The sequence below is a fragment of the Marinobacter sp. S6332 genome, assembly GCF_023016045.1.
GTDB lineage: Bacteria > Pseudomonadota > Gammaproteobacteria > Pseudomonadales > Oleiphilaceae > Marinobacter.
In genome coordinates, this window is record NZ_JALKAP010000014.1 from 1 (window position 1) to 114,611 (window position 114,611).

Annotated in this window: 109 protein-coding genes, 3 tRNA genes, 2 rRNA genes and 1 other RNA gene (1 of these 115 running past the window's edge); 80 read left to right on the forward strand and 35 right to left on the reverse strand. The window is 53.4% G+C overall.

All coding sequences use genetic code 11. The annotated features are described in order from the left end of the window. Positions 1-273 precede the first annotated feature (273 nt). From MWU62_RS16695 to MWU62_RS16760, 14 genes are all read left to right on the forward strand, one after another. A 23S ribosomal RNA gene (locus tag MWU62_RS16695) occupies positions 274-3,169 on the forward strand. A gap of 100 nt (positions 3,170-3,269) precedes the next feature. Then, positions 3,270-3,385 (forward strand): 5S ribosomal RNA (rrf, locus tag MWU62_RS16700). 336 nt (positions 3,386-3,721) lie between these two features. Next, complete coding sequence (locus tag MWU62_RS16705; protein WP_247115946.1) at positions 3,722-5,272, forward strand: 2-isopropylmalate synthase; 1,551 nt, start codon at positions 3,722-3,724, stop codon at positions 5,270-5,272. After that, on the forward strand, positions 5,273-6,079 hold the full coding sequence (locus MWU62_RS16710) for a 2-isopropylmalate synthase (RefSeq protein WP_247115947.1): 807 nt from the start codon (positions 5,273-5,275) through the stop codon (positions 6,077-6,079). It begins immediately after the preceding gene. After that, the gene (gene rimI, locus MWU62_RS16715) at positions 6,076-6,567 is read left to right on the forward strand and encodes a ribosomal protein S18-alanine N-acetyltransferase (protein WP_247115948.1); all 492 of its coding nucleotides are present in this window, start codon (positions 6,076-6,078) and stop codon (positions 6,565-6,567) included. The genes MWU62_RS16710 and rimI overlap by 4 nt, the downstream gene beginning before the upstream one ends. An 87-nt stretch (positions 6,568-6,654) precedes the next feature. Next, positions 6,655-8,235, forward strand: coding sequence for a peptide chain release factor 3 (gene prfC / locus MWU62_RS16720; RefSeq protein WP_247115949.1), 1,581 nt, complete (start codon positions 6,655-6,657; stop codon positions 8,233-8,235). 23 nt (positions 8,236-8,258) lie between these two features. Then, the gene (locus tag MWU62_RS16725) at positions 8,259-9,032 is read left to right on the forward strand and encodes a TatD family hydrolase (protein WP_247115950.1); all 774 of its coding nucleotides are present in this window, start codon (positions 8,259-8,261) and stop codon (positions 9,030-9,032) included. 212 nt (positions 9,033-9,244) lie between these two features. After that, complete coding sequence (gene rplM / locus MWU62_RS16730) at positions 9,245-9,673, forward strand: 50S ribosomal protein L13 (RefSeq protein WP_144780435.1); 429 nt, start codon at positions 9,245-9,247, stop codon at positions 9,671-9,673. A 12-nt stretch (positions 9,674-9,685) separates the two neighbouring features. After that, positions 9,686-10,078, forward strand: coding sequence for a 30S ribosomal protein S9 (rpsI, locus tag MWU62_RS16735; protein ID WP_070970125.1), 393 nt, complete (start codon positions 9,686-9,688; stop codon positions 10,076-10,078). A 243-nt stretch (positions 10,079-10,321) separates the two neighbouring features. Continuing rightward, a complete protein-coding gene (gene petA / locus MWU62_RS16740) occupies positions 10,322-10,915 on the forward strand; it encodes a ubiquinol-cytochrome c reductase iron-sulfur subunit (RefSeq protein WP_247115951.1) in 594 nt (197 codons plus the stop codon). Then, positions 10,915-12,147, forward strand: a complete 1,233-nt coding sequence (locus tag MWU62_RS16745) for a cytochrome bc complex cytochrome b subunit (RefSeq protein WP_200367745.1) — start codon at positions 10,915-10,917, stop codon at positions 12,145-12,147. Before petA ends, MWU62_RS16745 begins: the two co-directional genes overlap by 1 nt. Next, the gene (locus tag MWU62_RS16750) at positions 12,147-12,902 is read left to right on the forward strand and encodes a cytochrome c1 (protein ID WP_247115952.1); all 756 of its coding nucleotides are present in this window, start codon (positions 12,147-12,149) and stop codon (positions 12,900-12,902) included. Before MWU62_RS16745 ends, MWU62_RS16750 begins: the two co-directional genes overlap by 1 nt. Positions 12,903-13,011: 109 nt before the next feature. Continuing rightward, on the forward strand, positions 13,012-13,641 hold the full coding sequence (locus MWU62_RS16755; protein WP_200367743.1) for a glutathione S-transferase N-terminal domain-containing protein: 630 nt from the start codon (positions 13,012-13,014) through the stop codon (positions 13,639-13,641). A 59-nt stretch (positions 13,642-13,700) separates the two neighbouring features. After that, positions 13,701-14,111 carry a ClpXP protease specificity-enhancing factor gene (locus MWU62_RS16760; RefSeq protein WP_247116042.1) on the forward strand — a complete coding sequence of 137 codons (411 nt, stop codon included), beginning with the start codon at positions 13,701-13,703 and terminating at the stop codon, positions 14,109-14,111. Between the two features lie 48 nt (positions 14,112-14,159). Here MWU62_RS16760 and MWU62_RS16765 read toward each other — a convergent pair whose 3' ends face one another. From MWU62_RS16765 to MWU62_RS16775, 3 genes are read right to left on the reverse strand one after another with little or no spacing between them, the layout of a single operon-like run. After that, on the reverse strand, positions 14,160-14,750 hold the full coding sequence (locus tag MWU62_RS16765) for an SIS domain-containing protein (protein WP_247116043.1): 591 nt from the start codon (positions 14,748-14,750) through the stop codon (positions 14,160-14,162). Between the two features lie 6 nt (positions 14,751-14,756). Beyond that, a complete protein-coding gene (locus tag MWU62_RS16770) occupies positions 14,757-15,125 on the reverse strand; it encodes a YraN family protein (protein WP_247115953.1) in 369 nt (122 codons plus the stop codon). A gap of 28 nt (positions 15,126-15,153) precedes the next feature. After that, complete coding sequence (locus tag MWU62_RS16775) at positions 15,154-17,019, reverse strand: penicillin-binding protein activator (protein ID WP_247115954.1); 1,866 nt, start codon at positions 17,017-17,019, stop codon at positions 15,154-15,156. Positions 17,020-17,211: 192 nt separating this feature from the next. Here MWU62_RS16775 and rsmI point away from each other — a divergent pair, with 192 nt between their 5' ends. From rsmI to lpxC, 18 genes are all read left to right on the forward strand, one after another. After that, complete coding sequence (rsmI, locus tag MWU62_RS16780) at positions 17,212-18,054, forward strand: 16S rRNA (cytidine(1402)-2'-O)-methyltransferase (protein WP_247115955.1); 843 nt, start codon at positions 17,212-17,214, stop codon at positions 18,052-18,054. A gap of 56 nt (positions 18,055-18,110) precedes the next feature. Continuing rightward, an RNA gene (gene rnpB, locus MWU62_RS16785) (RNase P RNA component class A) lies at positions 18,111-18,473 on the forward strand. A 304-nt stretch (positions 18,474-18,777) separates the two neighbouring features. Continuing rightward, positions 18,778-19,230: a division/cell wall cluster transcriptional repressor MraZ gene (gene mraZ / locus MWU62_RS16790; protein WP_200367730.1), complete on the forward strand. Its 453-nt coding sequence runs from the start codon at positions 18,778-18,780 to the stop codon at positions 19,228-19,230. Beyond that, on the forward strand, positions 19,227-20,213 hold the full coding sequence (gene rsmH / locus MWU62_RS16795) for a 16S rRNA (cytosine(1402)-N(4))-methyltransferase RsmH (protein ID WP_247115956.1): 987 nt from the start codon (positions 19,227-19,229) through the stop codon (positions 20,211-20,213). Before mraZ ends, rsmH begins: the two co-directional genes overlap by 4 nt. 2 nt (positions 20,214-20,215) lie before the next feature. Further along, positions 20,216-20,620 carry a cell division protein FtsL gene (ftsL, locus tag MWU62_RS16800; protein WP_247115957.1) on the forward strand — a complete coding sequence of 135 codons (405 nt, stop codon included), beginning with the start codon at positions 20,216-20,218 and terminating at the stop codon, positions 20,618-20,620. A 29-nt stretch (positions 20,621-20,649) separates the two neighbouring features. Next, on the forward strand, positions 20,650-22,389 hold the full coding sequence (locus MWU62_RS16805; protein WP_247115958.1) for a penicillin-binding protein 2: 1,740 nt from the start codon (positions 20,650-20,652) through the stop codon (positions 22,387-22,389). A 4-nt stretch (positions 22,390-22,393) separates the two neighbouring features. Next, positions 22,394-23,878, forward strand: a complete 1,485-nt coding sequence (locus tag MWU62_RS16810; protein WP_247115959.1) for a UDP-N-acetylmuramoyl-L-alanyl-D-glutamate--2,6-diaminopimelate ligase — start codon at positions 22,394-22,396, stop codon at positions 23,876-23,878. Beyond that, positions 23,875-25,278: a UDP-N-acetylmuramoyl-tripeptide--D-alanyl-D-alanine ligase gene (gene murF / locus MWU62_RS16815; RefSeq protein ID WP_247115960.1), complete on the forward strand. Its 1,404-nt coding sequence runs from the start codon at positions 23,875-23,877 to the stop codon at positions 25,276-25,278. Before MWU62_RS16810 ends, murF begins: the two co-directional genes overlap by 4 nt. Continuing rightward, on the forward strand, positions 25,263-26,348 hold the full coding sequence (gene mraY, locus MWU62_RS16820) for a phospho-N-acetylmuramoyl-pentapeptide-transferase (protein WP_200367702.1): 1,086 nt from the start codon (positions 25,263-25,265) through the stop codon (positions 26,346-26,348). Before murF ends, mraY begins: the two co-directional genes overlap by 16 nt. A gap of 15 nt (positions 26,349-26,363) precedes the next feature. Next, positions 26,364-27,719, forward strand: coding sequence for a UDP-N-acetylmuramoyl-L-alanine--D-glutamate ligase (gene murD, locus MWU62_RS16825; RefSeq protein ID WP_247115961.1), 1,356 nt, complete (start codon positions 26,364-26,366; stop codon positions 27,717-27,719). After that, positions 27,719-28,921: a putative lipid II flippase FtsW gene (gene ftsW / locus MWU62_RS16830; protein ID WP_247115962.1), complete on the forward strand. Its 1,203-nt coding sequence runs from the start codon at positions 27,719-27,721 to the stop codon at positions 28,919-28,921. The genes murD and ftsW overlap by 1 nt, the downstream gene beginning before the upstream one ends. Then, on the forward strand, positions 28,914-30,020 hold the full coding sequence (gene murG / locus MWU62_RS16835) for an undecaprenyldiphospho-muramoylpentapeptide beta-N-acetylglucosaminyltransferase (RefSeq protein ID WP_247115963.1): 1,107 nt from the start codon (positions 28,914-28,916) through the stop codon (positions 30,018-30,020). Before ftsW ends, murG begins: the two co-directional genes overlap by 8 nt. Beyond that, positions 30,013-31,458, forward strand: coding sequence for a UDP-N-acetylmuramate--L-alanine ligase (gene murC, locus MWU62_RS16840; protein ID WP_247115964.1), 1,446 nt, complete (start codon positions 30,013-30,015; stop codon positions 31,456-31,458). The genes murG and murC overlap by 8 nt, the downstream gene beginning before the upstream one ends. Further along, on the forward strand, positions 31,451-32,425 hold the full coding sequence (locus tag MWU62_RS16845; protein ID WP_348645659.1) for a D-alanine--D-alanine ligase: 975 nt from the start codon (positions 31,451-31,453) through the stop codon (positions 32,423-32,425). Before murC ends, MWU62_RS16845 begins: the two co-directional genes overlap by 8 nt. Beyond that, positions 32,418-33,257: a cell division protein FtsQ/DivIB gene (locus MWU62_RS16850; RefSeq protein WP_247115965.1), complete on the forward strand. Its 840-nt coding sequence runs from the start codon at positions 32,418-32,420 to the stop codon at positions 33,255-33,257. Before MWU62_RS16845 ends, MWU62_RS16850 begins: the two co-directional genes overlap by 8 nt. Before the next feature lie 36 nt (positions 33,258-33,293). Continuing rightward, on the forward strand, positions 33,294-34,529 hold the full coding sequence (gene ftsA, locus MWU62_RS16855) for a cell division protein FtsA (protein ID WP_200367668.1): 1,236 nt from the start codon (positions 33,294-33,296) through the stop codon (positions 34,527-34,529). Positions 34,530-34,624: 95 nt separating this feature from the next. After that, positions 34,625-35,782, forward strand: a complete 1,158-nt coding sequence (gene ftsZ, locus MWU62_RS16860; protein WP_200367667.1) for a cell division protein FtsZ — start codon at positions 34,625-34,627, stop codon at positions 35,780-35,782. 149 nt (positions 35,783-35,931) lie between these two features. Then, entirely contained in the window at positions 35,932-36,849 is a 918-nt protein-coding gene (gene lpxC / locus MWU62_RS16865) for a UDP-3-O-acyl-N-acetylglucosamine deacetylase (protein WP_200367666.1), read from the forward strand. Positions 36,850-36,860: 11 nt separating this feature from the next. Here lpxC and MWU62_RS16870 read toward each other — a convergent pair whose 3' ends face one another. Next, the gene (locus tag MWU62_RS16870) at positions 36,861-37,307 is read right to left on the reverse strand and encodes a DciA family protein (protein ID WP_247115966.1); all 447 of its coding nucleotides are present in this window, start codon (positions 37,305-37,307) and stop codon (positions 36,861-36,863) included. 212 nt (positions 37,308-37,519) lie between these two features. On the opposite strand from MWU62_RS16870, the gene MWU62_RS16875 reads away from it, so the two are divergent. The 6 genes from MWU62_RS16875 (at position 37,520) to ribA (ending at position 44,987) form a co-directional block, all read left to right on the forward strand. After that, positions 37,520-38,476: a M23 family metallopeptidase gene (locus MWU62_RS16875; protein ID WP_247115967.1), complete on the forward strand. Its 957-nt coding sequence runs from the start codon at positions 37,520-37,522 to the stop codon at positions 38,474-38,476. Between the two features lie 168 nt (positions 38,477-38,644). Continuing rightward, the gene (secA, locus tag MWU62_RS16880; protein WP_247115968.1) at positions 38,645-41,377 is read left to right on the forward strand and encodes a preprotein translocase subunit SecA; all 2,733 of its coding nucleotides are present in this window, start codon (positions 38,645-38,647) and stop codon (positions 41,375-41,377) included. A gap of 137 nt (positions 41,378-41,514) precedes the next feature. After that, positions 41,515-42,732 carry a bifunctional glutamate N-acetyltransferase/amino-acid acetyltransferase ArgJ gene (gene argJ / locus MWU62_RS16885; protein WP_247115969.1) on the forward strand — a complete coding sequence of 406 codons (1,218 nt, stop codon included), beginning with the start codon at positions 41,515-41,517 and terminating at the stop codon, positions 42,730-42,732. A 2-nt stretch (positions 42,733-42,734) separates the two neighbouring features. Next, positions 42,735-43,718 (forward strand): Nudix family hydrolase, encoded by a 984-nt coding sequence (locus MWU62_RS16890; protein WP_247115970.1) that lies wholly within the window; start codon positions 42,735-42,737, stop codon positions 43,716-43,718. A gap of 108 nt (positions 43,719-43,826) precedes the next feature. Then, a complete protein-coding gene (gene moaC / locus MWU62_RS16895) occupies positions 43,827-44,309 on the forward strand; it encodes a cyclic pyranopterin monophosphate synthase MoaC (protein ID WP_247115971.1) in 483 nt (160 codons plus the stop codon). A 63-nt stretch (positions 44,310-44,372) separates the two neighbouring features. Then, complete coding sequence (ribA, locus tag MWU62_RS16900) at positions 44,373-44,987, forward strand: GTP cyclohydrolase II (protein ID WP_247115972.1); 615 nt, start codon at positions 44,373-44,375, stop codon at positions 44,985-44,987. An 85-nt stretch (positions 44,988-45,072) separates the two neighbouring features. On the opposite strand, the gene dxs is transcribed toward ribA, so the two are convergent. The 4 genes from dxs to MWU62_RS16920 form a co-directional block, all read right to left on the reverse strand. After that, positions 45,073-47,022, reverse strand: a complete 1,950-nt coding sequence (gene dxs / locus MWU62_RS16905) for a 1-deoxy-D-xylulose-5-phosphate synthase (RefSeq protein ID WP_247115973.1) — start codon at positions 47,020-47,022, stop codon at positions 45,073-45,075. Between the two features lie 115 nt (positions 47,023-47,137). Continuing rightward, positions 47,138-48,034: a (2E,6E)-farnesyl diphosphate synthase gene (gene ispA, locus MWU62_RS16910; protein ID WP_247115974.1), complete on the reverse strand. Its 897-nt coding sequence runs from the start codon at positions 48,032-48,034 to the stop codon at positions 47,138-47,140. Next, entirely contained in the window at positions 48,034-48,288 is a 255-nt protein-coding gene (locus tag MWU62_RS16915; RefSeq protein ID WP_247115975.1) for an exodeoxyribonuclease VII small subunit, read from the reverse strand. Before MWU62_RS16915 ends, ispA begins: the two co-directional genes overlap by 1 nt. A gap of 55 nt (positions 48,289-48,343) precedes the next feature. Beyond that, entirely contained in the window at positions 48,344-49,129 is a 786-nt protein-coding gene (locus tag MWU62_RS16920; RefSeq protein ID WP_247116045.1) for an NRDE family protein, read from the reverse strand. A gap of 98 nt (positions 49,130-49,227) precedes the next feature. Here MWU62_RS16920 and MWU62_RS16925 point away from each other — a divergent pair, with 98 nt between their 5' ends. The 4 genes from MWU62_RS16925 (at position 49,228) to MWU62_RS16940 (ending at position 52,422) form a co-directional block, all read left to right on the forward strand. Then, complete coding sequence (locus tag MWU62_RS16925) at positions 49,228-50,025, forward strand: sulfite exporter TauE/SafE family protein (RefSeq protein WP_247115976.1); 798 nt, start codon at positions 49,228-49,230, stop codon at positions 50,023-50,025. 10 nt (positions 50,026-50,035) lie between these two features. Next, positions 50,036-50,824, forward strand: coding sequence for a prolipoprotein diacylglyceryl transferase (gene lgt, locus MWU62_RS16930; RefSeq protein WP_247115977.1), 789 nt, complete (start codon positions 50,036-50,038; stop codon positions 50,822-50,824). Continuing rightward, positions 50,821-51,660, forward strand: coding sequence for a thymidylate synthase (locus tag MWU62_RS16935; RefSeq protein ID WP_247115978.1), 840 nt, complete (start codon positions 50,821-50,823; stop codon positions 51,658-51,660). Before lgt ends, MWU62_RS16935 begins: the two co-directional genes overlap by 4 nt. 246 nt (positions 51,661-51,906) lie before the next feature. Then, positions 51,907-52,422: a dihydrofolate reductase gene (locus MWU62_RS16940; RefSeq protein WP_200367634.1), complete on the forward strand. Its 516-nt coding sequence runs from the start codon at positions 51,907-51,909 to the stop codon at positions 52,420-52,422. On the opposite strand, the gene MWU62_RS16945 is transcribed toward MWU62_RS16940, so the two are convergent. Further along, positions 52,401-53,930: a DEAD/DEAH box helicase gene (locus MWU62_RS16945; protein WP_247115979.1), complete on the reverse strand. Its 1,530-nt coding sequence runs from the start codon at positions 53,928-53,930 to the stop codon at positions 52,401-52,403. The genes MWU62_RS16940 and MWU62_RS16945 overlap by 22 nt on opposite strands. Positions 53,931-54,128: 198 nt before the next feature. Between MWU62_RS16945 and MWU62_RS16950 the strand changes: the two genes are divergently transcribed. After that, positions 54,129-54,917 (forward strand): thioesterase family protein, encoded by a 789-nt coding sequence (locus tag MWU62_RS16950; protein WP_247115980.1) that lies wholly within the window; start codon positions 54,129-54,131, stop codon positions 54,915-54,917. Positions 54,918-54,949: 32 nt separating this feature from the next. Here the strand turns inward: MWU62_RS16950 and MWU62_RS16955 are convergent, their stop codons facing one another. Both MWU62_RS16955 and MWU62_RS16960 read right to left on the reverse strand, forming a co-directional pair. Beyond that, positions 54,950-55,849: a haloalkane dehalogenase gene (locus tag MWU62_RS16955; protein ID WP_247115981.1), complete on the reverse strand. Its 900-nt coding sequence runs from the start codon at positions 55,847-55,849 to the stop codon at positions 54,950-54,952. A gap of 144 nt (positions 55,850-55,993) precedes the next feature. Continuing rightward, entirely contained in the window at positions 55,994-56,341 is a 348-nt protein-coding gene (locus tag MWU62_RS16960) for a hypothetical protein (RefSeq protein ID WP_247115982.1), read from the reverse strand. 121 nt (positions 56,342-56,462) lie between these two features. Here MWU62_RS16960 and MWU62_RS16965 point away from each other — a divergent pair, with 121 nt between their 5' ends. Further along, entirely contained in the window at positions 56,463-57,542 is a 1,080-nt protein-coding gene (locus MWU62_RS16965) for an AI-2E family transporter (RefSeq protein ID WP_247115983.1), read from the forward strand. Positions 57,543-57,666: 124 nt separating this feature from the next. Then, a complete protein-coding gene (locus tag MWU62_RS16970; protein WP_247115984.1) occupies positions 57,667-58,062 on the forward strand; it encodes a peptidoglycan-binding domain-containing protein in 396 nt (131 codons plus the stop codon). Between the two features lie 72 nt (positions 58,063-58,134). Here MWU62_RS16970 and ilvD read toward each other — a convergent pair whose 3' ends face one another. Then, complete coding sequence (ilvD, locus tag MWU62_RS16975) at positions 58,135-59,970, reverse strand: dihydroxy-acid dehydratase (protein ID WP_247115985.1); 1,836 nt, start codon at positions 59,968-59,970, stop codon at positions 58,135-58,137. Positions 59,971-60,159: 189 nt separating this feature from the next. On the opposite strand from ilvD, the gene MWU62_RS16980 reads away from it, so the two are divergent. Beyond that, positions 60,160-61,416, forward strand: a complete 1,257-nt coding sequence (locus MWU62_RS16980; protein ID WP_247115986.1) for an HDOD domain-containing protein — start codon at positions 60,160-60,162, stop codon at positions 61,414-61,416. Continuing rightward, the gene (locus tag MWU62_RS16985; RefSeq protein WP_281494956.1) at positions 61,413-61,991 is read left to right on the forward strand and encodes an LON peptidase substrate-binding domain-containing protein; all 579 of its coding nucleotides are present in this window, start codon (positions 61,413-61,415) and stop codon (positions 61,989-61,991) included. The genes MWU62_RS16980 and MWU62_RS16985 overlap by 4 nt, the downstream gene beginning before the upstream one ends. A 5-nt stretch (positions 61,992-61,996) precedes the next feature. Here the strand turns inward: MWU62_RS16985 and MWU62_RS16990 are convergent, their stop codons facing one another. Genes MWU62_RS16990 through MWU62_RS17000 form a run of 3 tightly spaced genes read right to left on the reverse strand, consistent with a single transcriptional unit; the run spans position 61,997 to position 65,453 of the window. Beyond that, positions 61,997-63,448: a bifunctional DedA family/phosphatase PAP2 family protein gene (locus tag MWU62_RS16990; RefSeq protein WP_247115988.1), complete on the reverse strand. Its 1,452-nt coding sequence runs from the start codon at positions 63,446-63,448 to the stop codon at positions 61,997-61,999. Then, on the reverse strand, positions 63,445-64,443 hold the full coding sequence (locus tag MWU62_RS16995; protein ID WP_247115989.1) for a GGDEF domain-containing protein: 999 nt from the start codon (positions 64,441-64,443) through the stop codon (positions 63,445-63,447). The genes MWU62_RS16990 and MWU62_RS16995 overlap by 4 nt, the downstream gene beginning before the upstream one ends. Next, positions 64,440-65,453, reverse strand: coding sequence for a GGDEF domain-containing protein (locus MWU62_RS17000; RefSeq protein ID WP_247115990.1), 1,014 nt, complete (start codon positions 65,451-65,453; stop codon positions 64,440-64,442). Before MWU62_RS17000 ends, MWU62_RS16995 begins: the two co-directional genes overlap by 4 nt. A 134-nt stretch (positions 65,454-65,587) precedes the next feature. Between MWU62_RS17000 and MWU62_RS17005 the strand changes: the two genes are divergently transcribed. The 10 genes from MWU62_RS17005 to lipB all read left to right on the forward strand — a co-directional run bounded on the left by MWU62_RS17005 (position 65,588) and on the right by lipB (position 74,623). Next, positions 65,588-66,844 carry a glutamate-5-semialdehyde dehydrogenase gene (locus tag MWU62_RS17005; RefSeq protein WP_247115991.1) on the forward strand — a complete coding sequence of 419 codons (1,257 nt, stop codon included), beginning with the start codon at positions 65,588-65,590 and terminating at the stop codon, positions 66,842-66,844. Between the two features lie 5 nt (positions 66,845-66,849). Continuing rightward, complete coding sequence (nadD, locus tag MWU62_RS17010) at positions 66,850-67,500, forward strand: nicotinate-nucleotide adenylyltransferase (RefSeq protein ID WP_247115992.1); 651 nt, start codon at positions 66,850-66,852, stop codon at positions 67,498-67,500. Between the two features lie 70 nt (positions 67,501-67,570). Next, complete coding sequence (gene rsfS, locus MWU62_RS17015) at positions 67,571-67,921, forward strand: ribosome silencing factor (RefSeq protein ID WP_200367603.1); 351 nt, start codon at positions 67,571-67,573, stop codon at positions 67,919-67,921. 2 nt (positions 67,922-67,923) lie between these two features. Then, on the forward strand, positions 67,924-68,394 hold the full coding sequence (gene rlmH / locus MWU62_RS17020; protein WP_247115993.1) for a 23S rRNA (pseudouridine(1915)-N(3))-methyltransferase RlmH: 471 nt from the start codon (positions 67,924-67,926) through the stop codon (positions 68,392-68,394). Between the two features lie 9 nt (positions 68,395-68,403). Then, positions 68,404-70,302 carry a penicillin-binding protein 2 gene (gene mrdA / locus MWU62_RS17025; RefSeq protein ID WP_247115994.1) on the forward strand — a complete coding sequence of 633 codons (1,899 nt, stop codon included), beginning with the start codon at positions 68,404-68,406 and terminating at the stop codon, positions 70,300-70,302. Beyond that, entirely contained in the window at positions 70,302-71,444 is a 1,143-nt protein-coding gene (rodA, locus tag MWU62_RS17030) for a rod shape-determining protein RodA (RefSeq protein ID WP_247115995.1), read from the forward strand. The genes mrdA and rodA overlap by 1 nt, the downstream gene beginning before the upstream one ends. 108 nt (positions 71,445-71,552) lie before the next feature. Then, a complete protein-coding gene (locus MWU62_RS17035; protein ID WP_247116046.1) occupies positions 71,553-72,446 on the forward strand; it encodes a septal ring lytic transglycosylase RlpA family protein in 894 nt (297 codons plus the stop codon). 48 nt (positions 72,447-72,494) lie between these two features. After that, on the forward strand, positions 72,495-73,676 hold the full coding sequence (locus tag MWU62_RS17040) for a D-alanyl-D-alanine carboxypeptidase family protein (RefSeq protein WP_247115996.1): 1,182 nt from the start codon (positions 72,495-72,497) through the stop codon (positions 73,674-73,676). Between the two features lie 27 nt (positions 73,677-73,703). Beyond that, entirely contained in the window at positions 73,704-73,973 is a 270-nt protein-coding gene (locus tag MWU62_RS17045; protein WP_247115997.1) for a DUF493 domain-containing protein, read from the forward strand. A gap of 5 nt (positions 73,974-73,978) precedes the next feature. After that, positions 73,979-74,623 carry a lipoyl(octanoyl) transferase LipB gene (lipB, locus tag MWU62_RS17050; protein ID WP_247115998.1) on the forward strand — a complete coding sequence of 215 codons (645 nt, stop codon included), beginning with the start codon at positions 73,979-73,981 and terminating at the stop codon, positions 74,621-74,623. On the opposite strand, the gene MWU62_RS17055 is transcribed toward lipB, so the two are convergent. Continuing rightward, complete coding sequence (locus MWU62_RS17055; protein WP_247115999.1) at positions 74,620-75,714, reverse strand: GGDEF domain-containing protein; 1,095 nt, start codon at positions 75,712-75,714, stop codon at positions 74,620-74,622. The genes lipB and MWU62_RS17055 overlap by 4 nt on opposite strands. 350 nt (positions 75,715-76,064) lie before the next feature. Between MWU62_RS17055 and MWU62_RS17060 the strand changes: the two genes are divergently transcribed. Then, entirely contained in the window at positions 76,065-77,510 is a 1,446-nt protein-coding gene (locus tag MWU62_RS17060; protein ID WP_247116000.1) for an AarF/ABC1/UbiB kinase family protein, read from the forward strand. Here the strand turns inward: MWU62_RS17060 and MWU62_RS17065 are convergent. After that, on the reverse strand, positions 77,450-77,893 hold the full coding sequence (locus MWU62_RS17065; protein ID WP_200367569.1) for a YqaA family protein: 444 nt from the start codon (positions 77,891-77,893) through the stop codon (positions 77,450-77,452). The two genes, MWU62_RS17060 and MWU62_RS17065, sit on opposite strands and share 61 nt — an antisense overlap. 194 nt (positions 77,894-78,087) lie before the next feature. On the opposite strand from MWU62_RS17065, the gene MWU62_RS17070 reads away from it, so the two are divergent. Next, entirely contained in the window at positions 78,088-78,333 is a 246-nt protein-coding gene (locus MWU62_RS17070; protein WP_247116001.1) for a GrxA family glutaredoxin, read from the forward strand. Positions 78,334-78,411: 78 nt separating this feature from the next. Here the strand turns inward: MWU62_RS17070 and MWU62_RS17075 are convergent, their stop codons facing one another. Beyond that, positions 78,412-79,674 carry a 6-phosphofructokinase gene (locus tag MWU62_RS17075; RefSeq protein ID WP_247116002.1) on the reverse strand — a complete coding sequence of 421 codons (1,263 nt, stop codon included), beginning with the start codon at positions 79,672-79,674 and terminating at the stop codon, positions 78,412-78,414. Between the two features lie 155 nt (positions 79,675-79,829). Here MWU62_RS17075 and mpl point away from each other — a divergent pair, with 155 nt between their 5' ends. From mpl to MWU62_RS17095, 4 genes are all read left to right on the forward strand, one after another. Beyond that, positions 79,830-81,224 (forward strand): UDP-N-acetylmuramate:L-alanyl-gamma-D-glutamyl-meso-diaminopimelate ligase, encoded by a 1,395-nt coding sequence (mpl, locus tag MWU62_RS17080; RefSeq protein ID WP_247116003.1) that lies wholly within the window; start codon positions 79,830-79,832, stop codon positions 81,222-81,224. A gap of 36 nt (positions 81,225-81,260) precedes the next feature. Next, positions 81,261-81,932, forward strand: a complete 672-nt coding sequence (locus MWU62_RS17085) for a flavin prenyltransferase UbiX (RefSeq protein ID WP_247116004.1) — start codon at positions 81,261-81,263, stop codon at positions 81,930-81,932. 85 nt (positions 81,933-82,017) lie between these two features. Next, complete coding sequence (locus MWU62_RS17090) at positions 82,018-83,157, forward strand: acyl-CoA dehydrogenase family protein (RefSeq protein ID WP_247116005.1); 1,140 nt, start codon at positions 82,018-82,020, stop codon at positions 83,155-83,157. Between the two features lie 143 nt (positions 83,158-83,300). Continuing rightward, positions 83,301-85,181 carry a hypothetical protein gene (locus MWU62_RS17095; protein WP_247116047.1) on the forward strand — a complete coding sequence of 627 codons (1,881 nt, stop codon included), beginning with the start codon at positions 83,301-83,303 and terminating at the stop codon, positions 85,179-85,181. Positions 85,182-85,316: 135 nt separating this feature from the next. Here MWU62_RS17095 and MWU62_RS17100 read toward each other — a convergent pair. After that, positions 85,317-85,403, reverse strand: a tRNA-Leu gene (locus tag MWU62_RS17100). Between the two features lie 254 nt (positions 85,404-85,657). Here MWU62_RS17100 and rnr point away from each other — a divergent pair. The 8 genes from rnr (at position 85,658) to alr (ending at position 93,894) form a co-directional block, all read left to right on the forward strand. Further along, the gene (gene rnr / locus MWU62_RS17105; protein WP_247116006.1) at positions 85,658-88,138 is read left to right on the forward strand and encodes a ribonuclease R; all 2,481 of its coding nucleotides are present in this window, start codon (positions 85,658-85,660) and stop codon (positions 88,136-88,138) included. Positions 88,139-88,153: 15 nt separating this feature from the next. Further along, a complete protein-coding gene (gene rlmB / locus MWU62_RS17110; protein ID WP_247116007.1) occupies positions 88,154-88,891 on the forward strand; it encodes a 23S rRNA (guanosine(2251)-2'-O)-methyltransferase RlmB in 738 nt (245 codons plus the stop codon). A 231-nt stretch (positions 88,892-89,122) separates the two neighbouring features. After that, positions 89,123-89,566: a 30S ribosomal protein S6 gene (gene rpsF / locus MWU62_RS17115; protein WP_247116008.1), complete on the forward strand. Its 444-nt coding sequence runs from the start codon at positions 89,123-89,125 to the stop codon at positions 89,564-89,566. 25 nt (positions 89,567-89,591) lie between these two features. Next, complete coding sequence (rpsR, locus tag MWU62_RS17120) at positions 89,592-89,822, forward strand: 30S ribosomal protein S18 (protein ID WP_114613426.1); 231 nt, start codon at positions 89,592-89,594, stop codon at positions 89,820-89,822. Between the two features lie 26 nt (positions 89,823-89,848). Continuing rightward, a complete protein-coding gene (locus MWU62_RS17125) occupies positions 89,849-90,715 on the forward strand; it encodes a hypothetical protein (RefSeq protein WP_247116009.1) in 867 nt (288 codons plus the stop codon). A gap of 20 nt (positions 90,716-90,735) precedes the next feature. After that, positions 90,736-91,182: a 50S ribosomal protein L9 gene (gene rplI / locus MWU62_RS17130; RefSeq protein ID WP_200367542.1), complete on the forward strand. Its 447-nt coding sequence runs from the start codon at positions 90,736-90,738 to the stop codon at positions 91,180-91,182. A gap of 229 nt (positions 91,183-91,411) precedes the next feature. Next, positions 91,412-92,818 (forward strand): replicative DNA helicase, encoded by a 1,407-nt coding sequence (dnaB, locus tag MWU62_RS17135; protein WP_247116010.1) that lies wholly within the window; start codon positions 91,412-91,414, stop codon positions 92,816-92,818. Then, positions 92,818-93,894, forward strand: coding sequence for an alanine racemase (alr, locus tag MWU62_RS17140; protein ID WP_247116011.1), 1,077 nt, complete (start codon positions 92,818-92,820; stop codon positions 93,892-93,894). Before dnaB ends, alr begins: the two co-directional genes overlap by 1 nt. A gap of 9 nt (positions 93,895-93,903) precedes the next feature. On the opposite strand, the gene MWU62_RS17145 is transcribed toward alr, so the two are convergent. After that, the gene (locus MWU62_RS17145; RefSeq protein WP_247116012.1) at positions 93,904-94,260 is read right to left on the reverse strand and encodes a hypothetical protein; all 357 of its coding nucleotides are present in this window, start codon (positions 94,258-94,260) and stop codon (positions 93,904-93,906) included. Between the two features lie 173 nt (positions 94,261-94,433). Here MWU62_RS17145 and MWU62_RS17150 point away from each other — a divergent pair, with 173 nt between their 5' ends. Beyond that, positions 94,434-95,312, forward strand: a complete 879-nt coding sequence (locus MWU62_RS17150) for a sugar nucleotide-binding protein (protein WP_247116013.1) — start codon at positions 94,434-94,436, stop codon at positions 95,310-95,312. A 31-nt stretch (positions 95,313-95,343) separates the two neighbouring features. Here the strand turns inward: MWU62_RS17150 and fnr are convergent, their stop codons facing one another. Together fnr and ylqF are read right to left on the reverse strand one after the other, a co-directional pair. Continuing rightward, positions 95,344-96,099, reverse strand: coding sequence for a fumarate/nitrate reduction transcriptional regulator Fnr (fnr, locus tag MWU62_RS17155; RefSeq protein ID WP_247116014.1), 756 nt, complete (start codon positions 96,097-96,099; stop codon positions 95,344-95,346). 97 nt (positions 96,100-96,196) lie between these two features. Continuing rightward, on the reverse strand, positions 96,197-97,132 hold the full coding sequence (ylqF, locus tag MWU62_RS17160; protein WP_247116015.1) for a ribosome biogenesis GTPase YlqF: 936 nt from the start codon (positions 97,130-97,132) through the stop codon (positions 96,197-96,199). 212 nt (positions 97,133-97,344) lie between these two features. Between ylqF and MWU62_RS17165 the strand changes: the two genes are divergently transcribed. Together MWU62_RS17165 and MWU62_RS17170 are read left to right on the forward strand one after the other, a co-directional pair. Then, positions 97,345-97,788: a Spy/CpxP family protein refolding chaperone gene (locus MWU62_RS17165; protein WP_247116016.1), complete on the forward strand. Its 444-nt coding sequence runs from the start codon at positions 97,345-97,347 to the stop codon at positions 97,786-97,788. A gap of 162 nt (positions 97,789-97,950) precedes the next feature. Further along, complete coding sequence (locus MWU62_RS17170; protein WP_247116017.1) at positions 97,951-98,538, forward strand: porin family protein; 588 nt, start codon at positions 97,951-97,953, stop codon at positions 98,536-98,538. Positions 98,539-98,616: 78 nt separating this feature from the next. Here MWU62_RS17170 and lipA read toward each other — a convergent pair whose 3' ends face one another. From lipA to MWU62_RS17190, 4 genes are all read right to left on the reverse strand, one after another. Further along, positions 98,617-99,660, reverse strand: a complete 1,044-nt coding sequence (lipA, locus tag MWU62_RS17175; protein WP_247116018.1) for a lipoyl synthase — start codon at positions 99,658-99,660, stop codon at positions 98,617-98,619. A 139-nt stretch (positions 99,661-99,799) separates the two neighbouring features. Continuing rightward, the gene (locus MWU62_RS17180; RefSeq protein WP_247116019.1) at positions 99,800-101,077 is read right to left on the reverse strand and encodes an aminotransferase class I/II-fold pyridoxal phosphate-dependent enzyme; all 1,278 of its coding nucleotides are present in this window, start codon (positions 101,075-101,077) and stop codon (positions 99,800-99,802) included. Between the two features lie 131 nt (positions 101,078-101,208). Next, positions 101,209-101,643, reverse strand: a complete 435-nt coding sequence (locus MWU62_RS17185) for a PACE efflux transporter (RefSeq protein WP_247116020.1) — start codon at positions 101,641-101,643, stop codon at positions 101,209-101,211. 91 nt (positions 101,644-101,734) lie between these two features. After that, a tRNA-Met gene (locus tag MWU62_RS17190) sits at positions 101,735-101,811 on the reverse strand. Positions 101,812-102,078: 267 nt separating this feature from the next. Between MWU62_RS17190 and MWU62_RS17195 the strand changes: the two genes are divergently transcribed. Continuing rightward, positions 102,079-102,459 (forward strand): nuclear transport factor 2 family protein, encoded by a 381-nt coding sequence (locus MWU62_RS17195; RefSeq protein WP_247116021.1) that lies wholly within the window; start codon positions 102,079-102,081, stop codon positions 102,457-102,459. Between the two features lie 14 nt (positions 102,460-102,473). After that, positions 102,474-103,235, forward strand: coding sequence for a pseudouridine synthase (locus tag MWU62_RS17200; RefSeq protein ID WP_247116022.1), 762 nt, complete (start codon positions 102,474-102,476; stop codon positions 103,233-103,235). Positions 103,236-103,249: 14 nt separating this feature from the next. On the opposite strand, the gene ychF is transcribed toward MWU62_RS17200, so the two are convergent. The 8 genes from ychF to MWU62_RS17240 all read right to left on the reverse strand — a co-directional run bounded on the left by ychF (position 103,250) and on the right by MWU62_RS17240 (position 110,249). Then, on the reverse strand, positions 103,250-104,341 hold the full coding sequence (ychF, locus tag MWU62_RS17205) for a redox-regulated ATPase YchF (protein ID WP_247116023.1): 1,092 nt from the start codon (positions 104,339-104,341) through the stop codon (positions 103,250-103,252). A 113-nt stretch (positions 104,342-104,454) separates the two neighbouring features. Next, entirely contained in the window at positions 104,455-105,048 is a 594-nt protein-coding gene (pth, locus tag MWU62_RS17210) for an aminoacyl-tRNA hydrolase (RefSeq protein ID WP_247116024.1), read from the reverse strand. A gap of 21 nt (positions 105,049-105,069) precedes the next feature. Then, positions 105,070-105,723, reverse strand: coding sequence for a 50S ribosomal protein L25/general stress protein Ctc (locus MWU62_RS17215; protein ID WP_247116025.1), 654 nt, complete (start codon positions 105,721-105,723; stop codon positions 105,070-105,072). Positions 105,724-105,908: 185 nt separating this feature from the next. Continuing rightward, complete coding sequence (locus MWU62_RS17220) at positions 105,909-106,859, reverse strand: ribose-phosphate pyrophosphokinase (protein WP_247116026.1); 951 nt, start codon at positions 106,857-106,859, stop codon at positions 105,909-105,911. Positions 106,860-106,911: 52 nt separating this feature from the next. Continuing rightward, positions 106,912-106,986: transfer RNA gene (locus tag MWU62_RS17225), tRNA-Gln, on the reverse strand. Between the two features lie 19 nt (positions 106,987-107,005). Beyond that, positions 107,006-107,869 (reverse strand): 4-(cytidine 5'-diphospho)-2-C-methyl-D-erythritol kinase, encoded by an 864-nt coding sequence (ispE, locus tag MWU62_RS17230; RefSeq protein ID WP_247116027.1) that lies wholly within the window; start codon positions 107,867-107,869, stop codon positions 107,006-107,008. Then, on the reverse strand, positions 107,866-108,501 hold the full coding sequence (gene lolB / locus MWU62_RS17235; RefSeq protein WP_247116028.1) for a lipoprotein insertase outer membrane protein LolB: 636 nt from the start codon (positions 108,499-108,501) through the stop codon (positions 107,866-107,868). Before lolB ends, ispE begins: the two co-directional genes overlap by 4 nt. After that, complete coding sequence (locus MWU62_RS17240; protein ID WP_247116029.1) at positions 108,501-110,249, reverse strand: tetratricopeptide repeat protein; 1,749 nt, start codon at positions 110,247-110,249, stop codon at positions 108,501-108,503. The genes lolB and MWU62_RS17240 overlap by 1 nt, the downstream gene beginning before the upstream one ends. 248 nt (positions 110,250-110,497) lie before the next feature. Between MWU62_RS17240 and hemA the strand changes: the two genes are divergently transcribed. The 4 genes from hemA to MWU62_RS17260 are packed head-to-tail and all read left to right on the forward strand — an operon-like array spanning position 110,498 to position 114,467. Then, the gene (gene hemA / locus MWU62_RS17245) at positions 110,498-111,787 is read left to right on the forward strand and encodes a glutamyl-tRNA reductase (RefSeq protein ID WP_247116030.1); all 1,290 of its coding nucleotides are present in this window, start codon (positions 110,498-110,500) and stop codon (positions 111,785-111,787) included. Beyond that, positions 111,784-112,872, forward strand: a complete 1,089-nt coding sequence (gene prfA, locus MWU62_RS17250) for a peptide chain release factor 1 (RefSeq protein ID WP_200367494.1) — start codon at positions 111,784-111,786, stop codon at positions 112,870-112,872. The genes hemA and prfA overlap by 4 nt, the downstream gene beginning before the upstream one ends. Continuing rightward, a complete protein-coding gene (gene prmC / locus MWU62_RS17255; protein ID WP_247116031.1) occupies positions 112,862-113,728 on the forward strand; it encodes a peptide chain release factor N(5)-glutamine methyltransferase in 867 nt (288 codons plus the stop codon). Before prfA ends, prmC begins: the two co-directional genes overlap by 11 nt. Further along, complete coding sequence (locus MWU62_RS17260; protein ID WP_247116032.1) at positions 113,718-114,467, forward strand: molybdopterin-synthase adenylyltransferase MoeB; 750 nt, start codon at positions 113,718-113,720, stop codon at positions 114,465-114,467. Before prmC ends, MWU62_RS17260 begins: the two co-directional genes overlap by 11 nt. Positions 114,468-114,610: 143 nt before the next feature. Here MWU62_RS17260 and phrB read toward each other — a convergent pair whose 3' ends face one another. Continuing rightward, position 114,611, reverse strand: a 1-nt sliver of a protein-coding gene (gene phrB / locus MWU62_RS17265; protein ID WP_247116033.1) for a deoxyribodipyrimidine photo-lyase. Its footprint extends 1,418 nt past the window's final position; just 1 of its 1,419 coding nucleotides falls inside the window; the start codon falls outside the window, past its right edge; its stop codon straddles the right edge of the window (only 1 of its three bases is visible, at position 114,611).

A 114,611-nucleotide genomic window follows, 5' to 3' on the forward strand; every position in this document is an offset into this window, starting at 1 on the left:
TCGAAGTTCTTCTTTCTGATCACTGGGTCAGATTTGCTCTTTAACAAATTGGACGAGATAGAACACGAAGACATTTTCTCATTATCTCCGAGAAAATGTGTTCAATGTGATAGCGATTTTTTCAAGCGTTATCCGGTGTTGTCGTTGAAGTGGTTGTTTATAGCTTCAAGTGGCTTATCTCTGAGTACAAAAACAGGGTCTTTTGGTGTTTCCTTCGGGAAACGTTGAAAGCAAATGTGGGTGTGCCAGCGATCAGTTGTCTTGGGGTTATATAGTCAAGCAACTAAGCGCATACGGTGGATGCCTTGGCAGTCAGAGGCGATGAAAGACGTGGAAGCCTGCGATAAGGTTCGGGGAGCTGGCAAACAAGCTGTGATCCGGACATTTCTGAATGGGGAAACCCACCCGATTTCGGTCGGGTATCTTGCACTGAATACATAGGTGTAAGAGGCGAACCGGGGGAACTGAAACATCTAAGTACCCCGAGGAAAAGAAATCAACCGAGATTCCCTAAGTAGCGGCGAGCGAACGGGGACTAGCCCTTAAGCTAGACAACTGGTAGGAGAAGGCTCTGGAAAGTGCCGCCATAGTGGGTGATAGCCCCGTATCCGAAACCTGAGTCTAGTGAAATCGAGTAGGACGGGACACGTGGTATCCTGTCTGAATATGGGGGGACCATCCTCCAAGGCTAAATACTCCTGACTGACCGATAGTGAACCAGTACCGTGAGGGAAAGGCGAAAAGAACCCCTGTGAGGGGAGTGAAATAGATCCTGAAACCGTATGCGTACAAGCAGTCGGAGCAGACTTGTTCTGTGACGGCGTACCTTTTGTATAATGGGTCAGCGACTTATGTTCAGTGGCGAGGTTAACCGTTTAGGGGAGCCGTAGGGAAACCGAGTCTGAATAGGGCGATTTAGTCGCTGGGCATAGACCCGAAACCGGGCGATCTATCCATGAGCAGGTTGAAGGTTGAGTAACATCAACTGGAGGACCGAACCCACTGTCGTTGAAAAGCCAGGGGATGACTTGTGGATCGGAGTGAAAGGCTAATCAAGCCCGGAGATAGCTGGTTCTCCCCGAAAGCTATTTAGGTAGCGCCTCGGACGAATACCACAGGGGGTAGAGCACTGTTTCGGCTAGGGGGTCATCCCGACTTACCAACCCGATGCAAACTCCGAATACCTGTGAGTACTATCCGGGAGACACACGGTGGGTGCTAACGTCCATCGTGAAGAGGGAAACAACCCAGACCGCCAGCTAAGGTCCCAAAGTACCAGTTAAGTGGGAAACGATGTGGGAAGGCTCAGACAGCTAGGAGGTTGGCTTAGAAGCAGCCATCCTTTAAAGAAAGCGTAATAGCTCACTAGTCGAGTCGGCCTGCGCGGAAGATGTAACGGGGCTCAAACTGGTCACCGAAGCTGCGGCTGCATACTTTGTATGCGGGGTAGGGGAGCGTTCTGTAAGCCTGCGAAGGTGTGTTGAGAAGCATGCTGGAGGTATCAGAAGTGCGAATGCTGACATGAGTAACGACAATGCGGGTGAAAAACCCGCACGCCGGAAGACCAAGGGTTCCTGCGCAACGCTAATCGGCGCAGGGTGAGTCGGCCCCTAAGGCGAGACCGAAAGGTGTAGTCGATGGGAAACGGATTAATATTTCCGTACCTTGGATAGCTGCGATGGAGAGACGGAGAAGGCTAGGTGAGCCGGGCGACGGTTGTCCCGGTTTAAGCGTGTAGGGAGTGGGTTTAGGCAAATCCGGATCCACAATCCTGAGACGTGACGACGAGCACCCTTTTACGGGAGCGAAGTCATTGATGCCCTGCTTCCAGGAAAATCTTCTAAGCTTCAGGCTATTCGAGACCGTACCCCAAACCGACACAGGTGGTCAGGTAGAGAATACCAAGGCGCTTGAGAGAACTCGGGTAAAGGAACTAGGCAAAATGGTGCCGTAACTTCGGGAGAAGGCACGCTGGTGGTATGTGACGCCCTTCGCGGGTTGAGCAGAAGCCAGTCGAAGATACCAGGCCCCTGCGACTGTTTATTAAAAACACAGCACTGTGCAAACACGAAAGTGGACGTATACGGTGTGACGCCTGCCCGGTGCCGGAAGGTTAATTGATGGGGTTAGCATTCGTGCGAAGCTCTTGATCGAAGCCCCGGTAAACGGCGGCCGTAACTATAACGGTCCTAAGGTAGCGAAATTCCTTGTCGGGTAAGTTCCGACCTGCACGAATGGCGTAACGATGGGGGCGCTGTCTCTACCCGAGACTCAGTGAAATTGAAATCGCCGTGAAGATGCGGTGTATCCGCGGCTAGACGGAAAGACCCCGTGAACCTTTACTATAGCTTCACAGTGAACTTTGAACATGTTTGTGTAGGATAGCTGGGAGGCTTTGAAGCGTGAACGCCAGTTTGCGTGGAGCCAACCTTGAAATACCAGCCTGGCATGTTTGAGGTTCTAACTCTGGTCCCTTATCGGGATCGAGGACACTGTGTGGTGGGTAGTTTGACTGGGGCGGTCTCCTCCTAAAGCGTAACGGAGGAGCACAAAGGTGGGCTAAGTACGGTCGGACATCGTACGGTTAGTGTAATGGCACAAGCCCGCTTAACTGCGAGACTGACACGTCGAGCAGGTACGAAAGTAGGTCATAGTGATCCGGTGGTTCTGTATGGAAGGGCCATCGCTCAACGGATAAAAGGTACTCCGGGGATAACAGGCTGATACCGCCCAAGAGTTCACATCGACGGCGGTGTTTGGCACCTCGATGTCGGCTCATCACATCCTGGGGCTGAAGCCGGTCCCAAGGGTATGGCTGTTCGCCATTTAAAGTGGTACGCGAGCTGGGTTTAGAACGTCGTGAGACAGTTCGGTCCCTATCTGCCGTGGACGTTGGAGATTTGAGGAAAGCTGCTCCTAGTACGAGAGGACCGGAGTGGACGAACCGCTGGTGTTCCAGTTGTCTCGCCAGAGGCACTGCTGGGTAGCTATGTTCGGACAGGATAACCGCTGAAAGCATCTAAGCGGGAAGCCCCTTCCAAGATGAGATCTCCCCGGGCCCTCGAGGCCCCTAAAGAGCCGTTCAAGACCAGGACGTTGATAGGTCGGGTGTGTAAGCGCTGCGAGGCGTTGAGCTAACCGATACTAATTGCTCGTGCGGCTTGACTATATAACACCCAAGACAATTGCTTGGATAACGCTAGAACAAACGAAAAAATCAAAACACATTGAACAACCTCTATCTCGTCCCCCAGTGATCAACCGTTTTGTCTGACGACCATAGCGGCTTGGAACCACCTGATCCCATCTCGAACTCAGAAGTGAAACAAGCCTGCGCCGATGGTAGTGTGGCACTTGCCCATGTGAGAGTAGGTCATCGTCAGACTCTTAAATAAAACAGCCCCGACAGCTCTGCTGCCGGGGCTTTTTTATTTTAGATACGAGGGCATTCTGCCACTACAAAGCCCCCATGTGACCAGCGCGCCGCAGGCGTGCGCAGGACGCGGGAGCGCAGCGACGGCGGGCCGGAAGGGCCGAAGGCCGACAGGCCTGAGCAATGTAGGTCATCGTCAGACTCTTAATACCAAAAACCCCCTCCGATAACTCGGTGGGGGTTTTTTTATGCCTAGAATTTGGCGCAGCACGCAACCAATACACTGCCCCTTAAAGACCCCGGTGATATACTGTGTTTACAAAATCAAATGCGATGCGGGGTAACTCAATGTCTGGCAACGATCATCTGGTCATATTCGATACAACTCTCCGGGATGGCGAGCAAAGCCCCGGCGCGACCATGAACAAAACAGAAAAGCTCCGTATCGCGAAGGCGCTTGAGAAGCTTCGTGTGGATGTCATTGAGGCAGGGTTTGCAATCGCAAGCCAGGGTGATTTTGAGGCTGTTAAGTCTATTGCCGAGACCATAAAAGACTCAACGGTTTGCAGTCTTGCAAGAGCCTTGGACAAAGACATTGATCGAGCAGCAGAGGCGATTCGCCCAGCGGAAAGGGGGCGTATACATACATTTATCGCTACATCCCCTATTCATATGCAACACAAACTGCAAATGCAGCCTAGCGAGGTTGTTGAGCAGGCTGTTCGCGCTGTAAAGCGCGCGCGCAGCCATGTTGATGATGTTGAGTTTTCCTGTGAGGATGCCGGGCGCTCGGAGTTAGATTTTCTATGCCGAATTATCGAGGCGGCCATAGATGCAGGTGCTAACACAATCAATATTCCTGATACGGTTGGCTACGCAATTCCTGAGCAATTTGCCGAAACTATCCACCAGTTGCTTAACCGAATCCCCAACGCTGATAAGGCAATTTTCTCTGTGCACTGCCACAACGACCTTGGGCTTGCGGTTGCCAACTCGCTCGCCGCAGTAACACGAGGGGCCCGTCAGGTGGAGTGCACAATTAACGGTTTGGGTGAGAGAGCTGGCAATGCATCACTAGAAGAAATTGTGATGGCCGTTCGCACTCGTCAAGATTTGTTTAATATAGACACCCAAGTAGACGCTCGTCATATTGTTCCTGCTTCGCGCCTAGTCTCTACAATCACTGGTTTCCCAGTTCAGCCCAATAAGGCGATCGTAGGCGCAAATGCCTTTGCACATGAGTCTGGCATTCATCAGGATGGCGTGCTCAAGCACCGCGAAACTTATGAAATCATGCGTGCAGAAGATGTAGGTTGGCACACAAATAGTCTTGTACTGGGTAAGCACTCAGGCCGTAATGCTTTCCGTACCCGGCTGCTGGAGTTGGGTATACAGTTTGAGACCGAGACAGAACTCAACGAAGCGTTTACCCGTTTCAAAGCCTTGGCCGATCTGAAACATGAGATTTTCGACGAAGATCTTCAGGCGATTGCCAGTGATACTCGGCAGAAAGACGAAGAGGGGCGCTATGGCTTGGTGTGCCTACGAGTTTGCTCTGAAACAGGCGTCGTACCGAGTGCTACGCTCACGTTAACAATGGATGGAAAGGAGCACAAAGTTGAGGCCGAAGGCAGTGGTCCGGTAGATGCTACCTTTAAAGCTATAGAGTCATTGGTTGATTCTGGCTGTAACCTGCAACTTTACTCCGTAAACAACATCACCAGTGGTACTGACTCTCAGGGTGAGGTTACTGTCCGTTTAGAGCGTGGTGGGCGAATCGTAAACGGCATAGGTGCCGATACAGACATTATTATCGCTTCGGCGAAGGCCTACATTGAGGCACTTAATCTAATCAGTCGTGGCGGGATTCGGCAGCACCCGCAGGTTGCGGATGTTTAAATGATTCAGACCGAGGTCCAGCGGCAGTTTTACCTTAGTGCCGCAGGTATTCGCCTGTGGTATGCCCGCGAGCCGTTGCCGGGTGCCGCACCTAGCCCGGAGTTTCGATTCCCTGAGCTGGACGAGTCGGTGGACTCGTCAACACCAGCTCTTTTAAAGCATCATTTGCCCAAAAGGCAAACGCCCTCGCCTAGAGAAGATAAGAAGGGTGCGCAGCGGATAGCAAGCCTTCAAGCGTTAGTGGGGGGTAGTGCAACGTCCAAGCACGCAAGTTTAAAAGAACAGGCTTCTCCAGCAGTCTCAGGTGCCCCGGTCAATGTGCCGGATGACACTGGCCAAACAGGGTCAGCGGTCGAGGTGCAAGCAGCTCAGGTGCTGAACCTGAGCCTAGGAGTATTTTCTGGGGCCAATTATGTTCTTGTTGCGTATGTGTCCAAAGAAGCGAGTCTAAGGTTACAGGAAACCCTTGCGATCAACATATTGAAGAGTCTCGGGGAGGTGCAGCCAAGGCCCTTAGACTGGGTTCGCTGGCCCGTATTTAATAATCCCCTTGTGCCGGGTAATTCAGCAGCGGGTTTTGTTGCTGTACTGCGTCATGTGCTGCGTGACGCAGGCGACCGAAAGATAGTTGTTCTTGGCGGTCAGAGTCCGTTTGTTGGTGAGGCTGGTGCGGAAAATGGTTGGGTAAATAAAGCGCTCGAACGGTCACCTGATTTAACGTTCGACCACTCACTAACCGAGCTCGCTAGTAACCACGGTTTGAAGCGCTCGTTGTGGCATCAGCTTAAGCTCTTGGTTGCAAAGTGACGCACAGCGACCAAGCTTCAAGCGGGCCTCATGATGAGGGTGAGATTGTTCTCCGGCCTTTAAGGCCGGAAGAATTGCCAGGTGTGCTTGAGATAGAACGCCAAAGTTACTCCTACCCATGGTCCGAAGGCATTTTTTTAGACTGTTTCAAGTCGAGTTACCGCCTATGGGGGGCGGCTCTCGAAGGGTCGCTAGTTGGGTACGCGATTGTCTCCTATATACTTGATGAAGCACATCTCCTGAATCTTTGCGTGCACCCTCGCTCTCGCGGTCTTGGCGTAGGCAAACTACTTTTGCGGCACCTTACGACAGAGGCAAATCGTGAAGGTATGAACCAGATTCTCCTTGAGGTTCGTTTAAGTAACAAGGCTGCCAGCAAGCTTTACCGTAACCAGGGGTTCGAAGAGATAGGTCGCCGCCCGCGTTATTACCCTACGCCCTCAGGGCAAGAAGATGCGCGGGTTATGTCGTTGCTCCTGTCTCCATGAAGGTTATCGCTTGTGTTCGCGTAATCACCCCTTAGCCCTTATAATGCCAGCCTTTCCCGAACATCTGACGCAGGTTGCTCTTCGACTATGTCTCACCTTTCCCAGGAAGTGGCCAAGCGCCGCACCTTTGCCATTATTTCTCACCCGGACGCCGGTAAAACCACCATTACCGAGAAGGTCCTGTTATTCGGACATGCTCTTCAGAGAGCAGGTACGGTCAAGGGTAAGAAGTCCGGCCAGCATGCGAAGTCTGACTGGATGGAGATGGAAAAAGAGCGGGGTATATCCGTAACCACGTCTGTTATGCAGTTCCCTTATGGCGGGAAGTTGGTGAACCTGCTCGATACGCCAGGCCACGAGGATTTCTCGGAGGATACCTATCGAACCCTCACCGCTGTGGACTCTTGTTTGATGGTGATCGACAGCGCAAAGGGGGTTGAGGAGCGCACGATCAAACTGATGGAGGTTACCAGGCTCCGGGATACACCTATTATCACCTTCATGAACAAGTTGGATCGAGATACCCGTGATCCTGTTGAACTGATGGATGAAGTTGAGGACGTGCTGAAAATCGCCTGTGCGCCAATTACCTGGCCTATTGGCATGGGTAAGAGCTTTAAAGGGGTCTATCACCTTCTCCGCGACGAGGTCATTCTCTACCAGAGCGGGCATGGCCACGAGATTCAGGAGGTTCGAGTGATAAGTGGTCTGGACAACCCGGAGCTCGATACGGCAATTGGTGGATACGCCAAAGATCTGCGTGATGAAGTTGAACTGGTAAAAGGCGCTTCCCATGAATTCGATCAGGAAGCGTTTCTGGCGGGCGAACTAACGCCGGTATTTTTTGGTACAGCTTTGGGCAACTTTGGTGTGGATCACATGTTGGATGGCTTGGTGAGCTGGGCTCCAGAGCCTCAACCGCGCGAGACGGACCATCGGTTAGTGCGTCCTGACGATCAGGGTTTCTCCGGTTTCGTTTTTAAAATTCAGGCAAACATGGACCCTCAGCATCGGGACAGAGTTGCGTTTATGCGCATAGTCTCGGGTAAATATAGTCAGGGTATGAAGGCTCGCCATGTGCGGATTGCAAAGGATGTACGCTTTTCCGATGCGCTGACCTTTATGGCGGGTGATAGGGAGCAAGCTGAAGAGGCTTATGCTGGTGATATCATTGGGCTGCACAATCATGGAACTATCCAGCTGGGGGATACTTTTACCGCTGGCGAGGATATGAAGTTCAAAGGCATTCCAAACTTTGCACCGGAACTGTTCCGCCGCATTCGTCTAAAAGATCCACTCAAGGCGAAGCAGCTGCAGAAAGGGTTAATCCAGCTTTCGGAAGAGGGGGCGGTGCAGGTTTTCCGGCCGTTGCGCAATAACGATCTAATTGTCGGTGCGGTGGGTGTTCTCCAGTTTGACGTTGTGGTTAGCCGGCTTAAAACAGAATACAAAGTAGAAGCGGTTTATGAGCCTATCAACGTTGCAACCGCCCGCTGGGTCACCTGCGCGGATGATCGTAAACTGGATGAGTTTCAGCGCAAGAATAACGACAATTTGGCACTCGATGGTGGTGATCGTTTGGCTTACATCGCGCCCACAATGGTTAACTTAAATCTGGCGCAGGAGCGCTATCCAGATATCGAGTTCCATAAAACCCGGGAGCATTAATCTCTTATTGGTCGGAGGTCAGTTTGAAATTGGTGGATGCTCACTGTCACTTTGACTTTCCACGGTTCGATCGCTGTCGTGCCAGTGAGCTTGAGGCCGCCAAGCAAGTTGGCCTTGTTGGGCTGGTGATTCCCGGTGTCAAGCGCCCGGACTGGGGGCGGGTACGAGATACCGCTTTGGCGCACTCTGGTCTTTATTACTGCCTTGGAATACACCCGTGGTTCGTTAGTGAGCATTCCGCTGAAGATCTCGAATGTCTGAGCCAGACTTTACGGGCCATGCCAGAGCGTTGTGTGGGGGTGGGGGAGTGCGGGCTGGACCGCCTTCGCGGCAACATGAATGATCAATATCCTTGGTTTGAGGCCCAGATTTCGCTGGCGTCTGAGTTGGGCTTAGCTTTGGTCATTCACTCGGTAAGGGCCCACGACGAGGTTCATGCGACATTAAGGCGTCTGAACTGGAGCGGTCGAGCCTTGCTGCACGGGTTTTCTGGTAGTTTTCAACAGGCCAAGAAGTTGATTGATCAGGGGTGCTTTATCGGCGTAGGTGGTGTCATCACCCACTCCCGCGCCAGCAAGACCCGTGATGCGATTGCACGCTTGCCTCTAGAGTCCCTTGTGCTAGAAACAGATGCGCCGGACATGGCGCCGGAGGGTATTGATGCTGGCTCCAATTCGCCGCTTTATCTTCGCAGGATTCTTGATAGCCTCTGTGAGATAAGGGACGAGCCGCCTGACCAATTGGCGGGCGTATTGTTTGAAAACACGGAGCGGCTTTACGGCCAATCTCTATGGTAACGACTTAACAATAAAACAATTCGGTGCAGGGTTGGTTTTCAATATTCGTTCGAGTATACTTCGCGCCCTGGCTTTTCAAGGCGATGTCACTATCTCAGCCCCGAATAGTGTCACTGCCAACTAAATTACAGGTATAGAACCTCCTCCGGGTGTACTACACTTTCCGGTGGCGGTTTTTAACGTTTCTTTTTATAGCGTTCAAGGCGGAATCAATGAAGACTCTGAGTGCGAAACCAGAAACCGTAAAACGTGACTGGTACGTTGTAGACGCAGCCGGCAAGACGCTGGGTCGTCTGTCAACCGAAATCGCCCGTCGTCTGCGGGGCAAGCATAAGCCTGAGTACACCCCTCATGTAGACACTGGCGATTACATTGTTGTTATCAATGCGGGCCAGGTGCGGGTTACCGGCAACAAGGCATCTGACAAGATGTACTACAGTCATACCGGCTTTCCGGGTGGGATTAAGTCTATCAGCTTCGAAAAGTTGGTCGACAAAGCGCCTGAGCAAGTAATTCAGAAGTCTGTCAAAGGCATGCTTCCGAAAGGCCCGCTTGGTCGCGCCATGTTCAAGAAGCTGAAAATCTATGCCGGCGCTGAGCACCCTCATACAGCCCAGCAGCCCAAAGAACTCGACATTTAACGGAAGGCGGATATGTCTGTAGCACAAAATTACGGTACTGGTCGCCGCAAAACGTCCACGGCTCGGGTGTTTATCAAGCCGGGAAGCGGTAATATTTCTATTAACGGTCGCACTATCGAAGACTTCTTCGGTCGTGAGACTTTGCGCATGATCGTGCGTCAGCCTCTGGTTGTTGCCGAGTCTTCAGATCGCTTTGATATCAACATCACTGTTAAAGGTGGTGGTATCAGTGGTCAGGCAGGTGCAATTCGCCATGGCCTGACCCGCGCTCTGATGGATTACGACGAAACCCTGCGTCCAGCGTTGCGTAAAGCGGGTTATGTAACTCGCGATGCTCGTGAAGTTGAGCGTAAGAAAGTTGGTCTGCGTAAGGCGCGTAAGCGTCCTCAGTACTCCAAGCGTTAAGTTCCGCTGGAGCAGATCTCAGGAAAACCCGGCTATTTGGTCGGGTTTTTTTGTTTCAGGGTCAATGGTGGTCAAATTGATCTGGAGCAGAGAACTGGCTCTGGTGGCGGCTTTCCGACTTGTAAGGACATGGTAATTTCATTACCATTTGAGCGCTTATATTTTTGGATTGTGAAGTCCTTTTCGATGCACACTGTCGGCCTTCCGGCGGGCTGTGACATCGCCTGATGGGAGAAAACCATAATGAATAATGGCGACGTGAGCCAAGGTCGACGCCGGTTTCTGATCGGTGCTACGGCTGCGGTCGGTGGAGTCGGCGTCGTCGGTGCGGCAGTTCCTTTCGTGGCATCCTGGAATCCCAGTGCCAAAGCGGAAGCAGCTGGTGCGCCGGTAACCGTCAATATCAGTAAAATTGAACCGGGCCAGCAGGTCACCGTTGAATGGCGGGGCAAGCCAGTCTGGATTATCCGTCGTACAGACGAAATGGTCGACAATATAGAGAAGCTGAACGACAAGGTGAAAGACCCTCAGTCGGAAGCTCCGCAGCAGCCAACGTACATTAACGGTATCCTGCGGTCGCTTAAGCCCGAATTTGCTGTTCTGGTAGGCTTGTGTACTCATCTCGGCTGTGTCCCGTCCTATCGTCCGGAAGTGGCGCCGGCAGATCTGGGTGACGAGTGGTTGGGTGGTTTGTTCTGCCCCTGTCACGGTACCCGTTACGACATGGCTGGTAGGGTCTACAAGGCGCAACCTGCTCCTCTGAACCTGGAAGTGCCGCCTTATCGCTACGACGATGATGCGACTCTCACGATTGGTCTTGATCCGGAGGCAGAGTAATGCAGAAGCTACTTAATTGGGTAGACGAGCGTCTGCCAGTTGTTGATGCCTGGAACAAGCACCTGGCAAAGTATTACGCGCCGAAGAACTTCAACGTCTGGTATTTTTTCGGTTCTCTGGCGATGTTAGTGCTGGTAAACCAGTTGGTAACCGGTATCTGGCTGACTATGAGCTACAATCCTACGGGAGAGGGCGCGTTCGCCTCCGTTGAATACATCATGCGTGATGTTCAATGGGGCTGGCTCTTGCGCTACCTGCACTCTACAGGTGCCTCCGCGTTCTTTATTGTGGTTTACCTCCACATGTTCCGTGGCTTGATGTATGGGTCCTACCAGAAACCCCGTGAGCTGATCTGGCTGTTCGGCATGCTGATCTATCTGGTGCTGATGGCAGAAGCCTTCATGGGCTATCTGCTACCTTGGGGTCAGATGTCATACTGGGGTGCTCAGGTTATCGTGAACCTGTTTGGTGCTATCCCTGTTATCGGTGAAGATCTGTCGTTGTGGATCCGAGGTGATTACCTGATTTCCGGTATTACCCTGAATCGCTTCTTTGCGCTGCACGTAGTTGCCCTTCCAATTGTTTTGTTGGGTTTGGTTGTCCTTCACATTCTTGCTTTGCATGAAGTTGGTTCCAACAACCCGGACGGCATCGAGATCAAGAAAAACAAGGATGAAAACGGCATTCCAAAAGACGGTATTCCGTTCCACCCCTACTACTCAGTGCACGACCTTGTGGGCGTCGCTGTGTTCTTCTTTATCTTCTTTATTGTGGTGTTCTTCTTCCCGGAAATGGGCGGGCTCTTTATCGAGAAGCCAAACTTTGAGCCGGCGAATGCGTTGAAAACGCCTGCGCATATTGCGCCTGTCTGGTACTTCACGCCCTTTTACGCCATGTTGCGTGCGGTTACGGTTGATCTCTTCGGTTTGCCTGCCAAGTTCTGGGGTGTTGTGGTCATGGGTGGCGCAATTGCGATCCTGTTTGTTCTGCCTTGGTTGGACAGAAGCCCTGTTCGCTCCATCCGCTACAAAGGCTGGCTGAGCCGGATTGCACTGACGCTGTTTGCAATCAGCTTCGTTGTTCTCGGATACCTCGGCCTTGTGCCAGCCACAGAAGGACGTACTACCGTCGCGCAAGTCCTGACAGTGGTCTACTTCCTGTACTTTATTCTCATGCCGTTCTACACGCGCATGGAAAAAACCAAACCAGTACCAGAGAGGGTGACAGGATAATGAGAAAGCTGATTTTTGGTCTTTTCATCGCATTCCTGCCAGCCCTCGGTTTGGCGGCGGGTGTGGGCGTTCCGCTTGACCATATCAAGACGGATCACACAGACAAAGCCTCGCTCCAACGTGGTGCGGCTATGTTCACGAACTATTGCATGGGGTGTCACTCCATGGAATATGCTCGCTACAAGCGTGTCGCTGACGATCTTGAGATACCCGTTGATCTCTTTGAAGAAAATCTCATCTTCACCGGTGCCCAGATTGGTGAGCTGATGAAGAACTCCATGAATAAAGACATGGCGGCGGATTGGTTCGGCGCTCCGCCACCGGATCTTACGCTGGAAAGCCGTCTTCGTGGCGAGTCTTGGGTGTACTCATATCTGCGTGGCTTCTATAAAGATGACTCACGCCCTCTGGGTGTAAACAATGTGGTGTTCGACAAGGTAGGTATGCCCCATGTGTTGGTTGATCTTCAGGGTCTGTGCGCGGTCGAGCCTAATATAGGCAAGAAGGCCAGTGTTGAGCCCCTGAGCGGCAACATTAATAACAGCAGTGCGTGCCCCGAGTATGCTACTGAAGGCAGCATGACGGGCGCTGAGTTTGACCGCGCCATGTATGACTTGACTAACTTCATGTCATACATGGCAGATCCAATCAAGGTTGAGCGTGAGAGCCTCGGGATCTTTGTATTGATTTTTGTCGCTATTTTCTTTGTATTTGCCTATCTGCTCAATCGTGAGTACTGGAAGGACGTGCACTGATAAATAGGGTATAATCCCGCTCCCGGAGTTCCAGTGGGCATTAAACGGCCCGCTGGAATTTTTGCGTTTCTCGGGGCCAATTTGGTTTGTTTACTCGTGAGGTAGTTTTATGGGCGTTGTGACCAAGCGGTCATCGATGACATTTTTTTCGGATCCGACCAGCCACTATAGCCACAGAGTGCGCATTGTGTTGGCGGAGAAGGGTGTTACCGTTGATGTCGTAAATGTTGATCCGGATAATCCGCCAGCAGAGTTGGCTGACTTGAATCCGTATAACGCCCTGCCCACTTTGGTAGATCGTGATCTGGTTCTCTACGAGCCGAATATCATGATGGAATACCTTGATGAGCGCTTCCCTCACCCGCCGTTGCTGCCGGTTTATCCAGTTGCGCGCGCAAATAGCCGTCTGATGATCCATCGGATTCAGAAAGACTGGTGTGGTCTGGTTGATCAAATTCTGAGCCAGCCAAACGCCAAGGCTTCGGAAGTTGCCCGTAAAGAGTTACGCGAGAGCTTGCTAGCGACAGCGCCGCTTTTCGGTGAGATGCCATTTTTCCTTTCTGAGGAATTCACGATTGTGGATTGCTCGATTGCGCCCATTCTCTGGCGTTTGCCTTCGCTTGGTATTGAGCTGAATGACAAGCAGGCCAAGCCTCTTCAGAAGTATATGGAGAGTATTTTTGAGCGTGAGGGTTTCAAGGCGAGCCTTTCCGATCTGGAAGAAGATATCCGTAGCTAATTTGACGGATTTCCGCGTTAGGGGATAGGAGGCGAGCCGTGCCTGATAACAAGATCACTATGACATCCAGCCGCCCATATCTGGTTCGTGCATTCAATGAGTGGATATTGGATAACGACTGTACGCCATACATAGTGGTGGATGCGGGTATTCAGGGTGTTCAGGTGCCGACGGCCCATGTGGCGAATGGGCAAATCGTGCTAAATATTAGCCCTGGTGCCGTGCGTGGACTCGTTGTTGGCAATAGCGCACTGGAGTTTAGTGCTCGTTTCGGTGGCGTGCCTATGCAGGTGTTTATTCCGTTGCAGGCCGTCATGGCGATTTATGCTAAAGAAAATGGAGAGGGCATGGTTTTTGGTAGCGAGCCGGGCTCACCGGATCCTGATGGGACCAATGATCGTGAAGGCTCCGGGCATGGTGCCCAAGAGGAACGGCCTTCTGGTAGGCCTACCTTGAAAGTTGTGAAGTGACGTTTTGTGAGTAACCGTTGAAAAAAGCTGGCATCCGCCAGCTTTTTTTTATCCCCCAAATAGTTTGCTGTCCACTAGTGAGCACAGAGCATTGACCACAACCATAAGCAAAGGCGTGGCCGCTGTTGGTGATAGGTCGTTTAATGCGATTTCGTGGTCCTCTGCATGCATCAGTGATGTGATGTCAGATTTCTCCCGTGCGCTAAGCACAACCACATTCATTTCGCGGTCATGGGCGGCCTGAATGGCCTGAATAAGGTTGGCTTTGTGACCATCATCCACGATAACAAACAGTAGGTCGCCGGGTTTGCCTATGGCTTTGACCTGTCGCGAAAAGGTGTCGTTAAAGCGGTTGTCACGACAGATGGCCGAGTAGGTAGTGGCGTCAGCTCCCAAATTGATAGCGGGGAGAGCTGGCCGGTCCTGCTCAAAACGATTGAGGAATGCTGTGCAAAAATATTGGGCTATAACGTTGGCGTTACCATTAGCGCAGGTTACGATTTTTCCGTCATTGAGAAGAGCGTTCACAAAGGCGTCTGCCGCCTGCTCAATGGCCGGGCCAACGGTACTGGCTGCCTGAGCAGTGTGCTCCATATGGCTCGCAAATAGTTGGTTTATCAGGTTGCCCATGTCGTTCATCAAAATCTATGTATCCGCCTGAATTGCATTTTTAATCCACTGTACCCGGTATTTCTTAACGGTGCCTGGGCTGATCGCTACAACGTCTATCCGGCTGATGGCATTCCAAAGCTGATGTCGATGTAAATAAAAAGACGCCGCTTTTAGCAATCTCTGGCGCTTTGGGTAGGAAATGGAGCTGGCCGGATCTACAAGACTACCGTTGCCGCGATAGCGCACCTCAAAGAAAACGAGGATGTCGTGATGTAGCCCTATCAAATCGATTTCACCACCGCGATTGTAAACGTTGCGCTCTCGGATTTGTACGCCCTGAGCTTCGAGGTATCTAGCGGCAACACCTTCAAAGTGCGTACCTATGGCTTTGCGACCTTCCATGTCTCTGCATTCCTCCCTGAAGTGATGATTAGTTTGTTAGTGCCTCAGGGTTTCTTTCGTCGGGTTCGACGCCCTGAACGGCGGGCTCTGCCAATAGGTTGGGTGTTCCATTCCGGAACTGCGCCCAGAGCTGGTGTCGGTGGATGCTACCCGTTGGAGTCATGGTTAGTACTCCGGTTTGTCCATCGACCGAGGCGGTCTGGACTTGTTTGAGTAGAGGGAGGCGTTTGCTCAATTTCCATGCATCAGCCCCCATGGCAAACAGTCTGCCGAGTTGGCCACGGGTGCCCGGCAAAACGCTGCTAGCCTCGTTGCGTAATGGGTTCTTGTCGTTAAGTACCCAAGGGATATCGGTGAATATCACCTGATTGAGGTCGCGATCTCGGCCTGCATCTGGTGTGCCTTCGTAAATAATCGAAGGCGAGTACACGGGCAGGTCGCCCCCAAAATAATAGGCAAACAGAGGCTTGAATTGGCGCGCAATGGCTGGCTCGGCCACCATGATGATAGCTTCGGCGTCTTGGCGGCGACGCGGTTCGAACTCTACGTTTAGGCCAATGGTGCGCTCTACTTGAATGGCCCGATCCCGCGATACGGTAATGCCTAGCAAGTCCGCGGTGACTGCGCGCAAGTTATCTTCACGGAAGAAGCGCTCAATATCCAGAGCGACGGCTCCGTTTTCCTGCATGCGCTGTGCGAGTGCAGCCTCCACGCGGTCGCCCCATTCGCCTTGGGGAATCAATGCCAAGACCTGATTAATATCTTGCTCTGAAAGCCGGTCTGCAATTTGTCGAGCCTCGTCTTCCGCCGAAAGGCCGAACTGGTATAGGCCGTCAGGCGCGCGTTCGTTCTCCGGGAGGTAGTTGAGGCCCAGGGCGGGAACCGGTAACGTTTTCATCTTGGTGAGGCTTGCCAGAGCATCTTTTTCAAGCGGCCCTATGATCAAGTCGACATCTTCTGCGGTGAGCTCTTTGTATAGCTCGTCAAATGGTTGGCCAGATGTATCTATGATGCGAATATCGGTTTTGCTGCGATCTGCGGAATCATCTTGGTAATAGGCCGCCAGAAACCCGTCCCGAATAGCCTTGCCTGCGCTGGCCAAAGGGCCTTTTAGCGGAAGGGCGAGAGCGATTTTGTCAGGTCGGTTTTCGGCAAGGCTGGCAATGAGTTGGAGCTCTGATGGCGGTATTTGTGCGGCTGGGTGTCCGGGCCAGTTATTTTGCCACCGCCGTATTATGCGTCCTTGTTCGTCAATGCCGAGCCCAAGAACCCGAATACTCGCGGCTAGCTCAAACCAACCCTCGGTCTCGAACCCAATAGACTTTTCACTTGCGGCTGAAAGCTTCTGGTTTGGGACGGCCTTTAGGAGTGTCCAGATTTGGTCGTGAACCAGCTGTGGGTTCACAGTGCCGTCGGTCTGAGAAAGCAGCATCAATGTTATGGCAGCAGATAGCCTGTCACCGATTAGAGCATAGGTATCAGCTTGAAGATTGGCGGCCCTGTTAACGAGATCCGAGTTATAACTTGTGAAATTGTCTGGGGCTAGCTCCGCAACAATGCTGCTGGCCCATCGGCGATCTTCTAACGCTACAGCGCTCGCCATGGCGAGCAGTTGCTTTTGTGCCTGCAGCGGTGGTGCGGGTTGCGCCAGTTGAGTGCTCTGCAGTACTGTTCGGGCGGCGCGGTGTTCGCCACGGTCCTGAAATCGGCTTGCGACTTTCAATAAGTATTGCTGGGCGATTTCAGCGTTACTTTCTTTTGCTGCAAGCTCAAGGGCTTGAGAGGGTGTTTGAGCAACGTGCGAATCCAAGTCGACACTGGCACAACCAGCAAACAGTAGGGTCAGCGTAAATATACTGGCCAGAGCACGACGGGTATTAGGGTTCTTGGTCATGGCAAGCTCTATAGATTCCGAGGTTTTGGGCTTGTGGCACCGATCTGATGGTGGCAAGTTTAACAGCTCCCGGGCCAATTCACATGACGCAGGTGTCATGGTGGCGCCGTCTCTTCATTCGAGGCTCACATTTTGAAATCCGAAACGGGTCAACCTGCTAGGCAGGTAATAAAGTCAGGTGGTAAGCGAGGAATGCTCTACATCGTAGCCACACCTATCGGTAACTTAGAAGATCTTTCCTCGCGCGCGGTAAAAGTTCTCTCAAGCGTGGCTGTTATTGCTGCAGAGGATACGCGGCACAGTGGGCGGCTCTTGGAACATCTCGGTATCAGCAAGCCAATGATTGCGCTCCATGACCATAACGAGCGCGATAGGGTCCAGAATATACTGGGGCAGTTGCTGGATGGGGCTGATGTTGCGTTGATTTCGGATGCCGGTACACCGCTTATTTCCGATCCGGGCTATGTGTTGGTTCGCGAAGCCAGAGCAGCGGGCGTTCAAGTGAGCCCGATCCCGGGCCCCTGCGCTTTGGTTGCCGCTTTGAGCGCAGCTGGCCTTCCCACAGATCGGTTTCTGTTTGTGGGCTTCCTGCCAGCGAAACGTGCTGGCAGGCGAGCAGTTTTGGAAGAGCTTCGGAAGGAGGTGGCGACGCTTGTTTTTTACGAGTCTCCCCACCGTATATTGAGTACAGTTTTGGATATCTCGGAGGTAATGGGAGTGCAACGCGAGGTTGTGCTGGGCCGGGAGATTACCAAAACTTTCGAGACCTTTTATTCCGGAGAGGCTGCTGATGTACATGCTGCATTAACAGAAGACCCTCATGGCAGTCGTGGCGAGTTTGTGGTCATGGTAAAGGGAGCAGAAAAGGCTGAGGCGGGCTTAATGTCAGGTGAGCTAGATGTTGACCATTTGCTGGGCCTCTTAATGGCAGAGTTGCCGCTGAAGAAGGCGGCGAAGATCGCCTCTGGCGTGAGTGGTCTGAGCAAAAATGAGTTGTATCAGCGCGCCTTGGAGCTAAAAGATAGTGAGGGCTGACTTTCTCGCCTGTGCTTTTCCTTGCATGGTGCGTGGTGCAGGAGTATTGTCACGCCCGAGCTCGCCAGACAGTCGCCGCCGGTTTTTACCGGGGGAGGAAAGTCCGGGCTCCGCAGGGCAAGGTGCCAGGTAACGCCTGGGCGGCGTGAGCCGACGGAAAGTGCAACAGAAAGCAGACCGCCTAAGTGTTCGTGGCTTGTTCACGAACGCCGGTAAGGGTGAAACGGTGCGGTAAGAGCGCACCGCGTGGCTGGCAACAGTCCACGGCGATGGTAAACCCCACCTGGAGCAAGACCAAATAGGAGTCCTATGGCGTGGCCCGCGCTGGACTCGGGTAGGTTGCTTGAGGCCTATGGTGACGTAGGCCCTAGATGAATGACTGTCCACGACAGAACCCGGCTTATCGGCGAGCTCATCATTTTCTCTAACTGAATAAATGTGTTTATTCTCACAATCGGCTTCTTATAGCCAAAAAATCTTACACCTCACTTGTTTTCTCCAGACATTTTTGCAGGTGTTTGATTTTCCTTCTTTTCTTTTCCGCAATGTCATTTCTGGCTCGCGTTAACCGCTGTAACCTATTGTCATAAAAGGAACTTTCGCAAGAGTGGCGCCGTTTACGGCGCTTGCATTGTGAATTGCGTGTTTCTATAGTGTGCACAAGTGGGAAAAAGTGGTGCGTAGTGGTTATTTGTGGTTTTCGAGTCCCCAGAGACAGTGTAGATGAGCAATTTTCTCGGCAGTCATGCCATCAATATGGACGCCAAGGGTCGCTTGGCGATCCCCACCAAGGTGCGCGAAGGTCTCGCGCAGGTTTGCGGTGGGCGTATTGTATTGACGGCAAATGACGGAGATGAGCGTTGCTTATTGGTTTACCCGGAACCTGAGTGGGAGATTCTTCGCCCCAAAATCGAGGCGCTTCCAAACATGAATAAGATAGCGCGGCGCTTGCAGCGTTTGTTGCTGGGTAATGCCGCACCCATGGAGATGGATTCCGCCGGTCGCATTCTGGTTCCGCCCACACTTCGCAGCTACGCCCATCTTGAGAAAAAGCTAATGCTGATCGGGCAAGGTAAGAAGCTAGAGTTGTGGAGTGAGGAGCGCTGGTTTGCTTGGCTTGATGAGTCGCCAGGCGATGAAGATATGCCGCCAGAGATGGAGGCGCTTTCCCTATGACCTCTGATCGCAAGCCGGAGGCGGGAGCGGAGTTTTCCCATCGCTCGGTGCTTCTGGATTCGGCGGTCGACTATCTGGTCAGCGACCCCGCCGGTAAGTATGTAGACGCAACTTTTGGTCGCGGTGGACATAGTCAGCTCATTCTTGGGCGCTTGAGCGCTTCTGGGCAGTTACTCGGCATCGATAAGGACCCCGAGGCTATACGCGTAGCCAAGGAGTTTGCAGCAACCGAGCCCCGTTTCAGCCACTTCCACGGATCCTTTGCGGAGTTGAGTCGCGCGGTGTCTGAGGCAGGCTGGGAGCAGGTCAATGGCGTGTTGATGGATCTAGGTGTGTCGTCACCCCAGTTGGATGATGCGTCGAGAGGCTTCAGCTTTATGCGCGACGGCCCACTCGATATGCGCATGAATCCGCAGCAATCACCAAGTGCAGCTCAGTGGCTGGCGTATGCGGATGAGAGTGAAATCGCGGATGTGATCTTTCGCTATGGCGAGGAACGCTTCGGTCGCCGTATTGCACGTTCGATTGTCGAACGCCGTAAAGAAGCACCTATCGAAACAACGCTGCAATTGGCGGCGTTGATCAGTGAAGCAGTTCCTAAAAAAGAAAAGCACAAGCACCCGGCAACCCGAACGTTTCAGGCAGTTCGCATCTTTATTAATCGCGAACTGGAAGATCTTGAGGCCGGGTTGCAGGGGGCTGTTGACCGATTGGCACCGGGTGGGCGGCTGGTTGTGATCAGCTTTCACTCTTTGGAAGACCGGTTAGTAAAGCGTTTTATGCGAGATCTGGCTCGCGGTCCACGGCTGCCCAAAGGTATTCCGGTGACAGCCGCGCAGGAAGCTTCGGACTTTAGGTTGATAGGTAAAGCTAGTAAGGCCGGTGCAGGCGAGGTTAGTGAGAACGTTCGTGCCCGCAGCGCTGTTATGCGTGTTCTGGAGCGTATCGACAATCAACAAGCATCACCAAAAGGGAGCGCATGATCATGGGCGCTGTAGCTATAGAGCCGGAAGTTAAACCGGCAAAGTTAAATAAGGAAAAGGTTCGCGAAGGCGTTGTTGCTGCCGTCCGGATCTCGCGTCGGGTTTTCGATGCAACGCGGCAGACAAAAGTTCTGATATCTCTGGTTCTGGCAGTGCTGCTTGTCGGTTCTGCTATCGGCGTAGTTGTAAGTAGTCATCAGAACCGGACTCTCTTTAACACGCTGTCTCAACTACAGGCGGAGCGGGACAGTTTTCAGGCCGAGTGGAGTCAGTTGCTTTTGGAGCAAAGCGCAATGGGTGGCCACGGTCGCGTAGAGAAGCTCGCCGCAGAACGTTTCAACATGGTAGCGCCGGGGCGTCAAGATATTGTCTTGGTGCCTTTGATGTCACCGCTGGCGTCCCGGTAGTTTACGAAAATAACCTTGGGGAGATCTGATTGTCCAGTCAGGAATCAGTAAGAACATTAAGCCAAAAGTTGGCGGCAGGCTTAAAGGCTTGGCGCTTTGGCTTTGTGCTGGGTGTATTCCTGATCGTTGTTCTGGTGATTGGCTGGCGTTTGGTTGACCTACACGTTGTAGATAACGATTTTCTGCGCAAACAGGGTGATGTTCGCACGATTCGTGTGGAGACCATCGACGCCCACCGTGGTGTTGTTACCGATCGCTATGGCGAGCCGCTGGCGGTTAGTACACCGGTACAGACACTTTGGGCCAACCCTTCGGAAACAGATCCCGCCGAGCCGCGTCTGGCGAATTTGGCGCGGGTGCTGGATATTAGCGAAGCACGGCTGCGCGAGCGCCTTGCGGCATACGCAGAGCGAGAGTTCATTTACCTGCGTAGAAAGGTGCAGCCGGGTCTGGCTGCAAAAGCCATGGATTTGGATATTCCTGGGATTTATACGCGCCAAGAATACCGTCGCTACTACCCGGCTGGCGAGGTAACTGCACATGTAGTGGGGTTTACCAATATTGATGAGCGCGGTCAGGAAGGAATGGAGCTTGCTTATAACGACTGGCTGTCCGGCGAATCCGGCCGCAAGCGTGTTCTAAAAGATAATCGCGGACGGATCATTAAAGATTTAACGCTGATTCGGGATGCGGCCCCGGGCCATAACCTTGAGCTCAGCATAGACCTTCGCCTCCAGTATCTCGCGTACCGCGAGCTTAAAGCGGTTGTCAGCGCCCATAAAGCGCGTGGTGGCACCCTCGTTATGTTGGATGTTGAGACCGGAGAGGTTCTGGCAATGGTCAACCAAGGGTCTTATAACCCTAACGACCGCAGTCAGTTCGCATCGGAAAATCTCCGCAACAAAGCCATCACTGACTTGTTTGAGCCCGGCTCCACCATGAAGCCAATTTCAATGGCCGCTGCATTAGAGTCTGGGCTGTATTCGGTGAACGCAACTATTGATACGTCGCCCGGCTACCGGCGATTTGGCCGGTTTACGATTCGCGACTACCGGAATTACGGCGTTATTAGCCTCACCGATATCATCGTCAAATCCAGCAACGTAGGCATTAGCAAAATTGCCTCGGAGTTGGGTGGCGACACGATTCGCAACCTTTACGCACGGCTCGGATTTGGCCAGCCGACCGGGATCGGATTTCCGGGCGAGGCCGTTGGTGTTTTGCCAGCAAGGCCCAAGTGGCGCCCTTCCGAAGAGGCAACTCTTTCATACGGTTACGGGATGAGTGTCAATGCGCTGCAGTTGGCCCAAGCCTATATGGTTCTTGCTAATGGCGGCGTGCGGTACCCGCTAAGCCTGATGAAGTTAAATGAAAAACCTATTGGCGAGAGGGTGCTTTCCGAGCAGGTAGCCAGCGATGTTCGAGACATGCTAGGGGAGGTCGTTGCCAGAGGGTCTGGTAAGCGCGCCCAGCCGGGATTTTATAGCGCTGGGGGCAAAACCGGAACGGTTCATTTGGTTGGTGCTCAAGGTTACGAGGACAGTCAATACAAGGCGATTTTTGCCGGCATGGCCCCCATCGATAACCCCAGAATAGTGACGGTTGTGGCGGTAGACGCACCCCAGTCTGGCGAGTATTACGGCGGCGAGATAGCTGCGCCCGTGTTTTCCCGGGTGATGAGTGATGCGCTTCGCCTTTTAAATGTTAAACCAGAACTTGAAGTTGGCACGACGGGTCAGCAGCAGGTACGCATCGGGGAGCGGGGGTGAGCCTATGTGCATAACGTCTCTGAGCACTTTGTTGCAAGGTTTTGCCCCTTTGCCTTCAGTTTTTGATGTGACAATCCATGGGTTGCAGACGGATAGCCGCAAGATACGGGCAGGTGAGGCCTTTATTGCCATGGCCGGAGCAGGCACACCAGCTGACCATTATGTGGATAACGCGATAAAGGCAGGCGCGACGGTTGTGTTGCTGGAGTCGGAAAACGGTGGTGAGTGTCGAGAGCATCACGGAGCCCTGATTGTACCTGTTGCACAACTGCGAAAGTCGTTGGGGAAGCTTGCTGCCCGTTTTTATGAGCACCCATCGCGTCGATTACGATTGATCGGTGTTACAGGTACCAATGGCAAAACGTCTGTCAGTCATTACATAGCCCAACTGTTAGAACACGCAGGCACACCTTGCGGGGTTCTCGGAACCTTGGGTTACGGAATGCCCGGTGCATTGCACGAGGCCAGCCATACCACACCGGATGCCGTTCAAATCAATCGTGCCTTATCAGGCATTCTCTCCAGTGGCGGTCGTGCGGCTGCAATGGAAGTATCGTCCCACGGTCTGGATCAAGGGCGTGTAGACGGCTTATCGATAACCGGTGCTGTGTTCACTAATTTGACGCGAGATCATCTGGACTACCACGGGTCAATGGAGTCTTACGGAGCGGCCAAAGCACGTCTTTTCGAGCGGGAGGACGTGCATTTTTCCGTGATCAATTTTGATGACCCCTTCGGCCGTCAGCTCTACGAAAAGCTTGAAGGTAAGTGCGATCGCATTCGCTATAGCCTACACGAATCCGAAATGGAGCTGTGGCTAAAAGAGTTTCACCCCACAGACGACGGTTTTGATGCGTTAGTGGATGGTGAGTGGGGCCTCTTTGGTTTTTCGGCGCCTCTTATGGGGAGCTTCAGCGCCAGCAACGTGCTCGCGGCGATTGCTACAGCAATGACGTTGGGTGCGACGGTTGAGCAGGTGCAGCACGCGGTGAAACTGCTGGCTCCACCACCCGGGCGGCTTGAGCGTTTCTCTGGTACGAGTGGCGCTCGCGCAGTAGTGGATTACGCCCATACCCCGGATGCGTTGGCAAATGCTTTAGCCGCACTGCGGCCTCACGTTACAGGCAGGTTGATCTGCGTGTTCGGTTGCGGCGGCGATCGGGACAGTGGTAAGCGGCCAGAAATGGCGAAGGAGGCGGAACAGAGTGCCGATGTCATTGTTGTTACGGATGACAACCCCAGAACAGAAAGCCCAGTAAACATTATGAAGGATATTCTGGCAGGCTTCTCGCGCCCGGATACGGCCACTGTTATTCACGATCGTGCTGAGGCAATCCGTTTCGCTATTAGCATGGCAAAACCAGACGATCTTGTTCTTATCGCTGGAAAAGGCCACGAGTCTTGGCAGGAGATTGCTGGCCAAAAGTTTCCTTTCAGTGATGTGGCGCATGTGCGTCAAGCGTTCAAGCTTGAAGGAGGCAGTCAATGATACGCGCCTTCTCTCTCGACGAAGCGGTGCGTTTTACTGGCGCCACAAGCGCATTCCACGGACTGGAAATGGTTCAGTTCTCTGGAGTGTCCACAGATACACGCGCCTTAAAATCCGGCGATTTGTTTGTGGCTCTGCGTGGTGAGAATTTTGATGGCCATAAATTTTTGCAGGCTGCACAGAAACTCGGTGCAAGCGGTGCCGTGGTTGATGCTCAGGTCGACGCAGTCGATAGCAGTTCCGGTATACCACAGTTGGTGGTTGCCAATACCGTGGATGCCTTGGCGAGGCTGGCGGCAGGCAATCGGAATGAAAGTGATGCAAGGCTGATTGCCATTACCGGTAGCAGTGGCAAAACCACAGTGAAAGAGCTTGCGGCCGCCATTCTGATGCAAATGGGCCAAACGCTTGCGACCCGAGGCAATCTGAACAATCACATTGGTGTGCCACTGACTCTTTTCGGCCTTAATCCGGAACATCAATACGGTGTTATCGAGCTGGGGGCCAGCGGACTTGGAGAAATTGCCCACACAGTCGCAATTACCAAGCCGGAGGTTGTAATTCTCACGAACGCGGGTCAAGCGCACTTGGAGGGCTTTGGTAGTTACGAGAATATCGTACAGGCCAAGGGCGAAATTATAGAGGGCGTTGCAGATGCCGGGTTGGTGGTCCTGAATCGGGATGACCCCGCGTTTGATCAGTGGCTTGCTCGTGCGGGCAAACGCAGAGTGGTAAGCGTCAGCCGTATTGGCCACGCCGATGCGGACTACAAAGCAGTTGCAGTTCAGTCGAAAGGCGCCAAGCCTGATGTGTTTATGACCGGGCCGGAGGGTTGGTCCTGCAGTATAGCCCAGCCTTTGGAGGGCGACCACAACGTAACCAACATCCTACTTGCCATTGCGGCAGCACGGGAGTTGGGCGCAACAGATGTTGCCATCACCGAAGGGTTGGCAGCCATGCAGCCGGTGAGCGGACGTTTGCAGGTTATCAACTTGGCCGGAGAGTTGACGGTAATTGATGACAGTTACAACGCCAATCCAGCCTCTATGAAGGCTGCTTTGAATGTCCTTGTAAAACGCGAAGGTAAACAGGTAGCGGTTTTGGGGGCTATGGGAGAGTTGGGGCCAACTGCGCGCAAATTGCACAGCGAAGTAGGAGCCTATGCTGCCGAGCTCGGTATTGACCGTCTGCTGACGGTGGGCGCCGGTTGCGAAGGCTATGCGGAAGGATTTGGAGGCTCAACCGAGATGTATCAAACACACGACGAGGCCATACAGGCCATAGTTAGCACGAACCATCCAGCCATGACGGTGCTGGTGAAAGGGTCCAGAAGTTCCGCCATGGACCTTGTGGTGGAGGGGATCAAAAACAAGGTGAATAACGCATGCTGCTCTGGTTAACAGAGGTTCTATCACAATATTTCTCGGCGCTGACGGTGTTTCAGTACCTAACCGTGCGCGGGATTCTGGGCACTTTGACAGCCCTGCTGATCTCTTTGGTTATCGGCCCTTTGATGATTCGTAAATTGAGCCAATACCAGATAGGTCAGGCGATTCGCGATGACGGGCCCCAAACACACCTCAGCAAAGCTGGCACCCCCACTATGGGTGGTGCGCTGATTTTAGTATCTATAGGCATCACCACGCTGCTCTGGGCTGATCTCTCCAATCGTTATGTGTGGGTCACCTTGTTGGTCACCATGCTATTCGGCGCGGTTGGCTGGGTTGATGATTACCGTAAAGTGGTCGAGCGCAACCCACGCGGTTTGCCTGCACGTTGGAAGTATTTTTGGCAGTCGCTGATCGGCGCTGCCGCAGCCATCGTGCTCTATTTCAGCTCTGCTTTGCCCCAGGAAACATCGCTTTACCTGCCGTTCTTGAAAAACGTCTCGCTGACTCTTGGCCCTGTGCTCTTTATCCTGCTGACCTATTTCGTGATTGTCGGCAGCAGCAATGCCGTGAATCTGACCGATGGCTTGGATGGCCTCGCAATTATGCCCACGGTCATGGTCGCCGGCGCACTGGGCATCTTTGCGTATGTGTCCGGCAACGTGCAATTTGCGAATTATTTGTTGATACCGCACTTGCCCGGCACCGGCGAGCTTATTGTGTTCTGCGGGGCGCTGGTTGGCGCTGGGCTTGGTTTTCTTTGGTTCAACACCTATCCCGCTCAAGTCTTCATGGGCGATGTTGGTGCATTGGCACTCGGTGCAGCACTTGGTGTGGTAGCGGTGATTGTGCGACAGGAAATTATTCTCTTCATTATGGGCGGCGTGTTCGTAATGGAGACGGTGTCGGTGATTCTACAGGTGGCTTCATTCCGGTTGACCGGACGTCGGATTTTCCGGATGGCGCCCTTGCATCACCACTTTGAGCTTAAGGGCTGGCCGGAGCCGCGAGTGATTGTGCGGTTCTGGGTTATTACAGTCATTCTCGTTCTGATTGGCCTTGCCAGTCTGAAGTTGCGATAGGAAACCGGACTGATTATGAGTGTCATCACGTCAGATCGCCGCACATTGGTAGCAGGGCTGGGTAAAACCGGGCTCTCCTGTGTGCGCTATCTGTCTGCTCAGGGGCGGGACATCGCAGTGGCTGACAGCCGCGAAGCGCCTCCGTGTCTAGATGACCTGCGTGCCGGGTGGCCGGATATCCCGGTTTATCTTGGGCCGTTCAATCGTGAACTGTTTGCAGGGTTCAATGAGTTGATCGTAAGCCCGGGAATCAGCATTGCTGAACCGGCCATTGCCTATGCAGCGGAGCAAGGTGCGCGCCTACGGGGTGATATAGATGTGTTTGCCGAAGCAGCCGATGCACCGGTTGTGGCTATCACCGGCTCCAATGGGAAAACCACAGTCACTACCTTGTTGGGCGAGATGGCTCGGGCCGCTGGTCGCAAGGTTCAAGTTGGCGGGAATATCGGAACGCCTGCACTGGACTTACTGGGACTTGGTGCGGAGCTGTATGTGTTAGAGCTCTCCAGCTTCCAATTGGAAACCACTTCGGAACTCAATGCGCTGGCAGCGACGTTACTGAACGTTAGTGATGACCATATGGATCGCTACCCGGACAAAATGGCTTACTTCCAAGCCAAACAGAGAATATACAACGGCTGCCGAAATGCCATTGTGAATCTGGATGACGCACTGAGTACGCCCATGGCGCGAGATACCTTGCGGTTTTTATGTTTCGGGTTCAATCGCGTTAACCCGGAAACGTTCAGCACGCGAGAGGACGATCAGGGCGTCTGGATAACCTTTGGGTTCGAAAATCTTTTGAATGCCAATGAGCTAAGGCTTGTGGGCTGGCACAACCTCAGCAATGTGATGGCGGCGTTAGCCTTGGGCCATGCTGCCGGACTGCCAATGAACGCCATGCTGGCCGCTGCCCGTGAGTTCAACGGGTTGCCACACCGCTGCGAGTTTGTGAGTAACCGTGCCGGGGTGGAGTACATCAACGACTCGAAAGGAACGAATGTCGGAGCCACCGTTGCCGCTATAAAAAGTTTGGTGCCGGAGGGTAGCGGTAAATTAGTGTTGATCGCCGGTGGTGATGGCAAGGGTGCAGCGTTTTCAGAGCTGGCGGAACCCGTTAGGTGCTGCTGCCGCGCTGTGGTGTTAATCGGCCGCGACGCAGATCGGATTGCGGGCGCTCTAGACGTAGACCTTCCAATTTATCGCGCAGAATCTTTAGCCGATGCGGTGAAGAAGGCTGCGGAGTTGGCTCTGGATAACGATCGAGTTCTGTTTTCTCCAGCCTGCGCGAGCTTCGACATGTTCCGGGATTACATCGACCGAGGTGATCAGTTCCGCAATCTGGTTCAGGCGCTGAGGGAGGTGGTCTGATGCAAGCAGGACTGTCAGCAACTCCAGTGCGGACTCAATGGTTGGGGGAAATCCAGCCTCTGCCAGTGCTGGTCATAACGTCGGTTGCTTTGTTGCTTATCGGCGTGGTGATGATTTCTTCAGCCTCCATGGACATGGCAATAGAGACCCTAGGCAATGGCTACCACTATGTGATTCGGCAACTCCTGTTCGCGGTTATGGGCTGCATGCTCGCGCTGGTGTCGGTCAATGTGCCTGTGGCTTGGTGGGAGCGCAGTGGCTGGCTGCTACTTGGTATCGGCTTTTTGGCTCTGATTTTGGTTCTTACACCCTTAGGGCGCACGGTGAACGGTTCTACCCGATGGATTCCGTTTGGTCTGTTCAACGTACAGGTATCGGAAGTGGCGAAGCTGTGTCTTATCGCGTATTTCGCTGGATACGTCGTGCGGCGCCGTGAAGCATTGTTGGGCACCTGGCCGGGCTTCTTGAAGCCGCTGGGAATCTTGGTTGTCGCATCGATTCTGCTAATGTTGCAGCCCGATTTTGGTGCCACGGTTGTTCTGGTGACCGCAGCGACCGGTATGATTTTTTTGAGTGGCGTTCGTCTTGGAAGATTTATTCCGCTCGTCGCGGCTATGGCGGCGGCTGGGGTCGTTCTGGTGCTGACTCAGCCCTATCGCCTGAAGCGTGTAGTGAGCTATCTGGATCCTTGGAAAGACCAGTTCGATACCGGCTACCAGCTTACCCAGTCATTGATTGCGTTCGGGCGTGGCGAATGGGGCGGCGTTGGCTTGGGCAACTCGATTCAAAAGCTGTTTTTTTTACCGGAAGCCCATACAGATTTTATCTTCGCGATCATTGCGGAAGAGTTCGGGTTGCTCGGTTCATTGATTGTGCTTGGTCTATTTACCCTGCTGGTTGTAACCGGTTTCGTGATTGCCAGGCGCGCTGAAAAAGCGGATATGCCGTTTGGTGCCTGCTTTGCTTATGGCATTACGTTGCTGATCGGCCTGCAGGCGGGTATCAACATGGCAGTCAGCACCGGATTGTTGCCCACCAAAGGGTTGACCCTGCCACTGGTGAGTTATGGCGGCTCCAGCCTGATGGTTAGCTGTGTGTGTATCGGGATTCTCGCCAGAGTTGAGATGGAACGGTTAGATAGCGAAAAGCAGGCTTCGGAAAAGACCAGCCCTCGGAAGAGAAAGGGGGCGCGTTATGACTAAATCGCGCCGCTTTTTAATGATGGCCGGAGGTACCGGAGGGCATGTGTTCCCCGCGCTAGCCACTGCCCGCGCACTTGAGGCGAAGGGTCATGAGGTGCACTGGCTAGGCGCCGTTGGGGGCATGGAAGAACGGTTGATTAGTGATACGGGTATTCCCTTGTCTCTGATCCATATCTCCGGGCTTCGTGGCAAAGGCAAGTTGGCCTTGATACTGGCACCCTTTCGGCTAATGCGCGGGCTGGGCGAAGCTTTCACCATCGTGCGACGCATTCGCCCCGACTGCGTGGTTGGTATGGGTGGATTTGTGACCGGCCCGGGCGGTGTAGCGGCTTGGCTGACGCGAACGCCCTTGGTAATCCATGAGCAAAACGCCATTGCAGGAATGACCAACCGCCTTCTGGTGCGGTTTGCGAAAACGGTACTGGAAGCTTTCCCCGGAAGCTTTGGGTCGGAGGTAATCACCCGGTGTACCGGCAATCCAGTGCGTCAAGATCTAGTAGCGCTACCAGCACCGGAACAGAGATTGGCCGAGCGTTCAAGCGAACCCGGTGAGACCAATAAAGCGCTGCGCATTCTGGTGGTCGGCGGCAGTCTTGGCGCGCAAGTGTTTAATCAGCAGTTGCCGGAAGCTTTGGCAATGCTGCCGCAACAGGAGCGGCCTCAGGTAAGGCATCAGTGCGGTGAAAAACATCTTGAGGCTGCGCGCGCTTCTTATGACCAGCATGGGGTTGATGCGGATGTTGAGCCATTTATTAAGGATATGGCGGAAGCCTACAGCTGGGCAGACATCGTGCTATGCCGCGCGGGTGCGCTGACAATTTCGGAGCTTTGTGCAGCGGGTATTGGAGCGGTGCTGGTGCCGTTCCCCCATGCGGTGGATGATCATCAAACGAAAAACGGCCAGCAAATGGTCAATGCGAAAGCCGCTGTATTGATACCTCAGTCGCGGCTGACCCCAACCGTGCTGGCAGAAACTTTGGGCGACCTTTCCAAGGATCGAATTCGGGTCTTGGAAATGGCCAAGGCTGCACATACTTTGGCCCGCCCTGACGCAACGGAGCGAGTCGTAAATTATTGCTTGGAGGCCGCTAATGGCTGAAACAACCAATCCGCCGCTCGCGTTTCAAGTACCGGAAATGCGCCGGATTCGCCACATTCACTTTGTGGGTATTGGTGGTGCTGGCATGAGCGGTATTGCCGAGGTGCTAAAAAACCAAGGCTACGATGTGTCTGGTTCAGACCTGAAAGAAGGTGTGGTTACTAACCGACTTAAAGCCATGGATATTGAAATTCACATCGGTCATAGGGCAGAGAACAGCGCGAAAGCTGATGTGGTTGTTGTGTCTTCCGCTGTTGCATCGGATAACCCGGAAATGGTATCCGCCCGTAGCCGACGGGTGCCCATTGTGCCCAGAGCAGAAATGCTGGCCGAAATTATGCGTTATCGCCACGGCATTGCTGTTGCTGGAACCCACGGTAAGACAACGACCACCAGTTTGATTGCGTCGGTGCTCGGCGAAGCTGGGCTTGATCCGACATTTGTAATCGGTGGCAAGTTGAACAGTGCAGGCACCAATGCCAAGTTGGGCGGGTCCCGATATTTGGTTGCCGAGGCGGATGAGAGCGATGCCTCGTTCCTGCATCTAACGCCGACGGTGTCGGTAGTGACCAACATCGAAGCCGATCATATGGATACCTATGACGGCGACGTAGAAAAGCTTAAGCAGACGTTTGTGGATTTTCTCCACAACCTGCCGTTTTACGGGCTGGCTGTTATGTGCGTGGATGATGACTACGTGAACGAAATCATCCCCCGAATTTCCCGCGCCATCATCACTTATGGCATTAGCAATCCAGATGCTGATTATCGTGCCGAGCGCATAGTGACAGACGGCCTTAAAACACACTTTGTGGTTAAGCGACCGGGTGGACGTAGCGACCTTAACGTCGAACTAAAAATGCCGGGCCGTCACAATGTTTTGAACGCCCTCGCGGTGATTGCCGTCGCCACGGATGAAGGTGTTGCAGACGAAGCAATCTGTCGCGGGCTAGCTGTTTTTGCAGGGGTTGGACGCCGGTTTCAGGTTTACGGGGATTACCAAACGCCAAACGGCATCGTCACTCTGGTGGATGACTATGGCCACCACCCCACAGAAGTGGAAGCCGTCATTCGAGCTGCGCACGATGCCTGGCCAGGTCGCCGATTAGTGATGCTGTATCAGCCTCACAGGTTTAGTCGTACTCGTGATTTGTATGAAGATTTTGTACGGGTTCTATCAGAGGTCGACAGCCTTCTGCTTATGGATGTCTACTCCGCCGGTGAAGCTGCCGTGCCAGGCGCGGACGGAAGGGCGCTATGCCGGAGCATAAGGCAGCGCGGCAAAGTGGAACCTTTGTTTGTGGAAGACAATCGAGAAATAGAAAGCTTGCTGTCCAGCGTGCTGCAAGACGGCGACCTTTTGATTACCCAGGGTGCCGGGGATATCGGTGGCATAGCGATCCGGCTGGCGGAGCAAGGAGTGTTTTCAGGTGAGTGATTTGCAGCATCCCGCAGTCCCGGCGTACCAAGCCCAGCCAGAAGTTGTTCGGGCATTGGGGCGTGTGGCTGTTTTTATGGGCGGAGACTCAGCTGAGCGTGAAGTGTCTCTTAAAAGCGGCAAGGCGGTTCTTGCAGCTCTGGTGTCTGCCGGTATAGACGCCTTTGCCATAGACGTTCAAGGCTGTTTGTTGAAAACAGTTGAGAACCCAGAATTCGATCGGGTTTTCATTGCCTTGCACGGCCGTGGTGGAGAAGACGGAACTCTACAAGCCATTTTGTCCCAAGCCGGTATTCCTTACACCGGAAGCGAAGTGATGGCGTCGTCTTTGGCGATGGACAAGTTGCGCACCAAGTACGTGTTTGCTGGCTGTGGTTTACCGACGCCAAAGTTTAAAACCATGTCGGCAGCGGATGAAGCGGAACAAATAGTTCAGGAGCTGCGCTCGCCTCTGAGTGTTAAGCCGTCCCGGGAAGGTTCCAGTATTGGCATTCGCAAAGTGCATAACGCTGTTGAGCTAGCTGAAGCCTTCGAGGCAGCGGCCGCACTGGATAGTTCAGTGCTGGTGGAAGAGTGGGTAGAAGGGCCGGAATTCACGGTCAGTTTGTTGCAGGACCGGGCTTTGCCAGCCATAGGGCTGAGCACAGACCATGTGTTCTATGACTATGACGCGAAATATCTCGCGGACGATACCCGCTACCGAATTCCCTGTGGCTTAGCGCCCGAGGATGAAGCGAGGCTGCAGAACCTTGCTTTAGAGGCGTTTCGAGTCGTGGGCTGCCGCACCTGGGGTCGGGTTGACATTATGCAGGATGCGGAGGGCGAGTTCTGGTTGCTGGAGGTGAATACCGTGCCGGGCATGACCGATCACAGCTTGGTGCCTATGTCTGCAAAAGCCGCAGGTATCAGCTTTGAAGAATTGGTTGTACGGATCCTTCTCGACACACTGGAGGGTGCTAATGCTTGAAACACTGCTGATCCGGAGTCGGGCGATACCGTCCGAGCCTCCCCGGCGCCGGGGAGCAACGACTCTCGGGCCGGAGAAGGACCGGTTTGGAGTGTTGAAGCAGGTGTTGGCCGCAGTGCCTTGGCTGCAAGCAGGCATGGGTATCGCAATTTTGCTTGCGGCAGGCCTTGTACCCTGGGCAACCGGGAAAGTGCTGGGCGCTATGGACCAGCAAATTCTGGCCATTGATGTGAATGGTGAGTTTGTCGGGGATAGCCGCGTTGCTTTTGAACGCCAAGCCGGAAACTGGATCGGCAAGAGCTATTTTTCGACGGACCTTTCGGACATCAAGACCGACCTTGAAAAGCGGCCATGGATAGAATCGGTCGCGGTACGCCGCGTATGGCCCGATCGTCTGGAGATCAACATACGGGAGAAAAAGCCTCTAGCGTATTGGACAGACGGACGTTTGGTCAGTCGCACTGGGGAGCTATTTATGCCACCCAACCCCGATGTGGCGGGGAGATTGCCGCAACTCGCAGGGCCGGATGAGCGCGTGCGCGATGTGATCAGCATGGCCCGCACTATGAGCGACAAACTGGTGGCCCACGGTTTGGGTTTTTCCGGGCTGGAGTTGGAACAGCGTGGAGCTTGGACGCTTCGCCTCTCAAACGGAATTGAAGTGGTGCTCGGTCGGGATCAAGTTGCAAAGCGCTTTGAGCGTTTTATTACAGTTTATGAAAACCGGCTGATATCTCGGTCGGACGAAGTTAGCCGGGTAGATGCGCGCTACACCAATGGTGTAGCCGTTCAGTGGAAGCAGGTTCAGGCTGCTTCCGGCCCGAAAACATAGAAACAGTAAATTCAGACCTACGGTTTGGTGGAACACATGTCATCGGTTGAAACGGAAAACATGATTGTCGGCCTCGATATCGGAACCTCGAAAGTGGTTGCGATCGTCGGCAAACGCAAAATGGACGGAACCATTGAGGTGGTGGGTATAGGTTCCCATCCGTCCCGCGGGCTCAAACGGGGCGTGGTGGTGAACATCGAAACCACGGTTCAGGCAATCCAGCGGGCAGTTGAGGAAGCTGAATTGATGGCCGGTTGCCGTATTCACTCTGTGTATGCAGGGATTGCGGGCAGCCATATAAAGAGCCTTAACTCTCACGGCATTGTCGCCATTCGTGATAGGGAAGTTACTCAGGCAGATATCGACCGGGTGATTGATGCGGCGCAGGCAGTTGCCATTCCAGCGGATCAAAAAATCCTGCACATCTTGCCGCAGGAATTCGTGATTGATAACCAAGAAGGCATCAAAGAGCCCATGGGTATGTCGGGTGTCCGTCTTGAGGCAAAGGTGCATCTCGTTACCTGTGCCGTCAATGCTGCCCAAAATATTGAAAAGTGTATTGGCCGCTGCGGCCTAGAGGCTGACGATATTATCTTGGAGCAGCTGGCTTCTAGCCACGCGATCCTTACAGACGACGAAAAAGAACTCGGTGTTTGCGTTGTGGACATGGGCGGAGGTACCACCGACATCGCTGTGTTCACCGGCGGCGCCATACGCCACACAGCTGTAATCCCGATTGCAGGTGATCAAGTTACTAACGACATAGCGATGGCGTTACGCACCCCTACGCAGAATGCTGAAGAAATCAAAATCAAATACGCGTGTGCTTTGACGCAGTTGGCGGGTGCCGATGAAACCATCAAGGTGCCTAGTGTAGGTGACCGAGCACCCCGTGATCTTTCACGGCAGGCGCTGGCAGAGGTTGTTGAGCCGCGCTACGAGGAGCTGTTTACCCTCGTGCAGTCAGAGTTGCGTCGGTCAGGATTCGAAGACCTGATTCCCGCTGGCATCGTGATAACCGGCGGATCCTCAACCATGGAAGGGGTGGTGGAATTGGCTGAAGAAATCTTCCACATGCCGGTACGGTTGGCGTGTCCACACGCAGTCTCCGGTATGACAGAAGTCGTTAATAACCCCATCTACGCCACTGGCGTCGGGTTGTTGATACACGGTTTCCGGCAAATGGATCTTGGTCGGGCACCGGTGCTCAAGGGTGAAGATGCACCCTCGCTGTTAGAGCGCATGAAAGCCTGGTTTACCGGTCATTTCTGACGGTGCCGGGAAAGCAGTAAACGAAGGTATCTCGAAAATACAATCTCGAATAAACAGCCTGGAACAAGGCTGAAACAGCACGAAGGAGAAGGGGAATGTTTGAACTTGTCGATAATGTCCAACAAAACGCTGTCATTAAAGTTGTCGGTGTTGGCGGAGGCGGTGGTAACGCCGTGCGTCATATGCTTAACAGCGACATTGAGGGTGTAGAGTTTATCTGCGCCAATACAGATGCTCAGGCGCTGACCGATTTGGACGCGCGCCAGATCATCCAATTGGGTGGCAACATCACCAAAGGTTTGGGGGCTGGGGCTAACCCTGAAATTGGCCGCCAATCTGCTCTTGAAGATCGCGACCGCATCGCCGAAGCCATCAAAGGCGCAGACATGGTGTTCATCACCGCTGGCATGGGCGGCGGTACGGGCACTGGTGCAGCGCCTGTTGTTGCTGAAGTGGCCCGGGAAATGGGCATCCTGACCGTTGCCGTGGTGACCAAGCCTTTCACCTTTGAAGGCGGCAAGCGTATGAGCTTGGCCGAAGAAGGACTCAGGGAGCTTGAAGAGTGTGTTGATTCGTTGATCACCATTCCCAACGAGAAGTTGCTAGCGGTTCTGGGTAAAAAGACCAGTCTGCTGGATGCTTTTGCTGCCGCGAATGACGTTCTGCTTGGTGCCGTTCAAGGTATTGCTGATCTGATCACCCGAAACGGTATGATCAACGTCGACTTTGCTGATGTTAAAACGGTTATGTCCGAAATGGGTATGGCGATGATGGGTACTGCACGCGCTACCGGCGAAAACCGTGCACGAGAAGCGGCCGAAGCGGCGATTCGCAGCCCGCTGCTGGAAGACGTCAACTTGCAAGGCGCCAAGGGCATTCTGGTCAATATCACTGCCGGTATGGACCTCAATCTGGGCGAATTCTCCGAGGTTGGCGATATTGTGCGTGAGTTTGCATCGGACTCTGCAACGGTTGTTGTGGGTACCGTAATCGATCCGGAAATGACTGAAGAGTTGAAAGTAACGGTTGTTGCCACAGGTCTTGGCGGAGATCGCGAAAAGCCGACCAAAGTCGTTGATAACACCCGTACTCTGGATGGCAAGACGGATTACAATCAGCTGGATCGCCCAGCAATCCTGCGTCGTCGTGCGGTATCAAACGGCAATGTAGCGATTGATCAGAGCAAAGAAAGCGAAGAGCAGGGTGTCGACTATCTCGATATTCCCGCGTTCCTTCGCAGACAGGCTGACTGATTATCGAGTTCGGCTGACAGCCAACGGCTTGATTGTGTAGGGTTTACGCAATATCAACTCGCGTAAATGGTACTCAGTCGTATTTTTTGATATTCTGCGCGCAAGTTTTTGTTTAGAATATCGCCAATTTTTTACGGAATAACGAACCGATGATCAGACAACGGACACTTAAAAACACGATCCGTGCTACGGGAGTTGGGCTGCACTCAGGGGAAAAGGTTTACCTTACCCTCAAGCCCGCGCCGATAGATTCGGGAATCATTTTCCGCCGCACCGATCTCGACCCTGTGGTCGAAATTCTGGCCTGCGCTGAAAATGTGGGTGAGACCATGCTGTCCACGACGCTGGTAAAAGACGGTGTCCGTGTGGCGACAATAGAGCATTTGTTGTCTGCCATGGCTGGTCTCGGTATCGATAACTGTTATGTGGAACTGAGCGCTGCTGAAGTGCCGATCATGGACGGCTCCGCCGGCCCGTTCGTCTTTCTGCTGCAGTCTGCTGGCATTGCCGAGCAAGAAGCTGCCAAGCGATTCATTCGCATCAAGCGAGAAGTGACCATTGAAGAAGGCGACAAGAAGGCTACCTTCCTGCCGTTTGAAGGCTTCAAAGTGAGCTTCGGCATCGACTTTGATCACCCTGTGTTCAAAGGTCGTGCCCAGACTGCGACTGTAGATTTTTCAAGCACGTCTTTCGTGAAGGAAGTCAGTCGCGCAAGAACTTTCGGGTTTATGCGTGATATTGAAAAGCTGCGGGCAATGAATCTGGCGCTGGGTGGCAGTGTAGACAACGCCATTGTGGTAGACGACTACAAAATCCTGAACGAAGACGGTCTTCGTTACGAGGATGAGTTCGTCAAACACAAAGTACTGGACGCGATTGGGGACTTGTACCTGTTGGGCAATAGCCTGATTGGTGAGTTCCGTGGTATCAAGTCCGGTCACGATCTGAACAATAAGCTACTGCGCAAGCTCAGGGCAGAAGAGGATGCATGGGAGGTGGTTACCTTTGATGACAAAGAAACCGCGCCCATCTCTTACATGAAGCCCGTGCTAGCCGTGCCAGCTTAAGGCTGGATGCCTTAATCCCGGACGTGGCTTGCGAGTTTTTCGAGAACCTCGCGTAATTTTTTGTCCTTCGTGTGCTCGGCTTCTTCTTTGAGGAGTCGGGCATTTTCTTTGCTAAGCACTAACTTTTTAACCGGTCGTTTTTCGCTAAACCGGGGCGGTACAACCTTTACTTTGAGCTTCCACACAAAGCGGAACAGTTCGTTTTCCCGCAATTTTTCCATGATTTCATGCTGGCGGAAGCGGATTTGACTTGCCTTTCCGGCGCTTTCCGCAGAGAGGGTCAGCTCACCCTCCAAACAACATACAAAGCGGGTGCCTTCCATTAATGCTGGCGGTAGTGAAGCTATAACCTCTTCTTCCGCTTTACTGTGGGTGCGGGCTTTTGCGACCAACTCCCTTAGCCCTGGCGTTTTACCTAGGTTGTCGAAGGTCAGTTTTTGTTCACTTTTTCGCTTCATGCGGCGTTTTCTTCTCGACGATTAGCTTAACGATTGGTTACACTTCTGCACGTTTCGTGCGTAGCACCATAGCTGATCTTGTTTTACCTTGTTGTAAATAAGTATGTCTACCGGGCGCTACGATTTATTAGTACGTAGTTGTTGCTAAGGATGGCAAACCCACTCGGAACATTCCGGGCTGCGACACTACAGGAGATGGTTGCAGTTCTTAAATGAAGTCAGACAACATTATGAATATCATTCTTGTTGGCAAAAGCCACGGCAAGTCCCGTGTGCTGGCGCTCAATGCCGTTACTGTTGCTGCCTGTTGCTTTGTTTTGATTGCGCTGGTAGCCGCGGCCAGCTGGGCGGGATATAGCGCTGCAATAGGCCAGACGAAAGGCCATGAAGAGCCAACGGATTCCGAGCTGGTAGCCCATTGGCAAAATGAGTTGGGCAAGCAGAAAACGGAGTTGGCCAGTCTTCAGCAGAATGTTCAGGATCAGGTGGATGCGCTCACGCTGCGTCTTGGCCAGATTCAGGGTCGCTTGTTGCGCTTAGATGCCTTAGGTCAGCGCTTTGTTGAGTCTGGTCTAGTTGCCAGTGATGAGTTCGATTTCAATCAGCCAGCGGCGGTGGGTGGCCCTGAAGACTCGCTCCCTGCCGACTCTTTCTCTGCTCCCGAGTTGACTCGGATGATTGATGAATTAGAGCGAAAGATGCTGGATCGCGAACAACAATTGCGCCTTCTGGATCAGGTTTCTTCCCGCCAAAAACTTGAAGACGAACTGTATTTGGAGGGGCGTCCGATCACTTGGGGGTGGTTGTCCTCGCGCTATGGCTATCGTTCCGACCCATTTACCGGCAAGCGTACCTGGCACGCAGGCGTTGACCTCGCGGGTAAAGAAGGCAGCGACATTATTTCAGTGGCGGGCGGCGTAGTTACCTATGCCTCCGAGCGCAACGGTTATGGAAATCTGGTTGAAGTAGACCATGGCGACGGCCTTGTTACCCGCTACGCCCACTGCAAGACCATTGAAGTGCAAGTAGGTGATGTGATCCAGAAGGGGCAAGTACTGGCGCTTATGGGGAGCACTGGCCGCTCTACTGGGCCTCACGTGCACTTTGAAGTTATCCGTAACGGAAAAAGTGAAAATCCGGAAACTTACATTAAAAGAGCCAGCCGTTAATTTTGTAGATGTTATCCGGCCTTCTTTAAGCCCCGCCAGCCGTATCAACCCCCTTATTTTGCATAGGATAGCTCCTTAACGCCGGGTATGTGAGCTCTGCCTTTTGTACTCCTGCAAAATAAGGTTAGAATGCTGGCTTCCTCCGTTCAATCAAAGAAGCTGTAGTCTATGTTCTCAAAGTTTGCAACCAAGATGTTTGGCAGTAAAAATGCCAGAGAAATCAAGAGAATGCGCAAGCTCGCTTTGCGAGTTAACGAACTTGAAGAGCAGTTTGGTAATCTTGCGGATTCTGAGTTGCAAGGCAAGACGGCCGAGTTCCGTCGCCGGCTCGACGAAGGCGAGAGCTTGGATGCATTGCTGCCTGAAGCCTTTGCCACTGTTCGTGAGGCAGGGCGCCGCGTTATGGGTATGCGACATTACGATGTGCAGCTGATTGGCGGTATTACCCTGCACGAGGGTCGGATTGCGGAGATGAAGACTGGCGAGGGTAAAACGCTGGTCGCGACCGCTGGCGTGTATTTGAATGCATTGCCAGGCAAGGGTGTGCACGTAGTAACCGTGAATGACTACCTAGCAAGCCGTGACGCCGAGTGGATGGGTAAGCTGTATCGCTTCCTAGGATTGCAGGTTGGTGTTGTTGTATCTGGCCAACCGGCCGAAGAGAAGCGCGCTGCATACCAAGCGGATATCACTTACGGTACGAACAACGAATTCGGCTTTGATTACCTGCGGGATAACATGGCATTCAGCACCGAAGATAAGGTGCAGCGTGGTCTCCACTACGCGATTGTAGACGAAGTTGACTCCATTCTTATTGACGAAGCCCGCACACCACTGATCATTTCTGGCGCTGCTGAAGACAGCTCCAAAGCCTATCTCGCTATTAACGAACTGATTCCCAGCTTAGAAAAGGGAGAGGTTAGTGAAGAGGGTGAATCCTCCGGTGATTTCACCATCGACGAAAAGTCCCGGCAGGTAGAATTGACTGAAGCCGGGCATGAGCGGGTTGAAGAGTTGCTGTTGGGCCGTCAGTTGCTGGAAGAGGGTGAGAGCCTATATTCCGCTGCCAACCTCAGCTTGCTGCACCATGTCCACTCAGCACTCCGCGCCCACCATTTGTTTCAGAAAGATGTCGATTACATTGTTCAGGGTGGTCAGGTTGTTATTGTTGACGAGCATACAGGCCGCACAATGCCTGGTCGTCGCTGGAGTGAGGGGCTGCACCAAGCTATGGAGGCCAAAGAGGGTCTCAAGATTCAAGCCGAAAGCCAAACGCTGGCGTCGACCACCTTCCAGAATTATTTCCGGCTTTATGACAAGCTTGCTGGCATGACGGGTACGGCGGATACCGAAGCCTTCGAATTCCGCCAGATTTATGGCCTAGATGTAGTGGTTATACCGCCCAACAAGCCGATTCAGCGCATCGATTACAACGACCTTGTATATCTGACACAGGAAGAGAAGTTCCACGCCATCATTGATGAAATCAAGGATGTGACTGGCGAAGGGCGACCTATCCTTGTGGGTACGGCTTCTATCGAGGCCTCCGAGTTGCTGTCTATGCTCCTGAAAAAAGCACGCATCGAGCACAAGATTCTTAACGCTAAACAGCACGAGTCTGAAGCACAAATTATCGCTCAGGCCGGTCGTCCCGGAGCAGTTACTATCGCCACTAACATGGCTGGCCGGGGTACAGATATTGTACTCGGTGGCAACTGGGAGCACGAAGCTGCTGCGCTGGAAAACCCCACAGAAGAAGAAATTGCGCGCCTCAAAGCCGAGTGGACAGAACGCCACAATCAGGTTCTGGAAGCCGGTGGTTTGCACATTGTGGGTACCGAGCGCCATGAGTCCCGTCGTATAGACAACCAGTTGCGTGGCCGTGCCGGACGACAGGGGGATCCGGGCTCTTCCCGTTTCTTCTTGTCGCTTGAAGATAACCTGATGCGTATCTTCGCACCGGACCGGGTCAAGAGTCTGATGCAGGCCATGGGAATGAAGAAGGGCGAGGCGATCGAGCACCGGATGGTCACCAACGCCATTGAAAAATCCCAACGCAAGGTCGAGGGCCGCAACTTCGACATGCGTAAAACGCTGCTTGAATATGATGACGTAGCCAATGACCAGCGAACGGTTATTTACGATCAGCGAAATGAAGTAATGTCTTCTGAAGACGTCTCCGAGATGGTCGATACCATACGTGAGGATGTTGTTGATACGCTTGTTAGCGAACACATCCCACCTCAGAGCATGCCTGAGCAGTGGGATGTGGCTGGTTTGGAATCGCAACTGCAATCAGAAATGGCCATCGACCTGCCAGTTCAGTCCTGGTTGGAAGAGGACAAAAAGCTATACGAAGATAGTTTACGCCAGAAAATTCTTGATGAAATTGTGGCGGCGTATCGGGCCAAGGAAGAGGTGGCTGGTGCTGAGTCCATGCGTAAATTTGAAAAGCAGGTATTCCTGCAGGTTCTTGATACTTTGTGGAAAGAGCACCTTTCCAACATGGACCACCTACGTCGTGGTATCCATTTGCGCGGCTACGCCCAAAAGAACCCGAAGCAGGAGTACAAGCGTGAAGCGTTTAACCTGTTTGAAACCATGCTTGAAACCATGAAGCGTGATGTAACGCGCGTTCTCTGTCATGTTCGGGTTCAAAGCCGGGAAGAGATGGAAGAGGTTGAGCGCCGTCGTAAAGAAGAACTGGAGCAAGAACTTGCCAAAGCGCGTCTGCGCCACGACGAAACCAGCGCGACTGCGCAGGGCGAAGGTGAGCTAGGGGGTGAAGGCCAAGCAGCACCTGAAACCTTCGTGCGACAGGATCGCAAAGTGGGCCGTAACGAACCCTGCCCATGCGGATCCGGCAAAAAGTTCAAGCAGTGTTGTGGCAAGGTGAGCTGACCATACCGCACTGACATTAAGTGTAAAGAACGGAGCCCGCAATCGACCAGTTGACTGGAAGACTGCGGGTTTTTCGTTTTTAGCCCGACTCGATTCATTAATATTGAAATTAGCAAGACAACAAGAGGAGCGACAGGATGGCAGTTGGACCAGGAACCTTACCCGAGTTTTTCCCGGTAGCAGGTGTCAAGCTGGGCATTGCGAGCGCTGGCATTAAAAAGCCGGGGCGCAAGGACATAGTGGTGTTTGAGCTGGCGCCGGGAAGTCGCGTTGCTGGTCTGTTCACTCGCAACCAGTTCTGCGCTGCGCCGGTTACCCTCAGCCGCAAGCATCTGGCTGAGAAAACGCCGCGTTATCTTCTGATTAACACGGGAAACGCGAACGCAGGAACAGGCAAGCGTGGTATGGATGATGCACTTGCCTGTTGCCAAGCTCTGGCACAGCAAGCCGGAGTTAGTGTCGCTGAGGTGCTGCCATATTCAACAGGAGTTATTGGCGAGCCTTTGCCTGTTCAGAAAATTGTGGGTGCATTGCCTGAAGCTCTAACTAGCATTGCGGATAACCGCTGGGCAGAGGCTGCGAGCGGCATAATGACTACAGATACCCGGCCCAAGGGTGCATCGGTTCAAGTTGATCTAGGTGGCCACACAGTCACTGTTTCCGGGATCAGTAAGGGCGCTGGCATGATTCGCCCCAACATGGCCACCATGCTCGGCTTTATCGCCACCGACGCTCGTATTGCGCCAGATGCGCTCCAGACTCTGGCATCGGAATTGGGTGAGCAGTCATTTAACCGAATTACGATTGATGGTGATACGTCCACTAACGATGCCTGCACGCTGATTGCCAGTGGCCAATATAGCGGCCCGGAAATCACTCTCGACAGCCCGCAACTCCCCGCATTGCGCAATGCTTTAAAACAGGTCTATCTAGATCTGGCTCACGCCATAGTGCGCGACGGTGAAGGCGCAACCAAGTTTATTACCATTCACGTTAGTGGTGCTTCAGCCCAGCAAGAAGCATTGGATGTGGCTTATACCGTAGCCCACTCGCCTCTGGTGAAGACAGCCCTGTTTGCATCAGACCCTAACTGGGGCCGGATTCTGGCGGCAGTTGGTCGGGCCGGCGTTGTAGATTTGGATGTGAGCGCTCTGGAAATCCACCTCGGAGACGTATGTCTGGTGAGAGATGGAGGTCGTGCTGAAGATTATTCCGAGGCGCGAGGACAAGCGGTTATGGATCAGGAAGAGATCACGATCGCCATTGATCTTAAACGGGGCGAGGTGAGTGAGACCGTTTGGACCTGCGACTTCTCTCACGAATATGTCACTATCAACGCTGACTACCGTAGTTAAACATGGCTAGAGCAGAACACGATGTACAGGAGGTTCATGTCGCGGTCGGCGTTATCGTCCGCGAGGGGCGCGTGCTTATTGCCCGCCGCCCGGATCATGTTCATCAGGGTGGCTTGTTGGAGTTTCCCGGTGGAAAGGTTGAGCCGGGGGAATCGGTGCAGGCAGCCTTGGTGCGTGAGATTGCCGAAGAGACCGGATTAGAGATCCCGCTGGAGGCTCTGCGCCCTTTGATTGGCATTCGTCACGATTATGGCGACAAGCGTGTTTTTTTGGATGTCTGGAGAACGGAGCAGGCGCAGGGTGAAGCCCTTGGCCGCGAAGGGCAATCCATAGACTGGGTGAGTCCTAAAAACTTAAGGGATGACGATTTTCCTGCTGCCAATCGGCCGATTATACGGGCTCTGAAGTTGCCTTCTCTGTTGGCGATAGTTGGTGATATCCGTTCCGGCGATGAGAGTGCCCAGCATTTTCAGCGCGCGCTTTCAGGGCTGCCAAAGCAAGACCCTTCAGCACTGGTCGTACTGCGTGCGTCGGATATGACCGCGCAGGACTATGAATGCCTAGCTGAGAAAGCTATGGAACTGTGCGATGCAGCGGGCGTTGGCCTTGTGCTGCATGGGTCGGTTGAAGTGTTTGATGACAACCCTGATGCAGCCGGGTTGCATATGCCCTGGCGAGAAGCCGAACAACTCAGTGCTAGGCCAGTACCTGATGGGGTGTGGCTTGGCGTTTCATGCCATGACGCTGATGAAATAGAGCATGCTGTGGTCATCGGTGCTGATTATGTAACCTTGGGTCCAGTAAAACCGACGGCGACGCACCCCGGGGCTCCTTCTTTGGGGTGGGCGAAATTTCATGATCTGGTAGCGCACTCTCCCATACCGGTTTTCGCGCTCGGCGGGCTGGACGTGGCTGATCTCGACGCAGTGTGGCAGGCGGGTGGTCAGGGCGTGGCCGGTATCCGTTATTGGTGGCCCGAAAGCTGACCCGAATTCACCGCATAGAAGACTATCTCTGATATGCTCGGCCCGCTTGATCCTTTTTCATAAAGTAACGTATCAATAATTCATTGATTCTGATCCTCGGGAGACGCCGTGAGTAAATTAACCCATCTTGACGACAAGGGTGAAGCCCGCATGGTGGATGTTACGGAGAAAGCCGTAACGGAACGCGAGGCGCGCGCTGAAGCCACGATCCACATGGCAGAGGAAACTCTTAGGATGATCATAGATGGCGAGCACCCCAAGGGTGATGTGCTGGCCGTCGCTCGTATTGCCGGAATAATGGCGGCCAAGCGAACCCACGACCTGATTCCATTGTGCCATGCTTTGAACCTCACCTCGGTGAAGGTGGAGCTTACAGCGGGTGCAGACGGTGCGTCGGTGCATGTACTTACCCGCTGCAAACTTTCCGGGCAAACCGGTGTTGAAATGGAAGCTTTGACAGCGGCCAGTATTGCGGCATTGACGCTTTACGATATGTGCAAGGCCGTTGATAAGGGTATGGAGATTGGCAATGTGCGCCTGCTCGAGAAGAAAGGCGGTCGCAGCGGGCATTGGGTTGCCGGCGACCGCTGATGCCTGATGAGCGCGCCCGTGATAGAATACGCGCCCCGTTTTATTGAACCACGAGGAAAGACTGTGGCTGTTCGTTACATCGAGACCTGCCGGTTGCCGACCCCTTTCGGGGTGTTCGATATGCATGGCTTTGAGGAACCGGACACGGGAAAGGAGCATATTGCTCTAACTCTGGGGTCGTTGGACGGTGACGAACCCATGTTGGCCCGCACCCACTCCGAGTGCCTTACTGGCGACGCGCTTTATAGCATGCGTTGTGATTGTGGTTACCAGTTGGAAGAGGCTTTGCGCAGCATAGCCCGCGAAGGCCGTGGCATTTTGATGTATCTGCGTCAGGAAGGCCGGGGTATTGGACTGCTCAACAAAATCCGTGCCTACCACCTGCAAGATCAGGGGGCGGACACAGTTGAAGCCAACGAGCGCTTGGGGTTTGCTGCAGATTTGCGTGATTACAGCATGTGTAAGGATATGCTTGCGCATCTGGGAATCAAAAGCTTGCGCCTGATGACAAACAACCCTCGTAAGGTTAAAGCCTTGACTTCTTATGGCATCGAAATAACCGAGAGAGTGCCGCTGCATGTAGGCCGCAACCCGCACAATGAGCAATATCTCGATACCAAGCAGAGCAAGCTCGGGCACTGGTTAGAAACCCATCAGGATGATGACCCCCAGCGATAACCTCAGTCTTGAACGTGTATGCAGATATAAAAAAGCCCGCCTCAGGATTTGAACTGAGCGGGCTTTTTGCTTATGAGTCACTAGATTACGCTTGAGAGGCGCCATATTTGACAGCTTTCAGACGCTGGTGCTGCAGGCGTTCCATTCTGGCGTTGATAGCTGCGAATAGCCCCTGAGCATCTAGCCCGCAGTCTTTGAGTAACTCTTCGTGTTTGCCATGATCAATGAAGGTATCCGGCAACCCAAGTTGCAGTACGGGCATGGAAACTTCTTGTCTGTTCAGGAATTCCGTGACGGCGCTTCCTGCGCCACCTGCAACGGTGTTCTCTTCTAGCGTTACCAGCAGGTCGTGCTGTTCTGCGAGCTCCAGAACCAGTGCGTCGTCCAGAGGTTTAACGAAGCGCATGTCGGCTACCGTTGCCCCAAGCTTTTCAGCGGCTTCCAGCGCTGGTGTGAGCAAGGTGCCAAAATTGAGAATGGCGATGCCGCTGCCTTCACGAATCTTGCGCCCTTTGCCGATTGCCACTGGGGTCAGTTCTTTTTGAATGTCCGCACCCGGCCCGGTTCCACGTGGATAGCGCACCGCTGCGGGCCCTTCAAACATTAGGCCAGTATGAAGTAGTTGGCGGGTTTCATTTTCATCTGATGGCGTCATTAATACCATATTCGGGATGCAGCGCAGGTAACTGATATCGAAAGCGCCTGCGTGGGTGGGGCCGTCTTCGCCAACCAGTCCCGCTCGGTCGATAGCGAAAAGCACATCCAAGTTCTGGATGGCTACGTCGTGAATCAGCTGATCGTAACCGCGCTGTAAAAATGTCGAGTAGATAGCAACTACCGGCTTGGCTCCATCACATGCCATGCCCGCTGCAAGCGTCACGGCGTGCTGTTCCGCAATGGCTACATCGAAATAACGATCCGGGAAGCGCTCAGAAAATGCCAGCAAATCCGAGCCTTCGCACATGGCGGGGGTGATGCCACTCACACGATCATCCAGTTCAGCAGCGTCACACAACCACTGGCCGAATACGTTCGCGTACTTTTGCTTCGTCGCAACAGGCTTGACCGGCTCGGGCTTGCTGGCGGGTACAGGTTCAATCTTGTTGATGGCGTGGTAGCCAATGGGATCGGCTTCAGCCGGAGCGAATCCCTTGCCTTTTGTGGTCACCACATGGAGGAACTGAGGTCCGTCGAGTTCACGGATGTTTTCCAGCGTTTCAATGAGCAACGGCAGGTCGTGCCCATCAATGGGGCCAATGTAATTGAACCCCAGTTCTTCAAACAGGGTGCCCGGCACAATCATGCCTTTGAAGTGCTCTTCGGTTTTCTTTGCCAGCGCCATCAGCTGTGGTGCGCCCTGAAGAACCTTTTTGCTGCTATCGCGAACCTGATTGTAGGTGCGACTTGATAGCAGTTTGGCGAAATAATTGGACAGACCGCCAACATTGCGTGAAATCGACATGTCGTTATCGTTCAGAATGACTAGCATGTCTGCGCGCAAGTGACCTGCGTGGTTCAGTGCCTCAAAAGCCATTCCGGCTGTCATGGCGCCATCGCCGATAACAGCAATACTCTTGCGGCCAGTTTCCTGCTGCCGAGCGGCTATCGCCATGCCTAGAGCGGCACTAATAGAGGTGCTGGAGTGGCCCACGCCAAAGGTGTCGTACTCGCTTTCAGCGCGCTTGGGGAAGCCTGCCAGACCGTCTTTGCGACGAATGCTGCCCATGCGGTCACGACGGCCTGTGAGAATTTTATGCGGGTAAGCCTGATGGCCCACATCCCATACCAGACGGTCTTTCGGTGTATTGAAAACGTAGTGCAGCGCCACGGTGAGTTCGAGTACACCAAGTCCTGCCCCGAAATGACCACCAGTCTGCCCAACAGACCACAGCAAGAATGCCCGTAGTTCTCTGGCAAATTGAACAAGCTGGTCAGGCGGCACCTCCCGTAGTTGGGCGGGTACCTCAATCCGGTCTAGCAGCGGCGTATTAGGTCGCTGGGACGGGATTTCCTTGAATATATAAGTATCCTGCATTTAATCGGGTCTTTTCCGGAATGTTCGGTAACTGGCTGGCATTATAGGGGAACAGTGGCAGCTATTTCACACCCTGTGCCTTATGTTACGAAATTGTACTTGGCCAACAGAAGGCTTAATGGGTTCTTGCCACCACATAGTCCGCCATGGCTCTGAGAGGGTCGGCCTCCGGTCCGAAATCCTGCAAGCTCTCAAGCGCGCTGCTGAGCAATGATGAAAGGTGTTCCCGTGCGCCTGCCAACCCCAGAAGAGCGGGGTAGGTGGGCTTTGCACGGGCGATGTCTGAGCCTTGGGGTTTCCCTATGGTTTCTGTATCGCCTTCGATGTCCAGAAGGTCATCCTGAACTTGAAAAGCTAGACCAAGGGCCTTGGCATAAGCCGTCAGTGCATCCAGAGATTGTTTGGTGACCCCGGGTGCTGTCAGTGCGCCAATGCGAACGCTGGCTTCAATCAGCGCACCGGTTTTGTGTCTGTGCATACTCTCGAGCTGTGCCAGAGTCAGGTTTTTTCCTACCGACTCCAAGTCAATGGCCTGACCGCCAACCATACCACTGTGACCACTTGCGCGAGCCAACTCCCGAATCATTGCCAGACGCGCAGGCGCCTCTATTTCGGGAGCCTCCGCCAGCCATTCAAAGGCCAAAGCCTGCAGGGCATCACCCGCAAGAATCGCGGTGGCTTCATCAAAGGCGATATGGGCAGTGGGCCGCCCCCGGCGTAGTTCGTCGTTATCCATGGCTGGAAGATCGTCATGCACAAGTGAATAGGCATGGATCAGTTCGACCGCACAGGCGGGTACCAAAGCGGCGTCCATAGCTTGCCCCAAAGCGCTTGCAGCGGCCAAGCTTAGTGCAGGCCGAATTCGTTTCCCGCCGCCCAAAACACTGTATCGCATAGCTGCCTGAAGCCGCTCAGAGGTGGAGCCAGACGCAATACGGCGATCCAGCTCTGCATCCACACGGCTGCGACAGGTTTCCAGGTATTCCATGGTAGACAGAGTTCCGTTGTGCATCAGTCGGCGTCATCCGGAGAGAAGGGCCGGGTTTCAAGGCTGCCATCGTCGTTTTGTACCAGTTGTTCAACCCGCTGTTCGGCGCTTTTTAAGGCCTGCTGGCACGTGCGAGTTAGTTTTACACCGCGTTCGAAGGCCGTCAGGGACTGCTCAAGAGACAGCTCCCCCTGCTCAAGATTGCGAACCAGTGTTTCCAGCTCATCAAGGGACTTTTCAAAGTCGGCAATAGATGTAGCGTCTTGTTGACCGGCCATCGGTGGCCCTCCGATTGGGTGGACGAATTTTGTGGATTATATCAGAGGCTGAGCGCTATCGCTGCCAGTGGAACTCACGGTATTCCTCCGGCTGCCCTTCAGGCGCCCAGCTCTGTTCGGTAACATAAATCTCGCCGGAGTTCGATACGCTGACTATAGTCGTAGCGCGGGTGCCGTACTCGGTGCCGGTTATAAACGGTGATGAAAGAAAGCGCTCGGTGTCGCGGTGTACACCGGTGTTAGGGAGCAAGTGGTCTGGCGCTGGCGTAGTGTCTTGTAAGAGCCGGGTAAGGTCTTTGTGCAAAGCTTCTGCATTCTCCCAGTCGGACTTTACAGTGTGACCAACCGCTTCTCTCAAGCGCAGTAGTTTTGGCCAAGGCGTTTGGAGCAGGTGATTGCTCAGGCCATAGACCCCTCGGTAAATGCTACGTCCGGGGTGTGCGTCGCGGTTGCTGTAGTACCAGCCAGAGCACCAACCCTCGGTATTGCCGAGGCGAACAAGATTGAAACCTGCGTAGCGTGTGGAGGTAGCTGCCAGACTTTCTTGCAGCTGTTCCTCCGGTTCCGCGAGAGCCCGCAGTGGAAGCTCGCCACGACTGATATCGCCAGCTTCTGGTGAGCCTTCGCGAACGTTGGTAACCGCGCTTATTGAGCCTTCAGGGGACACCCCCAGCCAAGTGCCGCCGGATTTCAGATCCCTTCCAGAGAGCACCCGGTTACCCGCTTCGGTTGTCCACCAGTCTAACGGTGCTGTAGGTCGGCGAAAAAACTCATCTCTATTAGCGGCAACCACCAAAGGGAAACGGGCACTCTGGCCAAGAGAAAATGCAATTAGGCACATGGGAAGCTGCTCTCTGAAGGCAATGGGCATTCGTTAATGCTGAAATTGTTGCTCATGTGTATCATACCAGCCTTGTTTTCCCGGATGTGTGAGAGTTTATGTCCCTGTTAGCCGTATTTGCCATCTATATGGTGCTCGGTGCGTTCGCCGGCACACTTGCAGGCCTTTTCGGGATTGGTGGTGGTCTTATTATTGTGCCGGTGCTGATTTTCAGTTTCGGGGCTCAGGGCTTTAGTCTGGAAATTGCGGCACACATGGCCGTTGGAACCTCGCTTGCGACCATCGTGTTCACCTCCCTCAGCTCCATTCGCTCGCACCACGGTCACGGGGCTATTCGCTGGGATGTATTTCGGCCAATGGCTTTTGGCATTATAGCGGGCGCGCTTATAGGGGCCTGGACAGCGGCGCTGTTAAGCGGAGCCATGCTGGAACTTATTATCGGTGTGTTTGTCATTCTCGTCGGGCTGAAAATGCTGTTCGAGGTAAACCCTTCGCCTGGCAGAAATGTTGCAGGTAAAGCAGGCCTTGCAGGGGCCGGTGCAGGCATTGGATGGGCCTCAGCTATTTTCGGGATAGGCGGCGGAACGCTTACAGTGCCCTATTTGAGCTGGAGCAATGTTCGCATGCAGCAGGCGGTAGGCACCTCCGCAGCCTGCGGGTTGCCGATTGCGGTTGCGGGTGCTGTGGGCAATGTCTGGACAGGGTGGAGCGAACCAGCCCTGCCTGAATATAGCTTTGGTTATATCTATTTACCGGCATTGATCGGGATTATTCTTACCAGCGTGCTGTTTGCACGTGTTGGAGCGAATTTGGCCCACCGGCTTAACGCCAAAGTTTTGAAACGCGTGTTTGCCATCCTGCTTCTGCTGGTTGGCCTTCGTTTTTTACTGAGCTAAGAGGTTATTGATGCTTCAGCATCCACAGATAGATCCGGTTGCCATCGCTATAGGTCCCTTAAAAATTCACTGGTACGGGCTTACCTATCTAGTCGGTTTTCTCGCGGGCTGGTGGCTGGGCAGGCTGCGCACACGTAAGCCTTGGGCTCCAATCACTGAAGAGCAAATGGGCGACCTTTTGTTTTACCTTGCCCTTGGGGTCATTCTTGGCGGCCGCTTCGGTTATGTGATCTTCTACAACTTCGACAGCTTTCTGGCCGACCCCCTATGGCTACTGCGGGTATGGGAGGGCGGCATGTCCTTCCACGGCGGCTTACTAGGGGTTATGTTTGCCATGTGGTGGTACGGTCGCAAAGTTGGAACCGGCTTCTGGCGCCTCGCTGACTTTGTTGCACCTCTGGTGCCCGTTGGTCTTGGGGCGGGGCGAATTGGCAATTTCATCAACGGCGAACTCTGGGGCAAACCTACGGATGTGCCCTGGGGCATGGTGTTTCGCCAAGCGCCTGACGCCTTAGCTCGCCACCCATCTCAGCTCTACCAGTTTGCACTCGAGGGCGTGGTGTTTTTCATTATCCTCTGGTGGTTCTCATCCAAACCACGCCCCAAAATGGCAGTGTCTGGCCTGTTCTTGATTTGCTACGGAATCTTCCGTTTTATGGTGGAGTTCGTGCGCCAACCTGACGCTCAGTTGGGCTATTTGGCATTCGACTGGCTCACCATGGGGCAGGTGCTTTCCTTCCCGATGATTTTGGCTGGCGTGGCTCTGATGTCCATTGCTTACCGGAGAAACGCAGAATGAAAGCCTATCTTGATCTTATGCGCGATGTGGTCGATAACGGTTACGACAAAGGCGATCGCACCGGCGTTGGTACGCGCTCAGTTTTCGGACGCCAGATTCGTTTTAACCTCCAGGATGGTTTTCCGCTGGTAACCACCAAAAAGGTGCACCTGCGCAGCATAATCTATGAACTGCTCTGGTTCCTGAAAGGCTCCACAGACAACAACTGGCTGAAAGAACGTAAAGTCTCCATCTGGAACGAGTGGGCGTTGGAAAACGGCGACCTCGGCCCCATTTACGGCAAACAGTGGCGCAGCTGGGAGTGCCCGGATGGCCGGGTAGTGGATCAGATTAGCGCAGTCATCGACCAGATTCGCAACAAACCAAATTCCCGACGTCTGATCGTGTCTGCGTGGAACCCGGCAGAGCTTCCGGATGAATCGATTGGTCCTCAGGAAAATGCTGAGAAAGGCCTTATGGCGTTGGCTCCTTGCCATTGCCTGTTCCAGTTCTACGTGCTCGACGGCAAGCTCTCCTGCCAGCTTTACCAACGCAGTGCCGACCTGTTTCTGGGGGTGCCGTTCAATATTGCATCCTATGCGCTCCTGACCCACATGATCGCTCAACAATGTGATCTGGGCGTTGGTGAGTTCGTTCATACCTTTGGTGACTGTCACCTGTATCAAAACCATCTGACAGACAACATTGTATTTGAGCAACTAAAACGCGAGCCAAAGGCGCTCCCTAAGCTAGTTATTAAGCGTAAGCCGAACTCAATCTTTGCCTATGAACTGGAAGATTTCGAGTTTGAAGGCTACGACCCTTACCCCGGCATAAAAGCTCCTATAGCAATATAAAACCGGCAGGATTAATCCAAAGCTCGATCGCAAGGGTGCGGGAAGGGCTGTCCAAAAATGTGCCGAGCCATGGGTGGAGTGCGAAGCACTTCACGGGCAAGCCATGGAAGGCTTGCCCCGGACCTTTAGCGCGACGCAGGAGCAGTAAGCGCTAAAGGGCGGAGCCAAGCGTACACGGACGTATTCACAGCGTTTTTTGGACAGCTCTTCCCGCACCCTTGCCGCCACTCAACTCTGAGGAACATTATGCGCAAGGCACTCATAGTAGCCATGTCCCGAAACCGCGTTATTGGTAAAAATAACAATCTGCCTTGGTATTTGCCGGGCGACCTGAAGTACTTCAAGCAAGCCACCATGGGCAAGCCCATCATCATGGGCCGTAAAACCTGGGACTCTATAGGCAGACCGCTGCCCGGCCGAATGAACGTAGTTATTTCGAGAAACGCAGACCGGGAAGCACCCGCAGGAACCACGAGCGCAAAATCACTGGACGAAGCCCTGATAAAAGCCGAAGCACAGGCCGAGTTGGACGGTATCGATGAGGTAATGATAATCGGGGGAGGGCAAATCTACACAGAAGCGCTACCCATGGTAGACCGCATCTATATTACGCAGGTGCACGCCGAAGTGGATGGCGATGCGTATTTTCCTGAAGTGAACTGGGATGAGTGGGAAGAAATCGGACGGGAGGATTTCTCCGCGTCCGATAATAACCCTTACGACTACAGCTTTGTCGTCTATCAGCGCTTGGCGTCTGACTGACGAGGAGGCCGCTTGCCCGCAGGCTTGCCGCCTTTGCCAGGTGGCTTGCCACGAGCACCAGCGCCACCAGGGCCGCCGCGGCCTTTGTAGCCACCTTTTGGCGGCCCCTTGCGAAACTCTCCTGAACGACCGCCACCCTTACGGTCACGGCGTGCGGGTGCAGACGCAGAGACTACCGGCAGCGCCTCTGGCTGCTCCAGCGGCAACGAACCAGGCTGCATAGCTTCCATCCAGCAGGCCAAAGCGCCCGCTACCATGGCAATGTCCATTTCGTTGCGCTCGGCGATTTCATCCAGCAAAGCCATGGATTTTGCGAGCTTTTTATCCTCGGCAAAGCCCAGTAGTTGGCTCTCGAACTGCTCTTCGCGCATTTTCTTCAGTTCAACCGGCGAAGGCAGCTCATAAGCCACCATGGGCGAGTTGGTGGCACGCTCAAGAGTGCGCAGCCAGCTCCGCTCACGGGGAGTTACCAGCAAAATCGCCTTGCCAGTACGCCCGGCGCGCCCTGTGCGGCCAACCCGGTGGATATAGGCTTCCGTATCGTAGGGCACATCATAGTTGATAACGTGAGTGATTCTGGGAACGTCCAAACCACGGGCGGCTACATCGGTAGCGACAATGATGTCTTTCTTACCGCGTTTCAGGTCTTCAACCGTCTGTTCGCGCTGGCGCTGGTTCAGGTCGCCATTCAACGGCGCCACTGCGTGCCCGCGGGCACTGAGCTTTTCAGCCAAAAGCGTGGTTTCTGCTTTAGTCCGTACAAAGATAATCGCAGCCTCAATAGGCTCGACTTCAAGAATACGAGTTAGTGCATCCAGCTTACGCTCTGCATACACGGGAAGAACAAACTGGGAAATGCGCTCTACGGTACGAGTTTCACTTTCGATTTTCACTTCAACCGCATCGCTAAGATAAGTCTGGGCGACCTTCTTAATTTGCGGTGGCATAGTGGCGGAGAACAGTGCGCGCTGACAGTTTTCCGGTGTCTTGGCAAGAATGGCTTCTACATCATCAATGAAGCCCATGCGCAGCATTTCATCGGCTTCATCGAGAACCACGGCTTTTAGATTGCCCAGTCTCAAGGTGCCTTTGCGAAGATGGTCGAGCATACGGCCAGGCGTACCGACAATAACCTGTGCACCGCGTTTGAGACCTTTAATTTGAGGATAAAAATCCTGACCGCCGTAAATCGGCAACACGTGAAAGTTGCGGTATTTAGCGGCGTAAGAAGTAAAGGCTTCTGCAACCTGAATGGCCAGCTCCCTTGTGGGGGCCAAAACCAGAATTTGAGGTTCGCTTATTGAGGCATCAATTCGGCTTAGCAGCGGTAATGCGAAGGCAGCGGTTTTACCCGTGCCGGTCTGGGCAACGCCCAGTAAGTGTTTGCCAGCGAGCAGTGCGGGCATGCACTGGGCCTGGATGGGCGTTGGGGTTTCGTAACCAATAGCGGATACAGCTTCAAGTACGGCTGGATCCAGCCCCAGTTCGGCAAAGGACAATTCAGACATTGATTTACTCGGTATTCGGGAGGTAGAGCATTGCCGGGCAATGCATTATGTGGCGATATTATAACCGCTTTTTGCCGGATTTAATACGTAAAATCTTTGGCAACCTGTAGGTAGTTGCCGGGGCGCTGTCATTGCATTGCAATCGCGTTTTGGGCAGTCTTTAGACCTCCACCGATAGGTTGCTAACAGGAAAGCACTATGACCTTTGATGAATTGATGACTGCTGGCCGTGCCAGCAATGAGTTGGTGATGCCTGCAACTTGGTCGCAGGGGCGCGCAACCTTCGGCGGTCTGGCAACCGGCTTGCTATTTGACCGAATGGAGCGAGCGGTAGCCGATAGTAGGCCTATGCGGTCCATGAATGTCTCATTTGTGGCGCCGGTAGAAGCGGGTGTGCCAGCCTTATTTGAAGTGCAAATTCTGCGCGAAGGTAGGTCCGTGAGCCAAGTCGAGGGCCGGATTATCCAGAACGGAGAGCCCCGATTGATCTGTATTGGTGCCTTTGCGGGTGACAGGGAGTCCATAGTACAGGTTGACGGAGAACCCGCTCCCGATGCAAAACCGGTGGATCAATGCCAGAGCTTGCCATTTATTGAAGGTGTAACCCCCGGTTTCATAGGTTATATAGAAATGCGTTGGGCCTACGGTAGCATGCCATTTACCGGTGGGAGCGGTCGGGAAATGGGGGGCTGGATGCGGTTCCGGGAAGTGCCAAAAACACTTGCCGATGCCCACATAGTGGCGCTGGTCGACGCTTGGCCTGCGCCTGTTCTGCAGCACTTTAAATCTGCTGTGCCAGCCAGTTCATTGTCCTGGGCTTTGGATATCATTCACCCGAGACCAGTTTTGAAGGCCGACGATTGGCTGTTGTACAAGGCGAGCATTGAACAGGCGGGAGATGGCTACTGCCATTTCAACGCCCGGGTATGGACCCCGCGCGGAGAGTTGTTGGCAGTCAGCCGCCAGACGGTCACAGTCTTTGGTTAAATGGCGCTGTTTCTCTATGGCTAAATGGCGGCTCAGGCCGCTATTTCAGCTTTGAGTGCGTCGATAATGATGCGCGCAAAGTCCTCTGGAGAGTCTTCCTGTAGAAAATGCCCGCCGCGCAAGGTGATGTGAGGCTGCCCGAGTGCGCCGGGAATGCGGCGCTGCATGTATCGGTCTCCGCCACGGGTTATAGGGTCGCCGCTGCTAAAACAGGTAATAAAGGGCTTGCGCCATTTTTCCAGAACTTTCCAGGCGGCTTTATTTGCGCTGCTTGACGGATCTTCAGGTGATATGGGCACCAGCTTAGGGAATGCGCGCGCACCGGCTTTGTACTCGGTGGAAGGGAAGGGCGCTTCGTAGGCTGCTAATTCGTATTTGTTCAGCGTGCGTTCAGTGCCTAGCTGTACAATCCTGCTAACCGGAAACCATGGGCTGTGAGTAGCAAAGGCTTTCCATACGCTGAATGTTGCAGGCGCACGCACTTCACCTGTCGGTAGCATGCCGTTGCCAACAATGATGCGCTGGAACCGGTCCGGTAGCTCAGTCGCAAGCCTTAATCCGAGTAGTGAACCCCAGTTTTGGCAGACCAGAGTGATATTCCGAAGATCCAGAGCTTCGAGCCAGTGGGTGAGCCATGCCAGATGGCGATCGTAACTGTAGTCGTTTACGGATGCAGGCTTGTCTGATTTGCCAAAACCCACCAGATCTGGCGCCAATACGCGGTGGCCTGCCGAAGCAACGATTGGGATCATGTGGCGGTAAAGGTATGACCAGGATGGCTCTCCATGCAGCATAAGAACGGCCGATGCGCCAGTTGGGCCCTCATCAACATAGTGCATTCGGAGGCCGGGCTCGACATCCAGATAATGGGGAGTAAACGGGTAATCCGGAAGGTCTGCGAAGCGGTCTTCGTCGGTTCTCAGAATACGCATGCCATCGACTGTCCTAACTGATTGGTTGCGTGATTGCTGCGGGTTCTCTCTTTCGAAGCCGGTGCAACAATCTTCAACCAATAGGATAAATCAGTTCGAAGGCTGGTGTGTTTGAGTTGCGTAACAGAGCGTTGCTGCTTTGAATCAGGAATCGTTCGGGTCGACTATCGGCCGCCGGTTCGAGCGCTTATCTTCCCAGCTTAGATCTTTGGGGTCGTACCATCCTATGGCGTTGAGCACTTTTTCACGGGTTGCGGCAGAAAGGGTTGGCCAGAGCTCTTGGAAATCATCCAGTCCCTGATCGCGCATCCTTTGTTGCTTACTCTGAAGGCGGCTAATAATTCGCGGCAGTTGCAAGGCCTCCCCCAGTTGGCCCGGCACCAGCACTTCTTGACCCAAAACTTTTTTTCGATGGGTTCTGGCTGCCAAAACCCGACGCAACTCCGCAGCGGCCTCCAGAGCAGTTTCCGTGTTAAAAGTTTCCAGTTCCAATGCCGTGACCTGTTTAATAGTTAATCAACAACTTTTCACTATAACCTGAAGCATGCACGAGTGGCCATGAGGTCGTGGTAGGCTATTGCGCCACTGAATTTGACAGGGACAAAGCAAAATTATGTACGCAAAACTTGAGACGCGGACCTTTCTTGCCATGCTGGTAGGGGTATCTCTGGCTTTCGTGCTTCTTATGAAGCCTTTTATCGGCCCTATTTTCTGGGCCGTCGCTATTGCCGTGATTTTTCATCCGCTGCAGGTTTTTCTGGTGCGCAAGTTTGGTGATCGGCCCAACGTGAATGCGTTGATCACGCTCACAATATGCATGTTGATTGTAGTAATTCCTGTGCTGGTTCTGGTTACGTCTCTGGTGGCAGAAGGGTTGGGTATTTATCAGAAAATTCAGGAAGGAGAGATAAAACCCGGAGAATATATCGATCAGGTGAACCAATCTTTCCCGGCAATACAGGCATTCCTTGCGCAATTTGATATTAACTTTAGCGAAATTCGTGATCGGGTTGTCAGTCTGTTTGTAGGTGGTAGTCAGTTTCTAGCCAAGCAGGCGTTGGGCATAGGCCAAAATACCTTCCAGTTTTTCCTCGGGTTGGCGCTTATGGTTTATCTGGCATTCTTTCTTTTGCGTGATGGCAGCAAACTGATTGACCTGATGATCCGGGCGCTACCTCTGGGGGATGAGCGTGAGCGGCTGTTGTTTGCAAAGTTCGCCGAAGTAACCCGTGCGACGGTAAAGGGTAACTTGTTGATCGCTATTATTCAGGGTGCTCTGGGTGGCATCATTTTCTGGATACTCGGCATTACGGGGGCCCTGCTTTGGGGTGTGGTTATGGCCATTTTTTCCTTGCTTCCCGCTGTAGGTGCTGCGCTGGTGTGGGTGCCCGCCGCAATTTATCTTGCCGCTGTGGGCGACATTGTTCAGGCAGTGGTATTAACGATATTTGGCGTAATTGTGATAGGGCTGGCGGATAATATTTTGCGGCCGATTATGGTAGGTAGAGATACGAAACTACCGGATTACATTGTGCTGCTATCAACGTTGGGTGGCTTGGCCATGTTCGGTATTAACGGCTTTGTGATGGGCCCCCTTGTTGCGGCTTTGTTCATGGCGTTCTGGGGAATTTTTATACGAGAGTTCAGTGAAGAGTCTCAAAGGGCCGGATTGTCGGAGGGTGATGTCGATTAAGGCGACATGAGACAAAAGTATGTTAGGCTTTTCTGAAAGACGCCTCAGCCTGTGGAGATTGGCACCACATAACAAGAAAGAAGCGGATATCGAAAAGGTATCAGGAGTAAAACAGGTGAGTATTATGAAAAACACTATTGCCCGTTTGAGGCACATAGCGCTCGCATTTGGCGCTGCCGCACTGCTAGGTTTCGCACCCGCCGCTTTCGCGGATGAAATTGTGGCGCTTAAGAATGCCCTGTACGGTGCAGGTTACGACATTAGCAACGTGAACCCCGGCATGGACCCTGCCACTCGGTCGGAATTGACCCGTTTCCAGAAGGATAATGGTCTGCAGGCAAACGGTATTCTCGATGAGGCCACCAAAAACGCACTCGGTTTGATTCGTGTCGATATGGCTGCCGCCACAACCAGTGCTAGCCCTGCAAAAACGCAAGCTGGCGCGCCTGAAAAGCCGGAGCCAGTTGAAGAAGAGGCGATTGAAGAGGAAGAGGACGATGGTGGTTGGTCTTTCTTCTAAAGCCAGCACCTTGTAACAGAAAACCCCGCACAGACTTCATCTGTGCGGGGTTTTTCGTTAAGAGCCCAAAAACTAGCCGAGCTTTTCCAAGTCCCTTACCGCGCCTTTATCGGCACTGGTGGCTAGCAATGCGTAAGCCTTTAGAGCAGCTGATACGGCGCGCGCTCTTGGTTGCTCAGGCTTCCAGCCTTTGGCGTCCCGAGCTTCGCGACGGCGGTCCAGTTCTTTTTGGTCCAATTGCACATTAATCGAGCGCTGGGGGATGTCGATCAAAATAGTATCGCCATTTTCGATCAGTCCGATTGCCCCGCCAGCAGCAGCCTCGGGTGACGCGTGACCGATGGAAAGCCCGGAAGTGCCGCCGGAGAAGCGTCCGTCGGTCAACAGTGCGCAGTCTTTACCTAGCCCTTTGGATTTCAGATAGCTTGTGGGGTAGAGCATTTCCTGCATGCCGGGGCCGCCCTTGGGGCCTTCGTAACGGATGATGACAACATCGCCAGGCTTGACTTGATCGTCCAGGATGCCCGCAACCGCAGCATCCTGACTTTCAAATACCTTAGCTTTGCCCTCAAAAACAAAGATGCTCTCATCCACGCCAGCAGTCTTTACCACGCAACCGTCAACGGCGATATTGCCATAGAGAACAGCAAGCCCGCCCTCGGAACTGTATGCGTGTTCGACTGAACGGATGCAACCAGCTTCGCGGTCACCGTCTAGACTGGGCCAGCGCGTACTTTGGCTGAACGCTGTCTGGGTAGGAATGCCGGCTGGCCCGGCTTTATAAAACTCCACAACCTCGGGGGGCGGGGAGCGCATAATATCCCAAGTTTGAAGGGCTTCTTTCATGGTTTTACTGTGCACAGTTGGCAGGTCTGTATTGATCAGTCCGCCACGTTCAAGCTCACCAAGAATGCCCATAATACCACCGGCGCGGTGTACGTCTTCCATGTGGTATTTCGGCGAATTCGGCGCGACTTTGCAAAGTTGCGGAACCTTGCGGGAAAGCTGATCGATCTCGTTCAGGGTGAACGGAACTCCGCCTTCTTGTGCAGCCGCCAGAAGGTGCAAAATGGTGTTGGTGGAGCCGCCCATGGCGATATCCATAACCATGGCGTTCTCGAAGGCAGCCATGGAAGCGATGCTCCGCGGCAACACACTGGCGTCGTTTTGTTCGTAATACCGCTTCGCATTCTCCACAATTTGGCGGCCAGCTTTTAGGAACAGTTGCTCGCGGTCGGCGTGGGTAGCCAGCATAGAGCCATTGCCGGGCAGGGCAAGGCCAATGGCCTCCGCCAAACAGTTCATTGAGTTGGCGGTGAACATGCCGGAACAAGATCCGCAGGTAGGGCAGGCGCTGCGCTCATATTCCGCAACCATTTCATCGTCTGCAGTTGGGTCTGCGGCAATGACCATGGCATCTACCAAGTCCAGCTTGTGCTCGGATAATTTGGTTTTGCCAGCCTCCATAGGGCCGCCGGATACGAAAATGGCGGGGATGTTCAGGCGCATGGCTGCCATCAGCATGCCCGGTGTGATTTTGTCGCAGTTCGAGATGCACACCAGAGCGTCGGCACAGTGGGCGTTGGCCATGTACTCTACAGAGTCGGCGATGATTTCACGGGAGGGCAGGGAATAAAGCATACCGTCGTGGCCCATGGCGATGCCATCGTCTACCGCAATGGTATTGAACTCTTTGGCCACGCCGCCAGCAGCTTCGATCTCGCGACAAACAAGTTGCCCGAGATCTTTGAGGTGAACGTGCCCGGGCACAAACTGTGTGAAGGAGTTGGCAACCGCGATAATCGGCTTGCCGAAATCATCGTCTTTCATGCCGGTGGCGCGCCAGAGGGCGCGGGCGCCAGCCATGTTACGGCCTGCGGTGGAAGTCCGCGAACGATACTGAGGCATGGTGTTCTGTCTCTCTGTAAAGGTGCTGGGTAAAGGTACTGGTTATGGATACTTGGTGATTGCTAATGAAGAGACAAAGTCTACCAGATTAGACATCAAGCGCATGGCTGTTTTGCTGTGCCGTGGTTACAATAGTTAACAGATGCGATAAATCAATGCTTTGCTTTGATACAACTAAGGAGATTGCCTATGGCTAGCCAGGAAAGCCTGCCGCTACGCCGCCTGAAAGAGTTTCAACCGCTGAACCGGCTGACCGACGAGCAACTGGTGGTGCTGGCCAGCCGTGCAGAGCGCCGGACCCATGGGCCGGGACAGCGCGTGTTAGAGCGCGGCGTGCGTGACGGTCTGGATTATTTTCTGGTAACCGGAAAGGTTGAATTGGAATCGGTGGATGGTCGCAAATCGGTCATTGAAGCGGAAACCGAACAGGCGTTGAACCCCATCGCCAGACTGCAGCCAAGAATGTACGACGTTACTGCGGTAAAACCCTGCGAGTTTCTCGTGGTAGAGCAGGATGTGCTCAACCAGCTCCTGCGCTCCGCTCCGGTTGCTCAGGTAGAGATGGACGCCGGGGAAAGTCAGACGGGAGGTGAAAGCGAGGAACACCACCTCTTGATGGAGTTTTATGCGGAGTTGCGCTCCAACCAGCTGAAGTTACCCAGCGTTCCCGACGTGGCGTGGAAAGTTAGGCGTTTGGTTGATAAAGACGACACCACCGCAGAACAGGTGGCCAGCGCAGTGTCGGCTGACCCCGCTATGGCAGCCAAACTGGTACGAGCCTGCAACAGCCCGTTATACCGGGGCTTCAGCGATGTGCGTAATGTTCGCGAGACGGTTGTGCGACTTGGTATGCGCACGACTCGCCAATTGGTAACCGTATTTTCAATGCGGGAGGTATTCAAAAGCCGGCACCCCTCCTTGCAAAAAGAGATGGAAAACCTCTGGCGGCACTCCAGAGAGGTAGCAGCGCTTTGCTGGGTGTTGGCAGACCATGCAACCCGCCTGAACCCCGAAGAGGCGCTTCTAGCAGGTTTGCTTCACGATATCGGTGTGGTTCCGGTTTTGGTGCAGGCAGAGCACCACGTAAATTTGTTTGCTGACGATACTAACTTACAAAATGCTATCAAAGAGTTGCGAGCTGATGTAGGTGCTGCCGTTCTGGGAAGTTGGTCGTTTCCTAAGCCCTTTGTTGAGGCTGTGCGCCATGCGGAAGATTGGAGTCACGAAAGCCGGGAAGCAGAACCCCAGCTGGTTGATGTCGTTATTGTGGCGCAACTGCACGCCATGATTGGCTCTAACCAGAATGAGGGCTTGCCGTCGTTCGACGAGGTACCGGCCTACCGTAGACTTGGAAATCTTGAGCTGAATGCATCACGCAGCCTTGAGGTTCTTACCGAGGCGCGGGCTCGTGTAGACGAAGTACAAAAGCTGTTGTCGATTCGATGAACGTTCCTGTTTTTCCTCTCAACTCGGTTGTGTTACCACGGGGGAGAGTGCCGCTACAGCTATTCGAGCCGCGTTACCTAGATATGCTGACCCGCTGCATGAAGGAGGATCAGGGGTTTGTGATCACCCTGCTTCAGAATGGTTCGGAAGCAGGCCGCGTGGCATCGTTCCACGAGGTGGGCACCTATGTGCGCATCATAGATTTTCAGCAGCTGGACAACGGGTTGCTGGGAATTACGGTAGAGGGCGATGCCAAGGTCTGTATCACCCAAAGCTGGCAGCAGGATGACGGGTTGAATATGGGCGAGGTGGAGTTTTTGCCCGTCGAACAACGGGCGGACATCCCCGCCGTATTCCACGAGCTGCCTTCTGTGGTGCGCGCTCTATTTCGGCATCCGGTGATCGATGAGCTGGGCATGGCTGTCGATTACGAGGATGCCCGCGATATTGGTTGGCGGCTGACTGAACTATTACCTTTGGACAAGCTGGAGAAGCAGCAGCTTTTGGAAATGCAGGACCCAGTGGCCCGCCTCAGCCGTCTGCAAGAACTGCTTGAGGCCCTCGAAGAAGGTTGAGCCCGCTACGGCGTCTGGGCGTAATGTTGAATGGCCTCTGGCCACATAGCCCAGACGTAGCCACCACAGAAAGTCAGCCAGATTAGAGCGGCGGAAACAGTCAGAATATCCGGCGCTATGGGCATCCGGTCAAAACGGCTGAAGCTGGCTCTTGTTGCTCCGGTGATTGCCAATCCCAGCAATAACCCTCCCACGATATCGCTAAACCAGTGCACGCCCAGATACAGTCGGCTAACAGCAACGGGGATTAGGGGTAACGAGACCAGCATGTAAGTTTGCCAGCGTTTGCTGTTACGGGTTTCAGCTGCCACAAAGCTGGCTACCAGAGTCACGAATACAGTAATGCCTGCGGTGTGGCCGCTGGGGAACGAGCCCGATGATGGCGGGTTGACCACCTGATCGGGACGATCAATGCCAAAAGCGGCTTTTAGGATCGTTACCAGCGCAGCTGTTATAACCGCTGCCAGCAGAATGTGAATGGCGGCCGCATAATGGCCACGAAAAGCCAGAGCGAGACAAGCCAGCAGCGCGGCGGCTGTCAACACGGGCGGGTCGCCAAGAAGTGTTGCGACAATGGCAGGTGCGTCAAGCAAGGGCTGGCGTAAGTCACTGAACCACTGCATCACCAGTTGATCAAAAGGTTCGATAACGTCGGTCATGGTTGCCAGTTGGCCCCAAAGAATAAACAGCGCCAGCGTACCAAGGGCAAGCATTAGCGAGGCAAGTGGAAATTCACTCGCTTGTGCAGGGCGTTCGTTGGAATACAAGCGCCAGAAACGATGGGTGGTTTCATACTGCGCCATGCGCTGTTGCAGCCAAATGTATATGCGGCTGTTATCGCCAAGGCCAAGTTGAAAGCGAAACATAACAAGGTAAATCGCCGCCAGAGTTGCGATGCTGACAGCAGTTACCAGATAGGCGTGGGCCGGAAGCTGAACTTTACTCGATAGTGCGCTGCCCACCAGAAAGCCCGGCAAAATGTAGGCGGGCGCCCAGGCAATGGCTGAGCCGATATTAAAGGCCAGAAAGCGCCGCCAGGGCATCATTAAGGCCCCAGCAATCAACGGTATTACTGGCCGGACCGGCCCCACGAAGCGACCAATGATGATGCTCTTGCCGCCGTGCCTATGGAAAAAACGCTCACCTTTGACGATCAGCTTGGGATATCGGCTCAGGGGCCACACGCTGTTCAGTCTGCCTTGGAAAAGCCTGCCGATCGCAAAGCTCAGGGTGTCCCCAGCTATAGCTCCCATACCGGCCCATATCAATACGGCCATTAGCGGCATTCCAATTTGTGCAGCCAGTACAGCAATGGCGAAAAGGAAGGCAACGCCGGGCACAATAATGCCAGCAATTGCCAGAGACTCTATAAAGGCGGTGCTGAATAGCGCAAGAGACAACCAGCCGGGGTTGGCACTCAGCCATGCAGTTAGCTCTGTAAGCCAAGCGCTGCTCATGTCCGCAGAGTTTCTCCCGGGCTGAACCAGGCCGAATCAGCGCCTCGTCTGCGGGCTTCCAACATAGCTTGATGCGCGCGCTTGCGCAGGGTGTCTGTGCGTGTGTCGCTGGTGCCTCTCGTGGTACAACCAAGGCTTACAGTTGCCTTACCAATCAATGGCCAGTGATTTTCGGATATGGTGCGCCTGATTCGCTCTGAAATCACCCGTACGCCCTCCTCCGGAGTGAAAGGCAGGATAAGGAAGAACTCAGAGTCGTTCAGGGTGTAAAGGGTGTCCCCGGCGCGAATCAGTCCAAATAAGTGCTGGGTCATGTCACGAAATAGCGCCTGCATACCAGACTCCCCATGGAGATCTGCGGCTTCGTCGGCATAATCGATGGTAAGGTTAATGACTGATAGGCTGTGGCCCGTGGCAATGGCCCGGCTGATTTCTTTTTGCAGTGTTTCGTCAAGAAAGCGGGCATTGTGGGCGCCCGTAACCGGATCGGTAATGGCAAGGTCTTCAGCCGACTGCGCCATATGGTCGTACTGCCATATATAGAGTGCCGCAACGGTTAGCACGATGAAAAGTCCGCTTATAGCAGTGAGGGCATCGGTTGGCGACTGCTTTACAAAAAGCAGAATTGCCATAGGAGTGAGCAGAAGCAATGAGAGCATCAGTGCGTGGCGCAGTGGCAGTATGAGCAGGTTAAGTACTAACAGCGGCATGGCCCAATGGGTAATGCCTGTAGCATCCATGGTCAGCATGGCCGCCAGAAGACCACTGTTCAGGCCAGCTAGAATGATCAGGTGGCCGGGCGCTGAAAGCTGGTGCCTGCGGCTAAGGAACGTATAAGCAAGGCCGCCAAGCGTCAGCGTGGCCATGCCTGCCGCAAGGTAGAAAAGTTCATAGAAACCATAGCGGAGGTTTTGTAGCGCCAGTGTAAAAATAAACAAGGTCGCAAGGCCATAGCCAACGCTGTGAGTCCAGGTTCTCAGGCGGGTTTCTGTCATGGCGCAGACCCCTCCACACTTTGTTTGGGCGGCGTAACAGGCGCCCAAGTGCTATAGGCTTGAGTTCGGTTTCCGCCCTGCTGCTGTGCGCGGCGCAATGCGTTAGCGGCGCTTTGCTGCAGGCTGTCGGCGTCGTCACCAATGTTCAGCCCAGCGATACCGGTGCTAACCGTTAGGTTCATGCCGTGGGTTTCGAGCAAGGTGCCAAGCCCCTTGCGGATTGTTTCGGCTCGGGCGACGGCTTCTTGCGTAGCGATTCCCGGCAGTATTACCAGAAACTGCAGATCTGCCGCCCGGTAGTAGGTATCGAAGTCCCGGAGCTGAGAATGTAGAAAACGCCCGATGCGCGGAAGAATGGAGCGTATATCTTCATCCGGGTCGTTGTCACTGGCATGGGCGTCAAGGCCTATCATGATTACGGACATGTCCGTGCCCTCGCGCTCGCTGCGCTGGATTTCCTTGTGTAAGTCGGCAGACAGGTATTCCCGGCTGGCCGCTTGAGTGAGTTCGTCGGTGCGTCTCAGGGGTGCAAGCTGGCGGGTTTTGTAATCGCGTAGGAAGATGAGTACTGCAGAAAGCAGTATGGTAAGCAGCAGTGCGCTGATCATCTGATGCCGGTCGGCTATACCTTCGGCCCAATGGGCTGCCGCCATGGCAAGAACGACAATCACTACAGTTATCAGCGTCGCAAGGCCCCGGGGTATGAGAGCAAACACTACTAATGCCAAACCGTATAGCCAGTGGCTAAGGGCCCAAGGGCCGGTCCAGAAACTGGTTATTAGGAGTAGTATCAATGCTACGAGAAATAATTTTTGAACCACGGGCCAAGGGCGTAGCTCTCGCCCCGGGTGGAAGCTACGCCCGCTGACAATTACACCAGCAGCCGCTGCGGCGGTTGCCGCGGTGAGGGGTTCACCCAGCACGGCGCACAGGGCTGCGATGCCCACAAGAATAGCGAGGCTGGCGCGTGATAACCGGTTCAGCAAAAACTTGTCGGCCGTATGGGCCATGGTATTCGTCCTTTTCCGGAGTTCCCGTTGTACCACAGCAGTATAATATCTGTTTGGGGTGCGTACTTGAAACGGGAAAGGTAAAGTTAGGGCCTTATTCCTGAATTCTGGCAGAAAATACATAAGGTAAAGGGATGGATATTGCAGCTTACATGGCCGAAGTCGGTCAGCAGGCCCGGGCAGCGGCGACACTCATTGCCCGCTCTACAACAGACGTGCGAAACCGAGCGCTACTGGCAACGGCCGAAGCCTTGGACGCCGCACGCCGTGAACTGGCAGAGGCCAATGCCCGTGATCTTGCCAGCGGGCAGGCAAACGGTCTGGATGTTGCCATGCTGGACCGGCTTGAGCTGACGCCCGCACGGGTGGACGCGATGATTGAGGGGTTGCGTCAGGTTGCGTCTTTGCCGGACCCTATCGGCGTAATTACGGATATGACCTACCGTCCCTCCGGCATTCAAGTGGGCAAAATGCGTGTGCCTTTGGGTGTTATTGGCATTATCTATGAGTCTCGTCCGAATGTGACGGTTGAGGCTGCCAGTCTCTGCCTCAAATCCGGCAATGCAACGATTTTGCGGGGTGGTTCTGAGTCCATTCACTCCAATCAGGCCATTGCTTTGTGTCTCGCCCGGGGTCTTGCAGAGGCCGGGCTGCCGGAATCGGCGGTACAAGTGATTAAAACCACCGACCGAGCTGCGGTTGGCGAATTGATTACCATGCCGGACTATGTGGATGTCATTGTGCCCAGAGGTGGAAAGGGTCTGATCGAGCGCATTAGTAGAGATGCTAGTGTGCCGGTTATCAAGCATCTTGACGGCGTATGCCATGTTTACATTGATAGCCATGCCGATCCGGAAAAAGCGTTAAACGTTGCGGTGAATGCAAAAACCCATAGGTACGGTACCTGTAATACCATGGAGACCTTGTTGGTAGACGCAGAAATTGCGGCGGATATCCTGCCGTTGCTTGGTGATGCTTTTGCCAAAAAAGGTGTTGAGCTACGCGGATGCGAGCAGACTCAAGCAATTCTTACGAATATAACAGCTGCCACGGAAGCAGACTGGAGTGAGGAGTACTTGGCGCCGGTTTTGGCTATTCGTGTGGTGGGCGGGTTAGATGGTGCTATCGCCCATATCAATCGATACAGCTCCCAACATACCGACAGCATTATCACCGAGAACTACACCCGTGCCCGGCGCTTTATTACCGAGGTGGATTCGAGCTCGGTAATGGTGAATGCCTCTACCCGTTTTGCTGATGGCTTCGAGTATGGCCTTGGTGCTGAAATTGGTATCTCCACCGACAAAATACACGCTCGCGGGCCGGTGGGGCTTGAGGGGTTAACGTCGCAAAAATACGTGGTGTTTGGCGACGGCCACATCCGGAATTGATGCTGATGCACGTAATTTATGGCGGCACCTTTGACCCAGTGCACCATGGCCATCTGCGTCTTGCGCTGGAAGTCAGCGAGTGCCTTGGCAATGTGCCGGTCAGCCTGATGCCATGCCACATTCCCCCTCATCGTGGTGAGACAGGCGCAACGGCTGAGCAGCGGCTGCGTTTGCTGGAGCTGGCGATTGCCGGTGAGCCTGACCTGCGCATTGATGATCGCGAGCTTCGGCGCGGAGGTGCGTCCTATACTGCGGATACCTTGCGCCAGCTGCGCAGTGAGCTAGGGTGTAATGTGCCGCTGGCGATAGTTTTGGGTACCGATGCCTTCGCGGGCCTTGACCGTTGGAAGGAGTGGCAACAAATTCCGGAGCTGGCCCATATCATTGTGGTGCAGCGTCCCGGCATCATACTCAACCCCGAAGGTGAGCCAGCTAGGTTGTTAGCAAAGAGAGCTGTTGATAGTGCTAGCGCACTTCACGGCTGCGCGGCGGGACGCGTTCTAGAGCTCAACCCACCCTGGCTCGATATCTCTGCCACCGGTATTCGTGATCGAATCAGCGTTGGTCAATCGCCCCGTTATCTAGCCCCCGATTCGGTTCTGGCGGAGATTCAACACATGGGGCTTTATGGGGCATGCCCTGCGGATAGCTTTTAGTGTTACAATCGCGATCGAAAATGACTTTTCGGGTGGCCATTCCGGCCGGCACCCGGACAACAGGGTAATTATGCAGGCAGAGCAACTCAAAGATCTGATAGTGAATGCACTAGAAGATGTGAAAGCACAGGATATCAGCGTTATTGATGTACGGGATCGCACTAGCGTCACCGACTTCATGGTTCTGGCATCTGGAACATCCAACCGCCACGTTAAATCCCTTGCGGATTCGGTTGTCGTAGACGCCAAAGAGAAAGGCGTTCGTGTCAGCAGCGTAGAAGGTGGCGGCGGTAGCGACTGGATTCTGGTGGATATGGGCGACGTTATTGTGCACGTAATGTTACCCGCCACTCGAGAGTTTTATGATCTGGAGCGCTTCTGGCGTGACGCACCGGATGTCGGTGCTGCGGGCAGCGAGTAATCATGCGGTTGCGCCTGATCTGTGTGGGGCAGAAGATGCCCGACTGGGTCAGCAGGGGCTATGACGATTACGCGCGTCGCATGCCTCCGGAAATGCCTATTGAGCTGGTAGAAATTGCCATGCCCCATCGTGGCAAAAATCCCGATATTGCGCGGTTAATGCAGCGCGAAAGTGACGCGATACTGGCGGCAACTGGCGCCAAAGACAGGGTTGTCGCGCTGGAAGTGACTGGCCGCCCTTGGTCTACAGAAAAGCTGGCAAGCCAGTTGGAAAGCTGGCAGCAAGACGGGCGGGATGTAAGCTTCCTTGTGGGTGGCCCCGACGGATTGGCAGAACCCTGTCGCCAGCGTGCAGATCAGCAATGGTCGCTTTCCCCACTTACCTTGCCCCACCCTCTGGTTCGGATACTGCTGGCAGAGCAGCTTTACAGAGCCTGGTCGATTACCCGTAACCACCCGTATCACCGGGCTTAGGAAGCATCCATGCCGTGGGGTGAATTCAAGGATACTGCAGCTGAGCGGAGGCTGTTCCAGCGCCGTGCCACCGTTATGCTGGTGTTCGTGTTCTTACTTCTGGCAGGGCTCGTGGCTCGCATGTACCAGCTACAGGTGGTCGAGCACGATATTTACACCACTCTCTCCGATAGAAACCGAGTACAAGTTCAGTCTGTGCCGCCTCCCCGAGGGCTTGTTTACGATCGCAATCAGGTTTTATTGGCGGAAAATCGTCCCGTCTTTAGCGTAACCCTTGTGCCAGAGCGGGTTGGTGACATAGATGCAACGCTCCAGCAGCTTGTAACTATTCTCGATGTGTCTGATGAGGATTTGGAGCGGTTTCAACGCCGCTTGCGCGAGCCTCGTCGTCCGTTTCAGGAAATACCGCTGCGATACGACCTAACAGAAGACGAAATTGCACGCTTGGCGGTGCTCAGGCATGAGTTGCCAGGAGTGGAAGTAGAGGCAGAACTGGTGAGGTATTACCCCCACAGTGAACTGACTGCCCACGCTCTTGGATTTGTTGGCAGGATTAATCGCGAAGAGCTGCAGCGCATCGATTCTGTTAACTACGCAGGTACTAACTACATCGGAAAGTCTGGAGTAGAGCGGTTTTACGAAGAGTTGCTGCACGGAAAAGTTGGCTACCAACATGTGGAAACCAATGCCCGAGGGCGCACCCTCCGGGTTCTAGATCGGGAAAACCCCGTGCCTGGCGAAGACCTTCAGCTGCATCTGGACCTGCGTTTGCAGAATCGCGCCCACGAACTACTCGATGGCCGTCGAGGTGCCATCGTTGCTATTGAGCCTGCGACGGGTGGCATACTCGCCCTTGCCAGCGTGCCCGGCTTTGACGCTAACAAGTTTGTAACCGGTATCAGTGTTCCGGATTATCGTGAGTTGAGTGACAGCAAAGATAAACCCTTGTTTAACCGCGCTCTTCGAGGCCAATACCCTCCGGGTTCCACGCTCAAGCCTATGTTGGCCATTGCGGCCCTTGATAGCGGTGCTGTAACACGAGATCACACTATTTGGGATCCGGGGTTTTTCCAGATTAATTCTGCGGGCCGTCGTTGGCGGGACTGGAAACGGGGCGGCCATGGCTGGGTTGATCTCACCTACGCAATGGCACAATCCTGTGATGTGTACTTCTATGAAGCAGCTGTGGAAATGGGTGTCGACACCATGGTCAGCTATTTGTCCCACTTCGGTTTTGGTGAGGATGCCACGTTGGATGTATCCGGAGCCTTGAGTGGCCTTTTACCGTCGCCGGACTGGAAGCGTGCAACTCGAAATGAGCCTTGGTATCCGGGGGACACGGTTAATTTAGGTATCGGTCAGGGCTTTATGCTTTCTACGCCTTTACAGCTTGCTACTGCCACCGCGCTTATCGCTAATCGAGGGGAGTGGGTTGAGCCGCGCCTGCTCAAAGACATTCAGGGCGACCGCACGCCAGATGAATTCCTTCCTAGCGAAACCCACGAGCCTTTAAAGCTAAAAGATCCCGACAATTGGGAGTATATAGCGGATGCCATGGCAGAGGTGATGCACGGCGTTAAGGGTACAGCCCGAGGCGCGGGGCGGGGTGCCCCGTACCGAATGGCTGGAAAAACCGGTACCGCCCAAGTGTTCAGTCTGGCAGAAGATGAAGAGTACGACGCCGAAGAAGTTAGGGAGCGGTTGCGCGACCATGCCCTCTTTGTCGGTTTCGCACCTTTGAAAAATCCACAGATAGCCGTTGCCGTTATTGTAGAAAACGGTGGTGGGGGCAGTAGTACCGCAGCCCCTGTGGCTCGCGAACTGTTTGATGCCTGGCTACTTGAGTTTTCGGCTGTTGCAGATGGCCCGTCAATCAGTAAAGCCGACCCTACGAGTGAGGCTCCGTAATGGCTACTCGGGAAGTGTTCAGTTCAACGGCCAGCAACCCTCTTGGTCGCCCTAGAGGGGTATGGTCAGCACTGCATCTAGACCCTATTCTGCTGGTACTGCTTGTTGCCTTGGTTTCCGGCGGTTTGTTTGTGCTATATAGCGGCGCCGATCGTAACCTTGACGTGGTAAAGGCTCAGGGTATTCGTTTCGGAATCGCGTTTGTTGTGATGTTGGTTTTCGCGCAACTTGATCCATCAGTATTTCGGCGCTGGGCGCCTTGGCTTTATATTGTTGGTCTTGCCGGTTTGGTTGCCGTGTTGTTTGTAGGCGTTGGGGCTAAAGGCGCGCAGCGTTGGTTAGCCTTGCCTGGCTTGCCTCGTTTCCAGCCATCGGAGCTGATGAAACTGGTGGTGCCCATGATGGCGGCTTGGTACCTGTCTCGGCATTTTTTGCCACCAAAACTTTCTCGCATCGGCGTAGGGTTGGTCATTGTGCTGCTCCCCATGGTGCTGATCGTGAAGCAACCCGATCTTGGAACCTCGCTCCTTGTGGGCATGGCCGGACTCTTCGTGGTGTTTTTCGCTGGCATGAGCTGGAAACTGATCAGTGCGTTTTCGGTTATGGTGTCCGTAGCGGCGCCGTTGATGTGGTTTTTCGGAATGCGTGAGTATCAGAAACAGAGGGTGCTGACGCTGTTAGACCCCCAGAGTGACCCCTTAGGCGCGGGCTGGAATATTATCCAATCCAAAACCGCCATTGGCTCGGGCGGTGTCGATGGTAAGGGTTGGCTGCAAGGCACCCAGTCGCATCTTGAGTTCCTGCCGGAAAGTCACACAGACTTCATTGTCGCGGTGCTGGCCGAGGAGTTCGGGTTTATAGGGGTTTTGATTCTGCTCAGCGTGTATTTCCTGATTATTCTGCGTTGCCTCTTTATCTCGGTGACCGCCCAAGATTCTTTCAGCCGACTCGTAGCGGGGGCGCTGACTATGACCTTTTTCATCTATGTGTTTGTCAATGTCGGCATGGTAAGTGGTTTGCTGCCGGTGGTAGGGGTACCCCTACCGCTAATTTCCTATGGCGGCACTTCAACCGTGACACTCATGGCGGCGTTTGGCATTTTGATGTCCATACACACCCATCGCAGGATGATCACCGCCTGATGTCAGGCCGGTAATGGTGATAGAGGTCGGTAACCCGTTACAATGGCAGGTAGAGCCGCATTTGTGTTTATTCTGCGGCAAGGCATCTTAAAGGACATTCAAACGGTGATAGTAAATCGCTCAGGCTTATGGCTGGTATTATTGGCGGTACTGGTGCTGGCTGGCTGCGCCTCGGCGCCGGGCCCTGTCGAAACTGACCACTCGGCACGCTATACGATTTCTCAGGATAGGGCGCCCACCGGAAACTTCGATGTGTCCGGGTTGTCAGACGCTGTACCGATGTATCAAGCTCAGGTTAGGGCGGGGAATAAGTCCCCTTATAGGGTTTTGGGTAAGCGCTACTCGGTAATGGATAGCAATGACGGATATGTCGCTCGCGGTGTGGCAAGTTGGTACGGCGAAAAATTCCACGGCCACAAAACATCGAATGGCGAAACCTTCGATATGTATCAGATGTCTGCTGCCCATAAGTCGTTACGAATACCGAGTTATGCAAAGGTCACCAATCTGGACAATGGCCAATCTGTGATTGTTCGGGTTAACGATAGAGGGCCGTTTCACGGAGATCGACTGATCGATTTGTCCTACGCAGCGGCCAAGAAGCTGGGTTATCAGTCACACGGAACGGCCAGAGTAGAAGTGGCAGCCATTACGGTGAAGCCAGACGGCAGCATGTTCCTTGCTGGTCAGCCTTTTACTATTGAAGGCCAGCCAACAAAACGGCCAAAGCAAAATAACGTTGCAGTATATGGTGACCAGCGTGGTGGGCTGTTTGTTCAGCTTGGCTCGTTCGGTAGCCGCTCCCCCGCAGAGAAACTGCAGGATCGCGCTAGAGGCGTGCTTAGTGAACCCGTGCGGGTGCGCTCTGTAGATACTGCGTCGGGGCGATTTCACCGGGTGCAAGTTGGCCCTTTTCAGAATGAAGCGAGTGCGCGAGAAACGCAGAGTCTTCTGGAAGCCCAAGGATTTTCACAATCAATTGTGCTGACCGACTCCCACTAGATGTTAGATCGCACATAAAAACACACTTAACGACGAATGAATGGACCCATGGCATTAAAATCAGTTTTCCGCTCACTCTCTTCTATTTCAGCATTTCTCGCTTTCGTGCTGATGGTCTCAGTGTCAGGCAAGGCAATTTCCCAGACAGTGCTGATTCCTTCTCCACCACAGATCGCTGGTAGCTCTTATGTGCTTATGGACCCGAAAAGTGGCCGCATCATCATGGAGAGCAACAGCAATGAGCGCCTGCCACCCGCCAGTCTGACCAAGATGATGACAGCGTATATTGTTGAGCGGGAGCTCGATGAAGGCCGAATCAGTATGTCTGACATGGTCCCCATTAGTGTGAAAGCTTGGAAAACAGAAGGATCCCGCACGTTTATTAAAGAGGGAACCAGCGTGTCGGTCGAGGATCTTCTGAAAGGAGTGATCATCCAGTCGGGTAACGATGCATCTGTCGCGCTGGCGGAGTTTATTGCGGGCAGCGAGGGCGCTTTTGTAGATATTATGAACCAGCAGGCTCAATTGCTGGGCATGAAGGATACGCATTTTGAAAATGCTACGGGCTTACCTGCCCCCGACCACTTCTCCACCGCCTACGATCTGGCTGTTCTGGCACGTGCGATCATTAATGATTACCCCGAGAATTACCCGATCTACGCAGAGAAGCACTTTACCTACAACAATATTCGTCAACCAAATCGCAACAGCTTGCTGTGGCGTGATGACAGTGTCGATGGACTCAAAACGGGCCATACCGAGGAGGCAGGATACTGTCTGGTGGCTTCAGCAAAGCGTAATGATACCCGGTTTATTGCTACCGTTATGGGAACCAGCAGCTCTCAGGCTCGGTCTCAAGAAATCCAGAAAATGCTCAATTATGGCTTCCGCTACTATGAGAGTGAACGCTTGTTCCGCGCCGGCCAGGAACTGATTGAAGCCAAGGTGTGGGGTGGTCAGTCCGATAAGCTTTCTGTGGGCATGCTTGAAGATGCCTACGTAACGATTCCCCGCGGGTCTCGTGACAGTCTTGAATCCAGTGTGGATCTCGATTCGGTGATCAAAGCACCTGTGCGCGCTGGCGACGAACTCGGGCGGGTAAAGGTTTCGTTTAATGGTGAGGTGCTGATTGATCAGCCGGTACTCGCACTGACCGAAGTGCCCGAGGGCGGTCTGTTCAAGCGCATTTGGGATTCCATCAAGCTGTTTTTTGTTCAGCTGTTCCAATAAGGGCGAGTTGAGCCCGGGAGAAAAACTATGAGTGAGCCGAAAGCACCAAAAATCGAATTTCCCTGCGATTACGGCATCAAGGTTATTGGCGATGCTGCACCAGACTTTAAAGAGTTTGTGGTGACGGTTGTCGAGCGGCACGCTCCTGGAATAAAAGACGAAGATGTCTCCGTTAAAGACAGTAGGGAAGGCCGCTTCTGCTCGGTTCGGCTGAACATTATGGCCACCGGCGAGCCTCAACTGAAGGCTTTGTTTGAAGAGCTCAAGGCCAGTGGCCGTGTACACATGGTGCTTTAAACGCAATGCCTGAATTGATTGTCAGGTCATTGGGGCGACAGCCCTATCTGGAAACCTGGGAGGCTATGAAAAGCTTCACGGCGCAAAGAGACGAGCATACCAGCGACGAACTCTGGTGTCTGGAGCATCCTCAAGTCTACACTCAGGGTCAGGCAGGCAAAGCAGAGCACATATTGGCACCGGGCGATATTCCTGTGATTCAAGTGGACCGTGGAGGTCAGGTAACCTACCACGGCCCAGGCCAGCTGGTGGTTTACCTCATGATTGGCCTCACTCGTCGCAAGATAGGCGTAAGAGGTCTGGTTGATATCATTGAGCAGGGTTTGGTACGCACACTTGCAGAACTTGGCATCACAGCAAGGCCTCGACCGGATGCGCCGGGTGTTTATGTAGGTGACGCAAAAATCGCCTCGCTAGGGTTACGAGTTCGTCGTGGCTGCTCCTTCCATGGTTTGGCTTTGAATGTTGATATGAATATGGAGCCGTTTCGGCGTATCAACCCCTGCGGTTACGCAGGACTGGCTATGTGCCAAATCCGCGATTTTGTTGCGCCTGCAAGTATGGATGATATTGAAAAGCGGCTGGTCGCTCAGCTGGTTTCAGGGTTGGGCGATTCGGCGGTAAGTTACCGTAGTATCAGAGAAAATTAGGCCGTTTTTTCATCTTGATGGGCGCAAACACGGTTGCGCCCTAGAGTCTTGGCACGGTAGAGGGCTTCGTCTGAACGCTGAAGGACTTTATCGATAGACTCAGCGTCTTTGATGCTTGCTACTCCGATACTCGCTGTGCAGTGCACAGTATGTTGTTCAACTATTATTGCCTTTTTAGCAATCGCTTCACGGATTCGATTGGCAATCTGCACAGCTTCATCTTCTTCGGTTTCCGGGAGTAGCACCAGATATTCCTCACCGCCCCAGCGAGCAATAGTGTCTATCTTGCGGCACTGTTCGCGCAATGTATCCGCTACCAAAACAATTAGCTCATCGCCCACGTGGTGTCCGTAAGTGTCATTTACACTCTTGAACAGATCAATATCTGCCAATAGTACAGAGAATGGCCTATCACTACGCAGATAGCGCTCATACTCTGCATCCAGTTGGTCCAAAGCTTCACGTCGGTTTGCAAGCCCGGTAAGCGCGTCATGCTTGGCTGCATATTCGAACTCCTTGGCCATTGCCATAAGGCCGAGCTTGCTGCGTCGCCGGCTCCGGTCAAGGATGTAACAGGTGACCATCTCAAAGGCCAGAACCGCGGTCATGGTTATCCGGAAGCTGGTGCTGTAAGGCAAATCGAGTAGCTGTTTTGCCGGGGGGCTGAAAAAGAGCAGCGCAACCCCTAAAAAGCCTACTAAACAGGTACCAACGCCAACCCTTGCGTCGCTGATGTAAAACACGATAGGCGGGTAGGCAAAAAACCAGATGATTGCCGTGCCGCCCTCCACGGGGTGTAGTGCCAAATAGGTAAACAGTATGGTTGAGAGAGCGATAAACGCCCTGCGTTGAAAGGTTGTATGGCGAAACACTATGTAGATAAATAGATTGCCAATCATTAGCGCGGCAAAAAGTATGAGCGGGGCAGATGTAATAAAATCACCTCGGCCCAGAGAGCGAAAAGCAAAGAACGCCAGCAAGGGTACGGCGGCAATGCTCAGCCAGTTGATCAGAACCGGGACCGGTATTTCGCCGGTCACCCGATACTGAGACAGCTTCTTAGCTGGAACCTTAGGTGCAATGTCTGGCATAAAATGGGCTAGTTCTTTTGATAATAATCAGTGTTGTTGGCTACGCTCTGAATAATAGACCCTATTCAACTCAAGTGTTGTGTCAAAACGTAAAGGCATGGGTTAAAACCTGCCAAATGCTAGCAAATGATCTGGTTTGCGAGTCAGGCTTGTGGTCAGTCCAACAGGTATAAACCGGCGGGCCTCGGCGAACAATGGCCGCCACGCCGCAGTACCTGAGTCGAATTGGAGAGGTTAGTTGGCTGTTGTATCCGTATAATGACAGTGGTCACCCGCAGCTGTTACGTTAAAAGATCAAATCAGAGATAAAGTCAGGTTTTTTTAAACTCTCAGATTCGGACAGGTCATACATGTCATCCAAACGCTCAGGTAATTCAGTCTCCCGCATCAAAACAGGCAGCTTCGAACGCCGGCTGAGCCTTACCCGCGCGGGACTCTTTGCCGGTACGCGCGTAGCATCGCACATGGCGACCAATTGGTTCAGTAGCAAAGATAAACGCGATGAACGCCACCGCGCCATGCTATCCAGGCAGGCCCACCTTTTGGTTGATGAACTGGGCAAATTAAAAGGCAGTGTGGTTAAAATCGGTCAGGTGATGGCGTTATATGGTGAGCATTTCTTGCCCGAAGAGGTCACCGAAGCCTTACATACTCTGGAAGACCAGACGACCTCGCTGGAGTGGTCGGCCATTGAGCGTGTGCTCAAAGCCGAAATCGGCAGCGAGCAACTTGCCGAACTGAATATAGACCCCGAACCCATTGGTGCTGCTTCGTTGGGGCAAGTGCACCGGGCAAAAAGACGTAGCGATGGTCTGGAGTTGGTGCTGAAAGTTCAGTACCCTGGCGTTGCTGATGCCGTAGACAGCGATTTAAACTCGGTAGCCCAGCTACTTAGAGTGGCTCGCTTGGTCAGCTTTGGGCCTGAATTTGAGGATTGGTTAGAAGAGGTGCGGCAGATGATGCACCGGGAAGTAGACTACCGCCTTGAAGCCCGCACCACCGAGAAATTCCGGCAGATGCTAAAGGATGACCCACGGTTTGTGGTACCCCGGGTGTTGCCCGAGTATTCTAGCGGGCAGGTGATTGCGTCCACCTACGAGCATGGCCATTCCGTCAGCGCTGACGTGGTTCGGGAATTATCGATAGAGCGCAGAAGCGCACTAGGAAAAGCTGCGCTGGAGCTCTTCTTCCGTGAGCTGTTTGATTGGGGCGAAATCCAAACGGATCCTAACTTCGGCAATTACCGAATTCGCATTGCCGGAGAGGAAGGCAAAGGCGTGGAGCACGACCGCATAGTGCTGTTGGATTTTGGTGCGGTACAGTCGTATTCGCGAGAGTTTCTCGACCCCGTTATCCAGATGATCCGTGCCTCATACGAAAACGATTTAGAGGCAGTGATCGATGGTGGCGTAAAGTTGCGCTTCATGAGCACCGAGTGGCCTACAGAGGTGCTGGAGAAGTTTGGTCAGGTGTGTATGTCGGTTCTGGAGCCGCTGTCCAGTGATCACAAAAGTTGGCCAGATTACGCCGTTAACAGCAAAGGCCAATACCGCTGGAAGCAGAGCGATCTGCCGTCGAGGGTTGCCCGTCAGGCAGCACGGTCAGCCATAAGCCGTTACTTTCGAGTGCCACCCAGTGAGTTTGTATTCCTAAACCGTAAACTCATCGGGGTGTATACCTTTATTGCCGTATTGCACTCAGAGTTCAATGGCGAGCCCTTGTTACGCAAATACCTTTACGGCGAGGGAGATGATAAGCCCGATGCTTCGGCAACCAGCCAAATCACAAAGGCGTAACGTATCCCCTTACCAATGCCCACTAGCACAATAAAGTTGAGCCAAGGCACGCGCATTACGCCGCCGACCAGTGTTAGCGCGTCGCCGCCTATGGGCAGCCAGCCTAAAAGCAAAGACCATTGGCCGTAGCGGTTAAAGCTGTTTCTTGCTTTGTGGAGTTGGGTCTCACTAATCGGAAACCAGCGTTTGTGCTTTAGACGGTCAATTTGCCTGCCAATAATACCGTTAACCACGGACCCCAAGGTGTTGCCAAGCGTGGCCCAAACCCATAGCCACAGCATAGGGTACCCCTGAACAACCAGTGTGCCTGTCAGTATTTCCGAATAGGCTGGCAGCAATGTGGCCGCCGCAAACGAGGTCAGAAATAATGTCAGGTAAACCACAGAGTTCTCCTAGCGGTGATGGGGTGTTCCTCCTTTTTTCAGCTGAAGCCCTCTACGTATGTTCCGATACTATAGTGGGCATTCAAAGCTTCAATTTTCAATTTTGCTCAATCATGTCATCATGATTTTAAGAATTTTAACACCCTTTTTTATAGCCCAAGATGTGTCTCGGGTTAAGTATTCCGGAGAGTTTTATGGAGCAGGTAACAATCTATGGTCGTTTAAGCTGCGGGTTTTGCGTGCGTGCAAGAAGTTTGTGCGAGTCTCGCAACATGCCGTACACCTGGGTCGATATGATCGAGCATGACATGACCAAAGAAGACATTGCTGACAAAATCGGCCGCCCGGTATATACGGTCCCCCAGATTCTGGTGGGCGACAGGTACATAGGTGGCTACGACGAGTTTTCTAGTTATGTGCGTGATCTGGAGGCGGGGTAAGTCTCACCTTGGAATAAATACAAAAGGCCTTGTAAATACTTACAAGGCCTTTTGGTTTGCAGCGTAAATCGAGTTTAATCAGAGCTGAAAATTGGTTTTTAGCTTCTTTTCTGTCAGCGTGTTCTTGAGCTTTGCAACCTTCGGCAAGCCGTTCTCAAATGGCGGGAAGTTCTCGCCAGCAATGAGCGGCTCGAGATAGTCCCTGCACTCTTCTGTAATGCCAAAGCCGTCATCTGTGATGTAGTGAATTGGCATTTTCTTTTCCTGATTTGCCACTTCGCTTAGCGGGGCTTCACCAATTGACCAGACGTAAGGCTTTGTTTTTTCGCGAACAATAGTGGGCATGATCGCTTGCTTTCCTGCCAATGCCATTTCAACGGCGGCCTTGCCAACTGCGTATGCCTGCTCAACGTCGGTGGCTGAGGCAATGTGCCTTGCGCTGCGTTGCAGGTAGTCTGCAACGGCCCAGTGGTATTTGTGCCCAAGTGCCTGCCGAACCATATTCGCCAAAGCGGGAGCTACGCCACCAAGCTGGGTGTGTCCGAACGCGTCTTTGGCGCCGGCATCGGCCAGAAAGCGGCCATCTTCGTACTGGGCGCCTTCAGACGCTACTACCACGCAGTAGCCATACTCCTTCACGCAGAAATCGACCCGTTCTAGAAACGCTTCACGGTTAAATGGAATCTCCGGGAACAAAATAATGTGGGGCGGCTCACCTTCGCCCTGACCCGCAAGCCCGCCAGAGGCCGCAATCCAGCCCGCGTGACGGCCCATCACTTCAAGAATGAACACCTTTGTGGAGGTCTCACACATGGATTTGATATCCAGGCTGGCTTCCAAAGTGGAGGTCGCAATGTACTTGGCGACGGAGCCAAAGCCCGGGCAGCAGTCGGTAAACGGTAGGTCGTTGTCAACGGTTTTGGGTACGCCGATGCAGGTAATGGGGTAACCCATTTTTTCGCCCATCTGAGAGACTTTGTAGGCCGTATCCTGAGAGTCACCACCACCGTTATAGAAGAAGTAGCCAATATCGTGGGCGCGGAATACTTCAATAAGACGCTCGTACTCGCGGCGATTTTCCGAGAAGTTTTTCAACTTGTGGCGGCAGGACCCGAAAGCGCCGCCGGGGGTGTGAATCAGCTCTTGAATGGCCTCGTCACTCTCGAGGCTGGTATCAATCAGCTCCTCGTAAAGCGCGCCCAGAATGCCGTTGCGCCCGGCATACACTTTGCCGATTTTGTCCGAATGCTTGCGCGCGGTCTGGATAACCCCGCAGGCACTGGCGTTGATGACGGCGGTAACACCGCCAGACTGAGCGTAGAATGCGTTCTTGATGGCCATCTCGGGATGGAGCCTCCTGCTGGTTCGACAATGGCGCAGATGATACGTCAAATGCTGACGATTTTCATGGCTGGAAATGCGGATAGCTATGCTCTTGACGGGATGGGGCGGATACTGGAGGCTTGTCGGGTTTCAACGCAGAGGACAGACGGCGAATGCATATTCATATACTGGGGATTTGTGGCACATTTATGGGCAGCTTGGCTGTTCTGGCGAGGGAGCTTGGCCACAGGGTTACCGGTTCTGATCAAGGCGTTTATCCGCCCATGAGTACCCAGTTAGAAGCGCAGGGTATCAGCTTGATGGACGGCTTTAGTGCTGAGCATTTGAAGCCAAAGCCTGATTTGGTGCTGATTGGCAACGCGATGGCCCGGGGCAACCCCGAAGTGGAAGCCGTGCTCAACCGAAACATTGATTACATGTCTGGCCCTGAGTGGCTGGCCCGCGAAGTGCTTCGGCATCGTTGGGTTATGGCCGTTGCCGGTACCCACGGAAAAACCACCACCACCGCCATGCTGCTCTGGATTTTAGATCAGGCAGGGCTTGCTCCGGGGTATTTAGTGGGCGGTGTGCCCAAGGATTTTCCGGTTTCGGCCAGCCTCGGTGATAGCGACTTTTTTGTTATCGAAGCGGATGAATATGACAGCGCCTTTTTTGACAAGCGTTCCAAGTTTGTCCATTACCGCCCCCATACTCTTATCCTGAATAACCTTGAGTTTGATCACGCTGATATTTTCGACAATGTTGAAGCGATTGAGCGCCAGTTCCATCATCTGGTTCGTACGGTTCCTTCCCAAGGATTGATTATTCGCCCGAGTTTGGATGAACACCTGGACAAAGCACTTGCTATGGGGTGCTGGAGCCCGGTGCAGGATATGGCCGTCGGTAGTGAAATGGCCGCTTCGGTTGATTGGCGTGCGGAGCTGTTATCCGAGGATGGCAGTCGGTTTATGGTTGTTCACCATGAGCAGCCCGTTGCCGTGGTGAAGTGGAGCCAAACGGGCCTGCATAATGTTCGCAACGCTCTCGCGGCTATTGCGGCGGCAAAGCATGTGGGCGTAACGCCGGATCATGCGGTGGCGGCGCTGTGCCGTTTTTCTGGTGTGAAGCGTCGTATGGAACTGCTTGCAGACGTTGGCGGCGTGAAGGTCTACGACGACTTTGCTCATCACCCAACGGCCATAGAAACAACGCTGGATGGATTGCGCAATCAGGTGGGAGAGGAAACAGTTATTGCTCTTATCGAGCCCCGCTCCAACACGATGAAACAGGGTGTTCACCAGCATACCTTGCTGCCGAGTGCCAGGTTGGCAGATAAAGTTTGTTGGGCCAACCTGAATAATATGGACTGGCTACCGGAGTTGGTCTCCGCATGGCAGGCCGATAACCCGGACTCCGGAAAGCACCTTGTAGAGACTAGTGTACAAGGGCTGATTGAACGTGTAATGGCCGATCTGCCGAGCCCCTGCCACATAGTTATCATGAGCAACGGTGGTTTTGGTGGCATTCACGGTAAGCTTATAGACGAGCTTGAGCGTATCCATGGCTAAACCGGCTCACAAGGAGTTATATCGTTGACTCAAAACATGACTGATAGTCAGTCGAAAGCCCGCACTATAAATCTGGCGTTCACCGGAGCTTCCGGTGCCCAGTATGGGCTGCGCCTGCTCCAATGTCTGGTGGCAGCAGGCTGCCGGGTTCACGTGATGGTGAGCAAAGCAGCACAGATCGTTATTGCGACTGAAACGGAACTAAAGCTGCCGGGAAGTCCGTCAGCTATGCAAAAAGTGTTATCGGAATACGCATCTGCCCAGCCCGGGCAAGTGTTGGTGTTTGGGCGCGAAGACTGGTTTTCGCCCCCTGCTTCCGGGTCTGGCGAAAAGGCGCCTTTGGTAGTCTGCCCCTGCAGCACCGGAACCCTATCGGCACTGGCCACAGGGGCTAGCAACAATCTGGTCGAGCGTGCCGGTGATGTGGCTCTTAAAGAGCGGCGCCAACTTATTCTAGTGACCCGCGAATCTCCTTACTCGCAAGTGCATCTGGAAAACATGCTGAGGCTTACCCAGATGGGTGCTGTCATCATGCCAGCCAGTCCAGGATTTTATCATAGGCCGGAATCTGTGGAGGATCTCGTGGACTTTATTGTCGCCCGTATTCTTGATCATCTGGATTTACCTCAGGACTTAATGCCCCGTTGGGGCGAGGCTCGGATTAATTCCAAAGTGGATCGTAACGATGGTTTTGGCCAGCAGGATTGATGGTTTTCACCATTGAGCAAGTCGGCCTGTCAGCAGAGACTTGGCGTACGCATACGTTAACTTTGTTTACTGACTGAGGTTCACCATGATTCCACGCACGCTCTTTGACGCAGACCTTGAAGGCTTCCGCGATTCAGTACGGAAGTTTTTGGAACAGGAGGCTGCGCCTCACCATGAACAGTGGGAGAAAGACGGCCATGTTAGCCGTGAGTTGTGGCAGAAAGCTGGTGAGTTGGGTTTTCTGTGCCCCACCATGCCTGAAGAGTACGGTGGTGCTGGCGTTGATTTCCGCTACAGTGCCGTTGTGATGGAAGAAGTTGCAAAGCAGGGGCTCTCCGGCATTGGCTGGACTTTGCATTCCGACATCGTTGCTCCCTACATATTGAACCACGGTTCGGAAGAGCAGAAAAAACACTACCTACCCAAGTTGGCCTCCGGCGAAATGATCGGCGCTATCGCGATGACCGAGCCGGGTGCTGGTTCTGATTTGCAGGGCTTGAAAACCTCGGCACTCAAGGATGGCGATAATTACATTTTGAATGGCTCTAAAACGTTTATCACCAACGGCCAAATGGCGGACCTGGTGGTTGTTGTGGCGAAAACCGACCCGAAAGAAGGCGCCAAAGGTACCAGTCTGTTTCTGGTTGAGAGCGCCTGGGACGGTTTTGAGAAAGGCCAGAACCTGAATAAAGTAGGCATGAAAGCGCAGGACACATCTGAGCTTTTCTTTCAGGATGTAAAAATTCCGGCTACTCATCTGCTGGGCAGCAGAGAAGGGCAAGGCTTCATTCAATTGATGCAGGAGTTGCCTGCCGAGCGCTTGCAAATTGGCTTGACTGCCATTGCCGCAGCAGAAGCAGCCTGGAAGTGGACGCTGGATTATGTGCAAGATCGCAAAGCATTTGGTAAGCCGGTGATCAAGTTCCAGAACACGCGTTTCAAAATGGCCGAAATGAAGGCAGATATCACTGCTGCACGGGTATTTACCGACCGTTGTCTGGAGCTGCATCTAGAAAAGAAACTGGATATCCCGACTGCAGCAATGCTGAAGCAATACACAACAGACTTGCAGTGCAAGGTGATGGATGAGTGTGTCCAACTGCACGGTGGTTACGGTTACATGTGGGAATATCCGATTGCCCGTGCCTGGGCCGATGCGCGGGTTCAGCGTATTTATGGCGGAACCAACGAGATTATGAAAGAGATCGTTGCGCGGGCGTTTTAAGCTGCTCTAAACGAAACCCCGGGGTCATTTCCGGGGTTTTCTTGTTACCAAACTTTACAGATTGCCAAACCTATCAAGGTCTCTGGCCGCCACATCCCCTAAAGTATCGGCACAACCTCTAACAAGGATAAACGGTTGCCGTGATGAGACCCCTTATATTCCTGCCTGTTTCTGTACTTTTTCTCGCCATTGCCGGTTGCGGCAAGGAGTCCGATGAGCTGCCGGAAGACGGGCGCGACTTTGACGGTGTGCAATACAGCGATCCGGCACCCTATACCGGCAGGGTGATAGACGGCTACCTGAAAAATGCTCGCGTATGGCTGGATATGGACGGCGACAGTCAGTACACACCTGGACCCATGGAGTATGAGCTGGCATCCGGTCGCAAGATTGTCTTGGCATCCGGAGAACCAACAGCCATGAGTGGCGAAGGCGGTCAGTTTACGCTGGATACATCAGAGCTCGTGATCGAGCCTGAGATTGGGCCTAATATAGATCCGCGCGCATTTCCCCTCCATGCTCTGGCACTTCCCGGTAAAACACTAGAGCAAACTCGTAACGGAGATGTTGCTGTTCCCCGTGCGTTTATGCTCTCGGCAGAGCCGGGTGTGCGCAATATTACGCCGCTTACAGCCCTTGCGCGATTCCGCCGACTTATAGCCTTGGAGTCCTTGTTTGGGGCGGCAGATTCGTCGTTGGCCAGTTTGGCAGGCATCAACCTATTGCGAGACTATGTGCTTGCCGAGGACGATCAAGCCCATGCTTACGCGCGAGCTATGGCGCGCTTTATGGCTAGCCAATTTCCAGATGCCTATAACGATCTACTGGCGAAGCCTGATAGCGATGGCACCGAGCGCCTGCTTACTCGCCCTGCGGCGTTTTTGTTGGGCGTATCTATGGTGCAGAACGCGGGTGATGTGATTGCTGCTGTCGATGCAGCGGCTCAGGGTAATTATGCCAACGTGGATGTTGACCTGATTGACTTGCCCCAAGTGCCGCTGGAATTGAGTGATCCGCTGCTGCTGACAAGCCAACAAATCTACGCCCAGCCAGACCGTTCAGATAAGTTACCGGCCAACCGTTCAGACTTACTGATTTCTGCCGAGCTGGAATTTGAATACAGCGAAGACGGACGCTTGCAATCAATATCTTCAGAAGGGTGTCTTGCGCCCTCCATACAAGAAATTGCAAGGTTGGTCAGCGTTAATGGATATATGGCACAACTAAGCACGCAGTGGTTGCCTTCTGCATCTTTATCGCCCCAAAGCAAAATTGCCTATGACAACCCCGGCGTTGATGAGCGCTTGGTATTTGATTGGGCTAACCGCTCGGCCAGTTTCGAAACCGTCACCACCTGCTACCAGAATGAAGGCATAGTGCCCGGGTCGACAGAGTTGGGAGGGAACCCGGAGGTAACCTACAGTTGGAGCTTTGATAATGGCAAGCTGCGAGAATTGGTTGCGCAGGTCTCGTCACAAGGTGGCGCTTCAACTCGAACCTTGGCCCCCGAGCTTTCCAATGCACCTGCTGGCTTTCCCGGTTACCAGCTGAAGGAAGACGGTGTTGAGCTGGAATCTGTGATCTACAGCGGCGGGCTCCAAAGCTGCACGATTGATGAGAAAGTGGATGCAGAGAACGCTGCGCAGGTAGTTACAGGGTTCCACGAATACGCATTTTCTGGGTACGAGCCCCAGCCAGTTGGGTTTGTTGGGCTTTCTTTGGAGTTTGATACCCGAGACGGCCTTAATCGGCCTCTAAGTTACGGATTCCTCGCGCCACGAACGTCACAGCTTAGCAACGTAGATGCTGAGAATGGTTTTGAGTGGGCGCTGTACTATCCCGCAAGAACCAGCGAAACCCCTCGTGGCGGCACTCCCAATCTAATTCAGGAGGCGTTCCTTAAGACTTATGGCGGCGGTCGTGCTTGTGGTCGCGAGTTTGAGAAGGTGCCCTCCGGCGTATTTGCACGGGTAGCCTACCGTTATCAAAACCTATCGGAATACCTTGTCGAGCTGCTGGAATGACCAGCAGCCTCGCGGGGCTAGGAATCTTACCTTGTGCATAGATAAAAACACCCCAAAAAGCATGCAGTGATGCCTGATATGGTCTGTCGACGATAATTGATCAATATGGGAATTCTCATTTCTCGGAGAGAGAAATGGTGCCGAGGAGAGGACTTGAACCTCCACGCCCTTGCGAGCACTAGCACCTGAAGCTAGCGTGTCTACCAATTTCACCACCTCGGCAGGTGATTTGCAGAGTTGCCCTTAGATTGTTGAAAACCGGACAGTTCTGCCAAAGATGAAAATGCTGACTCATCTGATGGCGCGTACTTTAGTAATTCCCGCTTAAGCTGTCAAACATTTTTTCCTTATGTGGGCGGCAGGTATTTGTGCCTATAAAAGGTGGGTTGTTAGGCAGGTTGCCTGTACCAACGTATACTATGCTGCAAATGAATATGAACAGCGCCGCTGTGGCGCCGCATTGAGCAAGGATTTTAATGGTTTCCAGAAATAAAAAGCGTAAAGACCCTCACGCCAGTCGTGAGGCTCAAAATTACGATAACCCGATACAGAGTCGGGAATTCATACTTGCACATCTTAAAGAGCGGGGCGCGCCCGCAACGCACGAAACCTTGTGCTCCGAGCTTGGTCAGGCAGGCCCGGAAGGTATCGAGGCGCTCAGGCGTCGGCTTATTGCCATGTGCCGGGATGGCCAGCTTATTTGTAATCGCCGTGACGCGTATCTGCCCATTGAAGAGGCCGATCTGGTCAGCGGTCGTGTTATCGGGCACAAAGACGGTTTCGGGTTTTTAGTGCCAGACGACGGCGGGTCGGATCTGTTTCTCACCGCGCGGCAAATGCGCCAAGTTTTCCACGACGACCGTGTTGCCGCCCGAGTAGATCGGGTAGATGAAAAGGGTCGACGTGAAGGTGTTATTGTTGATGTTATTGAGCATCGCACTCACCAAACAGTTGGGCGCTTCTTTAAAGAAAGTGGTATTGCGTTTGTAGTGCCAGAAAATGCCCGAATTAACCACGAAGTGCTGATACCTGATGAGCATGTAGGCGACGCCTACCCGGGGCAATATGTTGTTGTAGATATTGTGCGCCAGCCTACGGTTCGCACCCAACCCACGGGCAAAATAGTCGAGGTTTTGGGAGAGCACATGGCCCCTGGGATGGAGATTGATGTGGCTATCCGCTCTTACGACATTCCCCATAGTTGGCCAACGGAAGTGGGCGAGCAGGCGGCGGCTATTGCTGCCGAGGTGGAGGAAAAGGATAAAAAGAACCGGGTAGATATCCGTAACATGCGGCTGGTTACCATCGATGATGAGACGGCCCGGGATTTTGATGATGCAATATACTGCGAGCCCAGGGGGCGGGGCGCGTATCGCTTGGTGGTGGCGATAGCCGACGTATCTCACTATGTGCGTACAGGTTCACCGCTCGATGAAGAGGCTTTGCGCCGGGGTAACTCTGTGTACTTTCCGGATCACGTGGTGCCTATGCTCCCGGAGAAACTGTCCAACGGTTTATGTTCGTTGAATCCCGATGTGGATCGCCTCTGCATGGTGGCAGATATGACCATCAGCGCAGCTGGCAACATCAGTGGTTACACTTTCTATCAGGCGGTTATGCGCAGCCATGCGCGGCTTACTTACAACAAAGTTAGCGATATGTTGGAGCGGCCGGATTCCGAGCCCGGGTATCGCTTGTCAGATCAGTACGCCGACGTACTTCCACACCTGCATCATTTGTACGATCTTTATAAGCTGCTGCGCAAAGCTCGAACCGAGCGCGGCGCTATAGATTTTGAAACTACGGAAACCCGCATTGTGTTTGATGCGCAGCGCAAAATCGAAGAGATTGTGCCGGTACACCGTAACGACGCTCATAAAATTGTGGAAGAGTGCATGCTGTGCGCAAACGTAGCGGCGGCGCGATTCCTTAAAAAGCATAAAATGCCAGCGCTTTACCGAGTGCATGATGGCCCCTCGGAAGAGCGGCTCAATTCGGTGCGTCTGTTTTTAGGTGAGCTTGGTCTGCAGTTGGGCGGTGGCGATAAGCCTACGTCAGCCGATTATCAGGCCTTGCTGTCCCAGATCGTTGATCGGCCGGACGCCAACGTTATCCAAACGGTTATGTTGCGCTCATTGAGTCAGGCTGTTTACAGTCCGGATGAGAGTGGTCACTTTGGTCTAGGTTTCCCAAGCTACGCCCACTTTACCTCGCCCATTCGCCGTTACCCTGACCTTATTGTGCATCGGGCAATTAAGTCTCGTATCCACAATCCCGAAGTCACAAAGGATGTAGTGTCGCCAGCGGTATTTGATTCGACGCTGGTGGAGTACCCCTACGATTACGCCAAAATGGAGCAGTTGGGCGAGCACGTTTCCATGACGGAGCGCCGCGCTGATGACGCTACCCGTGATGTAATGGCGTGGCTTAAGTGCGAATTCCTCAGCGACCACGTTGGCGAAGAGTATGACGGGGTAATCGCAGCGGTTGTGCCGTTCGGGTTCTTTGTTCAGCTCTCTGGCGTGTATATCGAAGGTTTGGTGCACGTCTCTACCCTCAGTGGTGATTACTTTCACCATGACTCCGCTAAGCATCGCTTGATTGGCGAGCGTACGGCTATCAGTTTCCGCTTGGGTGACGAGTTGCGCGTTCGTGTAGTTCGCGTGGGCATGGAGGATCGCAAGATTGATTTGGAATTGGTCAGCGAACCGAAGCGTCGGCGTGCGGATCGAGACGCTTTGAGCGTTGCCAAGCGTGAGCCGCGTGGCAAAGATGGAAAGCGTTCCGAGAAAGGCCGTGGTCGCGGAGGTGCGCCTGCTCGTGCGGGCAAGCCTCGCAGTGCGAAGGCGCAGCTGGTGGCGGATGCAGCTAACGAGGCCGGTAAGAAGCCAAAAAAAGCGTCGGGCAAGCCCGCAGGCCCCAGCAGGCCGCGGAAGCCACGCAAGGCAGATAAGTAATAGGAAGCCGAATCAGTGTCTGAAGAATTTGTATTTGGCTGGCACGCGGTTGAGGCTGTCCTCAAGCGTGAGCCAGAAAGGCTGCAGCAAGTCTGGATTCAGACTGGCCGGCAGGATAAGCGCGTAAAGACCATCACGGATACACTAGAAGAGCTGGGTGTTCGATGGGCAGTTGTTCATCGACGTGAGCTTGATGAGCGCGTTGGTGGGGTTCATCAAGGTGTTGTTGCTGCGGTCAGCGAAAGCCGGGAGTGGACTGAAGACGATCTTCTGGCCCAGCTCGCAGCGAGTGACAAGCCTCCATTCTTATTGGTGCTGGATGGCGTAACTGATCCTCATAATCTTGGTGCGTGCATGCGCACCTGCGACGCGGTTGGTGTGCAAGCGGTTATTGTGCCCAAAGATAAATCTGCGCCATTGACTCCGGTTGCTCGCAAAGTCGCCTGCGGTGCGGCGGAGACTGTGCCGTTTGTGCGAGTTACGAACTTGGCGCGCTTTCTGCGCACGTTGCAGAATCAGGGGGTCTGGTTGGTCGGTACCGCTGGCGAAGCGAAAGCAACCTTGTATCAGGCAGATTTCAAAGGCCCGATTGCGCTCGTGATGGGTGCCGAAGGCAAAGGAATGCGTCGGCTCACTAGGGAACACTGCGATCAACTGATTAACATCCCCATGCTTGGCCACGTGGATAGCCTGAATGTTTCCGTAGCTACTGGTGTTTGCTTGTACGAGGCTTTGCGCCAGCGTCTTGGTTAACTCTTGCACAGAAGGCCGTGTGCGCCTAGAATACGTGACCCCTTTTTTCAGGGGAAGGTTTTGTATTGTCTTTAATCGGGCGTACAAGGCTTCGCTTTTGATCAAGCCTTTCTCGTAAAGCCTTATTGATAGAGCAAAAAAACCGGCGGCTTCGGCTGCCACCTCCTTGCTTTCATGCTTCCCGGCCAGTCCGAGAATTAGAGAAAGCTGTTTAAACCGTAGGGAGAACTCATGCGTCACTACGAAATTGTATTTATGGTACACCCGGATCAGAGCGAGCAAGTGCCCGCGATGATCGAGCGTTATACCAGCCTCATCACTGAAGATGGCGGCAAGGTAGATCGTTTGGAAGATTGGGGCCGTCGTCACATGGCTTACCCGATCAACAAGATTCACAAGGCTCACTATGTGCTGATGAACGTTGAATGTTCACAGGCAGCTATGGACGAGCTGACTCACAACTTCCGGTTCAACGACGCCATTATCCGTGACTTGATTCTACGTCGCGATGAAGCCGTTACTGATATGTCTCCGATGAAAGCCGCTGAGTCCCGTGAGGACCGTCGTTCCGGCGGAGATGATCGTCCGCGTCGTTCAGCTGAATCTTCTGATGATAGTCACGGCGAGCGCCAAGACGAGAATCAGACAGCTGAGTCTCAGGACGAAGAAGAGTAATTAACCGGAGTTGAGGAGTTACGTTATGGCTCGTTTTTTCAGACGTCGTAAATTCTGCCGCTTCACGGCAGAAGGTGTTAAAGAGATCGATTACAAAGATCTGGACACCTTGAAAGGTTATGTCACAGAAACCGGCAAAATCGTGCCTAGCCGTATTACCGGCACAAAAGCACGTTATCAGCGTCAGCTGGCTACCGCTATCAAGCGCGCCCGCTACTTGGCACTGCTGCCGTACTCGGACAGCCACGATAACTAAGTAACAGATAAACAGGACTTGGGACCATGCGTGCACTGGCACAATTTGTAATGCGCGGTCCCCTGCAGGCCAGCGGGGTAGCGGCAGTAACAACTGCAGTACCTTTGCTGTTCTGGATAGGCGCAGCGGTTGTTGGTCTGGTTATTCTCAGACTCGGCATCAGTCAGGGGCTCAACATCGGTCTTTGGGCACTGCTTCCAGCGCTTGGCTGGAGTGTGTTTGGAGGCGATCCGACGGCTTTGGCGGTGCTGCTGCAAGTGATGCTGATGGCATCCATGCTGAGAACAACGCTGTCCTGGGAGAGAGCCCTTTTAGGAGGGAGCTTTCTGGCGATCGTTATGGGGCTTGTCTTGCCCATGGCGTACCCCGGTCTGATGGACGAGCTCGTTCGTGCCGGGGTTGGTTTTTACGAGCAGTACAATGCTGAAGTGGCCCGTTCGCTTGGGAGCGATCTCGAAACGGTTATACGGGACACCATGAACGCCAGTATGGCCGGTAGTTATCTGGCAGTCGGCGTGGGCATGACAATGCTGGCAAGATCGTGGCAGTCGGGGTTGTACAACCCTGGCGGATTCCGCAAGGAATTCCACAGTCTCAAGCTGTCACCCGCGGTTACTGTTGTTCTTGCCGCCACCATGGTTTTTGGCCCGTTTCTAGGGTTGAATGCCATGTTGCTGGTTTGGGTAGCTGGAACGCCTATGTTTTTGGCGGGGCTGGCGCTTATTCATGGCATTGTCGGGCGTAAGAACCTAAGTAGTCAGTGGCTTGCAATGTTTTACGTTGCGCTGGTTCTTCTGGGCCCAAGCCTGATGATTCTGTTAGTGGTTCTGGCTTTTGTGGATAGCTGGTTGGACATTCGGAGGCGAATAAAGCCTGCCGGGCCAGCTGAATAAAGCACGAAGAGGTTAACGAGATGGAAGTTATTCTGCTCGAGAAAGTTGCAAACCTTGGCACCTTGGGTGACAAAGTAAAAGTTAAGTCCGGTTACGGCCGTAATTTCCTGCTTCCGTATGGCAAGGCTGCGCCTGCTACCGAAGCAAACCTGAAGGCGTTTGAAGAGCGCCGTGCCGAGCTTGAGAAAGCTGCAGCCGAGAAGCTGTCAGCTGCTCAGTCCCGCGCTGAGGCTCTGGAAGGTGCATCCTTCACAGTAACCTCTAAAGCAGGTGATGAAGGCAAGCTGTTTGGCTCTATCGGTGTGCGTGATATTGCCGATGTGATCACAGCTGCAGGTACTGACGTTGAGAAGAGCGAAGTTCGCCTACCAGAAGGCCCGCTGCGGGCAACTGGCGAGTACGAAATCGAGCTTCACCTGCACTCTGATGTTGAAGTAACTGTAAAGCTGGCGGTTGTTGCCGAGTAAGCTGTCTTCTCCGGAAGCAGTGTCGGGCGAACCCCGGTCTCTGTAACACGCTGGTGGCTGTTAGCGAACTTCTCGGAATTCGCTAACAGCCAACCCATCAGGCCCGAACCGTTTAATACGGCTTTCGGGCCTGTTGCTTTCTGGTATGCTGTAACGCTCAAACCTCCTCCATTATTACGACCATCCATTTCCGGTGTCGTAGTAAGGCTGCTCAACTAAAGATGTATTCATGGCCAAGCCTACTCTAAAACCTGCAATCACCGATCCGGAAACCAGCCGCATCAAAGTACCCCCCCATTCCGCAGAAGCGGAGCAGGCGGTGCTTGGTGGTCTTATGCTGGATAACCGCCGGTTTGATGAAATCACCGAGATTATTTCTGCCGTAGATTTCTACCGTCAGGATCACCGGTTGATTTTCGGTGCGGTTGAGCGTTTGGCCAGCGAGAACGAACCGCTCGACGTGGTTACTTTGGCAGAGTTTCTGGAGCGGGCCGGTGATATTGAAGACGCTGGCGGGTTGTCGTACCTAGCCGAACTTGCGGAGAAAACGCCGGGCGCTGCAAATATTCGCGCCTATGCCGAAATCGTTCGTGAGCGATCTATACTTCGGCAGCTTGTAGAGGTTTCCGGCAAGATTTCAGATTCTGCGTTTAACCCGCAAGGGCGAAACAGTAATGAAATTCTGGATGAAGCTGAACGAAATGTATTTCAGATTGCGGAGTCCCGAGTCAAAGAAGGCTCTGGCCCACAGTCTATCACTCCCATTCTTGCCAAAACCTTAACCCGCATTGAAGAGTTGTTTGAGTCTGGTGAGCAGACAACTGGCCTGACCACGGGTTTCAGGGATCTGGATGAGCAAACATCCGGTATGCAGCCAGCCGATCTCATCATTGTTGCGGGTCGCCCCTCGATGGGTAAAACCACCTTCGCAATGAACATTGTCGAGAATGCGCTGATTAGCACGGGCACTCCGGTTCTGGTGTTCAGCATGGAAATGCCAGCCGATGCACTGGCTATGCGTATGCTTTCGTCTTTGGGCCGTATCGACCAAAGTAAGGTCCGCGCCGGCAAGCTTGAAGAAGACGACTGGCCTCGCTTGACCTCGGCTGTTAGCTTGCTGAAAGAGAAGCCTTTGTATATTGACGACACGCCAGGCCTAAGCCCTACCGAACTGCGTTCTCGTGCCCGTAGAATTGCCCGAGAGAACGACGGCAAAATTGGCTTGATCATGGTGGATTACCTGCAGTTGATGCGTGTGCCCGGCAACACCGAAGGCCGAACGGCGGAGATCTCGGAAATTTCCCGGTCGTTGAAAGGTATCGCCAAAGAGCTCAGTTGCCCTGTAGTTGCGCTTTCTCAGCTCAACCGGAGCCTTGAGCAGCGGCCGAACAAGCGCCCGATCAACTCTGACTTGAGGGAGTCAGGTGCGATAGAGCAGGATGCGGATGTCATCATGTTCGTCTATCGTGATGAGGTGTACAACGAAGACACGCCGGATAAAGGCATTGCTGAGATCATCATCGGTAAGCAGCGTAATGGGCCTATTGGCACTATTCGTCTTGCCTTCATCGGCAAATATACAAAGTTTGAAGATTTGGCCCACGGCGACTACGGCGATTATGGTGGTGAATACTGATGCCGCGTAATACAACTGCTCGGATTGATTTGGACGCGCTGCGCAATAACTATCGCATAGCCTGTGAACGAGCGGGCAGTGCAAAGGCCATGGCGGTTGTGAAGGCTGACGGATACGGCCACGGCATTGCACAGGTTGCCTCTGCTCTGGCGGATGTTGCGCCCAAATACGCGGTTGCCTGTATTGAAGAGGCCTTTGCTATTCGCACAGCAGGCCTCGTTCAATCAATAGTCTTGCTTCAGGGCGTCCATGCCGAAGGCGATTTGGCGGAGTGTGTGCACAATCAATTTGAGCCAGTGCTGCACGGTGGGCATCAGCTGGAATGGTTGGAGCAGGGTAGCGCTATACCCGAGTTCTGGTTAAAGGTTAATACCGGAATGAATCGCTTGGGTTTTCGGCCTGACGACTTGCCTGCGGTTATGGCAAGGCTGGAAAAGATAAGCGCCCTTGGTGGATTGCAAGGCTTTGTTAGCCATTTTGCCTGTGCTGACGACGAGAGCAGCGCAATGACAGCGTCCCAAACAGCCACCTTTGAGAAGGCAACCGCTCCTTGGCCCTCGTTTATGAGGAGCGTGGGTAACTCTGCTGCGCACTTTACTGCCGGACAACCATTATTTGACTGGAGCCGCCCCGGCATAATGCTTTATGGCGGATCACCGATCATCGGTAAGACCGGCCCCGAGTTGGGCCTTGAGCCTGTCATGACGCTCGAAGCGCCGCTCATTACTACCCGTGTTGTTAAGGCGGGCGAAAGTGTGGGCTACGGCGCTGGTTGGGTTGCGCAACGCGACACCCGGATGGGGATGGTAGCCATCGGCTACGGGGATGGTTATCCCCGTCATGCTGGCACCGATACCCCTGCTGCTATTGGTGGGCGCCGTATTCGGCTGATCGGTCGGGTGTCGATGGATATGTTGGCTGTGGATCTGAGCAATGCGCCTGAGGCCCGCGAAGGGGATCTTGTTGAGCTATGGGGACACACCGTTGGTGTTGATGAGGTTGCCAGCTGCGCTGGCACCATCTCTTACGAGTTGCTTACGGGAATTACCCGCAGAGTTCCTCGTATATGTCGGTAGCCTGACTGGTCAGGCATCTTCCGGTTGATGAATAATTTCCTCGAGGAAATCGAGAATCGAGGCCAAGCTTCGGTCGTCCAACTTTTTGAGTACTTTGTGAACGACCATTTTGCTGCCTTTTAGCATGCTGCTGATGCCTACTTTGGCCATGCTTAGCATCATTTTGCTGGCTTTTAGGCGCCGTAAAGGTTCGATGAAAAAGAAGTCCAGGCCTGCATCGGTCATATCTATGATTAAATTGTAGAGCTGGTCGATTGCTTCTTTATCGGCTTTACCGCGCCCGCGCAATTCTTCAACGGTATAGAGTGCACGGGTGCGCAGCTCATCGGGAATGGGTGCAACAATGTGGCTTTGCTGTTTCAGCATGGCGATACCTAATTTTGTATGCTTCTGATAACGTTAATAAAAGTGATGCTGCCCAAGTGGTTATGACTGCATCCTGTTTCGAAAGGCATTGTATAAATTGATGGTGGCAAGCCATTGGCCAGACGGAGTTTTAAAACCGTCATATTAGTTATATCCGGAGGCATTGAGTTCTAGTGCATGTACTTGTTGTTCATGATTATGGTCCTTTGGGGAAGGTGCTTCTCGAGCGGCTTAGGGAGACGTCTTTGCATGTGAGCCCTTTGCTGGTCAGTAATCCGAACAGCGCCGATCTTAGTGCTTTGGCGCAGTGGATTCCGGAAGATACAGACCTAGTGGTTAATGCGCTGTGGTTGGCAGACCCCGAGGCCGCAGAGCGGGATCCCGAGGGTACACACAAGGTCGCTTTTTCTTTGCCGGTGGCCATCGCAGAATATGCCCGAGAGCGGGGCATTGCGTTGTTCCAATTGTCCTCTTGCTATGTGTTTGACGGGCGCAAGCAAACTGGTTATCTGGCATCCAATCCCGGCCAGCCAGTGAATGAATTAGGTAGCTGGCAGTGGGAGAGTGAACAAGCGCTACGCACGCTTTTGCCAAGACATATTATCTTGCGCACTGGTTGGAGCCTTAGTCGTTTTATACGCAAGGTTCAGAGGAGTACAGCGGCTGCCAACGAAGCCCTGACTCTGCCAGACAAGTGTGTGGGCCAGCCTGTATCTGTGGTAGACCTTGCCAGAGTAGTGACCGCTATCATCCAGCAACTGGACTGTGGGGCGGAGGTGTGGGGTACTTACCAATATGCAGGTGCCGAGGAGATCAGTTTATATGAGTTGGGTCTAGCAATCGCTGGCTTGCCGGGTATTCCTGAAGACCTTCACATAGTGGATGACATGCCGTCTTGGGGTGCGCTAGAGCCGCAAAACACAACACTGATTTGCACCAAAATCCGAAACACCTTTGGTATCAAACAGTTTCCTTGGCGCTCCGGGCTTGTAAACGAATTGGTGCTGTTGAAAGAAAATGCAGCGCGCTTGGAAGCCAGCAAGCCTGGCTGAGTAACTTCAGCCGGTTGCGGCAAAGAGTTGTTTACTGCTGACAGCTCTGGCGGGAGAACTCCCGGGTTACTAACTGCAGAGCTTCAACATCCAGCAGCTCTACCTCACGGCCCCTCGCATGAATAATGCCTTGATTCTGGAACCGGGTAAAAACTCGGCTGACTGTCTCAACGGCAAGCCCTAAAAAGTTGGCGATGTCATTTCTAGCCATAGGCAGGCTGAAGTTGGTTGGTGACATGCGACGACGCTGGAAGCGGCTGGATAAAGACAAAAGTAACGACGCAATGCGTTCTTCTGCTGTATTTTTGCTAAGTAGCAAGGCCAACTGGTGGCTGTTCTGGATTTCTTGGCCCATTAGGCGAAACATGTGGTGCTGCAAATCCGGCAGCTTACCAGTAAGTTCCTCGAGCTTGTCGATTGGAAACTCGCACACGCTAGTGCGCTCAAGGGCTTTGGCAGTGCAAGCGTAGGATTCACCGCTCATACTATCCAGACCAACCAGTTCACCGGGCATAAAAAAGCCTGTGACCTGCTCTTCACCACCCTCAGTAATAATCGACGTTTTCACCGAACCGCTTTTGACGGCAAAGCAGGAACGAAACGGCGTGCTCTGGTCAAAAATATGTTCGCCGCGATTATAAATTCGACCCTGCTGAACGATCTCTTCCAGCCTGCCTAAATCGTTCTCCTCAATAGCAAGCGGTAAGCACAGGTTGCTAAGGCTGCACTGTTGACAGGACGCTTTAAGGGGAGAGGCAGCTTGGCGAAATCTAATTGGTTGAGCCATTGGGGATAAACCATCCAAATTGATGCAAATCAAATTGCTACTCTAATACGCAGGAGTCGGTTTGCCAATGATTAAACGTAAGGAAAGACACCGACAGTTAGTGTCGGCGACCAGAACGAGATGCTTTGGATGCAGCCTTCTTCTCATTTAGCTTTGTTTCTTTCTCTGCCTCGGCCAGTGCGGTTTGCTCAATTTCGCGTTCCACCATCTCGGGGGTCTCCAGCGAGATTTTACCCAGAGTGCCAGCCCGGAACTCATTGAGCAGCACCTCGGAGACTTTGTTCAGGTCTGGTACGCCGCCGCGCCCTAGAAAGCGCCGCTTTGCTGCAATGCCGTCCATAAGGGCTAAGCCGTCTGCAGGCAGCTCATTGAAACCGTAACGAGCTTTCACCAGATCGGGATAGGCTTCCAGCAGGTAATCGGCCTCAAACATGGCAATGTCTTCAAAATCCAATACAGAACTTCGTATGGCGCCAGTAATCGCAAGCCGATACCCGCAGGCTTCCGGCGAGAGTTTGGGCCAAAGGAACCCGGGTGTATCGTAAAGCAGAATGTTGTCCGGCAGTTTTATAGTTTGCTGTGCTTTAGTCACTGCCGGCTCATTTCCGGTTTTAGCGGCCGGGCGCCCGGCAAGGGTGTTGATAAGCGTGGATTTGCCAACGTTGGGAATACCCAGAATCATTACCCGAAGAGCGCTCTTCTGGCGATCGTGGTTAGGTGTCATCTCACCGGCCAGACGGAGAATATCCAGAGCTTCACCGCGTTGGTTGTGGGTGAGCGTAATAGTTCTTACACCGCGCTCTTTTTCCAGCCAGGTTTGCCAGCGTGCTGTGACTTCGGGATCAGCCAGATCGCGCTTATTGAGAACCCTGATCAGTGGGGTGTCGCCGCGCAACGCTGGCACCAGTGGGTTTTCACTGCTGAAAGGAATGCGTGCATCTAGCACCTCAATAATGAGATCCATCTGAGGCATGATCTTTTTGATCTCCTTGCGGGCCTTATGCATGTGCCCGGGAAACCAGTTGATAGCCATTTGTTACGCTCCGAAAGTGGATGAATCGAGCCATTATGAAGGGGAATGACTAAACTTTCACACTTGTTTCAATGCGCTCGTGTGGCGGGTTTCGGGAGGGCTTGGCTCACAACCTGTACAAAAAGAAGGGATATCGGGGTGAAAAAAGGAGGTGGGATGCATTAGGGTATGAGCCAGCTAGCCATTTAAACCAAATTGTTAATGGAGATTTTATGACGCTCACAAAACTGTTCGGTACTGCTCTTGTTGCTTTGAGCCTTTCGGCACCCACGTTGGCCCAGCAAGCACCCGCAGGGCAGCCGGATCAGGTGGATCAATTGGCTCAGATGGTTGGGCTTTCTGAAGATCAGCAAAAAGAGATTCGCGGCATTCTTGACGAAATGCAGGGTGAAATCGGTACGTTACGTGAAGAGGCCCGTGCCTTGCAGGAGCAAATGCAGGCTGAGATCAAAGCGGATTACGATGAAGGCGCCATTCGCGAACACGGGGAAGACCTTGGGGACGTGACCGGCGAGATTGCCGTGCTGTCAGCGCTCATGCAGGCCAAGGTGGATAGCGTGTTCACCCAAGAGCAGCGGGACGAGTTGGATAAGAAGATGCAACAGATGCGCCAGCAAATGCAGCAACAGCGCCAGATGATGCAGCAAGGGCAGTAAAGAATGTACTAATGCTTGGCCTGGTGGGCAAATGCTAGGCCAAGTGGTGGTTAGTCAGCCTGTGGGTAGCTGCTCAAAGCAAGCCAAAATAGTTGCAAATGGTACCCTATCCCTTAGAATCAGTGTGTGGATGTATTTCTTTTAACGCAATTGAAATGTTGAGTGGATATTATGATCAAACAGGGATTTAAGGGATTAATTCTGGCAGGTGTTTTGGTTTCTGGTTCGGCCGCAGCTGAGCTGGGCTATACATATGCAGAAGCTGGCCTTGCTATGCTGAGCGCCGATGGCGACCAGACCTATGTAGGGTTTGATCTTCGCGGCTCATACTTGGTTAACGAGAATATTTTTGCATTTGGCGGCTTTCGCATGCTGTCGGATGATATTGACTACACAAACTGGCATCTGGGCGGCGGTTATCGCCATGCACTAGATGCTAAAACAGATGTTTGGGGTGGAGCTAGCCTAGATTACCAAGAGGTTGAAGCAGAGTTTTGCGCCGGATTCTTTGGTTGTTCTAGCGCGTCTGCTGATGATACGGCGCCAGCCTTGCGAGGCGGCATTCGTCATCAACTCAATGATAAAATTGAAGTCGGTGCAAGTGCACGTTATGTAACTGGAGATTTCGATTATCTGGGCCTTACCGGTCAAGGTCGCTTCAAGCTTCAGGAAAATCTGAGCCTGACTGGCGAAGTTGATCTTCAGGATGGTGACTTTGGTCTGTTCGGCGGTGTGACTTACTTCTTCTAAGCAACACCCTGATCAAAAACCCGCCTTCATAAAGTGAACGCGGGTTTTTTTGTGTCGAACAAAGAGCTGCTGGAGAATTCAGTCCAAAGTTTTTACCGGAATCTGCATTGCACTCGAGGCAGCAGGCACATCTGGCACTGCAAGCCCCAGATTGTTTTTGTCGAACACTCGGTCTGCCCGGTAGCTTGAGCGCACCATGGGGCCTGAGGGTACTTCCATAAACCCTTTCTCTAAGCCTATCTCACGGTATTGGTTAAACTCTTCTGGTGTCACATAGCGCTCTACAGGCAGGTGGTTCGGGGTCGGGCGCAGGTATTGGCCAAGTGTTAGAATGTCCACGCCAATGTCGCGGAGGTCGTCCATGGTGGCAAGGATTTCTTCATGGGTTTCGCCTAAGCCTAACATCAAGCTGGTTTTGGTCAGTATGTCGGGCCGATACTGCTTGGCGTGGGCGAGCACACTGAGTGTCTTCTGGTATCCAGCACGCGGGTCGCGAACGCGTTGCGTTAGCCGCTCCACGGTCTCCACATTCTGTGCAAATACTTCGAGGCCTGAATCTACCACCTTCTCCACATTGGCCATAACAGCATCAAAGTCTGGCGTCAGCGCTTCTACAGCAACGTGCGGTGTGCGTTGTTTGATGGCTGACACGCAGGCGGCGTAATGTGCGGCACCCCCGTCATCCAAATCATCTCGATCGACAGAGGTAAGTACGATATAACGTAGCCCCATAAGCTCGACCGATTTGGCGGTGTTTTCCGGTTCGTCTTTGTCTAACCAGCCATTAGGGTTGCCAGTATCAACTGCACAGAAGCGGCAGGCGCGGGTGCATACAGATCCCATCACCATGATCGTTGCCGTACCAGCTGTCCAGCACTCACCAATGTTGGGGCAGTGGGATTCCTGACATACGGTGCTGACCCGGTTTTCAGTGACGTTTTTACGCACGGCTTCAAAACGCTCGCCGCCGGGCATCTTTGCTCTCAGCCATTTGGGCTTGCGCTCAACCGATACGGGTTCCTGGTTTGCCGAGCGCTTTACGCCATCCTTGATAGCTGAGAAGCCATGCTCATTGCGGAATTTGGAACCACTGGTGACGCGGGGCTTTGCGCTTTCGCTCATTGCAACCGGACTCTCATTAAAGCTGGAGGAGCTTTAGAGAATAATAGGCTGGCGGGGTAGTTACAAGGTAGGTAAGGGCAATCACGAGGTGTAAAGCAGTATACCGGGCACGACTTTAGTCGTACCCGGTTGTGCTTAATCAAGCCTGAGCTTTTTCCAGTGCCTGAGTAATGTCTGCAAGAATGTCATCCACATGTTCAATGCCGATAGACAAACGCACCAGGTCTTCACTTACACCCGCGTTTTCGAGTTCTTCCGCGTTTAACTGGCGATGGGTAGTGGTGGCTGGGTGGCAGGCCAATGACTTGGCATCGCCAATGTTCACCAAGCGGTAGATCAGGTCTAGAGCATCAATAAACTTGGCCCCTGCTTCGCGGCCGCCTTTGATGCCAAAGCTCACTATGCCAGAGGCCTTGCCGCCACAAATCTTGTCGCAAGTAGCTTTGAAGGGGCTGTTAGCCAGTGCCGCATAGTTAACCCATTCCACCGCCGGGTGATCCTGCAGGAAGTTGGCAACTTTTTCGGCATTCTCGCAGTGGCGCTCCATTCGCAGGCCAAGAGTTTCTAGGCCCTGCATAATTAAAAACGAATTGAATGGGGAGAGGGCAGAACCCGTGTTGCGAAGCGGCACAACGCGGCAGCGGCCTATAAAGGCGGCAGCGCCCAGAGCCTCGGTGTAAACCACGCCGTGATAGGAAGGATCCGGCTCGTTCATCATCGGGAATTTAGCGCCGTTAGCTTTCCAGTCAAAGTTGCCTGAGTCTACAACGCAACCGGCTACGGTGGTGCCGTGGCCACCAATGTATTTGGTGAGGGAGTGGATCACGATATCTGCGCCGTGCTCAAACGGGCGGCATATATAAGGTGTGGCGACGGTGTTATCCACAATCAGTGGTATACCATGCTTGTGCGCGACTTCGGCCCAGCGAGCAATGTCGACTACGTTGCCGGCAGGGTTGCCAATGGACTCGCAGAACAATGCGCGGGTCTGATCGTCGATGGCTTTCTCGATTGCTTCGAAATCATCGTGCCGAACCATGCGGCACTCAATGCCCTGATTGGGAAGAGAGTGGGCAAACAGGTTGTAGGTGCCGCCATAAAGTTGGCTGGTGCTGACAATGTTGTTGCCAACTCGGCAAATGGTTTGCAGAGCATAGGTAATGGCAGACATGCCAGATGCAACTGCGAGAGCGCCTACGCCGCCTTCAAGAGCTGTCATGCGCTCTTCAAGCACAGAGTTGGTCGGGTTCATGATGCGGGTATATATGTTGCCCGCAACCTTCAGATTGAATAGGTCTGCACCGTGTTGGGTATCGTCAAACGTGTAGGACGTAGTTTGGTAAATTGGAGTGGTGGCCGCCTTGGTGGTCGGATCGCCTTTGAAGCCGGCGTGGAGGGCAAGCGTCTCAAATTTCATAGTAACTTCCTTGCAAGTGGAAAGTTGGCATTATTGGTTTCGGGCGTCAGTATGCCATATAGATTTGGCGGGGTTTATAACGGAATGCAATCCTGACATGCCAGAAAATAATATGGGGTGGCAATAGACTGCTATTGCTTGCGCGGAGTGACGGAATCCGGGTCTGGGAAAACGGTGTCGTAACACCAGGTGAACACAAAGGCATACACCAGATAAAACAGCGCAAAAGAAATGTCCACTAGAAGCGCTTCCAGCAGTTCAATCTCCATCCACCAAGCAATAATTGGAAGGAAGGCCATTAGCAGACCGAGCTCAAAGCTGAATGCGTGTAGAAAGCGGAGTTTAATGGATTTTCGGGTTGAGCCTGTAAAGCGCTTTAGAGCGTGATCAAAACCTAAGTTGAAAATGTAATTCCACACAGTGGCCAGCGTGGCGCCTATCAATCCGAGCACACCGGTTTTTTCAAGAGAGTAGCCGAAGGCAAAGGCAGCGAGGGGAACGGATATGAGTAACCCGATAACTTCAAAGGAAACTGCTTGCCGGATTCTGTCGCCGGTCGTTCTCATTAGAAATCTCCGCAGAAGCAGGGCATTGCGCACTTTTGTTGCCCAGAAATAAAAAAAGGCCGCGACGTGAATCGCGGCCTTTTTCGAATACTGGTAGCAAGGGGCGGAGTTGAACCGCCGACCCCAGCATTATGAGTGCTGTGCTCTAACCAACTGAGCTACCTTGCCATCACTTCACCAATGGAAGCGGCGCGTATATTATGTACGGAGCGTGTAAGTGTCAAGGGGTGGCCGAAAAATCGGTTCCCGAAATTGCACCGGGTTTGGCAGTGCCCGCGCATTAGGTGCTTTTAAACAATAAGTTGAAGGTCTTCTCGGATAGAGAGAAAACTGTCTGAATATTGTCAGTGGGGCAGGGTCTCGGGTGAATTTGCATAATAACGTGTATCATTACGCCATTGTCGGTCGTTCTCATCTCAGAAGTGGAATTTAACTATGCAACCGAAAGAAATAGTGGCGCAGTTCATCGCTGATATTCACGCCCAGCGGCCGGATGAAGCAAAGAACTTGCTAGCTGTGGAAGATTTTGAGTATGTGGGGCCAAACATGCGCTTCCTCAGTCGTGATGACCTGTTGTCCTACCTGTTCGGAATGGTTGCCATCCAAAAGAGCTTAATCGTTCGTCAGCTCAGTGCAGATGGGGAACACGTGTTTGCAATTCTGGACTATCAAACTCATTTTGAACCCATTGGGGATGTTCGGCTTGCGGTCTGGTTTCGGGTTCGTGGCGACAAAATTCATACGGTTGAAGCCTTTTATAACGCCGCTGTGGTGGAGAATATGCTGGGTGGCAACCTGCCTTCAGCGGTATCCTGAAAACAAGGTGCTGTTTGAAATCCAAGACCTATCGATTAGATCGCTTTATAAGTCAGAACAGTGCTTTTTCGATCTCAGATACCCGCCTTTTGATTGCGCAAAAACGGATTTTTCTGGATGGGCGCGTGGCGCAATCAATTCAACAAAAAGTGACAGAATTTACCCACGTTGTATTGGACGGCCAGTGCTTAAATGACAATGCCCCCGTTTATATGGTGCTGAACAAGCCCCGGGGCGTTGTTAGTGCAACTAAAGATAATAAGCATCCCACTGTTTTTAACCTTATTGAGCACCCCCAAAAGAACCAGCTTCACATTGCTGGACGCTTGGACTTCAATACAACCGGGTTGATTCTGCTTACTAACGATGGAGCTTGGTCTCGCAAGATAAGCTTGCCTGAGACAAAACTGGCAAAAACCTATGAGGTGGCATTGGCTAAGCCGGTGGGCGATGAATATGCGGAAGTGTTTCGCAAAGGAATCTATTTTGCGTATGAAAATATCACAACGCGGCCCGCTTGCTTAGAGGTGCTTTCTGACTACACCGTCAGGCTTACGCTGGTTGAGGGCAAATACCACCAAGTTAAGCGAATGTTCGGTTATTTTCAGAACCAAGTGCTGGCGCTTCACCGGGTTTCTGTCGGGAATATAACCTTGGCGGGTCTTGAAGTGGGGGAAAGCAGGCTGCTTACCGCAGAAGAGCTAGACGGGACACTAGAAACAATAGACCAGCTAGGAAAGGTAGGGCTGCCAAACGCCTGTCTGGCAGCCCTCTAGCCAAAGCGGGAGGCTTAAACGTTAAACCTGAAGTGGATCACGTCGCCATCCTTAACAATGTATTCCTTGCCTTCCAGGCGCCACTTGCCAGCTTCCTTGGCGCCAGCTTCGCCGTTATATTCTACAAAGTCGTCATATCCGATGACCTCGGCCCGGATAAAACCGCGCTCAAAGTCTGTATGGATGACTGCAGCGGCTTGCGGTGCTGTTGCGCCGATCTTGACTGTCCACGCACGTACTTCCTTCACACCGGCGGTGAAATACGTCTGTAGCCCTAGCAGGCTATAGCCTGCGCGAATAACACGGTCGAGGCCGGGTTCTTCCATGCCCATTTCGCCCAGAAACATACTTTTCTCGTCGTCTTCGAGTTCCGAGATTTCCGCTTCAATTTTGTTGCAAATGGGCACTACCACCGCATTTTCTTCAGCCGCAATCTCGCGCACTGTGTCCAAGTATGGGTTATTCTCGAAGCCGTCCTCCGCCACATTGGCTATGTACATGGTTGGCTTGATAGTAAGCAGGCAAAGTTCGCGGATGAGTAGCAGTTCGTCTTTATCCAGACCCATCCCGCGCACGGGTTTGCCTTCGTTCAACACTGGCAATAGGCGCTCAAAAATCGCAATCTGGGCTTTCGCTTCTTTGTCACCGCTTTTGGCGATCCGCTGAACACGCTTGATGGCCTTTTCAACCGTATCCATGTCCGCCAGTGCAAGCTCGGTATTGATGATCTCAATATCCGCTGCAGGATCGATTTTGTTGGCAACGTGGATAACGTTGGGGTCGTCGAAGCAACGAACGACGTGGGCGATGGCTTCAGTCTGCCGGATGTTGGCAAGGAACTGGTTGCCTAAGCCTTCGCCTTTGGATGCGCCAGCTACAAGGCCTGCAATGTCCACAAACTCCATGGTGGTGGGTACAACTCGCTCAGGCTTTACGATCTCTGCGAGCTTGTTGAGGCGTGGGTCTGGCATTGCGACCACGCCCGCGTTCGGTTCGATGGTGCAGAACGGGAAATTTTCCGCGCCAATGCCTGCTTTGGTCAACGCGTTGAACAGGGTGGATTTGCCGACGTTTGGTAGGCCGACGATGCCGCAGTTAAAACCCATGGAATGCCTCTGCTGGTACGGGGAAATTTGGCCGGATTATACCGGTGTCCGGCTGTGGGTGCGAGTAAGGGATATCAGGTGTGGATATTGCTCAAAACTACTTTCGGACAGGTTTAGGCGGTGGCTGGCTTTACGCTGTGCAAACGGTTCATGGCAGCAGCAAGATTGCCCGTGGCTGCATCGGGTAGTACCCGCATGATTTCGTCAAATATTGCACCTAGGTCTTCTGTCTCACGCTTGCCTAGGCGGCCCAACACATAACCGGTCACTTTGCGGCTGTCACCCGGGTGCCCAATGCCTATGCGCAGCCTCTGGAATTCATTCGTGCCAAGGTGTGCAATGGTGTCTCTCAGTCCATTATGTCCGCCATGTCCTCCGCCTTTTTTAAGCTTTGCGGTGCCCGGGGGAAGGTCTAGCTCATCGTGAGCGATCAAAATCTGAGAGGGGGGTATCTTGAAAAAGTCCGCGAGGGCTTTTACAGAAAGGCCGCTGCGGTTCATAAAAGTGGCGGGGTTCAGTAGGTGGAGCTCAATGCCTTGCCACTGAATACGGGCATAGTGCCCGTGGTACTTTTTTTCAGGTCGTAGCGACTGACCCGCATCGCGGGCCAGTGCTTCAACGAAGAGGGCGCCGGCATTATGGCGGGTATTCTCATAGTCGGCACCGGGGTTACCCAGCCCAACCACCATGACAATATCCTGTGCCATCTGCCAACGCCTCCGGAGTAATTACTCCTTGCTTTCGCCTTCTTCGCCGTCTTCGCCTTCTGCATTATCTTCTGCGTCGTCAGCCTTTACGCCTTTCGGCTTGCTAACAGACACAACGGCCTGATCGTGTTCTACGCCGTGTTGCAGGGCTGGAATACGAACGCCTTCTGGCAGTTTCAGGTCGCTCATGTGCACAACCTGATCCATCTCGACGTCAGTCATGTCGATTTCGATGAACTCTGGCAAGTTGGCTGGCAGACAAGCTACTTCAACCTCGGTCATCAGACGGAAAGCAACGCCACCAAATGTCTTGATCGCCGGAGCTGTGTCTTCGTTCAGCAGGTGCAGCGGAACGTGAACAAGGATTTCCTGATCTTTCTCAACGCGCTGGAAATCGGCGTGAGTAAGTAGCAGCTTGTACGGGTGACGCTGAAGATCCTTCATGATCACACTTTCTTTCTTGCCATTCAGTTCAATGGTCAGAATGTGAGAGAAGAAGGCTTCGTTTTCCAGAGCTTTTTTCAGCTCGTTGTGCCAAATGGAAATCGGAGTAGCTTCTTTGCCAGCACCGTAGATGATGGCTGGAATTTTACGCTCTTCGCGACGCAGGCGGCGGCTCGCACCTCTCCCCTTGTCGTCACGAGGAAATGCTTCAATAACAAAGTCCTGAGACATGGTTTGTACCTCAATCGTCACCTGAACTGCCCGCGACCAGGCGTTGGGACAGGTGATGGTTTCAAAAAGCCGGGTTTTCCGGCTGACTAAAAGAGTCGGGAGCCTGATAGGGCTCCCGACTCGGTATCTTTCAAACAGCTGTTATTAACTTGCTGTTTTATTGAGTATTACGGCGCGCCGTCTACTCAGACATTCTCAAACAGGGCGCTGATGGACTCTTCGTTGCTAACGCGGCGAATGGACTCCGCGAGTAGTCCAGCCATGCTGAGGGGGCGGATTCTATCACAGTTCCTTGCTTTGTCACCCAGCGGGATGGTGTCGCATACGACAACTTCGTCAATTTCGGACGCGCTGATATTTTCGATAGCGGGGCCGGAGAGGACAGGGTGGGTGATATAGGCGACCACACGGGTTGCTCCGCGCTCTTTCAATGCATTTGCAGCCTTGCACAAAGTGCCAGCGGTATCGACTATGTCATCCACAAGGATACAGGTTTTGTCTGCAACATCACCGATGATGTGCATTACCTGAGAAACGTTGGCCTTGGGACGGCGCTTATCAATAATGGCCAGATCGGCATCATCAAGTAGCTTGGCAATGGCCCGGGCGCGTACAACGCCACCAACATCTGGAGAAACCACAACAAAATTCTCGAACCGCTGCTTTTCGATGTCATCAAGCAGAACGGGTGTCGCGTAGATGTTATCTACCGGTACATCAAAAAAGCCCTGAATCTGGTCGGCGTGCAGGTCTACTGTTAGTACGCGATCAACGCCGATGCTGGAAATCATGTCTGCAACAACTTTTGCGCTGATGGCGACACGGCTGGAGCGCACTCGGCGGTCCTGACGTGCATACCCGTAGTAAGGAATAACTGCCGTGATGCGTGATGCAGAGGCGCGGCGCAAAGCGTCGGCCATCATGATCAGTTCCATCAGATTGTCATTCGTCGGGTAGCAGGTGGGCTGAATAATGAATACATCGTGACCGCGAACGTTTTCGTTGATTTCGACGGTCGTTTCTCCATCGCTGAAGCAGCCTACTGTGGCTTCTCCCATAGGGATGTGGAGTTTTTTTGCGATGGCGTGGGCAAGTTCAGGGTTGGCGTTGCCGGAGAAAATCATCAATTTGGACACGACGGCATCCTTCTCGTTTTCGGAGGTTGAGTCAGAAGAAGCGGGAGAAAGGTGGCTGGGGTGGCAGGATTCGAACCTGCGCATGACGGGATCAAAACCCGTTGCCTTACCACTTGGCGACACCCCAGTATCGTGCTTTTTTGGCATCATTCCAGCTCTGTCAGCTTTTGGTGAAGAGGTGATACGTTCACCCCTTTAGCTACGAACCCGGTGATGCCGGAGGGTTTGCTTTCCCAGATAATCCGGGCTGCGGATTCTGTAGGGAAACGTCCAAATATGCAAGCCCCGGTTCCGGTTAATCTTGCAGGTCCGAATTGTGTGAGCCAATCCATGCTCTGTTTGACCTCAGGATATAGCTTTAAAACTACATCTTCACAGTCATTTCGGTACCTCGAGGCGTCTCCCTCAAAAGCGGGCGCTATTGTGATTCTCGCGGTATCCCTTGTCAACCCTTTGGCTGAAAATATCTTTCCGGTGTTGATGTTGCAGGCTGGTTTTAGCACGACAAACCAGTCTTCCGGCGGGAATGCCGGAGTTAACTTTTCGCCGATACCTTCACCGAAAGCCGCGTGGCCGCGCACAAATACGGGTACGTCGGCACCTAAAGATAAACCAATTTCTGCGAGCTCGTCGAGCCCAAGCTTGAGGCCCCAAAGATGGTTCAACCCCAGCAGTGTTGTGGCCGCATTGGAGCTGCCGCCTCCGAGCCCGCCACCCATGGGTAGACGTTTATGAATGCGAATGCTCACACCTGGTAGTTCGTCAGGTGTTTTGTTTGCAATGGCTTTGGCGGCCCGGATGATCAAGTTGTCTTCATCGGACACCCCGGGAAGGGAGTTCTCAAGGCGAACTCCGGGCTGCGCCGGGGTTAGGCTCAGCGTAATCTCATCGCCGTAATCCAGAAGCTGAAATAGCGTCTGCAGTTCATGGTAACCGTCCGGGCGCTGACCGACGATGTGCAGGAAAAGATTTAACTTGGCTGGAGAGGGGAGAGTGATAGAGCGTGTCATGGATTTAGATCCTGCCAGTTGCTTACAACAACGCGCACCCGTTTTTTCTCTTTCAGTGCGGTGATTCTGGCTGGCAGGGCCGGTGTGTTGCCTTGCAGTTCGTGCCAGCGATCATAGCGGATCTCCCAGCCGTCCTGACGGATCATCGCCAATTCGCCCCGGTCGTCAAAGAGTAGCCGGAAGTCACCCGCTGGTGCTGGCAGGCCGCGTATCCACCAGGTTAGGCTTTCTAGAGGCAGTTGCCAGCCCGTCGCCGCTTCCATCAGGGCGTCTGGATCTCCGGATCGGTAAACTTCCCCGTTGGAGAGCGTGAGCTCAATAAACCCCGGAACACCTTTCAGCTTTGTGCTGCCCATTCCCAGAAATGAGGAAGACAAAGCCAAATCGTAGGCCTCGCCCTCTTGTGTCCAGTGGTTAATGATCGCAGTGCCACTGTCCGAGGGCTGGCGTACGGCCAGTTTCCCCGACAGCTGCCAGTGATCAAACTGCCCGAGTTTAGCGGCGCGGTCCTGCCAATCGGCGGGCGGTTGGTCTGTCATGCCTTCCGGTAACGGCTCTAACTGGATCGTAGTACAGGCGCTTAACCCCATTATGAGCAGTACAGCGGCCCATCGGCGGATAAACGATAGCATCACTGTTCACCGGTGACGGTTAGTCGCTCAATGGTTTCCAGGAGCACATCATGGTCGGGATCCTGTTCAAGGCCTTCCTCCCAGATGATTTGCGCTTGCTCTTCAGCACCGTTTACCCACAAGGCCTCTCCATAATGGGCGGCAACCTCTGGGTCGGGGAACGCGGCCCATGCTCGGGAAAGATAATCTAGTGCGGGCTGGATCTGCCCTTCCTGAAACAGAACCCACCCCATACTGTCGAGAATGGCCGGGTTTTCCGGGTCTAAAGTTAAAGCTTGTTCAATGTAGCTGCGGGCTTCGCCTAAGCGATCCGTGCGAGTAGTGAGGATGTACCCAAGGGCGTTCAGTGCAACGGCGTTTTCAGGGTTATTTTCAACGATCTGTTTGAGATCTTCTTCGGCTTTGGCTGGTTGGTCCAGATTATCGAACAGCATGGCCCGTGCGTAGCGAATCTGAAGGTTGCCCGGATAGTCTGTGATGGCGTTGGTGGCGGCTTCTAGCGCTTCGTCACGCAGGTTTTGGTCAAGCAGCAGGTTAACTTCAAGCAGCCAGAAGTTCTCGGCTTGATTGGGGTTCGCACTGCGTAGGGAGCGGATGTCTTCCAGTGCTTCGTCGAGCTTACCCTCTTTAGTTAGAAGAGCGCTGGCGCGGGCAAGGGAGGGAAAATAGTAATTGCCCTCGCTCACGCTTTGGTAATAGCCAATAGCCTGCTCTGTATTGCCAGCTTCATCCTCAATTCTGCCAAGGTAATAGCTAGCTTCGTTAGTGTGGTGACCTTGTTCGGTTAGTTGGGTAAGCTCTTCTTTGGCCAGTTCCAGTTGCTTGTTCTCCAGGGCAACCAGCGCGTGCGAGAGCCGCAAGCCAGGGTTGTCCGGGTAGCGTTGTACTAACCGGTTAAACTCATCTTGAGCAGCCTGCAGTTCCCCTTCACTGATCAACATGCGCCCATACAAGGTGCCCATTTGACGGTTGGCCGGAAAGCGGCGTGTATTCACCATCAGGTGTTCAAGCGCTTTCGTTACCTCACCGCTCTGGTAAAGCAGGTCACCCTTCAGGATAATAGCTGGCTGAAAGTTGGGCTGATCGTTTAGCAGAGGGTTGAGTCGGCTAAGGGCCGCCTGTGGGTTGCCGGTGATTTTTAACAGCAGAGCGATGCTGTATTCCAATTCCGGCATGCGGGGGTGGCGTTCGGCCATCTCGGTGTAAAGCGCCATCAACTCTTTTTGTTGTTCCGGCGGCAGGTTTGCGGCCATGGCGGCGAGGCTGTCAAAATCTGCATCTTCGCCCTGATCCAGAATCTTTTCCATGTACCCCATAGCAGTTTCAAGCTGATTGCGCTTGACTGCCTGAATAGCAGACACCCTTAAAGCTTGCAGGTTGTTTGGGTCTACATCCAACCATAATTCTGCCAATTGCTTCTGGGCGTTGTCGCCATTGAGCGATTGGGCAATGCGCATGGCACGTTCGATAACGTTTTTATCTCGGGATTGTTGGGCGGCTTTCAGGTAATTCACCAGAGTGACGTCGAAACGGCCCCGCTGCGCTGCAATTTCTGCTGCAAGCAGCAGATACAGTGTTTCCGGTTCAAAGTCCGCGTACTCTATGGGGGGCGCGCTGTTGATGTCTTTGGTATCTGAAGCGGTTGTCTCATCAACATCAGACGCTTGCTCGGAACCGGTTAAACTAGCGCAGCCTGTGAGTGCGAGGCCAAACAGACAGGTAACCAAAAGCGGTGCGGATTTGTGCATGCAACTTCCCGTGATTTATTGACTACGCACCCTGAGTAGCCCACAACCCATCATTATTTTGAGCTGAGTCGGGCTGCGGTATGCGCCGATTCCCTATAATGGCATAAGCTCTGGTTCTTGCCCAACCTGTCCGCACTTCCCGAAGCTTAAGCGGTTATGGGTGGCAGCTAAGGGCTCTGGCCGCTAAAATGCCTGCATAATGGTGTTTATGTACTCAGTTCATCGGTAGAGGATTGTAGAACCAAGAAATGGCACTGCTAACGCTGGGAATCAATCATCGCACCGCGCCTGTTGAGTTAAGGGAGCGTGTCGCGTTTACGCCTGAGCGTATGTCAGAGGCGTTTGCAGAGTTGCGGGCGGCGTCTGGCGCCAGTGAGGCTGCCATTCTTTCTACCTGCAACCGCACTGAGCTCTATCTGGCGGGCGATGACGACTGCGCACCTCTGGTCTTGCGTTGGCTGGCCGGGTTCCATGATTTGGACGCGGCCGAGCTGGAAGAAGTCCTTTATGTGCACCGAGACGCAGATGCCGTTCGCCACGTGATGCGTGTTGCGGCCGGTTTGGACTCCATGGTTTTAGGTGAGCCGCAAATTTTCGGCCAGTTAAAAGATGCGTACGCGCTGGCGCGGGAACATGGCGGCAGTGGGTCATTCCTTTCTCGCATGTTTGAGCAAACTTTCTCCGTTGCCAAGCGAGTGCGCACCCAGACTGCCATTGGTGAGAACCCCGTGTCTGTCGCCTATGCCGCCGTGAGCATGGCGCACCGCATTTTTGCCGACATGTCGAAGAACAAGGCGTTGCTGATTGGTGCCGGTAAAACCATCGAGTTGGTTGCCCGACACCTTGCTGATGCCGGCGTGAAGAACTTTATCGTTGCCAACCGCACGCTTGAGCGGGCTCAGGCGTTAGCAGAGTCCCGAGGCGGGAAGGGCATCCTGCTCTCCGAAATACCGGACTATTTGGCCGACGTTGATATCATCATCTCGTCCACTGCCAGCCCTCTGCCAATTCTTGGTAAAGGTGCCGTAGAGCGCTCTTTGAAGAAACGTAAACACCGACCCTTTTTTATGGTCGATATTGCCGTACCCAGAGATATCGAACCGGAAGTTGCCTCTTTGGCGGATGTGTACCTTTATACCGTTGACGACCTGCGCCAAGTCATCGAAGAAAATATCCGGACCCGTGAAGGCGCCGCCCGCGAAGCGGAAAACCTCATTGCCAATGGTGTGCAAGAGTTCCTTAGCCAGCTCCGGGCCTTGGACGCAGTCTCCACACTTAAACAGTTCCGGCAGCGTGCGGAAGTGCTACGCGATATAGAAACGGAAAAAGCCCTGCGCGCCCTGCGCAATGGTGGCGACCCCGAAACCGCGTTGCGCAGCTTAGCGCGAGGCCTTACAAACAAACTCCTGCACGAACCATCCATACAGGTTCGCAAGGCCACCACCGAAGGGCGCACCGAGGTGACCGAATGGCTAAGAGAGTTGCATCAGCTTGATACGTTGGACGCAGACGCGACGACCACTCCGGAAAAAATATGAAACCATCCATTCAGTCCCGCCTCGAGCAGCTTGTTGAACGCTTCGAGGAAGTGAGTGCTTTGCTCAGCGACCCCGCAACCATCGCCAAACAGGACAAGTTTCGGGAACTATCTCGGGAGTTTTCCGAAATCGAGCCTGTGGTTCAGTGCTTTCAGGCTTGGAAGCAGTCACTTGAAGATATTGAAGAGGCCAAAGAACTGGCGAAAGACGGCGACGCGGACATGCGCGAGATGGCCGCAGAAGAACTTGAAATTGCCGAGCAAAAAACCGAAGCCTTAGATGAAGAACTGCAGCGTTTGATGCTGCCGAAAGATCCGAACGATGGCAAAAACGTGTTTCTCGAAATTCGCGCGGGAACTGGCGGCGACGAGGCCGCCATTTTTGCCGGTGACTTGTTCCGTATGTACAGCCGTTACGCTGAAGGCAGGCGCTGGCAGATAGAAGTGCTGAGCGAGAACGAAGGCGAACACGGCGGCTACAAGGAAATTATCGCACGGGTAGCCGGAGATGCCGTGTATGGTGCACTGAAGTTCGAGTCTGGCGCGCACCGGGTACAGCGAGTGCCGGAAACCGAATCTCAAGGCCGTATTCACACATCTGCCTGCACCGTTGCCGTTATGCCTGAGGCCGATGAGGCTGAGGCTATTGAGATCAACAAAGCCGACCTGCGTGTGGACACCTTCCGATCCTCGGGCGCGGGCGGCCAGCATGTTAACAAAACCGATTCCGCCATCCGGATAACCCACCTGCCAAGCGGCATTGTGGTGGAGTGTCAGGAAGAACGTTCGCAGCATAAAAATCGTGCCAAGGCCATGAGCTTTCTGGCATCAAGGCTGCAGAACGTCGAAACTGAGCGACAGCAAAAATCCATGGCAGAAACCCGCAAAAGCCTGGTTGGTAGTGGCGATCGCTCTGAGCGTATCCGCACTTACAACTTTCCTCAGGGCCGGGTAACGGATCATCGTATTAACCTCACGCTGTACAAGCTTGATGATGTGATTGCTGGAGATTTGGATTCCGTGGTTGTGCCGCTCCAGCAAGAGCATCAGGCGGAGCTTCTGGCTACGCTTTCTGATGACGAGTAAGCCCTTACCAACCTGCGAGGCACTGTTAGAACAAGCTGCGCGCCAAATCGCCAGTGACACCTCGCGGCTTGATGCCGAATTGCTTCTTGCCCATATAACCGGCCTTAGCCGCCCTGGCTTTCGGGCGATTCCTGAGCGTGAAGTAGAAGCGCAACTAGCAACAGAATTCGAAGCACTAGTGGCGAAGCGTATTGAGGGCGTACCGATTGCCTACCTGTTAGGCCAGCAAGAGTTCTGGTCACTCCCGTTCAAAGTTAGCAAGAGCACGCTTATCCCGCGTCCGGACACCGAATGCCTTGTAGAACAGGCGTTAGAATTGCCGCTACCAAACAACGCTCGAGTTGTTGACCTTGGCACCGGAACGGGAGCCATCGCTTTGGCGCTGGCGAGCGAACGTCCCGAGTGGCAGGTCAGCGCCTGCGACCTTATGGAAGACGCAGTAACATTGGCAAAGGAAAACGCCAGTCAGCTGAAGCTGCCCGTAGAGATTTTTCACAGCCGATGGTTTGCCGGGTTGCCCGCAGGCCGTTTCGACCTGATTGTGTCGAACCCACCGTATGTTGCGTCTGGCGATCACCATCTTGGTGAAGGCGATGTTCGATTTGAACCCGCCTCTGCACTGGTATCAGGCGCTGATGGTCTGGATGATATCCGTTTGATCGTGAATGAAGCGCCTGAATGGCTAAAGGCTGAAGGCTGGCTGCTTCTTGAGCACGGATTTGATCAAGCAAACGCTGTTCAAAAGCTACTCTCCACCCGAGGGTTTACTAAGGTGGAAAGCCGGAAAGACTATGGCGGCAACGACCGCATGACTCTGGGCCAATGGCCCCAACAAGGAGCCCTCCATGCTCACTGATGAAGAACTCCTGAGATTCAGTCGCCAGATATTGATGCCGCGTTTTGATATTGCTGGCCAGCAGGCTTTGAAGAATGCGCGGGTTGTTATTACAGGCGCTGGAGGGCTGGGTTGCCCAATTGCGCTTTACTTGGGTGCGGCAGGGGTTGGCCACTTAACACTGATTGATGATGACGTTATTGAGTTGGCTAATCTGCAGCGCCAGATAGCGTTTGAGACTGAGCAAATTGGAAAGCCTAAGGCAGAGACTTTGGCCGCCCGTGTGCGCAGTATTAATCCGGCAGTGTCGATTTCTGTGGTGAATCGTCGTCTTGATCAGGATGGGTTTGCGCAGGAAGTGGCCGGGGCAAGCCTGGCTCTGGATGGTTCGGATAATTTTGCTACGCGGTTTGCGCTGAATCGTGCCTGTGTGGCGGCGGGTGTTCCGCTTGTTTCCGGTGCGGCTATTCGGGGTGAGGGGCAGGTTAGTGTGTATGACAGCCGGAATCCGGACTCTCCCTGTTACCACTGTTTGTATCCTGAGCAGGGTAATGAGGATTTGACGTGTTCTGAGGCTGGGGTGATTGCGCCGTTGGTGGGGATGATTGGTTCGGTTCAGGCTATGGAGGCCATTAAGGTGCTTTCTGGCGTAGGAGCTCCGCTTGTTGGCCGGCTGCTGATTCTGGATGCGTGGGAAATGCAGTGGCGTGAAATGAAGCTCTCGAAAGATCCCGACTGCCCTGTTTGCGGCTCTCGGTAAGTCGTGTCTGGCCGAAGCAGGCGTGGGAGGGGCTCTCCAAAACACGCTGTGAATACATCCCTGTAAGCTCGGCTCCGCCATCCATGGCTCCGCACGGTTTTGGAGAGCCCCTCCCACGCCTGCTTCTATATCGTGCGCCCTTCC

Coding starts and splice junctions, on each gene's coding strand:
- dxs (WP_247115973.1), bottom strand. CDS start 47,022: ATGCAGGATACTTATATATTCAAGGAAATCCCGTCCCAGCGACCTAAT.
- rsfS (WP_200367603.1), top strand. CDS start 67,571: ATGCAGGCAGAGCAACTCAAAGATCTGATAGTGAATGCACTAGAAGAT.
- rnr (WP_247116006.1), top strand. CDS start 85,658: ATGGTTTCCAGAAATAAAAAGCGTAAAGACCCTCACGCCAGTCGTGAG.
- petA (WP_247115951.1), top strand. CDS start 10,322: ATGAATAATGGCGACGTGAGCCAAGGTCGACGCCGGTTTCTGATCGGT.
- murF (WP_247115960.1), top strand. CDS start 23,875: ATGATACGCGCCTTCTCTCTCGACGAAGCGGTGCGTTTTACTGGCGCC.
- prmC (WP_247116031.1), top strand. CDS start 112,862: ATGACGAGTAAGCCCTTACCAACCTGCGAGGCACTGTTAGAACAAGCT.
- hemA (WP_247116030.1), top strand. CDS start 110,498: ATGGCACTGCTAACGCTGGGAATCAATCATCGCACCGCGCCTGTTGAG.
- rodA (WP_247115995.1), top strand. CDS start 70,302: ATGGCTACTCGGGAAGTGTTCAGTTCAACGGCCAGCAACCCTCTTGGT.
- MWU62_RS17185 (WP_247116020.1), bottom strand. CDS start 101,643: ATGAGAACGACCGGCGACAGAATCCGGCAAGCAGTTTCCTTTGAAGTT.
- MWU62_RS16950 (WP_247115980.1), top strand. CDS start 54,129: ATGACCTTTGATGAATTGATGACTGCTGGCCGTGCCAGCAATGAGTTG.
- ylqF (WP_247116015.1), bottom strand. CDS start 97,132: ATGGCTATCAACTGGTTTCCCGGGCACATGCATAAGGCCCGCAAGGAG.
- ftsA (WP_200367668.1), top strand. CDS start 33,294: ATGTCATCGGTTGAAACGGAAAACATGATTGTCGGCCTCGATATCGGA.
- murG (WP_247115963.1), top strand. CDS start 28,914: ATGACTAAATCGCGCCGCTTTTTAATGATGGCCGGAGGTACCGGAGGG.
- rlmH (WP_247115993.1), top strand. CDS start 67,924: ATGCGGTTGCGCCTGATCTGTGTGGGGCAGAAGATGCCCGACTGGGTC.
- MWU62_RS17240 (WP_247116029.1), bottom strand. CDS start 110,249: ATGCACAAATCCGCACCGCTTTTGGTTACCTGTCTGTTTGGCCTCGCA.
- lpxC (WP_200367666.1), top strand. CDS start 35,932: ATGATCAGACAACGGACACTTAAAAACACGATCCGTGCTACGGGAGTT.
- MWU62_RS16875 (WP_247115967.1), top strand. CDS start 37,520: ATGAAGTCAGACAACATTATGAATATCATTCTTGTTGGCAAAAGCCAC.
- argJ (WP_247115969.1), top strand. CDS start 41,515: ATGGCAGTTGGACCAGGAACCTTACCCGAGTTTTTCCCGGTAGCAGGT.
- MWU62_RS16710 (WP_247115947.1), top strand. CDS start 5,273: ATGATTCAGACCGAGGTCCAGCGGCAGTTTTACCTTAGTGCCGCAGGT.
- MWU62_RS16925 (WP_247115976.1), top strand. CDS start 49,228: ATGTCCCTGTTAGCCGTATTTGCCATCTATATGGTGCTCGGTGCGTTC.
- MWU62_RS17260 (WP_247116032.1), top strand. CDS start 113,718: ATGCTCACTGATGAAGAACTCCTGAGATTCAGTCGCCAGATATTGATG.
- MWU62_RS16850 (WP_247115965.1), top strand. CDS start 32,418: ATGCTTGAAACACTGCTGATCCGGAGTCGGGCGATACCGTCCGAGCCT.
- ychF (WP_247116023.1), bottom strand. CDS start 104,341: ATGGGTTTTAACTGCGGCATCGTCGGCCTACCAAACGTCGGCAAATCC.
- MWU62_RS16775 (WP_247115954.1), bottom strand. CDS start 17,019: ATGACCAAGAACCCTAATACCCGTCGTGCTCTGGCCAGTATATTTACG.
- MWU62_RS16980 (WP_247115986.1), top strand. CDS start 60,160: ATGGCTAGCCAGGAAAGCCTGCCGCTACGCCGCCTGAAAGAGTTTCAA.
- MWU62_RS16940 (WP_200367634.1), top strand. CDS start 51,907: ATGCGCAAGGCACTCATAGTAGCCATGTCCCGAAACCGCGTTATTGGT.
- dnaB (WP_247116010.1), top strand. CDS start 91,412: ATGGCCAAGCCTACTCTAAAACCTGCAATCACCGATCCGGAAACCAGC.
- MWU62_RS16990 (WP_247115988.1), bottom strand. CDS start 63,448: ATGAGCAGCGCTTGGCTTACAGAGCTAACTGCATGGCTGAGTGCCAAC.
- lolB (WP_247116028.1), bottom strand. CDS start 108,501: ATGCTATCGTTTATCCGCCGATGGGCCGCTGTACTGCTCATAATGGGG.
- ftsZ (WP_200367667.1), top strand. CDS start 34,625: ATGTTTGAACTTGTCGATAATGTCCAACAAAACGCTGTCATTAAAGTT.
- MWU62_RS17005 (WP_247115991.1), top strand. CDS start 65,588: ATGGATATTGCAGCTTACATGGCCGAAGTCGGTCAGCAGGCCCGGGCA.
- MWU62_RS17215 (WP_247116025.1), bottom strand. CDS start 105,723: ATGTCTCAGGACTTTGTTATTGAAGCATTTCCTCGTGACGACAAGGGG.
- MWU62_RS17055 (WP_247115999.1), bottom strand. CDS start 75,714: ATGCCAGACATTGCACCTAAGGTTCCAGCTAAGAAGCTGTCTCAGTAT.
- MWU62_RS16955 (WP_247115981.1), bottom strand. CDS start 55,849: ATGCGTATTCTGAGAACCGACGAAGACCGCTTCGCAGACCTTCCGGAT.
- nadD (WP_247115992.1), top strand. CDS start 66,850: ATGCACGTAATTTATGGCGGCACCTTTGACCCAGTGCACCATGGCCAT.
- MWU62_RS17095 (WP_247116047.1), top strand. CDS start 83,301: ATGAGACCCCTTATATTCCTGCCTGTTTCTGTACTTTTTCTCGCCATT.
- mraY (WP_200367702.1), top strand. CDS start 25,263: ATGCTGCTCTGGTTAACAGAGGTTCTATCACAATATTTCTCGGCGCTG.
- rsmH (WP_247115956.1), top strand. CDS start 19,227: ATGACCTCTGATCGCAAGCCGGAGGCGGGAGCGGAGTTTTCCCATCGC.
- MWU62_RS16745 (WP_200367745.1), top strand. CDS start 10,915: ATGCAGAAGCTACTTAATTGGGTAGACGAGCGTCTGCCAGTTGTTGAT.
- MWU62_RS17045 (WP_247115997.1), top strand. CDS start 73,704: ATGAGTGAGCCGAAAGCACCAAAAATCGAATTTCCCTGCGATTACGGC.
- MWU62_RS17165 (WP_247116016.1), top strand. CDS start 97,345: ATGACGCTCACAAAACTGTTCGGTACTGCTCTTGTTGCTTTGAGCCTT.
- MWU62_RS16985 (WP_281494956.1), top strand. CDS start 61,413: ATGAACGTTCCTGTTTTTCCTCTCAACTCGGTTGTGTTACCACGGGGG.
- MWU62_RS16705 (WP_247115946.1), top strand. CDS start 3,722: ATGTCTGGCAACGATCATCTGGTCATATTCGATACAACTCTCCGGGAT.
- rpsI (WP_070970125.1), top strand. CDS start 9,686: ATGTCTGTAGCACAAAATTACGGTACTGGTCGCCGCAAAACGTCCACG.
- pth (WP_247116024.1), bottom strand. CDS start 105,048: ATGGCACAGGATATTGTCATGGTGGTTGGGCTGGGTAACCCCGGTGCC.
- ftsL (WP_247115957.1), top strand. CDS start 20,216: ATGGGCGCTGTAGCTATAGAGCCGGAAGTTAAACCGGCAAAGTTAAAT.
- rsmI (WP_247115955.1), top strand. CDS start 17,212: ATGCTCTACATCGTAGCCACACCTATCGGTAACTTAGAAGATCTTTCC.
- MWU62_RS17180 (WP_247116019.1), bottom strand. CDS start 101,077: ATGAAATTTGAGACGCTTGCCCTCCACGCCGGCTTCAAAGGCGATCCG.
- ilvD (WP_247115985.1), bottom strand. CDS start 59,970: ATGCCTCAGTATCGTTCGCGGACTTCCACCGCAGGCCGTAACATGGCT.
- fnr (WP_247116014.1), bottom strand. CDS start 96,099: ATGGCTCAACCAATTAGATTTCGCCAAGCTGCCTCTCCCCTTAAAGCG.
- mrdA (WP_247115994.1), top strand. CDS start 68,404: ATGCCGTGGGGTGAATTCAAGGATACTGCAGCTGAGCGGAGGCTGTTC.
- MWU62_RS16750 (WP_247115952.1), top strand. CDS start 12,147: ATGAGAAAGCTGATTTTTGGTCTTTTCATCGCATTCCTGCCAGCCCTC.
- MWU62_RS17090 (WP_247116005.1), top strand. CDS start 82,018: ATGATTCCACGCACGCTCTTTGACGCAGACCTTGAAGGCTTCCGCGAT.
- MWU62_RS16935 (WP_247115978.1), top strand. CDS start 50,821: ATGAAAGCCTATCTTGATCTTATGCGCGATGTGGTCGATAACGGTTAC.
- MWU62_RS16945 (WP_247115979.1), bottom strand. CDS start 53,930: ATGTCTGAATTGTCCTTTGCCGAACTGGGGCTGGATCCAGCCGTACTT.
- MWU62_RS17040 (WP_247115996.1), top strand. CDS start 72,495: ATGGCATTAAAATCAGTTTTCCGCTCACTCTCTTCTATTTCAGCATTT.
- MWU62_RS16915 (WP_247115975.1), bottom strand. CDS start 48,288: ATGGCCGGTCAACAAGACGCTACATCTATTGCCGACTTTGAAAAGTCC.
- mpl (WP_247116003.1), top strand. CDS start 79,830: ATGCATATTCATATACTGGGGATTTGTGGCACATTTATGGGCAGCTTG.
- MWU62_RS17195 (WP_247116021.1), top strand. CDS start 102,079: ATGCAACCGAAAGAAATAGTGGCGCAGTTCATCGCTGATATTCACGCC.
- rplI (WP_200367542.1), top strand. CDS start 90,736: ATGGAAGTTATTCTGCTCGAGAAAGTTGCAAACCTTGGCACCTTGGGT.
- MWU62_RS16890 (WP_247115970.1), top strand. CDS start 42,735: ATGGCTAGAGCAGAACACGATGTACAGGAGGTTCATGTCGCGGTCGGC.
- MWU62_RS16920 (WP_247116045.1), bottom strand. CDS start 49,129: ATGTGCCTAATTGCATTTTCTCTTGGCCAGAGTGCCCGTTTCCCTTTG.
- MWU62_RS17125 (WP_247116009.1), top strand. CDS start 89,849: ATGCGTGCACTGGCACAATTTGTAATGCGCGGTCCCCTGCAGGCCAGC.
- ispE (WP_247116027.1), bottom strand. CDS start 107,869: ATGACACGCTCTATCACTCTCCCCTCTCCAGCCAAGTTAAATCTTTTC.
- MWU62_RS17070 (WP_247116001.1), top strand. CDS start 78,088: ATGGAGCAGGTAACAATCTATGGTCGTTTAAGCTGCGGGTTTTGCGTG.
- secA (WP_247115968.1), top strand. CDS start 38,645: ATGTTCTCAAAGTTTGCAACCAAGATGTTTGGCAGTAAAAATGCCAGA.
- lgt (WP_247115977.1), top strand. CDS start 50,036: ATGCTTCAGCATCCACAGATAGATCCGGTTGCCATCGCTATAGGTCCC.
- lipA (WP_247116018.1), bottom strand. CDS start 99,660: ATGAGCGAAAGCGCAAAGCCCCGCGTCACCAGTGGTTCCAAATTCCGC.
- MWU62_RS16970 (WP_247115984.1), top strand. CDS start 57,667: ATGAAAAACACTATTGCCCGTTTGAGGCACATAGCGCTCGCATTTGGC.
- MWU62_RS17000 (WP_247115990.1), bottom strand. CDS start 65,453: ATGGCCCATACGGCCGACAAGTTTTTGCTGAACCGGTTATCACGCGCC.
- MWU62_RS16765 (WP_247116043.1), bottom strand. CDS start 14,750: ATGAACGACATGGGCAACCTGATAAACCAACTATTTGCGAGCCATATG.
- ispA (WP_247115974.1), bottom strand. CDS start 48,034: ATGCACAACGGAACTCTGTCTACCATGGAATACCTGGAAACCTGTCGC.
- murC (WP_247115964.1), top strand. CDS start 30,013: ATGGCTGAAACAACCAATCCGCCGCTCGCGTTTCAAGTACCGGAAATG.
- rplM (WP_144780435.1), top strand. CDS start 9,245: ATGAAGACTCTGAGTGCGAAACCAGAAACCGTAAAACGTGACTGGTAC.
- MWU62_RS16760 (WP_247116042.1), top strand. CDS start 13,701: ATGACATCCAGCCGCCCATATCTGGTTCGTGCATTCAATGAGTGGATA.
- MWU62_RS16810 (WP_247115959.1), top strand. CDS start 22,394: ATGTGCATAACGTCTCTGAGCACTTTGTTGCAAGGTTTTGCCCCTTTG.
- MWU62_RS16995 (WP_247115989.1), bottom strand. CDS start 64,443: ATGACAGAAACCCGCCTGAGAACCTGGACTCACAGCGTTGGCTATGGC.
- lipB (WP_247115998.1), top strand. CDS start 73,979: ATGCCTGAATTGATTGTCAGGTCATTGGGGCGACAGCCCTATCTGGAA.
- prfC (WP_247115949.1), top strand. CDS start 6,655: ATGTCTCACCTTTCCCAGGAAGTGGCCAAGCGCCGCACCTTTGCCATT.
- prfA (WP_200367494.1), top strand. CDS start 111,784: ATGAAACCATCCATTCAGTCCCGCCTCGAGCAGCTTGTTGAACGCTTC.
- rpsF (WP_247116008.1), top strand. CDS start 89,123: ATGCGTCACTACGAAATTGTATTTATGGTACACCCGGATCAGAGCGAG.
- MWU62_RS16965 (WP_247115983.1), top strand. CDS start 56,463: ATGTACGCAAAACTTGAGACGCGGACCTTTCTTGCCATGCTGGTAGGG.
- MWU62_RS16770 (WP_247115953.1), bottom strand. CDS start 15,125: ATGGAAGGTCGCAAAGCCATAGGTACGCACTTTGAAGGTGTTGCCGCT.
- MWU62_RS17085 (WP_247116004.1), top strand. CDS start 81,261: ATGACTGATAGTCAGTCGAAAGCCCGCACTATAAATCTGGCGTTCACC.
- mraZ (WP_200367730.1), top strand. CDS start 18,778: ATGAGCAATTTTCTCGGCAGTCATGCCATCAATATGGACGCCAAGGGT.
- rpsR (WP_114613426.1), top strand. CDS start 89,592: ATGGCTCGTTTTTTCAGACGTCGTAAATTCTGCCGCTTCACGGCAGAA.
- MWU62_RS16755 (WP_200367743.1), top strand. CDS start 13,012: ATGGGCGTTGTGACCAAGCGGTCATCGATGACATTTTTTTCGGATCCG.
- alr (WP_247116011.1), top strand. CDS start 92,818: ATGCCGCGTAATACAACTGCTCGGATTGATTTGGACGCGCTGCGCAAT.
- MWU62_RS16870 (WP_247115966.1), bottom strand. CDS start 37,307: ATGAAGCGAAAAAGTGAACAAAAACTGACCTTCGACAACCTAGGTAAA.
- MWU62_RS17075 (WP_247116002.1), bottom strand. CDS start 79,674: ATGGCCATCAAGAACGCATTCTACGCTCAGTCTGGCGGTGTTACCGCC.
- ftsW (WP_247115962.1), top strand. CDS start 27,719: ATGCAAGCAGGACTGTCAGCAACTCCAGTGCGGACTCAATGGTTGGGG.
- murD (WP_247115961.1), top strand. CDS start 26,364: ATGAGTGTCATCACGTCAGATCGCCGCACATTGGTAGCAGGGCTGGGT.
- MWU62_RS17060 (WP_247116000.1), top strand. CDS start 76,065: ATGTCATCCAAACGCTCAGGTAATTCAGTCTCCCGCATCAAAACAGGC.
- MWU62_RS17145 (WP_247116012.1), bottom strand. CDS start 94,260: ATGCTGAAACAGCAAAGCCACATTGTTGCACCCATTCCCGATGAGCTG.